The sequence below is a fragment of the Aneurinibacillus tyrosinisolvens genome (genome assembly GCF_001015055.1).
Classification (GTDB): Bacteria; Bacillota; Bacilli; order Aneurinibacillales; family Aneurinibacillaceae; genus Aneurinibacillus_A; species Aneurinibacillus_A tyrosinisolvens.
Window position 1 is genome coordinate 172461 of record NZ_BBWZ01000002.1, and the last position, 115343, is coordinate 287803.

General features: G+C 40.5%; 104 protein-coding genes, 4 pseudogenes and 2 riboswitches (2 of these 110 cut by a window edge). Of the genes and pseudogenes, 93 read left to right on the plus strand and 15 right to left on the minus strand.

The genetic code is table 11. The annotated features are described in order from the left end of the window. Window positions 1–213, plus strand: the final stretch of a protein-coding gene (locus MBEAL2_RS02865; RefSeq protein ID WP_047150826.1) for a TcaA NTF2-like domain-containing protein. 597 nt of this gene lie to the left of the window's left edge; the window shows 213 of its 810 coding nt (coding positions 598–810); its start codon lies beyond the left edge, outside the window; it ends in the stop codon at window positions 211–213. Window positions 214–411: 198 nt separating this feature from the next. Here the strand turns inward: MBEAL2_RS02865 and MBEAL2_RS02870 are convergent, their stop codons facing one another. The 4 genes from MBEAL2_RS02870 to MBEAL2_RS02885 form a co-directional block, all read right to left on the minus strand. After that, the gene (locus MBEAL2_RS02870; RefSeq protein WP_047150827.1) at window positions 412–1068 is read right to left on the minus strand and encodes a dual OB domain-containing protein; all 657 of its coding nucleotides are present in this window, start codon (window positions 1066–1068) and stop codon (window positions 412–414) included. A gap of 11 nt (window positions 1069–1079) precedes the next feature. Next, the gene (locus MBEAL2_RS02875; protein WP_047150828.1) at window positions 1080–1526 is read right to left on the minus strand and encodes a DUF488 domain-containing protein; all 447 of its coding nucleotides are present in this window, start codon (window positions 1524–1526) and stop codon (window positions 1080–1082) included. 12 nt (window positions 1527–1538) lie between these two features. After that, window positions 1539–1979: a DUF488 domain-containing protein gene (locus MBEAL2_RS02880; RefSeq protein ID WP_047150829.1), complete on the minus strand. Its 441-nt coding sequence runs from the start codon at window positions 1977–1979 to the stop codon at window positions 1539–1541. A 109-nt stretch (window positions 1980–2088) separates the two neighbouring features. Continuing rightward, the gene (locus tag MBEAL2_RS02885; RefSeq protein WP_052947388.1) at window positions 2089–3534 is read right to left on the minus strand and encodes a glycoside hydrolase family protein; all 1446 of its coding nucleotides are present in this window, start codon (window positions 3532–3534) and stop codon (window positions 2089–2091) included. A gap of 305 nt (window positions 3535–3839) precedes the next feature. Here MBEAL2_RS02885 and MBEAL2_RS28800 point away from each other — a divergent pair, with 305 nt between their 5' ends. From MBEAL2_RS28800 to MBEAL2_RS02910, 6 genes are all read left to right on the plus strand, one after another. Continuing rightward, window positions 3840–6266, plus strand: coding sequence for an Ig-like domain-containing protein (locus tag MBEAL2_RS28800; protein WP_052947389.1), 2427 nt, complete (start codon window positions 3840–3842; stop codon window positions 6264–6266). Window positions 6267–6312: 46 nt separating this feature from the next. Next, on the plus strand, window positions 6313–10188 hold the full coding sequence (locus tag MBEAL2_RS02895; protein ID WP_047150830.1) for an S-layer homology domain-containing protein: 3876 nt from the start codon (window positions 6313–6315) through the stop codon (window positions 10186–10188). Between the two features lie 171 nt (window positions 10189–10359). Then, the gene (locus tag MBEAL2_RS31540; RefSeq protein ID WP_161798152.1) at window positions 10360–10527 is read left to right on the plus strand and encodes a hypothetical protein; all 168 of its coding nucleotides are present in this window, start codon (window positions 10360–10362) and stop codon (window positions 10525–10527) included. Between the two features lie 332 nt (window positions 10528–10859). Further along, window positions 10860–11624 (plus strand): YveK family protein, encoded by a 765-nt coding sequence (locus MBEAL2_RS02900; protein WP_047150831.1) that lies wholly within the window; start codon window positions 10860–10862, stop codon window positions 11622–11624. A gap of 2 nt (window positions 11625–11626) precedes the next feature. Further along, window positions 11627–12361 (plus strand): CpsD/CapB family tyrosine-protein kinase, encoded by a 735-nt coding sequence (locus MBEAL2_RS02905; protein WP_047150832.1) that lies wholly within the window; start codon window positions 11627–11629, stop codon window positions 12359–12361. Between the two features lie 52 nt (window positions 12362–12413). Then, window positions 12414–13190 carry a tyrosine-protein phosphatase gene (locus tag MBEAL2_RS02910; RefSeq protein WP_047150950.1) on the plus strand — a complete coding sequence of 259 codons (777 nt, stop codon included), beginning with the start codon at window positions 12414–12416 and terminating at the stop codon, window positions 13188–13190. Window positions 13191–13408: 218 nt separating this feature from the next. Here the strand turns inward: MBEAL2_RS02910 and MBEAL2_RS02915 are convergent, their stop codons facing one another. Continuing rightward, window positions 13409–14338: a tyrosine-type recombinase/integrase gene (locus MBEAL2_RS02915; RefSeq protein ID WP_052947390.1), complete on the minus strand. Its 930-nt coding sequence runs from the start codon at window positions 14336–14338 to the stop codon at window positions 13409–13411. Between the two features lie 338 nt (window positions 14339–14676). On the opposite strand from MBEAL2_RS02915, the gene MBEAL2_RS02920 reads away from it, so the two are divergent. From MBEAL2_RS02920 to MBEAL2_RS31545, 24 genes and pseudogenes are all read left to right on the plus strand, one after another. Beyond that, window positions 14677–15579 carry an Rpn family recombination-promoting nuclease/putative transposase gene (locus tag MBEAL2_RS02920; RefSeq protein WP_082129715.1) on the plus strand — a complete coding sequence of 301 codons (903 nt, stop codon included), beginning with the start codon at window positions 14677–14679 and terminating at the stop codon, window positions 15577–15579. A 575-nt stretch (window positions 15580–16154) separates the two neighbouring features. Beyond that, window positions 16155–16913: an SDR family NAD(P)-dependent oxidoreductase gene (locus MBEAL2_RS02925; protein WP_047150833.1), complete on the plus strand. Its 759-nt coding sequence runs from the start codon at window positions 16155–16157 to the stop codon at window positions 16911–16913. Window positions 16914–16926: 13 nt separating this feature from the next. Then, the gene (locus MBEAL2_RS02930) at window positions 16927–17679 is read left to right on the plus strand and encodes a sugar transferase (RefSeq protein ID WP_082129716.1); all 753 of its coding nucleotides are present in this window, start codon (window positions 16927–16929) and stop codon (window positions 17677–17679) included. Then, on the plus strand, window positions 17676–18491 hold the full coding sequence (locus MBEAL2_RS02935; protein WP_047150834.1) for a transketolase: 816 nt from the start codon (window positions 17676–17678) through the stop codon (window positions 18489–18491). The genes MBEAL2_RS02930 and MBEAL2_RS02935 overlap by 4 nt, the downstream gene beginning before the upstream one ends. Beyond that, complete coding sequence (locus MBEAL2_RS02940; RefSeq protein WP_047150835.1) at window positions 18488–19411, plus strand: transketolase family protein; 924 nt, start codon at window positions 18488–18490, stop codon at window positions 19409–19411. The genes MBEAL2_RS02935 and MBEAL2_RS02940 overlap by 4 nt, the downstream gene beginning before the upstream one ends. Next, complete coding sequence (locus MBEAL2_RS02945; protein ID WP_052947391.1) at window positions 19404–20621, plus strand: glycosyltransferase family 4 protein; 1218 nt, start codon at window positions 19404–19406, stop codon at window positions 20619–20621. Before MBEAL2_RS02940 ends, MBEAL2_RS02945 begins: the two co-directional genes overlap by 8 nt. Before the next feature lie 496 nt (window positions 20622–21117). Continuing rightward, window positions 21118–22155 carry a polysaccharide biosynthesis protein gene (locus MBEAL2_RS02950; protein WP_047150836.1) on the plus strand — a complete coding sequence of 346 codons (1038 nt, stop codon included), beginning with the start codon at window positions 21118–21120 and terminating at the stop codon, window positions 22153–22155. 98 nt (window positions 22156–22253) lie between these two features. Beyond that, window positions 22254–22508, plus strand: a complete 255-nt coding sequence (locus tag MBEAL2_RS32600; RefSeq protein WP_236692672.1) for an NAD-dependent epimerase/dehydratase family protein — start codon at window positions 22254–22256, stop codon at window positions 22506–22508. Between the two features lie 371 nt (window positions 22509–22879). Further along, the gene (locus MBEAL2_RS28805; protein WP_052947392.1) at window positions 22880–23323 is read left to right on the plus strand and encodes a transposase; all 444 of its coding nucleotides are present in this window, start codon (window positions 22880–22882) and stop codon (window positions 23321–23323) included. Between the two features lie 10 nt (window positions 23324–23333). Next, a pseudogene (locus tag MBEAL2_RS28810) lies at window positions 23334–23759 on the plus strand (transposase); the annotation flags it as partial. 170 nt (window positions 23760–23929) lie between these two features. Continuing rightward, window positions 23930–25129 (plus strand): hypothetical protein, encoded by a 1200-nt coding sequence (locus tag MBEAL2_RS02965; RefSeq protein ID WP_047150837.1) that lies wholly within the window; start codon window positions 23930–23932, stop codon window positions 25127–25129. Window positions 25130–25327: 198 nt separating this feature from the next. Continuing rightward, window positions 25328–26437, plus strand: a complete 1110-nt coding sequence (locus MBEAL2_RS02970) for a capsular polysaccharide biosynthesis protein CapF (protein ID WP_047150838.1) — start codon at window positions 25328–25330, stop codon at window positions 26435–26437. A gap of 3 nt (window positions 26438–26440) precedes the next feature. Beyond that, window positions 26441–27631, plus strand: coding sequence for a non-hydrolyzing UDP-N-acetylglucosamine 2-epimerase (gene wecB, locus MBEAL2_RS02975; RefSeq protein ID WP_236692668.1), 1191 nt, complete (start codon window positions 26441–26443; stop codon window positions 27629–27631). Continuing rightward, window positions 27567–28865 carry a glycosyltransferase family protein gene (locus MBEAL2_RS02980; protein WP_047150839.1) on the plus strand — a complete coding sequence of 433 codons (1299 nt, stop codon included), beginning with the start codon at window positions 27567–27569 and terminating at the stop codon, window positions 28863–28865. The genes wecB and MBEAL2_RS02980 overlap by 65 nt, the downstream gene beginning before the upstream one ends. Window positions 28866–30343: 1478 nt before the next feature. Then, the gene (locus MBEAL2_RS02990; RefSeq protein WP_047150841.1) at window positions 30344–31357 is read left to right on the plus strand and encodes a hypothetical protein; all 1014 of its coding nucleotides are present in this window, start codon (window positions 30344–30346) and stop codon (window positions 31355–31357) included. A gap of 741 nt (window positions 31358–32098) precedes the next feature. Beyond that, a complete protein-coding gene (locus MBEAL2_RS02995) occupies window positions 32099–33478 on the plus strand; it encodes a polysaccharide biosynthesis protein (protein WP_047150842.1) in 1380 nt (459 codons plus the stop codon). 484 nt (window positions 33479–33962) lie between these two features. Further along, entirely contained in the window at window positions 33963–34265 is a 303-nt protein-coding gene (locus MBEAL2_RS29950; RefSeq protein WP_082129718.1) for a transposase, read from the plus strand. Window positions 34266–34861: 596 nt separating this feature from the next. Then, on the plus strand, window positions 34862–35032 hold the full coding sequence (locus MBEAL2_RS33900) for a helix-turn-helix domain-containing protein (RefSeq protein ID WP_152667679.1): 171 nt from the start codon (window positions 34862–34864) through the stop codon (window positions 35030–35032). A gap of 1 nt (window position 35033) precedes the next feature. Continuing rightward, window positions 35034–35485 (plus strand): annotated as a pseudogene (locus tag MBEAL2_RS33905) (IS630 family transposase). A 237-nt stretch (window positions 35486–35722) separates the two neighbouring features. After that, window positions 35723–35992, plus strand: a complete 270-nt coding sequence (locus MBEAL2_RS03010) for a hypothetical protein (protein WP_047150843.1) — start codon at window positions 35723–35725, stop codon at window positions 35990–35992. A 74-nt stretch (window positions 35993–36066) separates the two neighbouring features. Further along, window positions 36067–37518, plus strand: coding sequence for a hypothetical protein (locus MBEAL2_RS03015; RefSeq protein ID WP_047150844.1), 1452 nt, complete (start codon window positions 36067–36069; stop codon window positions 37516–37518). A gap of 511 nt (window positions 37519–38029) precedes the next feature. Further along, window positions 38030–39175, plus strand: a complete 1146-nt coding sequence (locus MBEAL2_RS03020) for an IS4 family transposase (protein ID WP_047150845.1) — start codon at window positions 38030–38032, stop codon at window positions 39173–39175. Between the two features lie 372 nt (window positions 39176–39547). Further along, window positions 39548–41494 (plus strand): polysaccharide biosynthesis protein, encoded by a 1947-nt coding sequence (locus MBEAL2_RS03025; protein WP_047150846.1) that lies wholly within the window; start codon window positions 39548–39550, stop codon window positions 41492–41494. Between the two features lie 74 nt (window positions 41495–41568). Next, window positions 41569–41736, plus strand: coding sequence for a YwzD family small protein (locus MBEAL2_RS31545; RefSeq protein ID WP_161798153.1), 168 nt, complete (start codon window positions 41569–41571; stop codon window positions 41734–41736). Window positions 41737–41899: 163 nt separating this feature from the next. On the opposite strand, the gene MBEAL2_RS03030 is transcribed toward MBEAL2_RS31545, so the two are convergent. Beyond that, window positions 41900–42082 carry a hypothetical protein gene (locus MBEAL2_RS03030; protein ID WP_047150847.1) on the minus strand — a complete coding sequence of 61 codons (183 nt, stop codon included), beginning with the start codon at window positions 42080–42082 and terminating at the stop codon, window positions 41900–41902. Between the two features lie 167 nt (window positions 42083–42249). Here MBEAL2_RS03030 and galE (MBEAL2_RS03035) point away from each other — a divergent pair, with 167 nt between their 5' ends. Next, entirely contained in the window at window positions 42250–43260 is a 1011-nt protein-coding gene (gene galE / locus MBEAL2_RS03035) for a UDP-glucose 4-epimerase GalE (RefSeq protein WP_047150848.1), read from the plus strand. Between the two features lie 107 nt (window positions 43261–43367). On the opposite strand, the gene MBEAL2_RS03040 is transcribed toward galE (MBEAL2_RS03035), so the two are convergent. Continuing rightward, complete coding sequence (locus MBEAL2_RS03040) at window positions 43368–43832, minus strand: VanZ family protein (protein WP_047150849.1); 465 nt, start codon at window positions 43830–43832, stop codon at window positions 43368–43370. 100 nt (window positions 43833–43932) lie between these two features. Next, on the minus strand, window positions 43933–44085 hold the full coding sequence (locus tag MBEAL2_RS31550) for a hypothetical protein (RefSeq protein ID WP_161798154.1): 153 nt from the start codon (window positions 44083–44085) through the stop codon (window positions 43933–43935). A gap of 31 nt (window positions 44086–44116) precedes the next feature. Further along, window positions 44117–44199: riboswitch (cyclic di-GMP riboswitch) on the minus strand. A 169-nt stretch (window positions 44200–44368) separates the two neighbouring features. On the opposite strand from MBEAL2_RS31550, the gene MBEAL2_RS03045 reads away from it, so the two are divergent. From MBEAL2_RS03045 to MBEAL2_RS31555, 10 genes are all read left to right on the plus strand, one after another. Further along, window positions 44369–45064: an ABC transporter ATP-binding protein gene (locus MBEAL2_RS03045; protein WP_047150850.1), complete on the plus strand. Its 696-nt coding sequence runs from the start codon at window positions 44369–44371 to the stop codon at window positions 45062–45064. Continuing rightward, complete coding sequence (locus MBEAL2_RS03050; protein WP_047150851.1) at window positions 45061–46278, plus strand: ABC transporter permease; 1218 nt, start codon at window positions 45061–45063, stop codon at window positions 46276–46278. The genes MBEAL2_RS03045 and MBEAL2_RS03050 overlap by 4 nt, the downstream gene beginning before the upstream one ends. A 27-nt stretch (window positions 46279–46305) precedes the next feature. Next, window positions 46306–46902 (plus strand): hypothetical protein, encoded by a 597-nt coding sequence (locus tag MBEAL2_RS03055; RefSeq protein ID WP_047150852.1) that lies wholly within the window; start codon window positions 46306–46308, stop codon window positions 46900–46902. 16 nt (window positions 46903–46918) lie between these two features. After that, window positions 46919–47428, plus strand: a complete 510-nt coding sequence (locus tag MBEAL2_RS03060) for a VanZ family protein (protein WP_047150853.1) — start codon at window positions 46919–46921, stop codon at window positions 47426–47428. Between the two features lie 260 nt (window positions 47429–47688). Beyond that, window positions 47689–50208, plus strand: coding sequence for an S-layer homology domain-containing protein (locus MBEAL2_RS28825; protein WP_052947396.1), 2520 nt, complete (start codon window positions 47689–47691; stop codon window positions 50206–50208). Between the two features lie 200 nt (window positions 50209–50408). Then, on the plus strand, window positions 50409–53078 hold the full coding sequence (locus MBEAL2_RS03075; RefSeq protein WP_047150856.1) for an S-layer homology domain-containing protein: 2670 nt from the start codon (window positions 50409–50411) through the stop codon (window positions 53076–53078). Window positions 53079–53278: 200 nt separating this feature from the next. Continuing rightward, window positions 53279–53812 (plus strand): winged helix-turn-helix domain-containing protein, encoded by a 534-nt coding sequence (locus MBEAL2_RS03080; protein ID WP_047150857.1) that lies wholly within the window; start codon window positions 53279–53281, stop codon window positions 53810–53812. 21 nt (window positions 53813–53833) lie between these two features. Next, window positions 53834–54826 (plus strand): UDP-glucose 4-epimerase GalE, encoded by a 993-nt coding sequence (gene galE / locus MBEAL2_RS03085; protein ID WP_047150858.1) that lies wholly within the window; start codon window positions 53834–53836, stop codon window positions 54824–54826. A gap of 28 nt (window positions 54827–54854) precedes the next feature. Next, window positions 54855–55739 carry a UTP--glucose-1-phosphate uridylyltransferase GalU gene (galU, locus tag MBEAL2_RS03090; protein WP_047150859.1) on the plus strand — a complete coding sequence of 295 codons (885 nt, stop codon included), beginning with the start codon at window positions 54855–54857 and terminating at the stop codon, window positions 55737–55739. A gap of 714 nt (window positions 55740–56453) precedes the next feature. Beyond that, entirely contained in the window at window positions 56454–56612 is a 159-nt protein-coding gene (locus MBEAL2_RS31555) for a hypothetical protein (protein ID WP_161798155.1), read from the plus strand. A gap of 204 nt (window positions 56613–56816) precedes the next feature. Here the strand turns inward: MBEAL2_RS31555 and MBEAL2_RS03100 are convergent. Together MBEAL2_RS03100 and MBEAL2_RS03105 are read right to left on the minus strand one after the other, a co-directional pair. Continuing rightward, a pseudogene (locus tag MBEAL2_RS03100) lies at window positions 56817–57558 on the minus strand (3-oxoacyl-ACP reductase). An 89-nt stretch (window positions 57559–57647) separates the two neighbouring features. Then, entirely contained in the window at window positions 57648–58373 is a 726-nt protein-coding gene (locus MBEAL2_RS03105; protein ID WP_047150860.1) for an N-acetyltransferase, read from the minus strand. Window positions 58374–58782: 409 nt separating this feature from the next. Here MBEAL2_RS03105 and MBEAL2_RS03110 point away from each other — a divergent pair, with 409 nt between their 5' ends. The 37 genes from MBEAL2_RS03110 (at window position 58783) to MBEAL2_RS03285 (ending at window position 97727) form a co-directional block, all read left to right on the plus strand. Continuing rightward, on the plus strand, window positions 58783–59241 hold the full coding sequence (locus tag MBEAL2_RS03110; protein ID WP_047150861.1) for a sugar 3,4-ketoisomerase: 459 nt from the start codon (window positions 58783–58785) through the stop codon (window positions 59239–59241). Beyond that, entirely contained in the window at window positions 59242–60348 is a 1107-nt protein-coding gene (locus tag MBEAL2_RS03115; protein ID WP_047150862.1) for a DegT/DnrJ/EryC1/StrS family aminotransferase, read from the plus strand. After that, window positions 60312–62228, plus strand: coding sequence for a glycosyltransferase family 61 protein (locus tag MBEAL2_RS03120; protein ID WP_047150863.1), 1917 nt, complete (start codon window positions 60312–60314; stop codon window positions 62226–62228). Before MBEAL2_RS03115 ends, MBEAL2_RS03120 begins: the two co-directional genes overlap by 37 nt. Next, window positions 62225–63223: a glycosyltransferase family 2 protein gene (locus MBEAL2_RS03125; protein ID WP_047150864.1), complete on the plus strand. Its 999-nt coding sequence runs from the start codon at window positions 62225–62227 to the stop codon at window positions 63221–63223. The genes MBEAL2_RS03120 and MBEAL2_RS03125 overlap by 4 nt, the downstream gene beginning before the upstream one ends. Window positions 63224–63454: 231 nt before the next feature. Beyond that, on the plus strand, window positions 63455–64294 hold the full coding sequence (rfbD, locus tag MBEAL2_RS03130) for a dTDP-4-dehydrorhamnose reductase (RefSeq protein WP_047150865.1): 840 nt from the start codon (window positions 63455–63457) through the stop codon (window positions 64292–64294). Window positions 64295–64315: 21 nt separating this feature from the next. Beyond that, window positions 64316–65449 (plus strand): DegT/DnrJ/EryC1/StrS family aminotransferase, encoded by a 1134-nt coding sequence (locus MBEAL2_RS03135; protein WP_047150866.1) that lies wholly within the window; start codon window positions 64316–64318, stop codon window positions 65447–65449. An 87-nt stretch (window positions 65450–65536) separates the two neighbouring features. After that, window positions 65537–66049: a GNAT family N-acetyltransferase gene (locus MBEAL2_RS28830; protein ID WP_052947397.1), complete on the plus strand. Its 513-nt coding sequence runs from the start codon at window positions 65537–65539 to the stop codon at window positions 66047–66049. Continuing rightward, window positions 66034–67266, plus strand: coding sequence for a glycosyltransferase (locus MBEAL2_RS03145; RefSeq protein ID WP_152667680.1), 1233 nt, complete (start codon window positions 66034–66036; stop codon window positions 67264–67266). The genes MBEAL2_RS28830 and MBEAL2_RS03145 overlap by 16 nt, the downstream gene beginning before the upstream one ends. 7 nt (window positions 67267–67273) lie before the next feature. Beyond that, on the plus strand, window positions 67274–68053 hold the full coding sequence (locus MBEAL2_RS03150) for an ABC transporter permease (RefSeq protein WP_052947398.1): 780 nt from the start codon (window positions 67274–67276) through the stop codon (window positions 68051–68053). 12 nt (window positions 68054–68065) lie between these two features. Continuing rightward, complete coding sequence (locus tag MBEAL2_RS03155) at window positions 68066–68803, plus strand: ABC transporter ATP-binding protein (protein ID WP_047150868.1); 738 nt, start codon at window positions 68066–68068, stop codon at window positions 68801–68803. An 89-nt stretch (window positions 68804–68892) separates the two neighbouring features. Further along, window positions 68893–69774 (plus strand): glucose-1-phosphate thymidylyltransferase RfbA, encoded by an 882-nt coding sequence (gene rfbA / locus MBEAL2_RS03160; protein ID WP_047150869.1) that lies wholly within the window; start codon window positions 68893–68895, stop codon window positions 69772–69774. A 39-nt stretch (window positions 69775–69813) separates the two neighbouring features. Continuing rightward, the gene (rfbC, locus tag MBEAL2_RS03165) at window positions 69814–70362 is read left to right on the plus strand and encodes a dTDP-4-dehydrorhamnose 3,5-epimerase (protein ID WP_047150870.1); all 549 of its coding nucleotides are present in this window, start codon (window positions 69814–69816) and stop codon (window positions 70360–70362) included. Between the two features lie 16 nt (window positions 70363–70378). Next, window positions 70379–71386 (plus strand): dTDP-glucose 4,6-dehydratase, encoded by a 1008-nt coding sequence (gene rfbB / locus MBEAL2_RS03170; protein WP_047150871.1) that lies wholly within the window; start codon window positions 70379–70381, stop codon window positions 71384–71386. Window positions 71387–71496: 110 nt separating this feature from the next. After that, window positions 71497–72411, plus strand: a complete 915-nt coding sequence (locus MBEAL2_RS03175) for a glycosyltransferase family 2 protein (protein WP_047150872.1) — start codon at window positions 71497–71499, stop codon at window positions 72409–72411. A 23-nt stretch (window positions 72412–72434) separates the two neighbouring features. Next, window positions 72435–73520, plus strand: a complete 1086-nt coding sequence (locus MBEAL2_RS03180; protein WP_047150873.1) for a glycosyltransferase family 4 protein — start codon at window positions 72435–72437, stop codon at window positions 73518–73520. Between the two features lie 135 nt (window positions 73521–73655). Further along, window positions 73656–75062, plus strand: coding sequence for a sugar transferase (locus MBEAL2_RS03185; RefSeq protein ID WP_236692673.1), 1407 nt, complete (start codon window positions 73656–73658; stop codon window positions 75060–75062). A gap of 32 nt (window positions 75063–75094) precedes the next feature. Next, the gene (locus MBEAL2_RS03190) at window positions 75095–75589 is read left to right on the plus strand and encodes a tetratricopeptide repeat protein (protein ID WP_047150875.1); all 495 of its coding nucleotides are present in this window, start codon (window positions 75095–75097) and stop codon (window positions 75587–75589) included. 26 nt (window positions 75590–75615) lie between these two features. After that, window positions 75616–77202, plus strand: coding sequence for an O-antigen ligase family protein (locus MBEAL2_RS03195; protein ID WP_052947399.1), 1587 nt, complete (start codon window positions 75616–75618; stop codon window positions 77200–77202). A gap of 136 nt (window positions 77203–77338) precedes the next feature. Further along, window positions 77339–78085 carry a WecB/TagA/CpsF family glycosyltransferase gene (locus tag MBEAL2_RS03200; protein ID WP_052947400.1) on the plus strand — a complete coding sequence of 249 codons (747 nt, stop codon included), beginning with the start codon at window positions 77339–77341 and terminating at the stop codon, window positions 78083–78085. Window positions 78086–78117: 32 nt separating this feature from the next. Continuing rightward, window positions 78118–79185, plus strand: a complete 1068-nt coding sequence (locus MBEAL2_RS03205) for an MraY family glycosyltransferase (RefSeq protein ID WP_047150876.1) — start codon at window positions 78118–78120, stop codon at window positions 79183–79185. A 294-nt stretch (window positions 79186–79479) separates the two neighbouring features. Next, on the plus strand, window positions 79480–81867 hold the full coding sequence (locus MBEAL2_RS03210) for a copper amine oxidase N-terminal domain-containing protein (protein ID WP_047150877.1): 2388 nt from the start codon (window positions 79480–79482) through the stop codon (window positions 81865–81867). 743 nt (window positions 81868–82610) lie between these two features. Then, window positions 82611–83810 (plus strand): hypothetical protein, encoded by a 1200-nt coding sequence (locus MBEAL2_RS31560; RefSeq protein WP_047150878.1) that lies wholly within the window; start codon window positions 82611–82613, stop codon window positions 83808–83810. Then, window positions 83752–84987 (plus strand): copper amine oxidase N-terminal domain-containing protein, encoded by a 1236-nt coding sequence (locus MBEAL2_RS03220; protein WP_047150879.1) that lies wholly within the window; start codon window positions 83752–83754, stop codon window positions 84985–84987. Before MBEAL2_RS31560 ends, MBEAL2_RS03220 begins: the two co-directional genes overlap by 59 nt. 124 nt (window positions 84988–85111) lie before the next feature. After that, window positions 85112–86248, plus strand: coding sequence for a TolC family protein (locus tag MBEAL2_RS03225; RefSeq protein WP_047150880.1), 1137 nt, complete (start codon window positions 85112–85114; stop codon window positions 86246–86248). A gap of 174 nt (window positions 86249–86422) precedes the next feature. After that, a complete protein-coding gene (locus MBEAL2_RS03230) occupies window positions 86423–87826 on the plus strand; it encodes an MBOAT family O-acyltransferase (RefSeq protein WP_047150881.1) in 1404 nt (467 codons plus the stop codon). Between the two features lie 50 nt (window positions 87827–87876). Next, complete coding sequence (locus tag MBEAL2_RS03235) at window positions 87877–88956, plus strand: hypothetical protein (protein ID WP_047150882.1); 1080 nt, start codon at window positions 87877–87879, stop codon at window positions 88954–88956. 81 nt (window positions 88957–89037) lie between these two features. Further along, the gene (locus tag MBEAL2_RS03240) at window positions 89038–89997 is read left to right on the plus strand and encodes an SLAP domain-containing protein (protein ID WP_047150883.1); all 960 of its coding nucleotides are present in this window, start codon (window positions 89038–89040) and stop codon (window positions 89995–89997) included. A 133-nt stretch (window positions 89998–90130) separates the two neighbouring features. Then, window positions 90131–90592, plus strand: a complete 462-nt coding sequence (locus tag MBEAL2_RS03245; protein ID WP_052947401.1) for a copper amine oxidase N-terminal domain-containing protein — start codon at window positions 90131–90133, stop codon at window positions 90590–90592. 130 nt (window positions 90593–90722) lie between these two features. Continuing rightward, on the plus strand, window positions 90723–91229 hold the full coding sequence (locus MBEAL2_RS29965; RefSeq protein WP_161798156.1) for a MarR family winged helix-turn-helix transcriptional regulator: 507 nt from the start codon (window positions 90723–90725) through the stop codon (window positions 91227–91229). 76 nt (window positions 91230–91305) lie between these two features. Beyond that, complete coding sequence (locus MBEAL2_RS03255; protein ID WP_047150885.1) at window positions 91306–91959, plus strand: HlyD family secretion protein; 654 nt, start codon at window positions 91306–91308, stop codon at window positions 91957–91959. A gap of 12 nt (window positions 91960–91971) precedes the next feature. Further along, window positions 91972–93492 (plus strand): DHA2 family efflux MFS transporter permease subunit, encoded by a 1521-nt coding sequence (locus tag MBEAL2_RS03260; protein ID WP_047150886.1) that lies wholly within the window; start codon window positions 91972–91974, stop codon window positions 93490–93492. Between the two features lies 1 nt (window position 93493). After that, on the plus strand, window positions 93494–95011 hold the full coding sequence (locus tag MBEAL2_RS03265) for an efflux RND transporter periplasmic adaptor subunit (RefSeq protein ID WP_047150887.1): 1518 nt from the start codon (window positions 93494–93496) through the stop codon (window positions 95009–95011). Between the two features lie 128 nt (window positions 95012–95139). Further along, a complete protein-coding gene (locus MBEAL2_RS29970; RefSeq protein WP_082129726.1) occupies window positions 95140–95367 on the plus strand; it encodes a PD-(D/E)XK nuclease family transposase in 228 nt (75 codons plus the stop codon). After that, window positions 95288–95665 (plus strand): Rpn/YhgA-type helix-turn-helix domain-containing protein, encoded by a 378-nt coding sequence (locus MBEAL2_RS31565; RefSeq protein WP_052947402.1) that lies wholly within the window; start codon window positions 95288–95290, stop codon window positions 95663–95665. Before MBEAL2_RS29970 ends, MBEAL2_RS31565 begins: the two co-directional genes overlap by 80 nt. Before the next feature lie 198 nt (window positions 95666–95863). Continuing rightward, complete coding sequence (locus tag MBEAL2_RS03275) at window positions 95864–96094, plus strand: AbrB/MazE/SpoVT family DNA-binding domain-containing protein (RefSeq protein WP_047150888.1); 231 nt, start codon at window positions 95864–95866, stop codon at window positions 96092–96094. Beyond that, window positions 96088–96429 carry an endoribonuclease MazF gene (mazF, locus tag MBEAL2_RS03280; RefSeq protein WP_047150889.1) on the plus strand — a complete coding sequence of 114 codons (342 nt, stop codon included), beginning with the start codon at window positions 96088–96090 and terminating at the stop codon, window positions 96427–96429. The genes MBEAL2_RS03275 and mazF overlap by 7 nt, the downstream gene beginning before the upstream one ends. A gap of 23 nt (window positions 96430–96452) precedes the next feature. Continuing rightward, a complete protein-coding gene (locus MBEAL2_RS03285) occupies window positions 96453–97727 on the plus strand; it encodes an ArnT family glycosyltransferase (RefSeq protein ID WP_052947403.1) in 1275 nt (424 codons plus the stop codon). Window positions 97728–97804: 77 nt separating this feature from the next. On the opposite strand, the gene MBEAL2_RS03290 is transcribed toward MBEAL2_RS03285, so the two are convergent. Both MBEAL2_RS03290 and MBEAL2_RS03295 read right to left on the minus strand, forming a co-directional pair. Further along, window positions 97805–98371 (minus strand): hypothetical protein, encoded by a 567-nt coding sequence (locus MBEAL2_RS03290; protein ID WP_047150891.1) that lies wholly within the window; start codon window positions 98369–98371, stop codon window positions 97805–97807. A gap of 200 nt (window positions 98372–98571) precedes the next feature. Beyond that, entirely contained in the window at window positions 98572–99363 is a 792-nt protein-coding gene (locus tag MBEAL2_RS03295) for a protease complex subunit PrcB family protein (protein ID WP_047150892.1), read from the minus strand. A gap of 187 nt (window positions 99364–99550) precedes the next feature. On the opposite strand from MBEAL2_RS03295, the gene MBEAL2_RS03300 reads away from it, so the two are divergent. The 4 genes from MBEAL2_RS03300 to MBEAL2_RS03315 all read left to right on the plus strand — a co-directional run bounded on the left by MBEAL2_RS03300 (window position 99551) and on the right by MBEAL2_RS03315 (window position 104348). Continuing rightward, window positions 99551–100042 carry a hypothetical protein gene (locus MBEAL2_RS03300; protein WP_047150893.1) on the plus strand — a complete coding sequence of 164 codons (492 nt, stop codon included), beginning with the start codon at window positions 99551–99553 and terminating at the stop codon, window positions 100040–100042. Between the two features lie 189 nt (window positions 100043–100231). Beyond that, window positions 100232–100750, plus strand: a complete 519-nt coding sequence (locus MBEAL2_RS03305; protein ID WP_047150894.1) for a sigma-70 family RNA polymerase sigma factor — start codon at window positions 100232–100234, stop codon at window positions 100748–100750. A gap of 200 nt (window positions 100751–100950) precedes the next feature. Next, a complete protein-coding gene (locus tag MBEAL2_RS03310) occupies window positions 100951–102939 on the plus strand; it encodes an S-layer homology domain-containing protein (protein WP_052947404.1) in 1989 nt (662 codons plus the stop codon). Between the two features lie 503 nt (window positions 102940–103442). Beyond that, window positions 103443–104348, plus strand: a complete 906-nt coding sequence (locus tag MBEAL2_RS03315) for an Rpn family recombination-promoting nuclease/putative transposase (RefSeq protein ID WP_052947405.1) — start codon at window positions 103443–103445, stop codon at window positions 104346–104348. A 139-nt stretch (window positions 104349–104487) separates the two neighbouring features. On the opposite strand, the gene MBEAL2_RS03320 is transcribed toward MBEAL2_RS03315, so the two are convergent. Both MBEAL2_RS03320 and MBEAL2_RS31570 read right to left on the minus strand, forming a co-directional pair. After that, window positions 104488–105195 (minus strand): sulfatase-like hydrolase/transferase, encoded by a 708-nt coding sequence (locus tag MBEAL2_RS03320; RefSeq protein WP_201780796.1) that lies wholly within the window; start codon window positions 105193–105195, stop codon window positions 104488–104490. A gap of 125 nt (window positions 105196–105320) precedes the next feature. Continuing rightward, window positions 105321–105482 (minus strand): hypothetical protein, encoded by a 162-nt coding sequence (locus MBEAL2_RS31570; RefSeq protein WP_161798157.1) that lies wholly within the window; start codon window positions 105480–105482, stop codon window positions 105321–105323. A gap of 104 nt (window positions 105483–105586) precedes the next feature. Here MBEAL2_RS31570 and MBEAL2_RS28835 point away from each other — a divergent pair, with 104 nt between their 5' ends. Then, a complete protein-coding gene (locus tag MBEAL2_RS28835; RefSeq protein WP_052947406.1) occupies window positions 105587–107026 on the plus strand; it encodes a DUF3696 domain-containing protein in 1440 nt (479 codons plus the stop codon). Further along, window positions 107023–107898 (plus strand): hypothetical protein, encoded by an 876-nt coding sequence (locus tag MBEAL2_RS03330; protein WP_047150896.1) that lies wholly within the window; start codon window positions 107023–107025, stop codon window positions 107896–107898. The genes MBEAL2_RS28835 and MBEAL2_RS03330 overlap by 4 nt, the downstream gene beginning before the upstream one ends. Here the strand turns inward: MBEAL2_RS03330 and MBEAL2_RS03335 are convergent. Continuing rightward, window positions 107883–108575: an 8-oxoguanine DNA glycosylase gene (locus MBEAL2_RS03335; protein WP_047150897.1), complete on the minus strand. Its 693-nt coding sequence runs from the start codon at window positions 108573–108575 to the stop codon at window positions 107883–107885. The genes MBEAL2_RS03330 and MBEAL2_RS03335 overlap by 16 nt on opposite strands. 36 nt (window positions 108576–108611) lie before the next feature. Between MBEAL2_RS03335 and MBEAL2_RS03340 the strand changes: the two genes are divergently transcribed. The 8 genes and pseudogenes from MBEAL2_RS03340 to metK all read left to right on the plus strand — a co-directional run. Then, on the plus strand, window positions 108612–109199 hold the full coding sequence (locus tag MBEAL2_RS03340) for a carbohydrate kinase family protein (RefSeq protein ID WP_047150898.1): 588 nt from the start codon (window positions 108612–108614) through the stop codon (window positions 109197–109199). After that, on the plus strand, window positions 109157–109897 hold the full coding sequence (locus tag MBEAL2_RS28840) for a PfkB family carbohydrate kinase (protein ID WP_052947407.1): 741 nt from the start codon (window positions 109157–109159) through the stop codon (window positions 109895–109897). The genes MBEAL2_RS03340 and MBEAL2_RS28840 overlap by 43 nt, the downstream gene beginning before the upstream one ends. Then, entirely contained in the window at window positions 109888–110544 is a 657-nt protein-coding gene (locus MBEAL2_RS03350; protein ID WP_047150899.1) for a 7-cyano-7-deazaguanine synthase, read from the plus strand. The genes MBEAL2_RS28840 and MBEAL2_RS03350 overlap by 10 nt, the downstream gene beginning before the upstream one ends. Then, window positions 110537–110830 (plus strand): Rpn family recombination-promoting nuclease/putative transposase, encoded by a 294-nt coding sequence (locus tag MBEAL2_RS29975; RefSeq protein WP_082129729.1) that lies wholly within the window; start codon window positions 110537–110539, stop codon window positions 110828–110830. The genes MBEAL2_RS03350 and MBEAL2_RS29975 overlap by 8 nt, the downstream gene beginning before the upstream one ends. 297 nt (window positions 110831–111127) lie before the next feature. Then, window positions 111128–111585 (plus strand): annotated as a pseudogene (locus tag MBEAL2_RS33910) (phosphodiester glycosidase family protein). Between the two features lie 74 nt (window positions 111586–111659). Beyond that, the gene (locus MBEAL2_RS03365; protein ID WP_052947408.1) at window positions 111660–113051 is read left to right on the plus strand and encodes a S41 family peptidase; all 1392 of its coding nucleotides are present in this window, start codon (window positions 111660–111662) and stop codon (window positions 113049–113051) included. A 151-nt stretch (window positions 113052–113202) separates the two neighbouring features. Beyond that, window positions 113203–113706 carry a hypothetical protein gene (locus tag MBEAL2_RS03370; protein ID WP_052947409.1) on the plus strand — a complete coding sequence of 168 codons (504 nt, stop codon included), beginning with the start codon at window positions 113203–113205 and terminating at the stop codon, window positions 113704–113706. 136 nt (window positions 113707–113842) lie between these two features. Then, window positions 113843–113997: riboswitch (SAM riboswitch) on the plus strand. 146 nt (window positions 113998–114143) lie between these two features. Then, window positions 114144–115343 carry the 5' portion of a methionine adenosyltransferase gene (gene metK, locus MBEAL2_RS03375; RefSeq protein WP_047150902.1) on the plus strand. The gene runs 15 nt beyond the window's last position, so the window shows 1200 of its 1215 coding nt (coding positions 1–1200); it begins with the start codon at window positions 114144–114146; its stop codon lies beyond the right edge, outside the window.

Below are 115343 nucleotides of genomic sequence, written 5' to 3' on the forward strand. Positions count from 1 at the left end.
TACGTGGCGAAAGGCATTCAGGAATCGCTGGGCAGCTATGATATTACGAATATTACAAAGGTGGGCGACGGCGTGTATAAGGCCGACGCTTACGAACAGGTTACGTATTATTATACGGATGGAACGCAGGAAACGAAAGATTTTCGGTTCCGCTATACCGTGAAGTATGACGGATCGACCGGGATTATTAGCGCGCGGGAGGAGATTAAGTAAAACAAAGCCTCCCAGAGTGCATGGGAACTGTAAACTTAAAATTGGACACTAAAAGAAAGAACCTCATTGATTATGCACTAAGAAGATGGCCTCGACATTGATTCGGGGCCATCTTTTTTAATGTCGATTGGTAGCGGTGGTCCTTTCCGCAGGAACCATTACTTTTAGTGCGAATACGACAAATTTAATATTATATTATTAATTAGGATATGAAGCCAATATTCTGACTCCTGGGCTCGTATGTAATCCAATGACTTGTGGATATTCGACCCCTTTCCACGGAGTGGCTAAACCTATGCATAAGTAAATATCATCAAGGTTCCCAGTTGCATTCCCATTTATAACATGAGGAATCCACCTGCAATCCTTTACGATATAATCTCCCATTCTAGTATGTGGGTTAGTTATATTAAATGAATTACTCGTAAAACTCATTAAAGGCCTAACCTTATCATCATAGGTCTGGGTATAATGTTCAAAGCTATCTGCCTTTACTAAACAAAGACTTCTGCCCTTTGCATTAACAGTAGCTTTAAATGCTTGTTCATCTTCGTGCTTATCGCTAAGAAAGTCTATTAATTGGTCATTCGTTAATCTCTTTTTCAAAGTAAGATTTGAGGCATGGATATCCTCTGTATGATTAGGATACTGGGTTTTGTTTGGAGCTTGGCCTGTAAATTCTAAAACGTCTCCTGGCCTTAAAAAACCATTATTTTTTGCACTAATTTGCTGTGCTTTCCAAAAACGGCTAGGCCCAGTGGCAGGGATAGGTCTTACCCATTGTCCATCCGGAGTCATACCGGCAATACAGTATTCATCAAACGCTTTAGTGACGGCCAAGATACAAACTTCCATTAAAATTCCCCCTAAAATAAATGAACGATGTCTACCTTTTTATCTATATGGTTCTGGATGTACTCAGCAAGCAACCTACGGTGGCAGTGATGTGGCTTATCTTCACTGCATAGAAAGCAAACTCTTTTATCCTCTAATATTTCAGGAATTCTAGTTTCTATTTTTCTCTTATATAGAAGCTCTATATAATGTTTTTCATACTCACCCCATGTGATTGCTTTTTTCTTATAACTAGTTAAAATTTCCTCTGTAGGTGCTAAGGAAACGTCATGGCGATAGTCTATATTAACTAATTCCATAATATACTCTAAATCACCTTTTTTGGAAAATCCCGACAATTGCGAAGTGTTATTTAATCTAGTGTCGATTAATCGATTAATATTTCCTTCCTGTAAAAAATCAACAAATTGCCGCAAAGACTTTTTCGAAAAACCCAGTGTGTAAATTTGAAAATTCAATTAAACCCCTCCTTAGAATAATGTTATCTGTTCTACAAGAACAGGGTTTAACTCCTCTGCTTTCACTCCATAGGGAAGAAAAAACTCTCCAACAAGCCTTCTATGGCAATATCGATGATCTGCACAGAAACAAATTAAAACTACGTTTTTACCTTGTAAAAGTTTTTTATATACATCCCTGAGACTGCGTATCTTTTCATCAGTTTCTAATTCTTTAGAGAATAAATTTTCATATTCAGGCCACCATTCTTTAGGTGGCTTACCTTTCCAGCTACGAATAAAGCGTTTGAAAAGTTCTGGAGAAGGAGATAAATTTTTAACTATTACAGTATCTGGTAAATCGTAGCCCGCTCGAGTTATTTGCCAAAGTTCCGCCTCAACTTTTAAATTTTTTAGCCCGGCAGGATTGGTAGTATATAGCTTGCCGGGTGGGGTAGGATGCTTTTTGGACAAAGTAACTCACTCCTTTGATTTTTACTCAAGTATAACATAGTCAATAATACAAAGCCCCCTTAGTGTTTGAATGAACGCTTGGGGGCTTTGCTCTTATAGGATATGTTTTTTACAGCGGGCGGGTGTTATAGCCTTCTATCTTATTTTTATCCATCCACCTCTTCTTGCTTGCCATCAGGTCGGCTAGATCTGGATCCGTACTTCCCTTCACGGTTTTAAGCAGCCGCTGCGCCTCCCACAAATCGTTGTACGTGAGGATTGGATAGTCCGCTTTGATTCCTTTCCCGTCTTCATACGCATAGTTTAAATCGCCGTTCGGCTTTATCCAGAAGGATTTCGTATTTTTAATCCCGTACAGCAGCTTTTCCGCATACGTGCGATAGGCTTCGTTTTTTGTATCCAAATACATCTCCAGCAAATAGTTCATTTCCGCGAGCTGGTGGTTGAGAGACGTATGTGCGCGTTTGTGAGCACCTGGATGGCTGTAATCCGGAACAAGCCAGCCTTCCTGTTTCTCGCCTTTTACAGCTACATGCTCATCATCCGCATGCCGGATAAGCCAATCGGCGTACCGCCGGGAAGCTGCAAGGAATTCCGCGTCGCTGTATGCGTGGGAGCCCCGCAAGAGGGCAAGCGCATGGTCGGTATTAAACCGTGTATCATAAAAATCGCCATCAATTTGATAATCCTTCCACAGCCAGTCCGAGCGAGGACCCGACTCCCAGTATCCGTCCGCATTCTGGTTCGCCAGCGTCGTCTTCAGCATAAGCCAGCCAAGGTCATCGGCGGCCCGGCTCCCGTCTTCCATCACAAATGCGTTGGCAGCATAGTTAATCGGGCTGCGCCAGTACACATCTTCCCCTGACGGCGTATAAGAAGGCGGTGTCTTCTCGTACATTCCGTCCCAGCTCCATTTGCGGTCGTTTCCGATGTTCACCCGCGTCCACTGGGCGGCAAGCTGTGCTTTGTTTAAATCGATCAGCTGATTTTTGGATTCCAGCGCCCATATTTCCCCGACAGCGTCGGGATGACGGGTGAAGCGGAGTGTCAGTATATATCCGTCGTTCGTCTTTGCAATACTAACGGGAGAAGATTTATATTCCTTCATGGTTTGGCGCTGTCCGGGCATGTAAGACGCCGGGTAACTCATTATCATATGGTAGCTGTCTGTCGAGAGGATGCCTGCGTATTCCGGAAGAGACCCGTTTTTAAGCGAAACCGTTTTTAGCTTTTTCGTCCCATCTATGTTTTGTGTGTATGTAAAGGTTCCGCCTGCGCCGGGGATTTTTAATTGAAATATGTAGGGCTGGCTTGTTTTGTCCGTAAAATGAAGCCGTTTTATCCAATACCTGTCTCCGTTTGGAAAGGCGGTGATTTTCGTTTCAATTTGTCCGTTGTCGATGGTGTCCGTTCGTGTCGTCTCTATTGGCGTCGGTGCTGGTGCATTTTCTGTCAGCGATGGTGTGTTGGCTGAGGTGTTTTCCGGCTGGGGAAAGGATAGGCTGCTAAATAAAAGAAGCAGGAAAACACCCATAGAAATTACTTTTTTTCTCATGTGGTCCTCCTTTGCGGTGATGAACGTATCTTCTTCTTTTCCCTATTTAAACCGGATTCAATACGTTTGCCGGGAAAATGCTCAATTGTGCTTATGTCCAGCAGGGAAAAAGAAGGAGAAGAAGATAGCGAGCTGCATTAACACATATGGTAGTTGCAACTTTGTTCTTCCAATAAACGTCCTTTATAACACTAGGCTTACTAGCAGGCTAAAACAAGGCGAAAGTTTATGTAATACAGGAGGTTTTTAACAACTGTTAAAGAAACAGTATTTATATATAAGAGAGAAAAAGGGGAGAAAAAAAGATGCAAAAGAAACGGACAACCCTTTCGGTGCTCGCCTTGCTGATGGCGGCGGCAGCAGTTATACCGATAGAGATAGCAATGCCGCAGGCGGAGGCGGCGCCCGCAACAAGCTTTGTTTCCGGGAACGGTGGAATGCTTTATGCGTCGGCTGAAAGCACAACGGCCACATCGGACACCATATCGGTTACAGGCCTAACTCTAAATAAAACGGTTCTTACAATGACAGCGGGAGCACAGGCTGAGGTGCTTTCTCCGATATTTACCCCCAATAATGCCACAGACAGACGAATTGCCTGGGGTTCCAGCAATTCAACTATAGCAACGGTCGATAGCAACGGCAGTGTGACGCCGATAGCTGCCGGTACGACGACCATTGTAGCTACTTCCGTTGAGGGCGGAAAAGTAGCATTCTGCCAGGTCACCGTAAATCCGGCTCCAGTCGCGCTGACAGGCTTCGATATTAATAAGAAGTCACTTTCCATGACCGCGGGGGGAAACACGGAAACGATAACGCCTATCTTCACCCCGGCAAACGCGACGAACAAAACGGTAACATGGTTATCAACCAATCCAGGCATCGCCAGCGTAAGCGCTAACGGAATCATTACGCCACTAACAGCAGGCACAACCACAATCATCGCCACAGCAGCCGGAAACAGCCGATCTGCTACGTGCGAAGTTACCGTCTCAGGTGTAAGTCCAAGCGGAATTACCTTAAACAAAACAAATCTTTACCTTACGGCAGGAAGTTCCAGCGAAACGCTCACAGCTACCGTAACACCATCGAATGCGACAAATAAAACGGTAACATGGACCTCCAGCAATACAAGTGTGGCAACGGTAAACAGTTCGGGAACGGTCACCCCTATAGCTGCAGGAACAGCGACGATTACGGCTTCAACTGCCAATGGAACGAAAACAGCCGCCTGTACGGTTACTGTATCATCTGCCAGCACAAGCATATCGGGTTTTAACGTCTACCGCACAGGAGATTCAAGTATAGAAATGCGCTGGAGCGGGACAAGCGGAAGCGTGAACGTGGAGGTCAAAAGAAGGGGCGACGATACGAGAGTCGATTCGCGCACCACGAGCAGCCGCAGCATTTCCTTCAGCGGCTTGTCTTATGATACAGAATATACTGCATACGTAGACGGACGCTACATGCAGTCGTTTACCATTCGAAACATGTCTTCCCACTCGGATCCGACAAACGTGCGGGTGAAGAAGACGGCCAGCCAAAGTGTGGAGGTTACATGGAGCAGTACGAGTGGGGATGTTCTGGTTGAACTAAAGAGAAGAAATGAAAGCTATACAACGTCTTCAAGGACGGCAAGCAGCCGGAGTGCGTCCTTCAGTGGATTAGACGAAAGCACACAGTATGAAGTTTACATAGACGGGGAGTATATGACTTCGTTTACGATTCGGGATCTATCAGATGATAGTGAGGCTCGTAATGTTGTAGTGAGAAAAAATGGCTCTTCCATAGCTGAAATAAGCTGGGAAGGCACAACGGAAGAAGTGCATGTTGAAATCAAAAGACGGTCGGACAATACGGTTGTCGACGCACGCTGGACAAGCAGCCGCAGCGCCTCTTTCGGCAGCCTTTCGCCCAATATAGAATACGCAGTCTACATTGATGGTGTATATATGGATTATTTTACGCTCGATGGGACCTCCCAGCAGCAGCCGCAGGGTCTTACGGTTAGACAGAATGCAGCGGGGCATTCTGCTGAACTCTCCTGGTCCGGTACAAGCGGCTCAGCGGAAGTTATGGTCGTCCATGAAGGTTACCCGATATCTAGCATTAAAACATCTGATTTAAAAACCACGGTTTATGGGCTGCAGGGAGGCCAGCAATACATCGTCTACATCAATAATCAGTACATAGGTAGTTTTGTTTTCGAACAGGCGTCCCTTTTTAGAGATGTGCAGAGGCACTGGGCACAGGCGCCTATCGAGCAACTGGCGCGCAGTGGTGTCATCAGCGGATTTCCTGACGGGACTTTCAGGCCCAACGCTGCTGTAACGAGGGAACAATTTGTCATTATGCTGGTGAAAGGCATGAAGTATCCGCTAAGCAATCCGAAAAATACAAGCTTTAAGGATATTCCTGCTAACCATAGAACAGCCCAGCACATTTATACCGCCGTGCAGAAAGGGATACTTGTTCCAAAAGAATACGGCAGCTTATTCTCTCCTTTAAAACCAATAACAAGGGAAGAGATGGCGGTTATGGTTGCCCGGGCAGTAAAATACGCTGCCGACGAAAGAGCGCTGCCATTCAGAGATAAAAACAATATAAAAAATAAAGGGCTGGTAGGAGCGGTTGTGAAGAGAGGAATTCTGAAGGGGCTTCCGGACAATACGTTCCGTCCTGCCAATACGCTGACACGGGCGGAGGCTGCGGCTGTAATCAGCAGAATATAACTTTTTCCGGTTCCCGCTAATCTTCCCGTGCAGAATTTCCGATAACTTGAAAAGGAAGAAAGTAAAACAACAGGGGGGGAAACCATGTTTTCCGTTTTCGAAAACCACGGCATTAACGCTTGTATTGCTGCTGGCGATTTCCGGCATCCTGCCTTCTATCGCTTCGGTCGTATATGCAGCAAACTATTTTGATCTTGACCAGAACGAAGTCGAGAGCGCTCTTACTGCTCAATCACCATACAACTATACGCAATCCACCATTGATTTATCAGGGAAATTAATTAATGGTGTGGCCGATAGTGACTTATCAGTGAAAGTTGAGCAAATCTTGCTGAATGGTACGACAGAAAAAGTAGTAAACACAAACAATCAAAAAATGGCTTCGCCCCAGCCAGGGAAGTTTGAGGCGCTGGGTGTCCCTTTATATGACGGACTTAATAAAATTACACTCTCCGGAAGCATTGGAAGCGGGCAGAGAGGCGAGCAGTCGCATTATATTTTCTACAACAGCAATATCTCCCTGCAAGGTGTTAAAGCTTTTGCCGGTTCGAACGAGTACATTCTGTCTGAGTCAACGGCAGTAACGGTTTCCCAGCAGACGATTTCTCTGGAGGTTACAGCGTTGAATGCCGAAGAAGTCATTATAAATGGCAAAAACGCGGCTCCTGTCGGCCAGTCTAAGTTTGTATCTACCCTCATCACCCTTCAACCGGGGAGAAATGATATTACGATCACATTGAAGAACCGCACAACGGAACGTCCGTATACAAGAACGATCCACTTCTTTGATGGAAAGAATTTGTTTGTTGATGCGAACGTAAATGTGAAGAAAATAGACGGCAGCTATACGGGTGACCAGGCGCTTATTAATAACGAGCCAACCTTTAATGTCGACTTTAGCAATGGCACGAACAATATTACCGCCGATTTTAAAGGGAAATTGCTGCTGCCTGCTTCACTTGCATTCAATGCAGGCAATCTTGATATCTCATTAAATGGCACGCCGATTACAACCGGAATTACACTTGGTTCTCCTCAGCCGCAGGGCGACTCCTATACAACATATGATCTTACAATTACCGGTCTGCCGCTGCAGCCGCCAGGCACAAATAAAGATTTCCGCCTGAAAATCGGAACACAAAATTTATCGGTCAGTACGACATATGAAACATTCTTTAATTTTCATCTTAAAAACGACAGCATGCGCATGGTAACCGGAGTAGATTGGATAAAGAATTATCCAGATGGCCCGCGTGTTCCTTTAAGCAGTACAACAACGACCGTTATCCCTAATTCTGAAGTATACCTGGCGGTAAAAACGAACCGACCTGTCCCGGCAACACCGGGCACTCCGGTAACCGATTGGCTTGCACTGGACATCCCTTATGGTGGAAGCGGTATGACGATTGCCGGAGTAAGCAACACGACAAATGAAGTAATTATTCAGGTTACAGGGATCCCGGAAGGAACGCATTCCATTTCGTTTCATGACAAGGCTGTAACGGATTCTAATTATTACTTTGTCGGAAATATCAGCTATGCTTCTAATTCAGGCATCATTTTCAAAAACATGTCAGATGGTATGACGTTTACAACGACGGACAAGCCGAACAAGCTCGTGTTTGAATTAAACAATATGCCGACCGGCTATGACTTAAATGCTTCGGGATCCTCCCTGCAACTCGGGAATATTGAGCTGCTTCCGGCAACGTATAATTCCAGCACGAAGGAATATACGGTTGACCTGACAGGAACGAGGGAGTTAAGGTCCGGAGAGAACAAATTTGTTTTCGCATTGAAAAACAATCAGAAGCTCATCACTACAAGGGCGCTTTCTGTCTATGTTATCGATGATAAGATTCCAAAGATCTACATTTTCAAGCCAACGTCTTCCAATACTACAAGACCGGATGTAACAAGCAAGCAATCGCTTGCGGACAGTGCCGGTATTAGCTACAACTTCAGCACAAACCAGCATACGACAACGAAAACAGCGTTTGATGTTATGATTAAAGCAGACCAGGTTCGTGATTTGTTGTTAACGATGGACGGGAAAGACCTGCTAAAAACGACAGGGCCGATTCCTGAAGGAACAACAGACGCAGATGTTAAGGCAAACATTCCAAGTACAACCCTGTCTGTCGACGGGAAGACGTATGATGTAGACCGGGCGTACGTACCGAGTGGAAGCGATGCTGGCCTGTACCTTCGCATCCGGGATGTCAACTTTGTGAATGATGTAGGAACACGTTCGCTTGTCCTGCGTATTACAAACCATAAGGGCGCCCAAACGGTTGCTAACATGGTGGTAACAAGGGAATTCACACCGTACACGATTATCTCTCCAAAGCCGACCGAGGGAAGCAATATCGTTGTGACAAAAAACTTCGTAAATCTTGAGATTTACGCTGAAAAAGCTGACGCTGTTATGATCGGAAAAGATAAGGCAACAACGATACCGGAAAAGCCGGACCATTTCTTGTATGAGTATGATACGTTAAAGCCAGGTAAGGACAACGTCATTAAGTTCACGGTTGTTCGCGGTAAAGACAAAATAAACGGACAGGTTAATGTTTATTATGCAAACAGTGAACTAGTGGGTGCGATGTTCCGGGGACCGTTTAAAACAAAAATGGATGCGTTCAGCAAAAAACTGTCGCTTTCCTTCCCAAAAGACACGTATCTGAAAACAAAGCAGGCTCGTGATGCATCTGAAATGGGGACAAACGAGATTCTCAAGAACCAGAAGCTCTTATTCGGGATTGCTGATTTGAAAGACGGCATGGTTGAACACGTAACAGATGACGGTCATGTCATTAGCCCGTCATCTGCACTAACGTCTAGATTCTCCACGATTCCACGGACATTTGTGCCTGCCAGCGATATTTACTGGATTAGCGGAGGGCTCGCCGACGTAGGGAACGACCCGTCGGATTCCATCTATAAGCGGGCGCTTAATGGATTGACACCGTACAATGACACAGATTTCTCTTTGAACTATACACAGTATACGCAGAACCGCATCCTCGTCCCGACAAAACGCGGAACGTTAACTCTCGCTTACTCCGATAACACACGGATAGGAGCGGGCACGAACGTAACGGTGTTCCGTTATAATTATATTAACAACGGTGTATGGGAAAATGTCGGCGGAACGGTAAATGCAAGCAAGAGAACCATTACCGTACCTTTTGATGAGTTTGGTTACTACGTCGTTATGAAATGGCGGGACAGCTATTTTGACGTGAAAGGCCACTGGGCACAGAATGCTTTAGAAACCCTGTATTCCAAAGGATTAATGCCAAGCAAAACGGTAGGAGAGTTCGGTGCGAACGATCCGGTAACACGCGGAGAATTCGCTCAGCTCATTGTAAAAGCATTGAACCTGCCGCTTAATTACGTGGAAATCGGCGAGAAGAACGATAGACCGACCTTCTGGGATGTGGATGAGTATGCTCACAGCTTGCCAGGTGGAGAGTCTTACAACGGGTACCTATGGGAGCATAAATATATTGAAACAGCAGCCCGGGCAGGTATCATCGGTGGAATGACCGGCAACTACTTTGGAGCCAACCTGCCAATCCGCCGTCAGGATGCTGCGATTATTCTGTCACGTGCACTTGATTTGAAGCTGGCGAAGAATGATAGCAAGCTGCTGGGCAGCCTGCAGAAGATGTTCACGGATGGAGCAACGGTTGACTTCTATGCGCGTCCTTCTGTAGAGGCGATAGCGAAGGCGAAGCTTATCGGAGGCAAGCTGAATAAGATGGGACCGAACGATAAGAAAGCTACGTATCGCTTTGATCCGAAAGCGAACATGACAAGAGCGGAAACAGCCGCGATTATGGTTCGTGTGATGCAGTCTAAGTTAAAGACGCTGCCGAAGGATGTTGATACGACAGATCCAGAGGGGCAATTCTAATAGAAATGAAGGAGCGGCATGATACATAGTCTGCTCCTTTTTTTATCGTTAAAGAAAGTATATGTTGCTTTAAAGTGTTAAAGTAAATTACTATCATGGGACCGCGCGGTCCCAAAGGCAAAGAAAAACATCGCGGGCGATGACGACTTTTTTCTTTCCCCCCTGTGGAGCGTGTCGAACATAGGGCGAAAAAGACCGGCAATTGTCTCCATCATTGAGCTACCCAGATGTTTTGCCGGTCCGCCCGGCGTGAGACTAAGCGGCCGTCCAGCTTCCAGAAGGGGAAAGGACGAGCGGCATGCCCGCGATGTTTTTCTTATCAATAAACTTCATCATTGATTTATATAAATATTAATTTACATAAAAAGGCCACCTCGTTATAATGTAAAAGGAATAATAATCAACAAAAAATTCGGTGCTTTTTCATAATTCGATAAAAAAGAAGAGGTTCTCCGATTTCCATTTTTTTCTTGGTGGTTTCCCCTTAACAAAAAGCGAAAAAAGCCGATAACTTTAAAAGACAAAGAAAGATAAAGGAGAAGAATCTTTCAGAAATTAAAAGATTCTTCACAGATTTCACCAAAAAATTACATTTTCTATTAAAAAATATGGTAGAATCAACACAACTACCGTATAAAATATGTATACAAGAAAGGGTAGGTATTACTTACATGGAATCACGCGAAGAAACGATTGATTTACGGGAGCTTTTTACGATTCTTCACAAACGTCTCTGGATGATTATTTCTATCACCTTAGTGGCAGCAATAGCCAGTGCGATTGTGAGTTTTTTTGTGTTAACCCCAATTTATGAGGCGAAAACTGAACTGCTGGTAAACAAATCAGAACAAGCGGACAAGCTGGGTATGATTTCAGCTTCCGACATTCAATCCAACCTGCAGCTTATTGATACATATAATGTTGTCATCACAAGCCCTCGGATTATGGATGAGGTAGCGGTAAAGCTGGGGCAACCAGACAAAACGGCTGAATTAACCAAACAAATCCAGGTAAGCGCAGTGAAAAACTCGCAGGTCATTTCGATTACTGTCCAAGACCCCAGCCAGGAAAAAGCGGCAAACATCGCAAATACGGTTGCCACTACTTTCCAGGATGAAATTGTAAAACTAATGAAAGTCGATAACGTCCAAATATTAACAAAGGCAAAAACGGAAGAAAAACCATCTCCGGTAAAGCCGAAGCCTGTCTTGAATATTGCCATTGCTCTTGTAGTTGGATTAATGATATCTATTGGCCTTGCTTTCCTGCTTGAGTATCTTGATAACAGCTTAAAGAATGAGCAAGAAGTTGAAAAACACCTTGGACTCCCGGTCCTTGGCGCAATTTCTATCATTGAAGTAGATGTAGAGGCTGCCGTGAAACAGCAGCAGAAAGATGAAAGAAAAGCCCAGGTGGCTGCTACAGGAGAACGCTAATTATGAGTATACAAAACCTTGATGAACGCTATAGCAAACTTGTCGCTCACTGGAACCCGAAGTCTCCAATTGCGGAAGCCTATCGAACCATCCGGACGAACATCCAGTTTGCCGGGGTGGACCGGGAAATAAAGACCATCCTTGTTACAAGTACCGGCCCATCTGAAGGGAAGTCTACCACTTCCGCAAACCTAGCTATTGTAATGGCGCAGTCAGATAAAAAAACCGTTTATATCGATGCGGATATGAGAAAACCAACCGGACATCATACGTTTCATGTGCCGAACCGCAAAGGACTTACTTCCTATTTAGCCGGTCAGGCCGCGCTTGATGAAGTGCTGCAATCTACGGAAATTCCGAACCTGCTTGTTATTCCTGCCGGCCCGATTCCGCCGAATCCGGCTGAACTTCTCGGTTCGAAGCGTATGACGAGCTTTTTAGAGCAATTAAAACAGCAGTTTGATTATATTGTCATTGATACACCGCCAACAGTAGCGGTTGCTGACTCAACGATTCTGGCTACACAGGTAGACGGCTGTATTCTTGTTGTCAATGCGGGAAAAACGAATCGCGATCTGGCACTCAAAGCCAAACAGCAGCTGGAAAATGTGAATGCCCCTCTGCTCGGTGTTGTGCTAAACAATAAAGAAATTAAAGGGAATAACTATTATTACTACTATTACGGAGAAAAGCAAAATAATCCCAATGAAAAAAAAGGATTGTTTTCAAGAAAATAGTTCATATATACTAGGAATATAGAATTATAGAAGTGAGGAGGGGAATTTGATGATTGTTGATATTCACAGCCATATTTTATGGGGGCTTGATGACGGAGCGCAGCAGCCGGAAGATACGCTGGACATGGCGCGGGCAGCGGTTGCTGACGGCATTACTCACATTGTAGCTACACCACACCATAAAGACGGAAAGTATCATAATCCGGCAGCCAGCATCCGTGAGCGGGTAGCTGAGGCGAATGTGCTGCTTGCCGAGCATCAAATCCCCCTTACGGTTTTACCGGGCATGGAGCTGCATTTATATGGGGAAGTCATCGAAGATTTTCATGCTGCGGAGCAAACGATTCTAACGTTAAACGATGCACAGCAGTTCATCCTGCTTGAACTTCCCCATGACCATGTCCCCTGTTATACACAGCAGCTTCTATTTGATATCCAAGTCGAAGGATATGTACCCATTATTGCCCACCCGGAAAGAAACAGAGAAATACGGGAACACCCGAATACGCTGTACCGCATGATCGAAAAAGGAGCGCTGTCTCAGCTAACGGCTGCCAGTGTTGCCGGCCAGTTCAGTGCTGATTTACAGAAAATTTCGTTGGATTTAGTGAAGCATAATCTTGTCCATTTTATTGCCTGTGATGCCCACAACATTACAAGAAGAGGATTTGCATTGCAGGCGGCCTATAACTGGGTTGAGAAGAACCTGGGTGTGTCATATGTGCAATCTTACCAGGAGAATGCAAGGAAGATCGTAAGCGGTCATGAGATTTATGTGCCCGAACCGAAAAGAGTGGAGAAGCGGAAGAAATTTCTCGGTCTTTTTTAATAGATTAATGATAGACTGACATTTTTATAGATTGGCGATGCCTCCTTGCCATTATCAATGGAGACACTCGGTTGTGCCGTGGGTTTTACTAACATTCCTTAGATGCGTGTCGTCGATGGTACAGTGTGAGGTTGGGTTTGATGCCCGTTTAAAAAAATGTTAACTTAACAAAAAGAAAGGGTTTGTAAACCCTTTCTTTTTGTTTATGTAGATAAATTTCATTCTTCTTTATCAAAATGCAAAGGATGTCTCGTTAGCGCATTCTTTAACTGCTGTGAGGAAGTATGTGTATAAATCTCAGTAGTACTCACACTTGTATGTCCAAGTAATTGTTTCAATTCGATAAGGTTTACTCCTTGAGAATATAAAAGGGTAGCGAATGTATGCCGCAATTTATGGGCGCTAAAATGCTTCTGGTCAATACAGGCCAGCTTGGAATACTTAATGAATATTTCATGAACGGTCCGCCGGTGAATCCGGTGCCAGTTCTGGTCTCTGCGTGTAAAGAAGAGAGGGCGAAAAGTAAAAAAATCTTCCCCTAAAAGCTGTTCCCTATATTCAAGGTAGGCTGTTAAGTGCCTGAGTAAAGGGGAGAGGATGGGAATCACGCGTTCCTTACGACCTTTTCCGTATACTCGAATGGTTTGACTATGTAAATCAACGTGCTGTACATCAAGCCCGGTAAGTTCGGAAAGACGAATTCCGGTATAGAGAAATAAAAGAATAATAGGTAGATCACGCTGTCGCTGATGGGAATGCTCCTGTATGACTTGAATGAAACGCCGGCAATCGTCTTCGGACAAATAAACAGGCAGCCTCTTTTCTAGTTTTGGTTTTCTCAATCGGATGGAAGGATTTGAATCGATAAGCCCTTCTTCATATAGAAAGGAAAAAAAGCCTTTAACCGAAGAAACCTTTCGTGCCCGGGCAGTAGCGCTGTTATGGCGAACATGCTGCAGATGGTGGAGGAAATGGCGCAGGTCACGATATGTTACCTGGTTCCATTGAACGCACTTTCTTTCCTGCAAGACCTGAATAAGAAGTTTCAAGTCCATTTGATATTCTCGGATGGTTCTTGGTGTCAGGTTTTTTTCTACTTCAAGATAAAGAAGGAATTCAGTGAGTTCCACTTCCATGGGACGATTCATAAATAAACAAACACCTCCTGTAATAGAAACGTGTAGAAGCAATGCGGCTGATAATGGAAATATATTACATTTTACAAATTTTGTAAATGAATTCTTGTAAAAGGCATGGTTTGTTTAACGAATATTAACAGGAGGAATAAAGCTATTATTTTTGCTGTTAGTACTGGTGCATAAAATCACCTTGTTCCTTGGCTTGTCTTCATATAGAAAGTAATAAGGGTGGGGGATTGGAAATTGTTTTTTTATCGGATAGGAAAGTATATATTGCTTTAAATCGCTAAAGGGAATTAGTGTTATGGGACCATGCCATGCTATAATAAAAGAAAAGAGGTGGTCGGGTGGAAACAAAGTGGATGAAGCTGTACGTCGATTTTGCCTTCAAAAAGCTGTTCGGCTCGCAGGAGAATGAACGGATTTTGATGGCGTTTCTTAACGCGATGTTGAAGCCGGCCTCGGAAAAGCGGATTACGGGCGTAACCATTCTGGATAAAGAAATGGGCCGGGAGTATGTGGAGGACAAGAACGCCATTCTTGACTTGCATGCCCGGCTGGATGATGGAAGCAAGGTCAATATCGAGATTCAGCTGGCCAATGAGCATAATTTACAAAAGAGGTCGCTGTATTACTGGGGAAGAACGTACATGGAGGGGTTTCAAAAGAGCGGAAATTATGCTGACCTGCCGCGTACTATTTCCATTAATATTACCGGGTTCTTGCTTTTCCCTAACTATCCGGAACGCTACCACATGGCTTTTGATTTACGCGAACGGGAAACGGGGTTTTTGTGGGATGATACGCTGGAGCTGCACCTGGTAGAGATGCCGAAGCTGGTTCGCTTATGGCGGGAAAAGCGGATTGGCATGGGACAGGACGAACTTGTGGAGTGGCTGCTGCTTTTGGAAGCGGGCGATGATGAAAATATTCGCAAAGAACTGGAGGTGCGGGCAATGGACAATCCGGCATTGCAGGAAGCAATGGAAAAGTGGGAAGACTTGAGCCGGGATCCGGAAGCGATCCGGGAGTATGAGGCGCGTCATAAAGCATTGATGGATCAGCTTTCTGCCATTAAAGAAAATGAGCGCAGGCAACAGCAACGATATGAGAAAGGTAAAGAGGAAGGTAGGATTGAAGAAAAGAGGGTTATTGCGTTAAAAATGCTGGCGGATGGTATGTCGATTAAGCAGGTAGCAAATTATTCTGGCCTTTCCCTTGAAGAAGTTAAGAAACTTATGAAGAATTAATAAAAGCTGAGATTGATAATGGAAAAATATAGTTTCCATTCCTTCTGAACCAGTAAAAAAGGAAGACCATAAAGAATAAACATCCGCAGAAGCGGCCTTATTCTTTCTGTCTTCCTTTTTTTATGGCGGAGTAAAAACAAATGTTGATTTGGTTTGATGAGGCTTCATCATACTCATATAAAAAAGACGTATCGTGTATATACTGAAGCAATTTAAGAAGGGAAGAAGTTTGAGTTATCAAAAGCGTTTAGCTAATTTGGTATTAATAGATTCTATTATAGTAATACTGTGTTAGACATTTAATAGAAATAGAATTATACATTTGAAAAATGGAAAAATTGAAATTCATGAACGTGGAGTAGAAGGTGTAATAAAAGAAGTGTGTCAGAATATACAGTCTATTCCTAAGTAGGATTAACTGAAGATTTAATAATGTACAGTAGCTTAAATGAAAATGAAGATAAAAATTTTAAAGGTCTAAAAGTAAAATAATTCCAATACTGAAAGAGCTAGGTTGTTCCTTTGGGATTGGGGTGTAGTAAAATATAAATCTTTAAATAAACGGAGGGTTAAAGGTGGATTTAGGTATTAGAAATAAAAATGTACTTATTGTCGGAGCAAGTAAGGGTATTGGTCGTGCGATAGCGGTAGCTTTTGCGAAAGAGGGAGCAAAAGTAACGACTATAGCTCGTAGTGAGGAGCTACTTATTGATTTGCAAAAAGAGATAAATGAACTGAATAACGAAAACAATAAGTATTATGTTTCTGATTTGATGGAAGACAATGCTAATGCGCTGGCATTGAAAATATTGGAAGAACGGGGTGCTTTTGATATTGTCGTTCATAATGTCGGTGGTTCATTGGTGAGCAGAAACGCATTAGGTACTCTAGAAGAATGGCAGTATGCTTGGAAGTTTAATGCGGGTATCGCTATTGATATGAATAATATACTGATTCCACCAATGATTGAAAAAGGGTGGGGAAGAGTAGTCCATATATCTTCTATTTCGGCTAAGATGCTTAGAGGTAATCCCTTGTATGCATCTTCAAAAGAGTTTTTAAATGCTTATGTTACAACGGTGGGCCGCGAGTTGGCATCAAAAGGTGTTGTAATGACAGCTGTAATGCCGGGAGCAGTTGCATTTCCAGGAAGCTATTGGGATAACTACACACACACCGATCCAGCAAGATGTGAAGATTTCTTAAGACACCACCAAGCAGCCGGACGTTTCGGGACAGTCAAAGAAATAGCAGACGTTGTATTGTTCATGGCAAGTGAGCAAGCATCATTTATGCAGGCTGCTCTTATCCCAGTTGACGGCGCAAATATGTAGAGGGGTGGAACCGTTGAAAAGATTATTCGATGTTGTCTTTAGTTTAGTTGGACTCATAATTTTGTCACCGATCCTTCTTATTATTTCCATCTGCGTTGCAGTTACTTCTCGGGGAGGCATTTTCTTTAGGGGGGTACGTGTAGGACAGCATGGTAAGCCATTTAAAATAATTAAGTTCCGTTCCATGGTTAAAGATGCCGAGGGAAAAGGTAAATGGAATGTCGGAGATAAGGATGACCGCATAACGCCAATAGGACATTTTCTAAGAAATACAAAAGTAGATGAACTTCCTCAGCTCATCAACGTTTTAATTGGAAATATGAGTTTTGTAGGGCCACGTCCTGAATTGCAGTTCTATGTGGATATGTACACAGAGAAAGAGAAAAGAATACTTGATTCTAAACCCGGTATAACAGACTGGGCATCAATAACGAACTTCGATCAGTATGAGAGTTTCACAAAAGCAACCGATCCAGATGAAGTATATCTGAAATATATTCGTCCCTTGAAACTTCAACTGCAATTATATTACAGGGACAACAACTCATTTTTCAATGATATAAAAATTATATTTTGGACAATTTATAAGGTTATTTCACGTTCAAAGAAATTACCGAAAGAGGTAGCATTTATCGTAGAGGCTTATAAATTAAAACAAGTTGAGATTGAGATGGCAGAGGCAAATAAAGAAGTCGCTTCAAATAAGGGAGAAGCTAAAGGTATAGAAGTAATAGTTGATGCAACAAAGGGAGGTTTTTCAGCATGACAAGCGAACAACTCGCATGGAAAATTAGACGTCATGGCATTGAAATGACGCATATATCTCAAGGCTCTCATATAGGCGCAATCTTATCGGTGGCCGATATTGTAGCAGTACTTTATAACAACGTAGCTAATGTCAACCCGCAAGACCCCAAAATGCCTGAGAGAGACAGAATAATACTTAGCAAAGGACATGCTGGGGCTTCGATATATGCTGCCCTCGCAGAAAAAGGATTTTTTGATGTTGAGGAACTGAAAACGCATTATGCTGATGGAAGCAGACTATCAGGACATGTTTCCCACAAAGGGGTTCCGGGTGTTGAATTTTCTACTGGTTCCCTGGGTCATGGATTGTCCGTGGGAGTTGGAATGGCTTTAGCGGCGAAAAAAGATGACAAACAGCATAAAGTCTATGTCATCTGTGGTGATGGTGAGTGTGATGAAGGTGCTGTTTGGGAAGCTGCTTTAGTAGCCCACCATTACAAACTAAACAACCTCATCGCTATTATTGATCACAACAAAATGCAGAGTCTTGATTTCTGCGAAAATACTATAGCATTATCACCTTTCGCAGATAAATGGAAGGCATTTGGTTGGAATGTGATTGACATTAATGGTCATGACCACAACACTTTAAAGGAAGCTTTTGCTGAGGCCAAAGTGTCGGTAGCAAAACCAACGGTGATTATTGCAAATACAATTAAAGGTAAAGGGATATCTTTTATGGAAAATGACATTCTTTGGCATTACCGCTATCCGCACGAAGGTGAAGAATATGATACCGCAGTCGCGGAATTGGAGGCGCAAAGATTATGAGAGATACCTTTGTGAAAACATTGATAGAATTAGCAAAAAACGATAAGAACATACTCCTTGTTACCGGTGATTTGGGTTTTGGTGTTTTGAAACCGTTTTGGGAGCAGTTTCCTGACCAGTTCCTTAATGTTGGTATTGCAGAGCAGAATATGACAAGTCTCGCAGCGGGAATGGCACTGGAAGGAAAAACGGTCTTCACATATTCTATAGGGAACTTTCCGACTTTACGCTGTATTGAACAAATAAGAAACGACTGTGCGTACCATAACGCCAATGTAAAAATTGTCTGCATAGGTGGTGGCTTTGTATATGGTTCTCTTGGGATGAGTCATCATGCTACAGAAGACCTATCAATTATGAGAGCTTTACCCGACGTGGCTGTTTTAGCCCCCGGTGATTTAGTTGAAGCTGAGTATGCTACAAGAGCAATTTATGAGAATAATGGGACCTGCTATCTGAGACTGGGCAGAGGTGGCGAAAAGAGAATACACGATAAAATAGATGATTTTAAGATTGGTAAAGCCATTAAAATTAAAGACGGTGTAAAGGTAGCAATTATGTCTACCGGAGGAATATTTGACGAGGCCTTTGAAGCGAGTGAAATGTTAAGTGAGAAGGGTATAACTCCTGCTTTATATACATTTCCGACAGTTAAGCCAATAGATAAGGAAACGATTGAGGAATGTGCTGAGAAGTTTACCTTGATTGTAACTATCGAAGAGCACAATATTGTAGGTGGCTTTGGCAGCGCAGTATCAGAAGTGCTCGCTGAATTAGGTGGTCGGAGAGCAAAAATATTAAGGATAGGGTTAAACGATAGATATTCAAGCATTGTTGGTTCTCAAAAGTATTTGAGAGATGTCTACGGTATGAGCGCCATGAAGATTGTTGAAAAGGTAGAGGGTGCTTTAAGTGAGTAGGATACTGTTTTTAACATCTGATTATCCTGAAAATAGTAAAGGTAATTTGTATGTGGATTTAGTTGATGAATTTGTAAGGAATGGACATCAGGTAGATGTTATATCTCCGATTGAACGCAGATATAGTAAAAAGACAACATTAACTCGAAATGGCAATCTTAGTGTTTTATATATCAAGAGCTTGAATTTAAGAGGCAATGTTAATCTAATTGAAAAGGGCATAGCAACTTTATATGCTGGATATTTATATTGTTATGCAATCAATAGGTATTTTAAAAGTATAAAGTACGATATAGTGATTTGTGCGACATTGCCAATCACTTATGCACCAGTTATGAGAAAGTTAAAAAGGGATTTTGGAACCTTTTCATATTTACTTCAGAAAGATTTCTTTCCTCAAAGTGCTGTTGACCTTGGGGTACTGAATAAAGGTTCGCTAGTGTATTCACTATTTAGATGGATTGAGAAAAGGTTATATCGTGCCTCCGATATGATAGGCGTCATTTCAGAGAAGAATATCGAATTTATTACCAAGGATAATCCTCAATTAGAATCAAATAAGGTTGAGGTATGTCGTAATAGTATTGTTCCAGTGCCACAGAATATTATAGAAGACATGAAAATGAATAGAAATAAGATAAGAGCAAAATACGGAATTCCCGATGATTATGTGGTTTTTGTTTATGGCGGCAATATTAGCCGAGCGCAAGGAGGTGACTTTATCATTGATGTTGTAAAAAGGTTTGATGAATGTAATAATGCTTTTCTGTTATTCGTTGGTAGTGGAAATGAATTTGAAAAGCTCAAAGAAGCAATTAACAGGAGTAAATGTAAAAATATAAAGATTATTAATAAACTTTCGAAACAAAATTATGATGAATTGCTTGCGTCCTGTGATGTAGGGCTCGTCTTTTTAGATAAGAGATTTACAATTGCTAATATTCCATCAAGAACCCTATCCCATTTGAATATGGGACAGCCCATATTGGCTGCTACAGATACCTTCACGGACTTCAAAGAGGTAATTTTAGAAAATAATATTGGTCTTTGGACAAAAAGCGATGATGTCAATGGTTTTTTAGAGAAGGTTAAACAATTAACTAATGATGCTGAATTAAGAATAAGTATGGGAGAGAACAGTCGAAAGTATCTTTTAAATGATTGTGATGTCTCTATATCTTACAACGCAATAATAAAACACTTGAACTAAAAAATGTGAGTTTAGACAAAGTTGTAGATTTAAATTCTTTGAATTTCAGAATGTAGAAAGTGGCGATATTATAGTTAAGAACTGCATTTGTGAAAAAAATAGAGAGTTTATAATTATAAAAGAGGCCTGAAAATGTTGGTTTTTTAATAAACTTCCTAAGAAGGAGTATGATTAACGGCTCGAAATAGCTGGTATAGGTCTTTTAGAAAAAAGATTTATTGCATATAATTGCCTATCAAAACTAGTTGTATATTTGGAATGATATATTCCTGTTTTAGCAGAAGCAGATAAATTAGAAAATCGAACATATATCAAAGAAATAATCGGAGAGTGGACTACGATTAGAAAGTGGAAATATAGGTTTTTCTATTGATAACGTAAGAAAACTTTCGCTATATAAAGGTTTGCGAAATAAAATATACGTAAAGAATATTTAGAAAATGATCATGATAAAAGAAATAATAATAAATCATTTATAAAATGGAGATGATGTAAGGTGTTCAACGATAAAACTCTACTGATCACTGGAGGTACGGGTTCCTTCGGTAACGCAGTCATGAAAAGATTCTTAGATACCGAAATAAAAGAAATTCGTATCTTTTCTCGTGACGAAAAAAAGCAAGATGATATGCGAAAGCTCTATAAAAATGAAAAACTCAAATTTTATATAGGGGATGTAAGAGACTCAGCAAGTGTTAAAAATGCAATGTATGGAGTAGATTATATTTTTCATGCCGCAGCATTGAAACAAGTTCCATCATGTGAGTTTTTTCCTCTTGAAGCTGTAAAAACTAATGTAATGGGTACAGAAAATGTATTAACCGCTGCTATAGAATATGGAGTTGAAAAGGTGATTTGTCTTTCAACAGATAAAGCAGCATACCCAATTAATGCAATGGGAATTTCAAAGGCAATGATGGAAAAGGTATTTGTAGCAAAATCAAAAACAGTATCTTCTGATAGAACCCTTATCTCTGGTACGAGATATGGTAATGTAATGGCTTCACGTGGGTCGGTTATTCCATTGTTTATTGAACAAATTAAAAGTGGACAATCTTTAACAGTAACAGATCCTAATATGACAAGATTTCTAATGAGTTTAGAAGAGGCAGTCGAGTTAGTGTTATTTGCTTTCCGAAATGCTGAGGCAGGAGATATTATGGTTCAAAAATCCCCTGCAAGTACCATTGGTGATCTTGCTCAAGCCGTAAGGGAACTTTTTAATGCGGATAATGAAATTAAAATAATCGGAACTCGTCATGGTGAAAAGAAATATGAAACACTTCTTACTAAAGAGGAATATGTAGTAGCAGAGGATTTAGGTGGCTTTTATAGAATTCCCGCTGATCAAAGAGATCTTAACTATGATAAGTATTTCGTAGAAGGAAATCAAAAGCTTACTAATGTAGAAGAATATAATTCGGATAATACACAAATTCTAAGTATTGAACAAATTAAAGAAAAATTACTTGAGTTAGACTTTGTGAAAAATGAGCTTAATAAATGGAATAAAAAGATTCACGTAATGAACTAAATAGTGGAATTAATTGATGAATATTGTTGATACAGGTGCAAGTGGGTTTTTAGGAAAAAATCTTTTCGTAGAGCTTAAAATAAAATATATTTGGGTTTATTAGAAAAAATAATCCTTTATTACTTGAAAAGTATACAAAAGAATGTGATTTTGTATTTCATTTAGCTGGAGTAAACAGATCAAATAATGAAAATGAATTTATGGAAGGTAATTTTGATTTAACTTTTCACCTACTAGAACTACTAAAGAAGCAAGGAAATAAAGCTCCTGTTCTTATTGCTTCCTCTATTCAGGCAGAAAGGGATAATCCATATGGTAGAAGTAAAAAGGCAGGAGAAGATTTAATTATTTAATTATCAAGAAGAAACCGATCTAAATGTTTATGTATATGAATTACTAAACTTATTTGTAAGTGGAGCAAACCTAACTATAACACAATGGTTGCTACATTTTGTCATAATATAGTAAGAGACTTAGATATCGAGATGAACAATCCAAATTCAGGGCTTGTTGGGATAATTGGCAAGAATTCTAAAGGTTTACCCGATTCACCTCAATATATCAACTTATCTAGTGGTAGAAACAAAACCTATATTATATTTTAAAATATTGAGAGGGTGTTGGAAAACGGATAATCTCTGAATAATGAGCAATAAAAAATCCACCAGTTTAGAAAGAATGGAAAGTGCCAACGAACCATTTTCCAACAAAGGTGGACACTCTCATGATATCTAATTTTTCATTAGAAAATTTTGTTAAATACCCAGTTTTACGTCATGTATTAACGTTTGTAGATTGTCTTGAAATCCCTGAAACCCCTTATTTCACCGGAAGACCTGGTTTTCCAAAGAAAGTGATGTTGAAATTCTTCATTAACAAAACTCACTTTGGAATTGCTTCCTTGCGGAAGCTTGTTAGTTTTCTTAGAAACTACCCTTACTGGTGCTGGATAGCTGGACTTCCCTCTGTTCCTCATCTTTCCACGTTTTCACGTGCAGCCACCTGGTGGAGAACCGAAGGTTTCTCTCTTCTTCACACGGCTGTTCTCAAACGTTTACCTGTTGATACGAAGCTTGTGATGATGGACAGCACAAGCTTCGTAGTAGTTTATATGACGGGCAGGCAGAGTGGGGAAAATCCACCAGATATAAGTGGCATAAGGGCATAAGCTTCATCTAGCCACAACAAGCACAGGCGTTATTTTAGATCACAAACTCACGACAGTAAATGTGTATGATAGCGATACTGTAGCTGATTTACTGAACCAGTTGAACGAGTTTCAAATTGGATTTGCACTCGGTAATAAAGCGTATGATAGCAGGCTAATTCATGAACAAGCTCAAGCACATGATATTCTTTTTCTTACCCCTTTGAATAAAAGAAAGGGTGGAAAGAGAAAGGAGCCATTGGCTTGGGTTATGCCCGCTTTCCTGAAGCCGACCTTCGGTCGTGCTTTGTTTCGACGTCGTTCAGAGATTGAACGTATTTTATCCTTCTTGAAAAATAAACATGGAATAGAGCAACCCCGCTGGTACGGTAAAAATTGCTATCATTTTCATTGCCAACTGTGTGTTCTTATTTATAACATTGGATTTTTATTTTAGTTTTCCAACACCATCATTGAAATAAAACATATTAACTCTAACATGAAATATATTCATAGTTATGTTCTTTTAATTAAATATATAGGTAAAATGATAAATATTGTTAATAGAAATTATAAAGAAATTCAATCCTTTTAAAAAATAGGTAATGGAAGGTGAATACGCGCCCTTTGAATATATCATTGTTTCATTCAAAAGTGTTTATAATTATCTGCTTACTTGGAGTAATTTATATTAGTGGATATGCTCTCTCAACTGTGTATCAATTTGGTTTTTACATTGAGGCAGCATTTGCGTACTTGTTTATGTTTCCAATTGTTAAAGTACATTACAAAAAGCGGTTAAATATTCTTACATCTGCCTTCTTACTATTAATATTCATGGTAGTTAGCACTTTTATAACAACAGGAATGACAGCGTTTATTAATTATTTATCTTTCATTTTTAAGATAATAATTGCATTTGGGATTGTAACAGTATACAAATTTGAAGATTTTATTAAAGTTTATTTGAAAGTTATGGTCTTAGTTTCGGTTTTTTCTCTAATAGGATATTTTATGATTAATAGCGGTAATATGTTAATTGATTTTCCAATTGTAGAAAACGTAAACTCTGTACTTTATGGAGTGGGGTATTTATTCTTTTATATACCTTGGACACCCGAAAGGAACTGTGGGATTTTTTGGGAACCGGGTCTTTTCGCTACTTTTTTAATCGTAGCGATGATTTTTGAATTGATTTATAACAAAAATAAACCAAGTATATTAAGACTTATTCTGTTCATAATTTGTATAGCAACTACTAATTCTTCTGCAGGTTATGGATTACTACTTTTTGTATTTTGTTTAATCGTCATTAATAAAGCTAGCTCTATTAGAAACAAGTATTTACGAACAGCACTTTTATTGCCAACCTTATTTCTGTCAATAATTGCCATAACGAACTACTCGATTATTTTCGAAATACTCGGATTAACCGATAACCCAATTGTTGCTAAAATAATTGGAGAACAGTTAAAGGAACAAAGTAGGGTATTGGCAATTAATCATAACTTTAGTATGTTTTTGACAAATCCTATTTTTGGTGTAGGTATTACTGAGGCATTTAGAAATGTGAAATACGTTGCTGACACATCAACAAGCACATTTTTGCTGAGTGTGTTTGGTATTTTTGGAATACAATATACGTTTTATTGGATAGTTGGAATTATTAAATCTAAAAATAATAATTGGCTTGTAAACACGATGGTTGTAATTGTTTTTTTGCTAATCATCAATAAAGAACCACATTCTAATATATTAACCAGTTGGTGTATTATGTTTTACTTTGTAAAGTCAATTGTTAAGACTAAATTCAGTACCTCTAATTGATCCTTAGTCCCACCTTTAGAGATAATCGAGATATTTTATAAGGATTAATTTTTAATATCAAAATCGGGGTTGATAAGGGGACTTATATGAAAAAGACTGCTAATGCTTTTAATATTACTTGAGTTAGACTTTGTGAAAAATGAGCTTAAGAAATGGAATAAAAAGATTCGTATAATTGACTAAAGGGTGGAATTAACGATGAATATTCTTGTTACTGGTTCAAAAGGTTTTGTAGGGAAAAACCTTATAGCTGAACTTAAAAATAGAGGTTATAATGATATATTTGAGTTTAATAGGGAAAGTAATCCTTTATTACTTGAAAAGTATACAAAAGAATGTGATTTTGTATTTCATTTAGCTGGAGTAAACAGACCAAATAATGAAAATGAATTTATGGAAGGTAATTTTGATTTAACTTTTCACCTACTAGAACTACTAAAGAAGCAAGGAAATAAAGCTCCTGTTCTTATTGCTTCCTCTATTCAGGCAGAAAGGGATAATCCATATGGTAGAAGTAAAAAGGCAGGAGAAGATTTATTATTTAATTATCAAGAAGAAACCGATGTGAATGTTTATGTATATCGACTACCAAACTTGTTTGGTAAATGGAGTAAACCTAACTTTAATACTGTGGTGGCTACATTTTGCCACAATATAGCTAGAGGATTAGACGTCCAGATAAATAATCCAGATGCAGAGCTTAATCTTTGTTATATAGATGATGTATTGGAGGAGTTTTTTAGAGCTTTAGAGGGTAATCCAACTAAGCAAGATGATTTTTGTGTTGTAATTGAAACACATAGTATTAAACTTGGAGAATTAGCTGATCGTATTAAAAGTTTCAAAGAAAGCAGAATAAATTTAAGCATTCCTAATATGGAAGATGCACTAACTAAGAAACTCTATAGCACTTATTTAAGCTTTTTACCGGTAGACGAGTTTTCTTATGATCTTAAAATGAATTGTGATTACAGAGGGTCCTTTACAGAATTTATGAGGACGCCTGAAAGAGGACAGGTTTCTGTAAATGTATCAAAACCAGGGATCACCAAAGGGAACCATTGGCATCATACAAAAAATGAAAAATTCTTAGTCGTTAGTGGAGAGGGTTTAATTAGGTTTAGAAAGATAGATTCAGACGAAATTATTGAATATAGAGTAAGCGGAGAAAAGTTACAAGTTGTAGATATACCTACTGGATATACACACTCCATTGTAAATGTAGGAGAAAATGATCTTGTAACAGTGATGTGGGCAAATGAATGCTTTAATGTAGAAAAGCCGGACACGTATTACTTGGAGGTGTAATTAATGGAAAAATTAAAGGTCATGACAGTTGTTGGTACTAGACCAGAGATTATAAGATTGTCGGCTGTTATTAATAAATTAGAAGAGTCAAATGCAGTAGAACACACTCTTGTGCATACAGGACAAAATTATGATTATGAATTAAATGAAGTGTTTTTTAAAGATTTTAATTTAAAGAAACCGGATTATTTTCTTAATGCAGCTACCGGAACTGCAGTAGAAACTATTGGTAACATCCTCGTAAAAATTGATCCTATTATGGAGGAAATAAAACCAAATGCACTTTTGGTACTAGGAGATACTAATAGCTGTTTGTGTGCTATCGCAGCTAAAAGAAGACACATTCCTATTTTTCATATGGAAGCGGGTAATAGATGTTTTGATCAGAGGGTACCAGAAGAAACTAATAGAAAAATTGTCGATCATACAGCAGATATTAATTTAACTTATAGTGATATTGCAAGAGAATATCTCCTTAGAGAAGGATTCCCATCTGATAGAATTATTAAAACAGGAAGCCCTATGTTCGAAGTTCTCAATTCTAGAAAAGATGACATTGAAAAATCAGATATTTTAGAGAGGCTGAACCTTGAAGAAGGAAAGTATTTTGTAGTATCAGCTCACCGAGAAGAAAATATTAATTCGGAAACCAATTTTCTGGATTTAGTTGATAGCTTAAATGCAATTGCCTATAAATATAGTATGCCTGTGATTGTAAGTACACACCCTAGAACTAGAAATATGATAAATACTAAAGGAATAAAGTTTAATTCATGGATAAAAACGATGAAACCTTTAGGGTTTAATGATTATGTAAAGCTTCAAATTAAAGCTAAGGCAGTGCTTAGTGATAGTGGAACTATCAGTGAAGAGTCTTCTATTCTTAGGTTTAGAGCACTTAACATTAGACAAGCTCATGAAAGGCCAGAGGCCATGGAGGAAGCAACAGTTATGATGGTAGGGCTTGAAAAAGAGAGAATATTACAGGGATTAGAGATATTAGAAACTCAAGAAGACGATACATTAAGAATGGTAGCAGATTATAGTATGCCTAATGTATCAGATAAGGTGCTTAGGATAATATTGTCATATACGCATTATGTAAATAGAGTGGTGTGGGGAGGAAATAATGGATTTAGAAAAATATCCAAGGGTATTAATAGTTACAGTAAATCCACTATCAACTACATCTAATAACGGTAAGACATATGCTTCATTTTTTAATGGTTATCCTAAAGAACATATAGCACAATTGTATTTTCATAGAGAAATTCCTACTTCTGATGTTTGTGAAAATTATTATAAAATTTCAGATGAAGATATAATTAATAAGTTTTTAGGTAGAAGTGAAAATATAGGCAGAAAAGTTTATAGAGAAGCTAGAGAAGAAAGGTTAATTCCGGAAAATGTAAATAACAAACTGAAAAAGTCATCTATAGTTCGTTTTATAAGATCGTTATTTTGGCTATCAATTGATTTTGAAAAAGATGGTGTGAAAAGCTGGTTAGATAAATTTGATCCAGAAATTATATTTTTTTGTGGTGGTAATGCAAATTATTTATATAATAGTGTTTTGAAATTATCAAAAAAGTATAACGCCAAAATTGTATACTATATAACTGACGATTATGTTTTGCCTTATTTCTCATTTAATATTTTTAACCTAATAAATCGAAATTGGACGCGAAATGTTTTTAAAAAAATGTGTAGGAATAGCAGCTTGATATTGACAATAGGGGATAAAATGTCCAATGTGTATAAGGGAAAATATGGGATAGAATCTAAAAAAATAATGAATCTAGTTGAAGTTAGAAACAATAAAATATTAAATGATGAATTGAAAAATAATGATTTGCAATTTGTTTATGTGGGAGGACTACATAGCAATAGATGGAAAGTATTATCTCTTATAGGAAGAAGTTTAGAAAGAATAGAAAAGAAAGGTTTCAGAGGCACTTTGAATATATATTCACAGCATCAACCAGAAGAAAAAATACTTAGGGAAATAAATAGCAAAAAATATTCTAGATATTGTGGCTCTTTAGATTCAGATGGTGTCAAAAAGGTTTTAAAAGAATCGGATGTTTTAGTTCATGTAGAATCATTTGACCATAATAGTAAGGAAATTACTTATCTATCAGTTTCAACTAAAATATCAGAATATATGGCTTCCCAAAAGTGCATATTAGCTGTTGGGCCGGAGGATGTTGCTTCAATTGAATATTTAATAGAAACAAAATCAGGCTTTGTAATTACTTCTATGGATAATGAAGATATAGATTATAAGATAATAGACATTTTTCAAAATCCCGATAAAAGAAGTAGCTACATTGAGAAAGCTCTACTAACTGTTAAGCAAAATCATGATGTTGAGATTAGAAGAAAAGAATTTCAACAAGATATTATAAATTTGAAAAATAATAATTAACTATGTTCTAATGTGTGAAAAAAATCCGTTTTAGGAAAATATAAATTTTCCCCTAAAAGAAAAGGACAATAGATACGTTGGAAAAATAATAAATATTATACAATATTAATTAGCAATTTTATGTATGATAATGCAGTTTTACTACCCAAAAAGAATAAATAACTTGACTCATTTAAAGATTGGTCTAGATAGTTTAACCATATGAACTTTTGCCGACTCTTAGAATGAAAAAGGGAGATTCTTATCTTTTAGTGGAATTTTTTGGTTGCCAGCCCCAATCCCGGTAAAAAAAGGTATAACAAGATTCCTTAATGAGTTGTCATAAAGTTTAAAAACGGTAATAAAAAAACAGCTTCAATTTATCATTACACAAATCAAAAAGTTTCGCACACAAAAGGGTGATTCACTATCAATTACTTTGTTCATTATTGATGATTTCCAATGTAAAAAAATCGGTCTACTACTAATATGGAGGGACTAGATTACATTCAGATGGAAAAAGCGTTTGGTCCCATCCATACAATCGTTGGAGAGAAGGTTCTTCTTTTACTTGGGATTATCTTTCTTATTTTTGAAAATCATAATACGCGAAATACGTCTTTAGCCTTAAAAGTAAAAGTGATTTGGCAAAGAATCTTGGTCACCAAAAGAAGAAGATCAGGTTTGGTTTTGGTAGATAGCAGGTATACATGTAGAAAACTAATCGATTGGTGCAGGCAAAGATGGTTTCATCTAAGTGAGGGATAAAGATTTAATCAGAAAATCTATCCTGCTGTGATTGGTATGAAAATAAATGAGTTTGCCTTTAACTTATATTTAAAAACGTGAACTTTACTCTTTAACCGTGGGTGGCCACATTATAAATTCTATCCGCATAAAGGGAATCTTTATTAATCCGAAAATGATAAAGTTTTGTTTTCCAGGGAAAACAAATTCATTCAATCCTCCTCCTTTTTTATGTCCTCCGTAAAGACAGCAACTTGGATCTCATGACGATTCTAAGCTACTGCAATGTGCGAGGAAACATCGAAACTGGATATGGATATTAATTGGCTTTCATGATTATCAACTGTTTTCACATAAATGTATATATAGAGCATTATTGATGCGTTGAATTTCTGAACAATAATTTCCTTGAACACCAGCATCATGAGTGGGAAAGTAAACTATCATTAATCATTGGCCATATTGTTAAAAGGATTGGGAATGATTATCTTAGGCAAACCGCCATATACGCTTGTGAACTAGGATTATTAAAAAATGCTTGCTGAAGTGTTGAAAGAACTTAAATGCACAAAAAAAATTTTAGCCCATTTGTAGTACCGGCATGTCCTTTTTTAAAGGCAAGGTTTACAAATACAAGAGTCAAGTAGATAATTGGTTATTATATTGTATAGGCAGGTAAATCCATTCAAAAAGGTTTATTTTAAAATTATGTTATAATTTTTGGTGATATTTCAGAAAGGAGATGGTGAAATATGGATTCATTTGATATTCCTGTTGTTATGTTTATTTTTAAACGAAAAGATGCAACATTACGAATTTTAGAACGGGTTTCACAAATTAAACCAAAAAAGTTGTATTTAATATCTGATTTTGGAAGAAATGAAGAAGAAGAGATTTTAGTAAATGAATGTAGAAAAGAAGTTGAGAAACACATTAATTGGAACTGTAAAGTAATAAAGAATTATGCAGAAGAAAATCGTGGAGTATTTGATCGTATTGGCTTGGGAGCTATGTGGGTGTTTTCTATGGAACCAGTAGCTATTTTTTTGGAAGATGATAATTTACCGGAACTAAGTTTTTTTACGTTTTGTAAGGAACTTCTTGAAAAATATAAAGATGATAACCGTATTCTTTGGATTTGTGGTACAAATTACCTTGAAAGTTATGAACCAGAAGACGGTTCAAGTTATATGTTTACAAAGCATTTATTACCATGTGGGTGGGCTTCGTGGGCAGATAAATTTACAAAATATTACGATGCTGATTTAACTCTATTTAATGATCCGTTATTAGTTAAGAAAGTAAAATATGAGTATGAGGATAAGAGATTATATAAACAGCAAATTGAATGTGTAAGGCAAGAATACGAGAGAAAGCTAAAAGGAGAACGATATGTATCATGGGATTATCATATGGCATATTCTATCCGTGTACACAACCTTTACGGAATTTCCCCAAAATTTAACCAAATTAAAAATATTGGAGTAGATAGTTATTCAGAGCATGGAGGGGTTTCTTTTGACAATGTTATGACAAGACGATTTTGTGGGATGGAATCAATTCCTTTAGAGTTTCCTCTTACTCATCCTAAAACCATAGTGCAAGATAGAATTTATGAAAAAAAAGTTGGAAATCTAATTCTTTATCCACTTTCTCTACGAATAAAGATTAAAATTGCAACATTAATCAAAAATATTTTAGGAATGGAACCCAGTACATCTATTACAGGAACAATTAAGAAACATCTGAAGGTGGGTGGAAAGTAATGGTAAGTACATTTAATACAAAGTAGTTCAACATATAATTTAACTTGAGGAGCAAAAAATAGAGACTTTGTTATTGGATTACTTTGAATTATATGTATTGTGATATAGCAGTTAATTCCTCAGATGAGGAAAAAGTAATTATTTACTCTTATTGTAACAATAAAGATCGGCTTTGCCCTTGGTGATAAAGCTTATGACAGTAAGAAGATTCGCGAACATTCAATAAAACATAAACTTGTTTTTCTTTCTCCCATAAACCATAGAAAAGATGAGAAATGAAATGATGCATTGGGTCGTGTCCTGCCCGTTTTCCTAAAAACAACTTTCAGTTGTGCCCTATTTTCCCATCGTTCAAAAATTGAGCAGATTTTTTCCGCTTTAAAAAATAAGCTAGGGCTTGAACAACCATGTTGGTATGATAAAAATCCTGTCATTTTCATTGTCAGCTATATGTTCTTATTTACAACATTGGATTTTTATTTTAGTTTTGCGACACTATCTATGTATCTAAAAAATATTCTCTAATAGTGGATTGGAATTAATAACAACGGTATATATAATATAGATATTTTGGTAAGTTTGTTCAATGATTTTAAATCTCAATATGATGACAGTAAGATATTTTTAATAAAACTTGGAAAGATTTGAAACTATTTATCTTGTCGATGGGATTTATCGTCGGACTTGCGTTGGCTCATTGTAGATTTTAAAAATTAGGCAACAACTGTTGAAGGAGAAAGAATGAACCAGGTTAATTATAAGATAAAGAGCCTTTATTTTAAGAACACACAATTAATTAACAATATCGCTGGTACATATATAATTAAAGGTGGTTCTTTAATTATAAGCTTTTTTACAATTCCAGCGTATATGTTATATTTTTCCAACCAGACTATATTGGGATTATGGTTTACCATAGTATCAGTACTACAATGGATTTTAACATTTGATTTTGGCATCGGGAACGGGCTAAGAAATAAATTGGTTCCTGCTTTAGTTAAAAACGACAAACAAACTATAAAAAAATATGTATCATCAGCATATATAGTGATAGGTGTTATTTCGTTATGCACAATTTTAATTGGCAATTTTTTAATAGTTTTGCAAAATTGGAATATAATTTTGAATATATCTTTAGAAGTTATTCCAAATAACGTATTAAAAACTGTTGTCATACTTGTATTTTCTGGAATTGTACTACAATTTTTTCTCCAACTTATAACGTCAATATTATATGCAATGCAAAAAACTGCGTTATCCAATTCTATTTCTCTTATTTCTTCATTATTAATTTTACTTTATGTATCTTTTTTTAAAACAGGTAATATACAAACTGATTTGATAAATCTCGCAATGGTGAGTATGCTGACAGTAAACATTCCGCTTCTTGGTGCTACAGTAATAGTTTTTTCTACAAAGTTAAAGAATGCAAGACCGAGCATAAGATGCTATGATAAAGATTATGGATTTAGCATACTTAAGTTAGGTGGAGAGTTTTTTTGGATACAACTTGCACTTTTATTTATAAATTCAACTAATGAAATAATAATAACACGAATGTATGGTTCACAATATGTTGTTGAATATCAAGTATATTTTAGATTGTTCTATTTAGTTGTCACTTTATTCTCTTTAATTGCAAATCCAGTATGGTCTGCTGTTACAAAGGCTTACACAAGTAAACAATTTGATTGGATTGTTAAATTAAATAGAGTACTAACGATGCTTGTTTTATTTATTTCTGTTGGTAATTTGGCATTAGTAGGTTTTTCACAATCTATTGTAAACGTTTGGATAAAAGGGGATGCAATTAAAATAAATTATTTTTATGCATTTGTTTTCGTACTTTTTTCAGGAGTAACCATGAAAAATATTGCTTCATCATGCTTTGCAAATGGACTAGGACTTTTAAAATGTCAGACTATATATTATTCATTTGCAGCGATATTTAAAATACCAATTGTTATATTACTATCATATTTTATAAAAGATTGGATATGCATTGTTTTAGCTAATACAATTGTTTTATTGCCATATTCAATTATACAATCTAGGATTTTAGATAAGTTCTATAAAAAGAATTTAATAACTACTCAAACTACTGCTAGACAAGACAAATAGCGGTTCCTTACCATGAGTTCGTCTATCCTTATTTTATGGGAAGTAAATCGACATTTCCTTTTATTCTTTCTTCAATAACTTGCAGGATGTTGATACCTTGTTTTTTATTATAGGATGGTGCTGCAAAATGTATAATCTCTGAATAATGGGCAATAGAAAAATCACCTGTTTGGAAAGAATAATGAGTACCCAATAAACCATTCAACCAACGAGAGGGATACTCTGATCATGCCCAATTTTTCAAGAGAACGTGCCGTTTTTACAGAAACCCATTTTGGTATAGCTTCCTTGTGGAAGTTCGTGAAATTTCTTAAAATTATTCTTATGGGTGCTGGATGGCAGGATTACCCCGTATTGATCATCTCTCTACCTTTTCACGCTTGGCTGCCAGGGGGAGAACCAAAGGTTTCTCCTTTCTTTATAACCAAATACTGAAACACATGGCTGCCAAGAAAGCAAAAATTATTCTTATTGACAACACACTATACTACGGAGCAGTTTATATGATAAACAGGCAAAGCGGGGGGCTACACGATATAAATGGTATAAGGGATACAAACTTCAACTAGCTACCACACCCAACGGAGTTATTTTGGCACACGAATTCACAACAGCAAATGTATATGATAGTGATCCTGCATTACTCTTACTCAAGCAGTTAATGGGTCTTAAGATTGGCTTTGCCTTTGATGATAAAGCTTATGACAGTAAGAAGGTTCGTGAACATTCAATAAAACATAAACTTGTTTTTCTTTCTCCCATAAACCATAGAAAAGATGAGAAATGAAATGATGCATTGGGTCGTGTCCTGCCCGTTTTCCTAAAAACAACCTTCAGTTGTGCCCTATTTGCCCATCGTTCAAAAATTGAGCAGATTTTTTCCGCTTTAAAAAATAAGCTAGGGCTTGAGTTTTGTGACACTATCCCTCTAAATAAAAAATCAGTGTATCTATTCAGTATCATAAACTCGTTAGTTAAGGAGGATAATTACGGAACTATACAAATTTGATTTAATAACTCATCCTGCTTATGACTAATTAAATATGTCAATACTGCTCCTAAAAGGATAAATAAGGAGCAGATATTGATATGAAGAGATTACAAATTGCGAATTATCACGGATGGACACTTGAAACATTAGTTAAATACGAACGGAGTGAAAAAAATGTATCATTGCTACGATTCGTTTAATTTTACAAGATTATATGGGCAAAGAAGTTGCTGAAGTCCTTAATCTTCATTGTCAATCTGTTTCCAACTGGTAAAAAGCCGTATTTGACTCAAGAAGAAGAGACAGAGTTAAAGCATATGACTTTAGAAAGTACACCTGCTGACAAAGGTTTTGATATTTCCCCCAGCTGGGATACATGGGTCATCTAGTATGTGTTAAAAGAAAAGTTCAGTGTTACGATGAAGTGCGCCAGTATTGCTGCCATGTTTCACCGAATGAATTTGTGTTGCACAAGATCGAACTATAGGTTAGCAAAAGCGAATCCGAAGAAACAGCAGGGATTTACGAACCAACTAAACATGGTAAAAACAACTCTCCCATGACATGCTGCTAGCGTATGAAGATGCGAGCCACATCCGTGATTATCAAGCCCTACAGGCTACCTGGTTTGAAAAAGGAAAGCAAAGAAAAATTCCTATCCATGGGCATCACGCAAGTACAAATCTATTTGGTGCCGTGAATACGTTAAACGGTGATTTCCTTTGCATGCAAGCCACAAGATGTAGCGTACGGACTTTCCAACTTTTTCTTATGCTCACACTGCAAAGGCATCCTGGCAAAAAAGTAATCATGGTACTTGATAATTCACGAATTCATCATGCCCATATTTCTCGTCCTTTTCTTAAAGAAAATAAAAACGATTATATTTTCTCTTTTTGCCTCCGTATTCATCGAATTTAAACAAAGTCGAAGGGATGTGGAAATGGCTGCGAGAAAAAGTAATCGTCAATCGTTTTCAGAAGGACAGAACAGAAATTCATGAATCGGTAGATTAGTTTTTGGAATTTGTGAAGCATCATCTGAAGCAAGTTTTAACAAGAATTTCTTTTGCTCATATGTCGAAAGCTTAAATTGAACTTATATATAGCCAACGTCTTTTCTGACAAAGGAAGAGGCGTTTTTATTTTGCCAAAAAGGGAGTATGAGATATGAGTAAAACTCCAAATTACGATTAAAATACTTGGGGAATAAAAGACTTTATAAAGCTAGAAGATCGGAATAAAAACTTTGAGATGATTGATAGAGAGATTAAAGGTAAAGATGAAAAAATTGGAAATTTGTTAAAAACGCTAAAGGTTAAGAAATGGACAGCAACAGAAGAACAACTCAATTACACCGTCGCTGATGATTTGTATATATTAGGACAAATAACAGTCTATGCCGGTGGTACACCACAAGCAACGGGTATAAATTTTACTGAGGATAGTCCAACGAGTTTCATATTACTATGTGGTGGATCTGAGATACCTGCCGGAATTGAGATTATAGCCGTTTACAGATAATATCTCCTAGATATGTAGGAAACATTTGGTCCGAAAGCCAGTATTAAAGTATAGTGTTAATTAGAGGTGATAACGTGGAGGAACGAAGAAACTTCTTAAAACAGGCATTACTTTGGGTACTAGCTTTCTTTTTTGGATATACAGTCAAAAAAGAGGGTGAAGTTGTAACATTAACTCCATTAAATAAAACAGATGCAAGGATGGTCATAGATAAAGACGGAAAATCGGTATCTGAAAAAATCAGGAATTTATCAAATCATGATTCAATCAGTCCCGATGTGTATCACGGTACGGATGCAGAAAAAGTTCAAATGGCTATTGATGATGCAATCACTCTCAATAGAGCTGTAAAGCTTGATAGAATATACGATGTTGGAAATTCGACATTAATAATTAATAACCCTGATAATGTGTTTACAAGAAAACCGATATATTTTTTAGGTGTTAATGGTGGTGGGTTTAAAAAAAATGTTTCCGGTTTTATGTTTACTGCTAATACCGATAACAACGGTGACATGGTATTCAGTAATGTACATTTTAAAAGTATAGCAGGGGCAGGAACAAAAATATTCAATTGCGATAAGTTAATACGATTTAGAACACAAAATTGCTTCTACAAAAATGTGGATACAATCCTTTATACTTCGGATAATGACAAATTTGTTCAATCGGTTCGAATGAATCAAGATTCGATAGTAGGTGGGAAAGGTTTTGTTGTTGATATTGCAGGATCATATGATATGCATTTAACCCAATTGTTAGTTGAAACAAGAGAAAGTTTCTTTAATCACCGAAATACAGGGCTTCATAAGCCATTAACAGGATCTTCGGTAAAAAACTGCGTAATTGAAGGTTTAACAGGAAAAACGATGGTACTCGGTAGCACACGTTTATTTGATGTATCCAATAATTACCTTGAATATAATAATGAAACTATTGAGTTTTTAGCAAACGCTGCTATCGTTGGTTTTACAATTAAAAACAATGTTTATTTAGGGGAGTCAACGACATCAGCACTTATAAAATGGAATGGTGATGTTTTTGGTGCTATTTCGGAAAACAATGTTACTGGTGGTATACCAACACACGATACAACATTAGTTATATCAGGTCACATATTTTCGACAAATGATAGATACAACAATGTGCTAGGAAATAATATAGACCCAGACAATAAACTTGTAATCGCTTCGGCAGGTAGTTATAAAGCATACACCGCACCGCTTAACGGATATATTACAAATTTAGGGTTATTTAAAAGAAAAACGTCATATGTAAGTAACATAACAATTCTAGCCAATAACTATCATTTGGCAGATGTTATGTTTCCAGACGGAATAAAAATAGATGATTTAATTTCTGTTCAAGCATTTCCGGCCAATCTTAATAGTCGTTTTATAGTATCTGGTTATATTCGTGGTACAAATAAAGTGACAGTAAGATTAAAAAATGAAGAGTCCACAGATATAACGATTGCGAACCTAATTGTAACGGTGCTACAACCTTATATTTCAATAACTGGTTAAAATCTGAACAAATCAATCCTTGTTCAAACTAGACGTTTTTTCTGTTTTTCTTAGTAAAATTATTCTAGCACGAACAAACACCAACTGCTGTGGTATTAGCAGGAACATTTCTAATCATAAGTGAGTTAGCACCGATTTTCTTTTGGTCACCAACAAGTATAGGCCTTAAAATTTTTGCTCTAGAACCAACGTAGGTTTTAGCGCACCCATGGTTTTAATCTGCTCCAAGAATATCTAAAGTGGCTTGATGGAAAATGGTTATATTGTCTCTGAGTACGATGCTTTTTTCGATTATTATACCTTTTCCACCGTGTGGCGTGTAAATTTTTTCCGTTTTACATGGATGAGGTGTGGAATCCGATTTGTATATTTATTTTTTATATTATAATTTTATCACTAGCGTTGCATTAAATTCTTAATGATGATTTTTCATGCCTGTCCATAAAAAAAATCCTTTACAATGAAAAGTACAGGTGGTTTCCTGTCCAAATCCACTATAAAGGACCCTACTATGGACAAGAATACCTTAGTTTCTTCATTTGGTAAATGGGTTGCACCCATAAACACAAAAAAACTTGAGGATCACGTTGAAAAAACAGGTCAAGATAAGTATGTCAAAAAGCTGACAACACGGGCGTATCTTCTTTTTTTTCTACATGCCCATCTTGAAAAAAGAGACGGTCTTCGTGCCATTGCCGATGATGCACTGCAGGAAGAATTTCAACAAGAAATAGGATTAACTTCCATTAGTGCCGCTCAACTTTCCCGTAAACACCGGCGTGTGGAACCTTCGCTTCTGGCCGAACTTTTTATCGACCTGGTTCACAAGCTGCGCCCGCATTCCCGCCACACTTGCGCATGGAAGGAAGAGTTAAGAATAGTAGATTGTTCCACCGTGTCCCTGTGTTTAAACAAATATAAATGGACCACGTTTAGAAAGACGAAAGCCGGTGTGAAAATCCATCTTCGTCTCGTCTTTTTGAACGACAACGACGTTGTCCCTGATAAAGTGGAAATTACTTCGCCAAAACCCAGCGATCGAACACAAATGGAAACCTTGATTGACGAAACAGGCGCTACCTATGTGTTTGACCGAGGACACGTCGATTATGAAAAGTTTGACCAGTACTGCGAACAAGGAATTTTCTTCACTTCGCGTTTGAAGAAAAACGCGGTCATCCGCCCGCTTTCTTCTTTTTCAGTGGCCGAAGAAAGCCCGGTATTGTCTGACATGATGGTGTACCTGGGTACCCCACAAAAACGAATGGAAAATCCGGTTCGCTTGATTGAAACCGTCGATGATCAAGGAAACTCTTTTCGCATTGTGACCAACCGGTTTGACTTGAGTGCCGAAGAAATTAGTGACATCTATCGTGCCCGTTGGGCGATTGAACTGTTTTTTAAGTGGCTTAAGCAACATGTGAAAATCAAGACATTCTACGGTACAAGCAAAAACACGGTGGCGAACCAAATTTATCTTGCCCTTATCTTTTACTGCCTTGTGCTTTTGGTCAAAGCGGAAACAAAAACAAATCACTCTCTCTTACAATTAACACGATGGTTAACAGCATTTCTGTGCAAGCCGTGGGAAAAGTGGTTCGAACGAATTCGGTATCGATCCGATCGAGCTTCACGAGGCCGTCAAAAGAAAAAATAAGTGCCATGTCGTCTTCGTTTTGTGATTAAATAGTATATTTTACCAAATGGGCAGAAACGACCTTTTACTATAGGATTCTCTTTTTTGACCTTGGGGTCAATTTTCCGTTCTGAATAGTCTGGTAAACATTCTATTCAGTTTTTATGCAACGCTAGTGTAATTTTATACATGTTGAATTTGGCCCAAAACTGTTCAATTTTATTCTAAAACAAACTCACGTTTGATTTAAAGTTTCGACAAAACCGATTATATTATTTGAAAAAGCACCATCTTTTGCCTCTTTATTGGAAAATGAAGGGGTGTTTTTTATGGACATGGTTCCTTTAGTCTAGTAAACTATTGAAGTAGAGCCGAATATTGGGGGAGAGTAACGTGACATATAAACGTAGGCTACTAACATTTTTATATATTGATACCTGCATCATCTTCTTGGCGGTTTTGCTAAGCTACCTTCTTCGTTTTGAAGGCAACATTGAACATCTATTTTTTACTAGTTTTCCATATGCTTTCTTATTAATTTGGGCAACTACCTACGGCATGTTTTACTTTACTAAGCTTTATCGTCGTGTCTGGCAGTATGCAAGCATTGGAGAACTTCGCTCTATTATTAAAGCCTCCACTATTGCACTATTCCTCTCTCTTACACTATATTCACTTGGAAAAAGCATAGGATTAAATTTTATGATTCCTTATTCAATTTTCTTACTTTCCTGGATGGTCATCATTATTGGAATTGGTGGTTCGCGTTTTTTCTGGCGTCTGTATCGTGATAGTTATCATAAAATTCAACCACATCATAAAAGAACGCTTATTATTGGTGCAGGAAATGCAGGCAGCTTGGTTGTTAGAGAATTGAAGCATTCTCCTAATTCCAATCTTTACCCTGTAGCCTTCATTGACGATAATCCGCGCAAACAAAAATTAGAGCTGCTAGGGCTGCCTGTACTTGGTACTCGTGACAATATTATTTCCGTAGTTGAAAATTATGATATTCATGTTATCGTACTTGCTATTCCTTCTGCTTCTAAAGAAGAATTGGCAAAAGTAATTGATATATGTAAAAGAACAAATGCAACACTTAAACTGCTCCCACGCGTTAGCGATCTAATAGATGGGAAAGTTTCTGTTAATTCCATTCGCGACGTTAAAGTGGAAGATTTGTTAGGCAGAGACCCTGTACAAGTCGATTTAGAAGGAATCGCTAACTACGTTACAAATAAAGTAGTCTTAATTACTGGAGCAGGCGGTTCTATCGGTTCGGAAATCTGCCGCCAAATCTCGGGATTTTCTCCAGAGAAATTATTGCTTTTAGGACACGGAGAAAACAGCATTTATGCAATCGAAAACGAGTTAAAGCGAAACCATCCTCACCTTGCTTATGAAACGATTATTGCTGATATCCAAGATCGAAAAAGGCTAAAAGACGTATTTAACACATACCGGCCTGCCGTCGTTTTTCATGCTGCTGCCCATAAGCATGTACCATTAATGGAGAGGAATCCTGCAGAAGCAGTGAAAAACAATGTGTTTGGTAGCAGGAATGTAGCAGAATGTGCACACCAATTCGGTGTTGAGCGATTTGTACTTGTTTCAACCGACAAGGCTGTAAACCCAACAAACGTAATGGGTGCGACGAAAAGAATTACCGAGATGATAATTCAAAGCTTAGATAGAATAAGCACGACGAAATTTGTTGCAGTGCGTTTCGGAAATGTACTTGGAAGTCGTGGCAGTGTTATCCCTCTATTTAAAGAACAAATCAAAGCAGGCGGACCGGTAACGGTTACCCATCCAGATATGATTCGGTATTTTATGACCATTCCGGAAGCGGTCCAGCTTGTTATTCAGGCCGGTTCGTTGGCGAATGGCGGAGAAATTTTCATTCTCGATATGGGTGAACCGGTGAAGATTTCCGATTTAGCCCATGATTTAATCCGTCTATCCGGCTTAGAACCGGGCAAGGACATTAAAGTTGAGTACTCAGGCATTCGCCCAGGGGAAAAACTATTTGAAGAGCTTTTGACTGCAGAAGAAGGAACGGCAGCCACCAAGCATAATCGCATTTTTATTGGGAAGCCTATCCATTTCTCTCGTGAAGATTTTATCGCTATGCTTCATGGACTCGAGTTACTTACTGTAAAGTCAACAGAAGCCGTGTCTTCGGAGAAAGTTAAATTGATGCTGCACCAGCTTGTTCCTACTTATAGTGGATACAAACCATCTGATGAATTGCTAAATGAGAAGAATGCAGAAAAAGAAATACAAATGAATTTAGAGAACACAAGGAAACTTGTTGCTGCAGGAACCGCGTGGGAATAGGGACTAATAAACTTTTTATACAGGCCAATTGCACAAGTTGACCTTCCTACATACGAAATAGGGTGGAGTTATATATGATAAAGGAAGCAAGTCTTGATCAACAGCGACTATTGGATATCTTGTTGCGTGCATATGAAAAAGGAAAATATGCAGATATATTGGAGGCAAAAGATATTATTAAAGATATGACTGCTAGTTTAGAACCCTTGCTTACTGAGTCTGCCGTTCCTAAAGATAAGTAGATATTTATTCTTACAAAAGTGTATATATGAGTAATTGTGTTTTTAAACATAATGCCTGAGGTGGATAATTTTCTACTTCAGGCATTATGTTGTGTTGCTTAAGAGATAGACGGGGATATGGTACAATGGAAATATGGTTGAGCACTCATTCAACTTTCGAGTATCATTTATTGTTTGTAAAATCAAATTTTTGAACATAATTGCAGCATTCGCATGCTCTACCGATTTGTTCTTTTGTCTGGGCATCAAGGTAATAAATCTCATCATATCCACATATAGAGCATTCCATAGCGTACAATACTTCCCGTGGGCCAAAAATAGCATCCAGCAGAAACTGAAAGTACATTCTCATTCACCTCTAAGTCTATTTTTATAACTATAACAATCATTTGAAGTGAAGTAAGGCGAAGCTTGTCAGAGGTATATAAGTTATTTTCGACAATTTAATAAGAGGTTTGGAATGCAAAACTAAAGCCCATGGATACTAAAATATTGAACTTTTGAGGTGAATTTATGGCTGTACTGGTAACTGGGGGAGCAGGCTATATTGGTAGTCATACTTGTGTAGAACTATTAAATGCAGGCTATGATATTATAGTAGTCGATAACCTTTCGAATAGTAATCCTGAATCATTAAACCGTATCAGAGAGATAACGAAAAAGGATTTTAAATTTTATGAGGTTGATTTACTTGATAAAAATAGTTTAGAAAATGTATTTGTTGAAAATAGCATTGAAGCGGTCATTCATTTTGCCGGGCTTAAAGCTGTTGGTGAGTCTGTCGAAATGCCCCTTTACTACTATCATAACAATATTACCGGAACGCTTATTCTTTGTGAATTGATGAAGAAATATCATATAAAGAGATTAGTGTTCAGTTCTTCAGCTACCGTATATGGCATGCCGGAACGTGTTCCGATTTCAGAGGATTTTGCTCTTAAAGCAACCAACCCTTATGGTCGCACTAAGCTAATGATCGAAGAAATCCTGCGAGACCTTTATGTACCAGACAACGATTGGAGTATTGCCCTTTTACGTTATTTTAATCCGATTGGTTCTCATCCTAGTGGTCGTATCGGGGAAGATCCTAACGGGATACCGAACAACTTAATGCCATACATCACGCAGGTAAGTGTTGGAAAGCTGAAGGAACTTAGAGTCTTTGGTGATGATTATCCGACCCCTGACGGTACGGGTGTAAGGGATTATATCCATGTTGTTGATCTTGCACGGGGACACTTAAAAGCTCTTGAAAAAGTCATGTCATCTACCGGTGTTGATGCCTATAATTTAGGTACAGGAAGAGGATATAGTGTATTAGAGATTATTGCTGCCTTTGAAAAAGCATCTGGAAGAAAGATTCCGTATACGATTGTTGAACGGAGACCCGGTGATATTGCTGCTTGCTATGCGGATCCAACAAAGGCAAAAGAAGAGCTGGGCTGGGTTGCTGAAAGAGGGATAGAAGAAATGTGTGTTGATTCCTGGCATTGGCAACAGTCTAACCCTAACGGTTATAAATAAGTTTATTAGAATTATAACTAAATTGAAGTTCGGTTTTTAAGCAGCCCTTGTTAATATACAAGGGCTTTAATTTTTCTAAATAGATCTTTGCTATCGGAACTCAGTAGTTAGATTAATTTATGATTAGTCTTTCTATCATTTACCAAATTATTGTATAAACCTTTAACATAATAAGACAAAATTCCACCGGTAGAATCAATAATTATATCGTATAAACGCCCATCACGTGCCAGGAAAAGTTGTAAAATTTCTGTTGTGATTGCAAATAAAACTGTGAATATAATAGCCTTTCTATGATCCTTCGAAGAAAAGTAGATTAGCCATTCCAAGAAGGCAAATCCTATTAAGTGGCCTAGCTTTACTGTAATCCAATAGGAGTGTATAAGATTAATATCACTAAATTTAAAAAGATCATAAAAGTCCGGTGTTGAAATCCATTGAAATTTAAGGGTGTGATCGAACAATATTGTGTCCAATCGATTAACGCTTGTAAATACCCCCAAAATTAATGCCCAAATACAAGTAATAATATATTTTATCTGTTTTGGATAGCGTTGAAAAATGAGATTCATGATATTCTCCTCCAATTTGCATTTATTCTAGCACAAAATCAAGAAGAATATTTGTAACATCAAAACTTGGAAAAATAAAAAGACGGTTTAATAAACCGCCTTAATTGTTTTCTGGTATGTTCTTGTCCCCTGTAATCCTTCGTTTTCTGTTATTCCTGACTTTAATCCAGTAATGGCCATGTTCATCTTTGTAGAAGCGGACCCCAACTAATAGTAATGGAGTGTAAATCTGTTTAAAATGATAGTATGGCATGGATATTTTGCCCCCTGATTTTAAGTTAATAGGAGGTAACTGGCTGGCGTATCTTCTGACTTAGCCCCTATAGTTTTGCGTCGCCATTTTTCAATGGTTTTGCCTTTGTCATAAATAGGATAACATGCCCATTGTAAAAAGAATGTAGATATGTGTCGAATATAAAAAAATTTATTAAGTTATTTATAGTCATAATGTATTTTTTAGTAGTGTCATTGTGTCTTTTGGGAAAAGGCTGGGTATATGCTACAATGAATAAATAATGGATATCGAGAGGGATAGAATGATTGAGTTAACCAACATAACAAAAAGCTATAAGGATGGAAGAGAACGGCTGTCTATCCTGCAGCATGTAAACCTGCACATCTCAGAAGGAGAATTCATCGCCATTCTTGGACCTTCCGGCTCAGGGAAATCTACGCTGCTAAATATTCTTGGTCTGCTGGATCGCCCCAGTTCAGGAACATACCAGCTGGACGGGAAAGATATTACTACATACAGCCAGGCACGCCTGGCAAACGTACGCAACCGGCAAATCGGCTTCATTTTCCAGCAATTTATGCTCATTCCCCGGCTCTCGGTTCAGGAAAATGTGGGACTGCCTCTTTTATATGGCCGGTATTCCCGGCGTGATAGAAAAGAAAGAGTAGAAAAAGCGCTGGACCAGGTAGGCCTGCTCCACAAAAAAAAGGAGCTTCCGACCAAACTATCAGGGGGTCAAAAGCAAAGAGTCGCTATCGCGCGTGCCATTGCCAGCGAACCGCAGCTCCTGCTGGCTGACGAACCAACCGGAAATCTGGATGTCGATGCAAAGCAGGGCGTCATTGACATTCTGCATAGCCTGCACAAATCCGGCAAAACGATTGTTCTTGTCACCCATGACCATGACCTGGCGCAAATTGCGGATCGTATCTTGTACGTTGAAAATCGAACCCTTGTCTCTCCTGATAAGCGTATGATAGGAGGGGGGACAATATGATAGTCAAACCATTCTTCATGGCGCTGCGCGGTATCCGGGCATACAAAGGCCGTTCGGTTCTTGCCTTGCTGGGAATTGCCATTGCCGCCTTCCTTGTCATTTCACTCATGTCTGTTCTTTATAACTTTAAGAACGGCCTCTTAAACCAGTTTAACGGGGCAGGAGCTAAACAAATTACCGTTGTTCCTGGGAAACTATTAAACAAACAGGCAATGAGTTCAGGCGTTGCTGATTTATCTGCTTTCACCCCATCCTCCAGCACGCTCACATATAAGGATGCCATGGATGCTAAGAAAAATGTAGCAGGTATAAGTAAGGCTGCACCGCAGAATGAGGCGGTGACCACTCTTTCCTTTAAACAAAAAACAACCGATATTATTTTTACCGGTACAAATCCTGATCTGCCGGGAGTGTTTGATTTGAAGCTGGCAGAAGGAAGTTTTTTTTCTGGGAAAGCTCTTGTAAACAAAGAAAAGGTTGTTGTGCTTGGTTCAACCGTAAAAAAAAGTGTGTTTGGACAGAGTAAAGCTGTAGGGAGCACAATTGTTATTCAAGGAAAGAAATATCGTGTAGCAGGTGTATTAAAGGAAAAGAAAATGTTTGGTTTTAATGTGGATGAGCGTGTGTATGCACCTTACCAGGTAGTTGAAAAAGAAATGAATGTGAAAAATGCGTCGATGCTTTTCTTTCAGGCCAAAACAACGGAGAGTGTACCGCTGGTAGAAGCACAGATTGATAGCGTAATCGGCGGAAACCATCAAAAAAAGGACTACAATTTGTTAAAGGCAGCGGAAGCGGTCCACCTTGTGAATACAGTGATGAAGCTACTAACGGCTATAACAGTGTCGATTACAGGGGTGTCTTTTGTCGTTGGAGGGATTGGTATTATGAATGTGATGCTTCTAACGGTCAAAGAGCGGACACGTGAGATTGGGATTCGCAAAGCAGTCGGGGCTAAATCATGGCATATTCTAAGCCAGTTTCTGTATGAAGCAGTGATTCTAAGTGTGCTTGGTGCAGGAGTAGGTCTTGCGGCGACGTATGGAGCACTACAGGGAATTCACCACTATTTTCCGATTCTATCAAATGAAATTCCTAGAGAGTTAATTCAGTATACCGCTATATTTTCAATCGGTGCCGGTCTTTTGTTTGGTATTATTCCGGCGGTTCGTGCGGTACGTATTCAACCGATTGAAGCGTTGCGCTATGAATAAAAGGTGGGTAAAAAGGAGAATGCAACGATGGCTGGAAAACTACGTAAAATAGTAATCGTCACTGGTATTACACTCGCTGTAATCGGTGTGGGCGGGAAGCTGGCGTTCGATTATGCTGCTGATAAGGTAGTCAAGAAAATGGCGCAGGAGGTATCCGCCGATCCTGAGGTCCAAAAGCTGTTAAAAGATAAGGACGTACAGCAAAAACTTGATCAACTGCATCAGAATCCGGATTTGCAGAAGAAGTTAGATGGAATGACCAAAGAGGTCTCTCTTCAAGAATCTTCAAATAAGAAGGCAGATGCAGCATCGATACAGAAAGACCCAGTTAAGGGAACGGAGGAGGCTGCGCAGCAGGAACCAGGTACACATCCTACTAAATCCTCTGGGGCAAATGTAGAAAAAAAAGGAAATTCAAATAGTTCAAGTGCCATCCATTTCAGCAGCACAAGTGACGCGGCACAATATGCGATGAAGCGCTTCTCTATGTCTGAAATTAACCATTATCGCCAGATGGTGTCGGATGGGATTACACCTGAGGAAAAAAGACAGCTCAAAGCGGTTGCTTTTTCCCGTTTTTCTCCGGCAGAGCTCCGGGCATTTATAGAAGCGGCGCGCAAATAAAGGAGAAACGTTTTAAATGGCAGGAAAGATAAGCCGGGTACAACGAGGGAGAACATTTCTATTATACTGGATTCCGCTATTGCTCTTAATAGGGGGGATTTTCTTCTCTTCTTCCCAGCCGTATCAGAAACAGGATATACGTCCAGAGATAAGAAAATATATTAACGAGAAAGAAATAGCCCAGAGATTTGCAGAAGTGAAATTTACTTACGTTCATGGAGAGGTAAGTGTTAACCAATTAGGGGCGGCAGGGTTTATTGAGTTTTTTATACGAAAAGGAGCCCATTTTACTCTCTATTTTCTTTTGGGTTTTCTCATGTATGGCGCTTTACGGGGAAGCGGAGTGGGGAGAGGGAAGCGGCTGGTAGGCTCTCTCCTCTTTATGGTCCTGTATGCCGCTTCTGATGAGATACACCAAATGTATACGGCTAACCGGACTCCACTTGCGGCAGATGTACTTCTCGATTCCGTTGGTGGTGCAATAGGGATAGGTGCTGCACTTGTAATGAAAGAAATATTTTCCTGAAAAATTTGTTGTTATAATTGTAAAAATTAATAACAATTATTCCGATATAATAAGATAGATAACTTAGGTATTTTAACCTAATCATACTTACTACGAAAGCCTTGTGATCTTTTTTTGACAAACTATACTTTCTCTATGAAAAAGGGATGAGCCTATCATTGGATTCGTTGTATATTACTGTTAATTATGATAAGTTATTTAATGAATAGTATAATTTGTCGAAAAAAATCACAGACCAAATAACCATGGAGGTGTACATTTTGAATTTTAGACAAAAACTAGCTGCTTCTTTATTGTCAACAGCCGTTCTAACATCCGGTGTTATCCCGGCTCTTCCGCTGAACAGCGCTATATACGCAGCAGACGTGCAGACAAGCCTTTCTAGCCAGTTGGCACAGAAAGTAAGAGCAAATTATGATTTGCTGCTTCCGGAAGAAAAACAGCTTCTCCAAGATGCTAGAAGCTTTACCTTAGTACAGAACACGGACTGGTGGAGAAATACTCTTGGCTTAGACACTTTTATTAATGCCGCAAAAGCAAAGGGAGTAACGAAAGATGAAGCGGTGGGCTTCCTTCAGGAGCTGATTGCCATTACTAGCGGTTTCAACCCGAGTGGAATTGATGCTGATATTCAGAACTTCCGAAGTAAGTATGCCGGAACATTCCACAAGTTAACCAATAATGAGTACACACTTGATCAATTGCTTAGCCTAACTAATGATATTGAACAAAATACAAGGCAATCTATATCAAGCAAGTATGCGATTAGGATAGGGTTATTCCTAACAGGATCGTCCACAGAATCTTTACATACTCTTGTTCATGATATTGCGAAAAGTGCTATTGAACAAAGCCTTACTAAGCCTGAATATCAAAAGTTCAATGGGAAATTAGGAGAACTAGGTTTATCTATTGAACAAGTTCTTGGATTTACTGTAAACATGGACAAGGCTGCTGTTACTTCGGGCGGCAAAACATTGGGTGATGTGCGGGACGCTTTCGCATTCGCCGGTGCAAGAAAGTACCTGCACGCTGAACTTAACAATAAGCAGTTTAAAACAACCGAGCAGCTATCTGTAACAAGCGGAAGCGATGCAACATTGAAATTTATCGCTAATCTTCCTTCTAATTCATCTTCAACTGATACTGTTAACATTACACAATTCACGGATTGGAAGGTAACAGATGCGAATGGGACTGTCCAATCCCGCGTTGAGCCGAAGGTAAATCAGCAGAATGGTACAGTTACATTTAGACCACAGGCTGATTCGAAATTTCTTGTTGCTACAAGCAGAGCTAAAGTGCAGGGAAATCCGTTAACACTTGCTAAGTTCCAATTAAATGTAGCTGCCCAGGGAACCCCGCTTGAAATACCGGCAATTCTTGGACAGCCAACGACGATCCCTGTACAGGCAGGTGCTTCTTTGACACAACCTGTTAATGTTCGGGTAACAGTACCAGGGGCGGGAGATGTTATTGTTCAACTTCCGATTGGATTTAAACTACCGGATGGCACGACAGCTCTGACTGTAAAATCTTCGACAGAAGCACCAACAAACGGATTGACAACGGCAGGCCCAATCCTTGACTTCAGTTTTGGCCAGCCTGGGCCGCATGTCCCACTTAGCCAACCAGTTACAGTTATACTCCCGGTTACTTCTGCTGATACTAGCAATGTAGGAATATTCTATTATAATGAAGGTAAGCAAAAGTGGGAATATCAAGGATCAACTCCTGGTGCAGGTAATACGGTTAGCGCTTCTGTAAGCCATTTCTCTATCTATGGTGCATTGAGTGATACGGTAGCACCGGCTGCCCCTACTATTACGAAGTCTGTTGCAGACTCTAGCTCGGTTACTTTAACAGTAGACGCTTCTGATCCATCTGGAATTAAAGGATATCAGGTTTACCAGAATGAAAGTGCAACGCCTGTAAGCTATACGCTTGTATCCGAAAACGAACTTAAGATTGCGGGCTTACAGTCATCCACTCAATACAAATTTAAAGTTAAAGCGGTAGATAACCTTAATAATACGTCAGATTTCAGCTCTGCAGTCCCCGTAACGACAGGTAGTACTGGTGGCGGCGGTGGCGGCAGTACTGGTGGCGGCGGCGGCGGTGCAACTCCGAGCACTCCAACTACGCCAACCACACCAACTACACCAACTACACCAGGCACTGGCACAACTCCGGGTAATGGTGGACAGACACCGGTTGTAACGACTCCGGACTTCATCGATATTGATGGACACTGGGCACAAAAAGATATCGATTTTATGGCAGCGAACGGATATGTTCACGGTACAGGAAATGGCAAATTCGAGCCAAACAGAGTGATAACAAGAGCTGAATTTGCGGCGATGCTTGTAAACATTCTTGCTCCAACGGAAGAAGGAAAGGCTTCGTTTACAGATGTACCTGCGAACGCATGGTATGCGGATAGCGTAAAGCGTGCCTATGCAGCCGGAATCATCCATGGGGTTGGTAAAGGTCGTTTTGCTCCAAGCCAGGTAATCACCCGCGAACAAATGGCGGCTATGATTGCCAACGCCTTGAAATACAAAGGAATAGAACCAAGTGTACAAAATGTGAATGCGGCTCTTAAGGCATTCGGGGATAAAGGTTCTATTTCTAAGTGGGCAGTGCAGGCAGCTGCTATCGCTGTAGAAGCTGACATTTTACACGGTCAGAAGAAAGGCAAAGCTGTTACTTTTGCGCCGAAGAGCAAGGCAAGCCGAGCAGAAGCGATTGTTATGCTGAAACGTTTTCTTGAAAAATAAAATAAGAGAGTTCGATTGAGATGGGTGCGATGAGCACCCGTCTTTTTTTTGTTTCATGTAGAATGTTGTTAAATTAACAGGAAATTTGGCGCATGCATATAGAAAGAGAGAGGATATAATGCTATAATTTGGTATCTGAGCATGTTATGATAGCTGGTTTAGTATAAACTTTTACAATAATGATAGAAGGAGTAATAGCAATGAAACGAGTAAAGCGTTCTTTTATCCCTTTGACTTTAGCAGGAATCCTTGCCGTGAGTGGTGTCAGCTATCCTGTTGGTGTTAAAGCTGATTCTACAACAGCTGTAAAATCTAGTTTCTCTGACGTTTCTGATAGCTATTGGGCTGCACAGCCGATTGTAAAAATGGGCCTGCGTGATGTCGTAGCCGGATATAATGACGGAACCTTCCGCCCTGATGAAAAAGTAACACAAATGGAAGCGCTCGCCATGGTCATTCGTAACATGGGACTGAAAGCGGAAGCGGACAGCTATAAAGCGACAGGAAACCTTGCATATAATGTACCGGACTGGGCAAAAAGCACAGTTGCTTTTGCTGTATCCAAGGGATTAATCAAGCCTGAGGAGAAACGGTTTGCTCCTGCGGAAACTGCGACAAGAAGCTGGGTAGCCCAGTTAATGATCCGGATGATTAATAAAGAGCAGGAAGTAAGCAAAGCGGCGGCGGAAAATACCGTTAAATTCACGGATGATAATTCTTTCCCAACCTGGGTAAAAGACTATATCAACGCAGCTGCCTCTTACGGTCTTATCTCCGGTTTTTCCGAGGGAAATGGACTTTCCTTCAAACCGGAACTTGAAGTGACCCGTGCCCAAATGGTTGCTTTCTTAAGCCGAAGTGAGAAGTATTTAGATGTCGAATCTGATAGAAGCCATATTGGTACATTACAATCATTAGCATCCGGTACCCTTACTATAAAGGGGAAAAAGGACGGCACTGCTTATACATACGAGATTAACAGCGGAACTAAGTTCTATGATGGCACGAAGAAGATAACAAAGGAAGAAGTCAAAGCGAATAGCCAGCTTCTCGTGATTGCTCTTAACAATAAGGCGTATTATGTAGAAGCAATAGACCAGGCAGCCGCAAACACGATAGTAGATGGAACTATCGAGAAAGTATATGAAGAAGCTCAGTCGGTCATCGTAAAAGATAAAGATGGAAAGCTTACAACCTATCAGGTGGATAGCACTACAACGCTAGGGACTAGTAGTGCTACGATTAAGAGTATCAATGAACTGGTAAAAGGAGATGAAATCCGAATTACGATAGCACCTGGCGGCAAAGTTGTAAGCCTCACCCGCACGAGTGAAAGTAAAGATAAAAGCCTTGAAGGGACAGTTTACGATATAGACCAACAGGCGAAACTCCTTACAATCAAAACGAGTGGCAGCAAATTGGAAGCCTTCAACTACGACGATGCGACGTTTGTTGAATATAAAAACAAACGTTTCCCTAATATAGGAGATTTAATACAGGGAGATTCGGTAAAACTTGAACTGGCAAATGGCATCATTAGTAAAATCATTGTCAATGTAGCAGAAAACGAAGTAAACAGCGGAACGATTAAGGCTGTGAATGTTGCTGACCAGTTTATCACGATCCAAGGACAAGATGGAAAGCTGCAAGTTTACCGTGTGGATAACAGTACAGCTATTTCTGTAGGTGAAACAACGGGTCTTTCTCTTTCCGATCTTGTAATAGGGGACAAGATAGACATCAAAGTTCAGAACGAGACTGTTTCTTCTATTACCGTGAAGAATCGAACCGTTGTCAATCCAACAGAGCCAAATGATAATTTGAAGAACGGCACAATTTTTGCTGTAGATGCGACAAACCGGGTTATTTCCTTGAAGAATGCCAGCGGTGAGCTAACGGCAGCGTATGAACTAAGTACAAACGCTGAATTAATCATGGATGGAAAATCAAATCCTGGTTTGGCTGATTTGAAAAAGGATATGAACGTATCCTTCCAGCTTGATCAAGATAATAAAATCATTTATATAAATGCTGACAACCGCATTAAGGGACAAATTACTCGAATTAACCCGGATAATCGCTTGCTGACAGTCAAGTTAGAGTCAGGGGAGACAAAAGTTTATGTAGTTGACAAGGACGTTAGTGTGGTTATTTTTGATTCAAAAGGGGAAGACCTGGAAGATTTACGGAACGATGATAAGGTATCCATGAAATTGAGTGGCACCAAGGTAATCGACATTGATGTTGAGCGTACTTTTGTTTACAGGGTAACGGAGGTATACGACTATTCTATCCGGGGTGAGGATGATAAAGGAAACTCCCGTATATTTAATACGTATGGCCAGGTTTCACTGAAAGTTCCAGGAGTATCCTATCCGAAAGCGAGCGACTTTAAAAAAGGAGACGTCATTAAAGTCACATACTCCGGAGATACGCTAAAAGCTGTTACGGTAGTTCCGAGTGTGAATGGGCAAGTCCTCTCTATTAATCCGGATAACAATACCATTAAAGTGAAAGATTATAATGGAGTTACGAACGAAATTACGGCAGCGACAGGAAGCACGATTAAAATCAGTGACCGCCAGTATACATCGTTGAGTGCGTTAAAAGTAGGAGACCGGGTTCAAGTCGCTGAGTCTTCAAATGGAACAAAAAGCATTCTTGTGATGGATAAAATTGAAACAACATTTAATGAGTTAGATAAGTATGGAGACAGGGTGTATACGCCGAAAGGAAGCTATTATTTGCCTGCGGACCTTTTTGCTCGCCAGCCTAATCTCAATACGATGCTTAAGGGATTAAAGAAAGATGATAAAATCGTGTTATACATGTCCAACAGTAAGGTTTATGATATTGCAAAAGTAGACTAAATAGAAAGCCTGTCCTGCTGAAAAAAGGGCAGGCTTTTTGCTGTATATTTTGTGATATTATTAAGCGCGGTTTCCACCGTACTGAAAGAAATGAAAAAATAACTAATTGATCCACAAAAAGAAATTGAGTAAAATTATTACTCGTGATAGCGAAGTTTTTTTCTCTTAAGCAAGATAATGGTTTTATTGGAGTGAACAAGGTGTTAGACTACCTAATTACATCTAAGACGCGTATTAAGCTTATTTTAAAGTTCTTTTTAAACGCAGAAACACAGGCTTATTTACGCTCGCTTTCGGAAGAGTTCGGTGAATCAACGAATGTCGTGCGTGTCGAACTAAACCGGCTAACCGAAGCAGGCTTACTAAAAGCAAAAATCCAGGGCCGTTTGAAAGTATATCAAGCAAACGAAAAACACACATTATTTCCTGATTTACATAGCATTGTGAAAAAATACATAGGAATTGACCTTTTAATTGAAGAAGTAATTTGGAAGTTAGGGAATGTGGAGGTTGCTCTTATTACGGGTGATTATGCAAAGGGGATTGACTCGGGGATTATTAATTTTGTAATTGTTGGTCAGATTGATAAAAACTATTTACAGGAACTGGTTGATAAAGCGGAAGAACTTATTCATAGAAAGATTCGTACACTTGTATTGAATAATGAAGAGTTTCAGAAGTGGAATCATAAATTCATACGAGAAAAAGCACTTATTGTATGGAATGAAAGGTAGAAAAGAAAGGGTGCGAAAAAAATGATACTTGTCGTTGGTGGGGCTGGATACATTGGTAGCCATGCTGTGAAGGAACTTATTAGAGAAGAACACCAAGTTGTTGTGCTTGATAATCTATCGACCGGACATCGTGGAGCTATAGATGAAAGGGCGATATCTGTTCAGGGGAATCTGGGGAATGAAAATGACCTTGAATCTATTTTTAAACAGTACCCGATTAAGGCGGTTATGCACTTTGCCGCAAACAGTCTTGTTGGGGAGTCTGTAACGGATCCGTTAAAGTATTATGAAAATAACGTCGCTGGGACACTTACTCTTCTAAAAGTTATGATGCGATACGAGATTAAAAAGTTTATCTTTTCTTCCACTGCTGCTACGTATGGCATCCCGAATGTTGAACTCATCACAGAAGATACGCCAACGAATCCAATTAACCCGTATGGCCGCTCAAAGCTAATGATTGAACAGATACTGGCCGACTTTGCAAATGCATATCAGCTTCAATATGTGGTTTTACGTTATTTTAATGCCGCAGGTGCCGATGAATCCGGAAAGATTGGGGAAGACCACAATCCGGAGACACACTTAATACCGATTATATTGGAGCATTTGCTCGGTAAGAGGGAAACGATTTCGGTATTTGGCACCGACTATCCAACTCCAGACGGAACGTGCATTAGAGACTACATTCATGTAACAGATCTTGCAGCAGCCCATATTTTGGCGCTTGATAGTTTGCTACAGACACATGGTAAGCTTATTAGTGAAACATACAATTTAGGGAATGGGGAAGGCTATTCTGTAAATGAAGTTATTAAAAAGTGTGAAGAAGTAACAGGCAGAAAAGCGGAAATTAGGTACACAGAACGCAGAGCGGGAGACCCTGCTATTCTCGTAGCGTCTTCTCAAAAAGCAGAGAATGACATGGGCTGGAAACCTGCATATAAACTTGAAGAAATCGTCCGCACCGCTTGGCAGTGGCGCAGAGATAACATAGACGGATATAGCAAGTAAAGGCAGAGAGGAAAGAGGGTATACCCGTATGAAAGTACGCAAAGCGATTATTCCGGCAGCAGGGTTAGGAACCCGCTTTTTGCCGGCTACAAAAGCTATGCCGAAGGAAATGTTACCAATTGTTGATAAGCCTACAATTCAATATATTGTAGAAGAGGCTATTGAATCAGGAATTGAGGACATTATTATCGTAACCGGAAAAGGAAAAAGAGCGATTGAAGATCATTTTGATAATTCGTTTGAACTTGAATACAGCTTACGTGAAAAAGGTAAACTATCCCTCTTAGAAGAAGTGCAAAAGCCATCTAAACTTGTAGATATTCATTACATTCGTCAAAAGGAACCCAAAGGGCTTGGTCATGCGGTTTGGTGTGCACGCAAATTTATTGGTAATGAGCCATTCGCTGTTTTACTTGGGGATGATATTATACAAGCAAAATCTTCTCCATGCCTCAAGCAAATGATTGAACTCTATAACAGATACCAATCATCAATTATAGGTATACAATCAGTTCTAAAGGACGAAGTGTCGCGGTATGGAATTGTTGATGCAGTAAATTTACATGAGAGACTTTATGCAATTAAAAACCTTGTGGAGAAGCCCACAAAGGAAACAGCTCCATCAAATCTTGCAATTATGGGTCGGTATATTCTTACACCTAACATATTTGAAATTTTAGATAATCAAAAACCAGGCACAGGAGGAGAGATTCATCTCACTGATGCGCTAACTAGGTTAAGTTCGTATGAAGATATTTATGCATATCAGTTTGAAGGTAAGAGGTATGATGTGGGGGATAAATTAGGATTTATTAAAACAACATTAGAATTTGCCTTACAGCGTGAAGAATTAAGATGCGATTTACTATCGTATTTGGATAATATCTATAAAGAATACAAGGCTAGAAACTAGTGCTATAAAATGTATTGCGGAATTTCTAATATAACAGAAAACTAGAATTTTTTTGTTTAGGCAAGCTTATGCATACTTAACCAACTATTTAACTAATGAGGTAGGGCATTCTAGGAACCTCTCATTGAGTTAAGTCAATATGTTGAACACAAAAAACAAGTTTTATATAGGGTGCTTGATCTCATGTTCTGTGATGTAAGGTGTCTTGTAATCCGGAGTGTTGTGTATCCTTTTTTGGTTGTACCAACTTTGGATAAATTGAAGTAGAGCCAGTTTGGTAGAAGAGTAATCTGTCTACTGGATATGGTTTGTCTCTTCTTTCTTTAAAATGGCGTAGGAAGGCTCGAACCAGGCATTATCATAGGGATAGCCTTTTTGATTCAAGGATTGTTTCATCCTAAAGAAATGAAACAAGTTCGTAAATTTACCACTTTGGTATTGTGAACCTACCTCAGAGTGAAGAGGCAAGCCCTTCACAGAATTTTATATGTCATCGGACAAGAAAAAGAATGCCCCGGGATTTCCTGGAATGCAGGTTTATAACACAAGATAAATAGCACTATCAGTCCTTCAAGTATGAATATACATAACGCTCTATATAAAATCACGAGTGTTGATTAATAAAAAATGTAAAAAAATAGAAAACAGGCGCCTTTTTCGGGAAAAGAGTTTGTACACCACATACAAATCTCTGCGAAAAGAGGCGGCCTTCTTATGAAAAAGTCTATCACACTTCTTGGCGCTCTGGAGCACTTCGTTATGGAAGAAGACATTGGAGAGATACTGCAAGTCCAGGGTTACAAAGATATGGCTCGCAAACTTTCTATTTCTATGCTACTGCAGTTCCTTATCATGACGGCCACGCATGAATAGAAAAGTTTTAGCCATACCGCTGATGTTGCTACCCCTTACGGGTTCCCGTCCGTTCACTGAGGCACAACTATTTGTAGAATGGGAACTTGTTATCTAGGTATTCATAAAAAATTATCAGGATTTATACGGGACTAGCCTGTCTAAATCCTGATAATCAACAGTTTTGATACAAAACGAAAAAAAGAAAGCTAAATGTTTATGGAATTACATATACAGTCCGCCATTAATATTTATTTGTTGACCTGTAATATACTGACCATCTTGGCACAAGAAAATAACAGTTCGTGCTATTTCATCGGGCATACCAAAGCGTCGAAGTGGGATGGTAGAAACAATTTTCTTGCGGATTTCCTCAGGGATAGCTTGAATCATTTCAGTTTCAATAAAACCAGGGCAAATTGCATTAACAGTTACGTTCACTTTAGCAAGTTCAAGAGCAAGTGACTTTGTAAATCCAATAATTCCGGCCGTTGCAGTTGCGTAATTCGTTTGACCAAATCCGCCGCTCTGACCAATGACAGAAGAAATGTTGATAATCCTTCCTCCGTCTGAATTTTCTATATAGGATAATGCAGCACTTGTCGTGTTATAAACGCTATTTAAGTTAACATCTATAACCTCTTTCCAATTCTCTTTGCCGAGCTTGCGGAACGTACGATCCCGAGTAATTCCGCAATTATTGACTAAAATATCAAGTTTTCCATATTCCTTAATTATGTTTTCTATTAAAAGATGTGCCTGTTCTGGATCTGAAACATCAGCTTGAATAGCAAAAGCCTTGCCATCGTTTTCTTCTATCTCTTCTACGATTTTAAAAGCGGCTTCTCTGTTAGTATTATAATTGACTCCTACTTTTAACCCCGTTTTTTGCTAGCTCCTTGGCGATGGCAGCACCAATACCTCTTGAGCTACCTGTAACGATTGCTACCTTACTACTTAATATCATTTTTTGTTCCCCTATCTTGATTGCTTTTCCCTCCAACTATGTAGGAGGTTCTATAAGATTAAAGCAGTAAGTACTTAACTGGCAAACTCCTATTCATTTAGTTTTCTAATGGAACGAGCGGGTACTCCCATGGCCAAAGTATTAGACTCAACATTTTTAGTTACAACTGAACCTGCTCCAACTATGGAATCCTTTTCAATTGTAATGTTAGGAAGAAGCGTAGCCCCTGCCCCAATAGCTGCCCCATCCTTGATAATTGGACCATTAATTTCATTTTCATCATAGCCGGTTTTCCCGATAGCATTGTCATTAGTTGTACCTACATTTATGCTAATAAATACATCGTTTCCGACTTTACAATTCCCAGTAATGTGTGTTAAATCCATAATCTTTGTATTATCACCAATAGCAGTATTATAGTTAATTGTTACATAGCGACTAATGATACAGTAGGAGCCAATTTTGCACTGCTCCCGGATGGATGCCCCATCACCAATTAATGTATTTCTTCCGATTTCTACATCATAAAAAATTACTGCATGGGGACCAATAGAGGTATTAGCTCCTATTACAATGCTTTTCTCAAATACAGGGGTACGAGCTAATGCGCCTGCCCCTTTCGGTTCTTTTCCAATATAAGCTCCAGGGAATATTTCAACGCCGTCTTCAATTACTACACCTGAATTAATTACTACGTGAGGATGAATAACTACATTATTTCCAATTGTTACGTCAGGACGTATAATGGCAAACTCATTGATAGTAACGTTTTTTCCAACAGAATTAGTTTGCACTACGGCTAAATCACTAATCATTTTAATCCTCCGACAGACTTATTTAGGTTACATTCTTAAATTAACAAATGAATTTTAGCATAATAAGTATAAATAAATCAAAGAAAGTATTTAGGTGAATTTTTAAGACTGATACTATGTTAACGGGTAAAATAATTTTTTAAAATAAAATGGAAGGACATAATACATAGGTTGTATACTTTATGTTATTATAGACGGGGCATTAATTGTAAATTTTATTCTATGCTGAGAAGGTTGTATATCGCCCAGAAAGTGGGCGTTTCTTTTATTTGTCTAAAAGCTGTAAAATTTTAATTGTAGTTACAGCTAGTTGAGGTTTTTTCTCATTTTAAATATTTGAATATTATTTATATACTCTTGGAAGTGTAGGGAGCCATCTTAGAAATTTAATATTGAGGGGTTATGTAAATTGAGTATAGAAAGATGTCGTTTAATTAACTTGCAAAAAATTTCTGATCCACGAGGAAATCTAAGTTTTGTTGAGGGAAACAGGCACATTCCCTTTGATATTAAGAGAGTCTATTACCTCTATGATATTCCCGGAGGGGAAACTAGAGGAGGTCATGCTCACAAAAATCTACAGCAGTTAATTATAGCTATGGCGGGAAGTTTTGACGTAGTGCTGGATGATGGATATAAAAAAGTGACGTATAGTTTGAATCGCAGTTATATCGGTCTATATTTAGATCGTATGATTTGGCGTGAATTAGTAAACTTTTCGACTAACGCTGTTTGCCTTGTATTAGCTTCAAATTACTATGAAGAAGAGGATTACTATAGAAATTATAATGATTTTCTGATGTCAGCAAGAGATTATTATGGAAGTTATAATGACTCCCTAACGTTGACAAGAAAGGAAGAAAGTTAAATGAACATTCAATTCTTAGATTTAAAAACAACGTATTTGGAGTACAAAGAAGAATTTGATAGCGCGTATCAGCGTGTTATGAACTCTGGTTGGTATATATTAGGAGAAGAGGTAGAAAGATTCGAAGAGGAATTTGCAAGATATTGTGGGACAAAGTATTGCATTGGTATAGGAAATGGATTAGAAGCCCTCTACCTCGTCCTAAAAGCTTGGGATATTGGTGAAAATGATGAAGTTATTGTACCTGCCAATACTTTCATTGCAACCTGGCTTGCTGTAACAGCTACCGGGGCGAAGCCTATTCCAATTGAGCCGAATAAACAAACATTTAATATAGATCCGGAAAAAATAGAAGAAAAAATAACTCCAAAAACAAAAGCAATTATACCGGTTCATCTATACGGTCAAACGGCTGACATGAGTAAAATCACGGACATAGCAAATAAGTATAATTTATATATACTTGAAGATGCTGCACAGGCTCAAGGAGCTTACTATTATGAAAAAAAAGCCGGTAACTTAGGCGACGCAGCAGCGTTTAGTTTTTACCCGGGGAAAAACCTTGGAGCCTTTGGGGATGCGGGTGCTGTTACGACAAATGATTTTGAGCTTATGGAGAAGTTAAGAAAGCTAAGAAGCTATGGTTCACAGATAAAGTATATACACGAATTCAAAGGAACCAACTCAAGGCTGGATGAACTTCAAGCAGCGTTTTTAAGGGTTAAATTAAGTAAATTGGATAGTTGGAATAAAAGAAGGCAAGAAATTGCGGAAAAATATATACATGCATTAAAGGATACGAAATATATGGGACCGATTATCCCAGAAAACTTTATTCCTTCTTGGCACTTATTTGTCATAAAGACAAAAAATAGAGAGTATGTGCAGAAAAAATTACAAGAGTTCGGTGTTTCAACATTAGTTCACTATCCTGTACCTCCTCATTTAGCACAGGCATACGAAGACTTGAATTATGATTCAGGTGCTTATCCTATTACAGAAGAGTTATCACGTGAAATTTTAAGCTTGCCTATGGGCCCACATCTTACCGAAGAAATGGTGGATTATGTATGCGAAATACTGCTAAGAATCAATCAGGAAATTTAGGGATAACTAAGATTACGAAGAAAATCAGAGCAAATCTTCGCAATATGTCTTGCTACTTTCTTCTTCGAAAATCTCCTCTCTTTAACAGTGAATATTATCTTCAGACGAATCCGGACGTAAAGGACAGCAAAGTTAATCCAATTCTTCATTTCATATTTCATGGTGTGAATGAAGGACGTAACCCGCATCCTTTGTTTGATATTAATTACTATTTGTTACACAACCCGGATGTACGAGATGCTGATATTAACCCCCTTGTTCATTACTTACGGTATGGTGGACAGGAGGGAAGAAGGCCACACCCTCTCTTTGACGTAGAGTATTATGTAGCACAATGCGGACGTGATATTCAATTAATTAAAAACCCGCTCCTTGATTATTTAATGAATGGGTTTGAAGAACGGTTGAGTACTCATCCACTATTTGATGCCAGGTTTTATATTGAACAATATATGAATGACGAGAAGGAAATTACTCCGCTGCACCATTTCCTGATGGATGGATGTAAGTCTGGGGCGTCCATCCACTCTGTTTTTTCTGAGTTTTCCTTTGATGAAAGTAAAAGCATTGTAATACGTAGCTATTTTACAGAAGGTAACGAACCAACAATTCAGCATCTTAAATATAATCCTGAACTAAGAGATTCATTAATTAATTACCTAAAAGAATGCCGGTTTGAGGCGTTTGACAACCTGTTTAGACGTTCGATAAGGCTTTCCCCTCTTCAGAAGGCACAAACAGTTGCAAAAACATTTGCGGAGATTAAATTTGTTAAAGATGCAATCAAAGAAAATGGACAATTATTACATCATAAAAACCAAGAAGGATGGAGCTTTTATTCACGTACTGATAATAATGAATTTCTTCTAACTCCGCCCGAAGAATATATAGGAATACTGAATAATGTTTCTCTTGTGGGAGGAACAAGATTGCTATTTAATCAACAGGGGCAATTGCTTCATGATGAATTAGCAAGTTTTTCGGGTGCAGACTATGGAGTGAAAACATGGCAATACGTAAAAGTAGGTGAGCCTCATATAGCAGAAGTTTATAACACAAAGGTAATACCAAACAATACTATTAAAGAGGGTATTTTAATATCGTGTGACCATGATAATAACTATTTTCACTGGTTAATTGAGTGTTTGACAAAAGTATTAATGATATCACAATTCAAAGAATTTGAAGGGGTTCCTTTGTTAATTGGCCGTAATCTTAATAAGAATTATATTAATGCCTTAGAAAAAATAGTTAACAATAGATTCCCAATTTTTCAGTTAGAAGACGGTTCTGTGTATGATATAAAGAGATTGATTTACCCGTCTGATCTTTCAAGAATATTAGACCGCTATAACGGCAAAATGACACCTGATACCGATATTGTTTTGTCTCGGGAATGGCTCCAATTAATCAGACAGGAGCTGCTTAGAGGAAAAGGAAGTTTAAATTATAAGCAAAAAGGTCGTAAGCTGTACCTTACACGACGTGGTGGCACTTATCGCAAGGTCCTTAATGAGCATGAAATTGAGTTGGAACTTCTAAAGGATGGCTTCGAAATCGTAGATTTAAATAGCTGTTCCTTTGATTTTCAGTTAGAAATATTTAACCAGGCAGATTTAATAGTTGCTCCAACAGGTGCTACTGTTACAAACATGCTATTTGTTCCTCCGAATACTAAATTTGTCGTATTTGTATCTGAACACCCAGGTAATAATCTTTATATTTGGGAGCAATTGGCCGATATTTGCAGTGTTGATTTAACCTATTGTTTTGGTGAGCGTGCTTTCGCACGTCAAGATTTACATGATGATTTCACAATTAATTTACCACAGTTATTAGCCACAATATCAAATATTGAACATTGTGAGGAAGTCGTATGAATAATGTAAAAGAAGGACATGTTAAGCCAAAAGTAAGTGTACTGCTTACTACTTTTAATCATGAAGAATATATATCAGAGGCGATAGAGAGTATTCTGGATCAGTCCTTTACAGACTTTGAGTTGCTTATTATTGATGATGGCTCAAGGGACAAGACCAGAGAGATTATTACACGGTACAAAGATAGTAGGATCAAATGTATTTTTAAAAAAAATGAAGGACCAAGTATTGCTCTAAATACAGCTATTTCTTTAGCCAAGGGCCAATGGGTTGCCTTAATGTCTGGTGATGACATCTCGCATCCCAAAAGGCTGGAACTTCAGCTAAAATATGCAGAACTAAATGACTCTAAAGCTGTTTTTTGTTTGCCTCAGTTAATCGCATCGAAAGGCCACAGGTTAGATGACTCCTTTCTTCCAGTTCTTTATGGAAAAAGATGCATTTCAAAGGAGGATATCTTTAAAAGGCTATTTTTTGAAGGTAATTTTTTATGCGCGCCTAGTTGTCTAATTAATATTGATGTTTTCCAAAAGGCGGGGCTTTTCACTGAAGCTTCATTGCAGTTACAGGACTTCGATATGTGGGTACGTCTCTCTAAACATTATAAAATTGACCTTATGGCGGAGAGGCTCCTGTTTTATCGGCTTCATGAAAATAATCTTTCGGGTCATAAGCAATATAATAGGACACGTTTTGAAAGCCTTATGATTTATAAGACTATTTTGGATAATACAAGCTGGGAATTCTTAAACGCTTGTTTCCCTGAGTATATCTCATACCGTTCCTACAATGATGATATAGAGCTCGAAATTGATAAAACCTTCCTTTATTTGCAGCATCCTCTTCAGATGATTCGACTAATAGGGGTAGAGCGGTTGTATAGTCAATTGAGTAATCCGCCTATTAAAGAGCGGCTTGAGCGAAGGAATTTCTCAATTAAGGAATTGTTTCTTCTAACAAGTTCGATTGATTTTTCAAGACTGTTAAATGCATAAAGTAGGATCCTAAGGCAGTAATTATTAACAGGAATACTACTGTATTTTCATATGAAAGACCTGCTTTAATATCTAGGCAGGTCTTTTGCAGTTATTACTTCTCGCAATTTCAGTGCAATAAATACCAGTTTTAAATAACCAAGAAATACACATGATTTCCTAGAAATATGTTACAATCAAAAGGGTTTAATTGTAGGAGATAAAAGTTTTATTATATTTAGGAGACGTCTAATGAAAATATTATTAATTGGTGGTTACGGCCTTCTAGGCGACGACATCTACAAGGTTTTTTCGTATAACCAACAAGAGATTATAAGAATTAAAAGAGAGCATTTAGACATCCTGGATACGAATAATCTGGAAGAAACAATATCATTAATACGTCCTGAGTTAGTAATAAATGCTTCTGGATATACAAACGTAGCGATGGCAGAAAGAGAATTTGAAAAAGCGTTTCAAGTCAACTGCTTAGGTATTTATAATTTAGTAAATACGCTTAAAAAATATGATATTCCCCTTATTCATTTTAGCACAGACTATGTGTTTGAGGGAGGAGGCTCAACGCCCTATAAGGAAGATGATCCTGCGATCCCCCTTAATAAATATGGGTTAACAAAGAAGATTTCTGAGGATATTATCGTAGCAAACTATGATAAGTACTATATTATCAGGACCTCCTGGCTTTTTGGTTCTAATGGGAAGTGTTTTCCGAGAACTATTTTACAAAAACTGAGTTTGAATGAAAAAATATATGTTGTTAATGATCAATTTGGTACACCTACGTATACGCGAGACTTAGCAGAGGGTTTATTGAATATACTAAGATTTCCTTTTGGGTTATACCATGTTACGAATGACGGATATACGACATGGTTTGACTATGCTCTGTTGGTTGCCAGTTATATGAAGTTGAATGAAAAAAACATTTTTCCTGTAACTTCTGATGAACAGTATGCCGGTGTGAATAGACCTAAATTTTCTGTTTTAAGTAATGAAAAGTGGAGTGATTTTGCTCCGCAGTTAAGGCCGTATAATAAAGCTGTGGAATGTTTCTTGCAAGTATTACAATAATATAAAGTTGGAGTGATTTTAGTGTCAGTTCAGTTATTCGTCCCTACATTTCGAATTGATGAATGTTTGGAAGAAATAAGGGAATGCTTGGAAAAAGGATGGACAGGGCTCGGATTTAAAACGATACAATTCGAGGATGAGTGGAAAAAGTATACCGGGTTGGAGAATGCTCATTTCTTGAATTCTGCAACAGTTGGACTCAATTTAGCTGTGAAGATTTTAAAAATGGAAAACGACTGGAACGAAGAAGATGAAATAATTTCTACACCTTTAACATTCATATCCTCAAACCATGCGATTGCATATGAGGGAATGAAAGTAGTCTTTGCGGATGTGGATCAACATTTATGTTTAGATCCTGCTGATGTAGAGCGGAAAATTACTGATAAAACAAAAGCCGTTTTGTTTGTGGGGATTGGTGGGAATACGGGCCAGTATCTTAAAATTGTTGAGCTCTGTAAAAAATACAACTTAAAGTTGATTTTGGATGCGGCACATATGGCAGGTACAAGATTAAATGGACAAATTCCCGGAAAGGAAGCAGATGTTGTTGTCTATTCTTTCCAGGCGGTTAAAAACTTACCGACTGCTGATTCCGGAATGATCTGTTTTAAAGAAAAGCAATATGATGAATTATGCAGAAAACTTACTTGGTTAGGAATTAATAAAGATACTTATGCACGTTCTACTGATAAGGGAGCGTACAAATGGAAATACGATGTAGAATATGTCGGATACAAATACCATGGGAATTCTATAATGGCAGCTATCGGACTTGTTCAATTGCGTTATTTAGATCAGGACAATGCATATCGCAGGCAGCTGGCAAAATGGTATGATGATCGTTTTAAACAGCATTCAAACTTAATTGGAACAATTAAACCAGCGGAAGATTGTGAATCGTCCAGGCATTTGTATATTATTGAAGTGAATAATAGAGATGAATTATTATTAGCTCTTAATGAATGTGAAATTTATCCTGGAGTACACTATAGGGACAATACAGAGTATCGTATGTATGCTTATGGTAAAGGAACCTGTCCGAATTCACACCGTTTGAGCGAGAGAATTATGTCTTTACCCATGCATCTAAAAATGAATAAACAGGATGTCGACTACATTTGTGATAAAGTGATTGAATATAGTTCTTTCTAAATATAATCGAACGATTCGCTTAGTTTTATGAAAACTTCGGATCGTTCTTTTTGAAATTTACCTGAATATAGAAGGTGTATATTAAAAATGAAGCATAATTATTATGTCCAGGGAGAGGATTTGAATTTACGCCCAGTTGAGGAAAATGATCTAGAGAGGATAAGGGCCTGGAGGAATAAGGAGTCAATTAGGACTTTTTTTGTCTATCAGCAATTAATTAAGCCTAACCAGCAAACGGTATGGTATGCAGACTATTTAGAAAAAAACAATGATATTATGTTTATTATTGAGGAGAAGAAGAGTTTACAGCGTCCCATCGGTGCAGTAGCTCTTTATAATATTGATTTAAAGCGTTTGCGGGCTGAGTTTGGCCGTTTAATGATTGGGGATTCCGAGGCCAATGGAAAGGGATTAGGCTTGCAAGCTACCTCTTTAGTATGTGAGTTTGGTTTTTCTGTTCTTGGGCTTAAGGAAATATATCTTGAGGTTTTTGCTGAAAATCAAAGGGCTAAGAGGATTTATCAATCCTGTGGTTTTATTAATATTTCAACCTTTGAAAGAGATGGAAAAAGAATGTTAGGAATGTGTGTGAGCAAATGATAACTGAGAAACAAACCGAACGAAAGACGAAGGTTTTCGCTATATGCCTTGGTCAAATTCCTTCAGCAATAGTGGGAGTCGTTGAGCCGCTAAATGAACTGAAAAAAAAGAACATAATTGAATTTACTTTCCTGGAGACATTAAAGGTTACAAAAAGAGAAATTGCAGAAGCTGATGTAGTTATTTTTATTAGAAGCTCTGAAACATATGAATACACTATCGCAAAAGAGTGTAAGCGATTAGGCAAATATATTATATATTATTTAGATGACGATTTGCTTAATATACCAGAGACAGCAAATAGTTATATATATTTTAGTAATGAAACTATACAAAAAAACATTATAGATATTATGAAGCTGTCAAACTGCTTATGGACAAATAATATAAATATAGAAAAAAAATACAAAGACTTTTTTTCGAAGTCGGCCGTTACTCACGCTCCAGCACTGCTGCTAAAGCATTTGGAATGGGCTGAAGAAATTGAAGAGAGCGATACAGTTAAAATAGGCTTTGCTGGAGGTATTGACCATCAGGGTTTCTTAGAGAGTTTCTTAGAAGAACCAATTCAGTATTTAATTCATAAATATGGTTCAAGTATTACCTTTGAATTTATGGGTGCGAAACCTAGCTTCGTGGAACGACTATCTCTCGTTTATATTCCGTATCAGGATACACATGAAAAATATATAAAAATGATACAAGAACGAAGGTGGGATATTGGATTAGCTCCATTACCGGAAAGCCCATTTCATGCGTGCAAATATTTTAATAAATACTTAGAGTATGGAGCAATTGGTTGCGCCGGAGTATATTCAGATGTTCAACCATATAAGCAAATTGTTGTGAATGAATATAATGGCTTGTTAGTTGATAATGATAAAAATGCATGGATGAAGGCAATAAGCAATCTGATTGAAAATGGGGAACTTCGAAAAAGAATTAGGCGGGAAGCCAGAAAAAAATTAGAAGACGAATTTACAACAATAAATGTAGCAGAATCTGCACAGAGGAAAATAGACGAATTAAGTCGATATAAAGCCCCTGTTTGCAGAGAAGGACAAGTGAAGCTGCAATCCGGGAAAATTCAATTTTTTATGGAAAGATTTAATACTATTATAAAAAATCATGGTATAAACTCACCAGTATATATAACTAAAAAAATCATAATTAAGTTATGTAGAAGGTTACCATGGATGGACTCAAGAAAAGGATGATTCGGTGGTGGCTTTTTTTAAGAATGTTTTTCGGGCAAGACATATCTTGTTTAGCTTAGTCAATCAGGACTTGAAAAATAAATATAGAAATTCATTTTTTGGGATAGGCTGGTCGTTATTAACTCCACTAGGCTTAGTACTAATTATTGGTCTCGTTTTCTCCCAGGTACTAAAGCAGCCAATTAAGGATTTTGTGCCGTTTTTATTCTCCGGATTAATCCCCTGGTTGTACCTGGTTCAATGTGCAGATGGGGGAACGGCGGCGTTTATTTCAGGACAGGGCTACATAAAACAAACACAAACACCAATTGAGATCTTTCCTATAAGGGTTGTTCTTACATCGTTTGTCCAATTGTTATATTCGTTAGCAGCCTTTTTTATTATGTATTTATTTATAAGTCCAGAGAATTTTAACACTAATATGTTTTTTGTTATTATATCATTACCTATATGGTTGTTAGCTGGTATTGGCCTTGCTACTATCTCAGCTATCATTAATACTTATATACGCGATTACTCGCATCTTCAATCTTTAATTATTCAAGGTCTATTTTATGCTACCCCTATTATGTATCCAGTATCACTCCTAGAAAAGTCAAAATATCGTTGGATATATGAATGGAATCCAATTCATTATCTTATAGAAATTATTAGAGAGCCTCTGCTTGGAAAAAAGATGCCTGATTTATCTATATGGTTGTCTGCAGTTGGATTTGTATTTTTAATCCTTTTTATAGGTGTTTTATCAATTGGAAAAATAGGTCGAAAGATAACATTTCGATTATAGGAAGGATAGAACATGAGTAGTATTAAGTTATCAAATGTTGACTTGGTATATCGTATTCAAAAAGAAGTAAAATTCAAGGATTTGCTTTTGAATTTGCGCGGTTCTAGGAAAAATGAAACTAGTAAAGGAAAGTATATCCACGCTTTAAAAGACTTTACCCTTTCGCTGAACGAGGGTGATCGACTAGGGATTATTGGACATAATGGCGCAGGCAAAAGCTCTTTACTAAAATTGATTGCAGGTATTTACCCGCCTACAAAAGGAAGTTTTAAAGTAGATGGACATGTTGCCTGTTTATTTGAGCTCGCTACGGGATTTGAGATGGAGGCCACTGGATGGGATAATATATATCTTCGTGGGCTAATGCTTGGAGAAACGCCTCAAACTATAAGAAAAAAAATGGATGCTATTGCTGAGTTTAGTGAACTTGGTGATTATCTCAATATTCCTGTTAAATATTATTCTTCCGGGATGTTTATTCGGCTTGCTTTTTCTATTTCCACTGCAATTGAACCAGATATCCTCCTGCTAGATGAAGTCATGGCTGCCGGTGATGCTGGCTTCTTGGAGAAAGCTGAGAGAAGAATGAAAGAACTGATGGATAAAGTTAAAATTCTTGTATTTGTTTCGCATTCTATGGATTCGATAAGAGATTTTTGTAATAAATGCGTATGGTTAGAACATGGGAAAATTAAGATGGTGGGAAATACCGAGGAAACCATTCAGGCTTACTTAGCTAGCTATAGATAGCTTAGCAGTTAGTTTAAAGCTTAACCTTTATGGGATTAAGATTCGAGTAATAATTGAAATTATAAAGTTGTTAATGGAGTTGAGAGATTTTGAAGGGTATTATTCTTGCGGGTGGAAGTGGAACTCGTCTTTATCCGCTTACGAAAGCTGTATCTAAACAACTGTTACCTGTTTATGATAAACCAATGATTTATTATCCTTTATCTGTACTTATGCTTGCTGGTATCCGAGAAATATTAATTATCTCTACACCAGAGGACACACCAAGGTTTACACAGCTTTTTGGAGATGGTTCTGATATTGGGCTTTCAATATCCTATGCCGTACAGCCATCTCCGGATGGACTAGCACAGGCATTTATTATAGGCGAAGAATTTATTGGAGAGGATAATGTTGCATTAATATTGGGAGATAATATTTTTTACGGGCATGGATTTACTCAACTTTTACAAAATGCGGCAAATAGAAAAATGGGTGCAACGGTCTTTGGGTATAATGTAAAGGATCCAGAGCGCTTTGGTGTAGTAGAGTTTGATACGAATGGAAGAGCATTGTCCATAGAGGAAAAGCCAAGTATCCCAAAATCAAACTATGCGGTGACAGGTCTCTATTTTTATGATAATCGTGTCATAAACATTGCTAAAAGTATAAGTCCGTCCAATAGGGGGGAACTAGAAATTACTGATATAAATAAGATTTATTTAGAAAGTGGAGATTTGCATGTTCAATTATTAGGACGCGGGTTTGCATGGCTTGACTCTGGTACGCATGAATCTTTATTAGAGGCTTCACAGTTTATTGAAACAATTGAAAAACGGCAAAGCCTTAAGGTGGCATGCTTAGAGGAGATTGCTTTTAGTAATGGATACATTTCAAGAGAGCAGTTAATTAAATTAGCAACACCTTTAAGAAAAAATGAATACGGAAAATATTTGATGAGATTGGCTGAAAGGGGTCCGATTATGGTGTAACTCTGAATTTCATCTTAGTAAAAAGGAGGGTTGACTATTATGAATCTAATTCCAACTAGATTTGAAGGCTTGATGGTTCTTGAGCCAAAGCTGTTTGGGGATGCACGTGGATATTTTATGGAAAGCTATAATGAAAGAGTATTTAGTGATAAAAATCTTTATTTTGATTTTGTGCAAGATAACCAATCGTTGTCAAGGGAAGCTGGCGTTATTCGCGGGTTGCATTACCAGTTAAATCCAAAGGCACAAACGAAAGTTGTAAGGGTTCTTCGAGGGGCAATTTATGATGTGGTCGTCGATATTCGTAAGGGATCTTCAACATTTGGCGAGTGGCAGGGTTTCATTTTAAGCGAAGAAAATAGACGTCAATTGCTAGTGCCTAAGGGATTTGCTCACGGTTTCTGCACAATTACTGCTGAAACTATTGTGGCATATAAGGTTGATGAATACTATTCACCTGAACATGACCGGGGGATTATTTGGAATGATCCTAATTTAAAAATAGATTGGCCAACTTCTCAACCTATCTTATCTGATAAAGATAAAAATCACCCATTATTAAAAGGTGCTGAGATTAACTTTGAATAGGGGAGTATTACGTACTATGAAATTATTAATTACAGGTGGAGCAGGTTTTATTGGAAGTAACTTTACCCGTTATATGGTTAAGAAGTACCCGAATTATCAGATTGTTAATCTTGATTCTCTTACTTATGCAGGGAATTTGGAAAATACTAAAGAAATAGAACGATTGCCTAATTATCGCTTTGTTAAGGGTGATATCACTGATCGAGTGTTAGTTGATTCATTAGTAGAGGATGATGTTGATTGTATTATCAACTTTGCTGCTGAATCGCATGTTGATCGCAGCATTATAGAGCCGGATATCTTTGTAAAAACAAATATAATGGGCACTCAAGTTCTGCTTGATACAGCGAAAAAATATGGTATTCAGAAATATGTGCAGATTTCCACGGATGAGGTATACGGTACACTTGGTGATACGGGGTATTTTACCGAATGCACGCCACTTGCTCCTAATAGTCCATATTCCGCTAGTAAAGCTTCTGCTGATTTACTTGTCCGGTCCTACTATGAAACGTTTGGTTTGCCTGTCAATATTACACGTTGTTCGAATAACTATGGACCATATCACTTCCCTGAAAAGCTTATTCCGCTTATGATTTTAAATGCTTTACAAGATAAGAGGCTTCCTGTTTATGGAGATGGATTAAATGTGCGGGACTGGTTGTTTGTTGAAGATCACTGTTTTGCGATTGATTTAGTTCTACATGAGGGAAAACCAGGTGAAGTATATAATATAGGTGGCAATAATGAATACACTAATATTGAAATTGTCAAGCGCATTCTTTCTGTATTAGACAAACCGGAGGATTTGATTGAATACGTTACAGATCGGCCGGGTCATGATCGTCGCTATGCGATTGATGCTTCAAAAATTCGCAAAGAACTTGGTTGGAAATCTACCTATGATTTTGAAACAGGAATTACAATGACTGTTCAATGGTATTTGAATAACAGAGAATGGTGGGAGCGTATCATTAGCGGAGATTATCAACAGTATTATGAAAAACAGTATGGGCTTCGCTAGAAAAAGGTGCTTCCCTGTTAATTTTCATTAAGGCTAGGGATATCAGCCCTAGTCTTTTACTATGTAGTCAATATAAATTTTGTGTAATAATGAACTTAGGTGGATAGTGTATGAAAAAGATTCAAATTTTATTATCAACTTATAATGGTGAGAAATATCTGGAACAACAGCTAGATAGTTTGCTGCAACAAATACATCTGGATATAGAAATTCTAGTTCGTGATGATGGTTCAACAGATGAAACTCTAAAAATTTTAAATAGATATAGAGCACATAAAAATATTAAAGTAATGAGCGAGAGAAATATTGGGGTAGTAAAAAGCTTTCTTAATCTAATTTCTATCTCTTCAGATACTGCAGATTATTTTGCTTTTTGTGATCAGGATGATTTTTGGGAAAGCGATAAACTGCTGAGAGCTGTAGAATCGCTTGAAGAAATTCCTGCTGATGTACCAGCTATGTATTGCTCCCAGGCAGAGTTGGTGAACGAAAATCTGGAAGGTATAGGGAGAATGCCTCAGCTTACACACGCCCCTTCCTTTGCTAATGCACTAGTCCAAAATATTGCGACAGGGTGTACCGTTGTTTTTAATCATGCAGCAAAGCAGGTGCTTTTGCGACGTCTTCCTAATTCTTCGAATATTATTATGCATGACTGGTGGGTTTATTTAGTTGTGTCGGCTTTTGGAAATGTTATTTATGATCCTGAGCCTAGGATATTATATCGTCAGCATTCATCAAATTCCATTGGCGCGAAAAGTAGTTTTATTCATAAGTGGGTAGCAAGACTTAGACAATTTATTAACAGAGGGAACCGTCTTTTTATTACAAAACAGGTTGAAGAATTTAGAGACATATATGGAAGTATGTTATCGCCGGATTATACAACCATGCTGGAGAACTTTATTGATGGCAGAAAAACAGTAACTGGACGCATAAGGTATGCTCTATCAGGAGAAGCGTACCGGCAATCTGCCTTAGATAATATCATTTTTCGTATATTAATCGTTTTAAATCGTATCTAGGGAAAACGAAAGGTAGCAATACGATGAAAATTGTTTATATCATTACACGTTCGGACTGGGGAGGAGCACAAGCACATGTTTTTGATCTTCTTCGGTATGCATGCACGTCCAATAAGTGCTACCTTATTATCGGAGAGGAAGGAATCTTGGCGGAACGTGCGCGAGAATTAGATATTCCTGTTTGGATTGTCCCTACCCTAATACAAGCTATTCATCCATTTTATGATGTTTTAGCCATTCATCATATTAGGCGTATAATAAAAAATATAAGGCCTGATATTGTACACGCACATTCTTCTAAAGCGGGCATTGTCGGGCGAATAGCAGCCTGGATTACAGGGGTTCCCTCTATTTTCACAGCCCATGGATGGGCTTTTACGGACGGGGTTTCCGTGGTTCGTAAAAAAATTTCAATTCCTATGGAACGATTAGTCGCAAAGCTATCGACGTATATTATTTGTGTCTCTGAGTTTGATCGCCAACTTGCGCTAAGGTATAAAGTAGCGAATGAGGAACAGCTTGTTACTGTGCATAATGGAATCACTGAACAGGGTATGGTATCTGAACATCACAATAAAGACAAAACAAAAATCATTATGGTTGCTCGGTTTTCCACTCAAAAAGATTACAGGACACTTATTCTAACGTCTGCTAAATTGTCTTCTCCGGTAGAGCTCTTTTTGGTAGGAGAGGGGGAGTTACTGGAGAGTTCACGTCGATTGGCAGTGGAACAGGGTGTTGCATCAAAAATAAACTTTTTAGGTATGCGTAAAGATATCCCTGAGATTTTATCTGCTTGCGATGTCTTTGTTTTAACCTCTCATTACGAGGGATTCCCGATTAGTATTTTAGAAGCCATGAGGGCAGGATTGCCTGTTATTGCTTCGGATGTTGGGGGAGTAAAAGAAGCAGTTGTAGATGGAGTTACAGGGTATATAGTGCCGCGGGAAGATGTTCAAGCTGTCCGCGACCGTCTGGAGACGCTGGCAAAAAACCCGAAATTAAGAAAGCAGATGGGGCAAGCGGGACGTGGTAGGTATCTCGAACGCTTTACTTCACAGCAAATGGTGGATAAAATATTTTCATTATACTGGGAAGCATTAAAATAAACTTTATAAATTTTTGTTTGATTGCAATATACAAGGATCCCTCAATAAGTTATGATTATTAATGAATGACGTTTTTTGTAAAAAAATCACCTATTTTGGGGAATAGGGAGCGGAAGTATGGGTAGAAATTCAAGAATGCGCTTTTATAAGGCAATTTTTTCAATATTTGATTTATTTTTAGTGAATATAGGGTTCTTATTAGCCTTTTGGCTTAAGTTTGGATTTGATGTTCCAGATTACAACTGGAAGCCGTATGTAAATTTGTTACCATGGATTTCTCTAGCTGCCCTTATTCTCTTCTATATGTTTGATTTATACTCAAATTGGCGACGGAAGAACATTTATAATTTAGTATACTCTATTGTTTTATCAATTGGATTGCTTAGTATATTTACCATGGCTCTCACCTTCTGGTATAGGGGATTCGCCTTTCCACGAAGTGTCATTCTCCTATCTACTGTATTGCAAATTTTATTATTTGTGGTAATCCGCTCTCTCATTTGGTGGGGCGCTAAACAGAGATACGGGCGCCGTAAAGTGTTGATTATTGATGAAAATGTTAAAAGTGGAATTTCTTTTGCTCAAAAGTTTCTTCAACATACTGCAGGGTGGTTTATCATTCATGATTTTTTAGCGGTGCAGCAATGGAAAGAAATGATTTCTGTTATTTCTGAAGTGGACGTAGTTCTTTTGAGTCCGGCACTTAATAAGGAAGATAAGGCGGAGATTCTGAGTCACTGCGCTAAATATGGAAAAGAAGTGCTTGTTGTACCGGAGTTGTTCGAGCTGTTTATTCTTGATGCCGAACCCCAGCAAATTGATGATATGCTTGTTCTGTCAATTCAACCACCTGGTCTAAGTCCGGCCCAGCTTTTTATAAAGAGGCTTTTCGATACTATAGTATCTGGTATTATGTTGGCACTCCTTAGCCCTATTATGCTTGTTTTATACATTCTTATTCCACTCACTTCAAAGGGGCCGGCAATATTTAAACAGGAGAGATTGGGACGGGATGGCAGGGAGTACTTAATATACAAATTTAGAAGCATGGTTCATAATGCGGAAAACAATACAGGGCCGGTTTTGGCGGTGGATAGAGACCCGCGTATTACTTCATTGGGACGTTTTATTCGTGCAACCCGGTTGGATGAAATCCCCCAACTGTTCAATGTTTTAAAAGGAGATATGAGCCTAGTAGGTCCGAGACCTGAACGTGCTTTCTTTATTAAACAGTTTCAAGAGTTGTTCCCCGATTATGCGTACCGCATGTCGGTAAAGCCGGGAATTACAGGTCTTGCCCAGGTAATGGCTAAATATAGCACAACTGTAGAAGATAAACTGCGTTTCGATTTAATGTACGTACGGAACTACTCGCTTGCCTTGGACATTAAAATCCTTTTACAAACCATCCGTGTTGTGCTTCGCGGGGAGCAGGCAGCAGGGGTGAAACCGTACGACAGTACGTATCAAAAGGAGCTGCTAAAGCTGTTTGGTCATCCGGGAGTTGAAACGGAAGATGAACGGCTTGCTTCTAAAGGATAACTTTTCGATATTGAAAATTACGGAGGATATACATGGGTAAACAGATGACCGGTTCGGTCCGGAATATCATTATCTACATTCTTATTGTAGTAACAGTCGGAGCCATCATTTACGGAGTTACAGCGGGCAGTAACCAGGATGAGAAGTTTATCCAGCAAAGCCGGCAGTATCGAGCCGCGCTGGAAAATATGCAGGCTGGGCAATTTGGTGAAGCGGAAAAAACATTCAAGCAGCTCCTCGCTGTCCATCAGGAAAGCTATATTGTCATGTGGAATTGCGCACTTAGCCTATTAAAGCAGGACAAATACGACGAAGCAGCCCAGTACTTTGTAAAAACGCAAAAACAGCGCCCTTTTGTCGTCCGGGAACCAAGATACCTTGTTGAGTACGGGGAGACGCTTTACAAACAAGGGCAATATCCAAAGGCAAAGAGGTACCTGGAGGAAGCGAAAGAGCTAAATGCAGGTCCTGAACTGCTGCAGCAGGTTCAACCGATACTTACTGCTCTTGAGAAAAATGCACGCTAAGCAGGTGTGCAGGAGGTGATAAATATATGAGTCAATCAAACAAAAAAATGAGTATTGATGATATGCTGCTTTTTGAAAAACAAAAAAATACGGACAAGCTTCTTGTGAATCTCTTGCTGCTTGTGTTAGGGCTTCTCCCTCTCATTATTCGCACAGGCTTGGTGACATTTGCAAGTCCGGTCATTACGAGTACATCGCTTGACACAGGAATAAAAGGGGATGTTTTTACTTATTATAAATTTGTCTGGCTTTTGATTTTTAGCGGCGGACTGCTGCTTCTATTCTTGTATAAAATGATGGGGAACGGTTATTATATTAAATCAAGCTATATAAACATTCCTTTGCTTATTATGTTCGTTTTTATACTTTTGTCCGGCGTGTTCTCTGAATACAAAACGCTCGGAATTGTCGGCCAGTACAACCGGCATGACGGGATGCTCACCTATTTATGCTATCTTCTCCTTTTCTTTATCGCGGCGAACATTGCATATACGGAGAATAAAACACGTTGGTTGCTCTATATCATGTATCCGGTTATTACCATTAACACAGGATTAGCGCTTCTTTATTTTTACGGAGTTGATGTGATGAAATTATCTTTTGTAGTTTCCCTAATCCTTCCTTCTTCTATCCCTAAAGAATCAATTAATGCTGGCGCCCATTTTATTAGCACACTGAACAACCCCAACTACACGAGTGGAATCGCCGGTGTGTTTACTCCCTTATTTTTGGTGGGAGCCGCGCTCAGCAAAAATGTAAGCAGCCAGATAAATTATGTAGTAATGGCTGTATTATCCTTTGCGTTGCTTCTTACTTCCTTATCTACAAGCGGCTTCGTAACATTTATTTTTGCCTTGCCTTTTGTACTTTTCTTTATTATACGGAGTGCAGTTGTAAAAAAAGGACTTTTAACGGCCGGTACCGCTCTTATCTTGTTTGTCGGTGTCTTTTTAACCTTGAATAGTCACAATCCCCAGGTTTGGGATGAAAGTGTAGGGTTTTTCCTCGGTTCATCTAAGGGCGGGATGGAGCATGCTCAACCGGATTCGAAAGCATGGCGTGAGTTTGCCGAACGCCATTCACCTTTACATGTAAATGTAGCGGAAGCGGCCGAACAATCAGCTTCTCAAACGCAGCAGGATGAATTTCAGCTACCGCCGTCCGCATGGGGTCCAGGTACAGGACGTTTATATATTTGGTCAAAAACGCTTGATTTAATAAAAGAGCGTCCGTTGCTTGGCTATGGTCTTGATACGCTGGCTTACTACTTCCCTCAGGATGACCCGCAGAAAAATGCACAACTAAGTAGTGCAAACATGCTCGTGGATAAGCCGCATAATATGTATTTAGGAATTGGGTATGGTTCCGGTGTTATTGCTCTGCTTGCTTTTTCCATACTTATCCTCCGTCACTTCTGGTCGCATCTCTTCCTATTTAAACAGCGGGTGGCAACAGAAAGACAGAAGATGATTGCTGTTTTGTTCGTTGGCTGGCTAGCTTATCTTATACAAGCACTTTTCAATGATTCTATTATTGGTACAGCGCCAATATTCTGGATTTTATTTGGGGCTGCTGTATCTTTATTACGCCAGGAACGAGAAGAAACGGAATAATGAAGAATATGTAAAGATATTGAAAAAGGGGGATGTATTAAATGCATTTCCTCTTTTTTTATTTGTACTTTTGCACACATTGATATAAAATGATATCCGTATAAGCTTGCTGAATATGGAATGGATGGAGCGCAGGATGAATACAAATAACCGGGTAGAGATACTTGATGTTCCTTTTCTATGTGCTACCCATGTGGAAACAGTCGATGTATTAACGAATCTTATTGACGAGAATAAAAAAGTGCAGGTTATAACGGCGAATCCGGAAATCGTTATGATGGGCCGGCAAAACGCAGCATATATGAAGTTATTAAAGAAAGCAGATGTTATTACTCCCGATGGAATCGGAATTGTCCTGGCATCACGTTGGATTGGGAAACCTTTACCGGAACGTGTAGCCGGTTATGAACTGTTGCATGCCTTAATGAGACAAGCGAATAAGTATGGCTGGAAGTATGTGCTGGTAGGGGCTTCTCCATCGTCCTGCGACGGGGCAGCTGAGAAGCTGCAAGAAATGTATCCCGATGCATGTTATGCAGGTCACTTTAATGGGTATTTCTCCACTAAAGATGAGAAAAACATAATTGAGTACATTAAGGAAGTGGAACCTCAATTGCTGTTTGTTGGTTTAGGGGCGCCAAGGCAGGAAGAGTGGATTGCCCATCAGTTGCCAAATCTTCCGGTAAACGTAGCGATGGGAGTAGGCGGGAGTTTTGATGTATTGTCAGGAGCAGTAAAAAGAGCTCCTCTTCTATGGCAAAAACTCTACATAGAATGGTTATACCGTTTACTTTCCCAGCCGAAGCGGTGGCGCAGGCAGTTGCTTCTGCCCCGGTTCGCGTTTACTGTATTATGGAACCGATTTGTCTTACGAAATAAATAAATAAATAAAACTCACTTTTAAGGAGAGAGAACATGGGAACGTATTTCTATGGGTTTATCCTTTCACTTGTTGTAACATTACTTGCAACGCCGTTGGTGAAAAGATTCGCCATCTATATTGGCGCCGTTGATAAACCTAATCATCGAAAAGTACACCAGCGATTAATGCCGAGGTTAGGCGGGCTTGCCATTTATATTGGTTTTTCGATTGCTTATCTTGCATTCTTTCCACCTTCCCAAGAAGCAACGGGGATTTTTCTTGGCGGGAGTATTATTGTCATTGTCGGTGCGCTTGATGACCGGTTTGAATTGTCTCCTAAATTAAAACTTCTAGGGCAGATTGCCGCTGCACTCGTAGTTGTATACTCAGGTCTCCGAATCGAGTTTATTAATCTTCCCTTTGAAGGAATATTGAGCTTTGACTGGGGATGGCTGGCGATTCCGATCACTGTCTTCTGGCTTATAGGTATTACGAATGCGGTGAATTTAATCGACGGGTTAGATGGACTTGCTGCAGGTGTATCGGGAATTGCCACAGCCGCTATGATGATAATGGCCTTGCTTATGGGAAATCTGGTCGTTGCGCTTTATTGCGTTATTCTGTTGGGCGGTATTATTGGTTTCCTTTTCTATAATTTTCATCCCGCGAAAATCTTCATGGGGGATACGGGAGCGTTATTCTTAGGATTTAACCTGGCCGCTCTTTCTATTATGGGTTTTAAATATGTAACACTGTTTTCCTTTATTATTCCTATTTTAATCCTTGGAGTACCTTTATCGGATACAATCTTTGCGATGTTGCGTCGCTATTTGAATAAAAAGCCGATTTCGGTAGCGGATAAAGAACATTTACACCATTGTCTCCTAGGACTCGGATTATCACACCGCGGAGCAGTGCTTTCGATTTACGGCCTTAGTGTTCTGTTTGCCACCGCCGCCATTATTTTCTCGCAATCCACATTATGGGGAGCACTTATTATTGTCGGGGTTTTACTGTTTGTCTTGCAGCTTGGTGCGGAGCTTATTGGCTGGTTTGGTCAGAAGAAGAAGCCACTGCTGGAGACGGCGCGGCGGATTAAACAAATAACTTCAGGTAAATAGTTATCTCTTATAGAAAAGCTTGCAGTTTAATCATGCAAGCTTTTTTATTATTTCTGAAGGTTTACAAGTCTTATTGTTTTTATACATTTTTCATCGCAAAAGTTCAAAATGGATTGAATTAATCATAAACAACTGAAAATTATTGACATTTGAAAAAAATATACATTATAATCAATTTATTACTTTATTGAGAAAATTCTTTATACATATATCTGTTTAAGGGGGGAAATAGGAGAGCGGCATAAAACATCTATAATTGTAATTATACATACGAGAAGATAATAGGGGGAAAAAATGAAACATTTACAAACAAACAAATTGAATACGCTTTCAAAAGCTGCTTTAGTTGCTCTTTTAGCAGTTCCAGCTACTACATACTCTGTATATGCGTCTACTTATACTGGCACGAATATTGTCGGTGTTGCAACGGGTGAAAATAACGGACAAAAACTGGGCAGATCTTATGTGGAATTTAACGGCTCCGAGCTTTCGACAGGAGACTACCTGCTTGTAACACTGCCTGCTGACTTTAAGTTAGGCCTTACTGCGGGTCATACGGGTACTGTTGATGCAAATGGAAATATTGATGGCACTGATAACGTTAGTATCGCTCTTGCTGCGGGTGGTAATTATCTTATTAATACAGGTGGGACAAGCTATCTGCAAGCAGGAAATCTATCTTATCAAATTATCACAGATAATCAAATTAAACTTATTTTTGGTAAGCCGGCCTCTGGTTCTGGAATTAATACAGGAGAATCCACCGGTAAATTTTATATTAACTTCAACAAAGTCATCGTTCCTTCTGGGGCGCCCGCAGAAGTAAAAGCCACATTTGAAGGCAGACCAGGCTCTGCATTTACCGATGGTAGTGTAACGATTGCTACAACTTCTTCTTCCGGAGCGGTTTCCAGTGCAATTGAAACTGCAAAATCTATTACAACGAGTCTTTCAGATATTGATCAGATTCGAATCAAGGAGGATCGTGCTGGTTCGTTTAAAAAAGGAGATGTAATTAAATATAAATTACCTGCCGGTTTTAAATGGCAGTATAAAAGCGGCTCAACCTATAATGATATTACCACTTCACCTGGCACGTTGACTTCTAACGTCAATGGGTTAAGCACAGGTAGTATACCTGCTTCTGATCTCACCTTTCATACAAGTGATGAAGGCAGAACACTAAGGATTACCCATGCGACAGGTACTGATTCTTCTGAAGCTTCCTATTTCATATTGAAGGACTTTGCAATTGCGGTAAGTGATGAAACGCTTGCTAAAAAGGGAGACGTATCCGCAACGATCAGCACATCAGGTAATGTAACGAGTTCAACCGGTGATTTAGTTGTTGCGAAGTACACTGATTATGGTGTGAGTGTAAAAGTTACAGAGCCAAAACAAATTCTCGGTAGCAAATATGACGATACAAAGGTAGCGGAGATTACCATTGAAGAAACAACGGAGGGTTCTCTTCCAAACGGAAGAAACATTACGATTAGCTTACCGAGTGGGGTTAAGGTGGTTGGTGATCCTAACTTTTCGGGAAGTGATATAAGCAGCGGAACGGTAAAACATCTTGATACCGATCGTATTACAATTAGTGTGCCTTCTACTCGTTCTAAGGACAAGTATAAAATTAAGCTAGGATTGGCTTTAGAAGTAAAGCCGGGCAAGTATGGAGATATCGAAGCAGTGATGCAAGGTGCGGGAATTCCGGAGCAAAAAGTTATCATCGCAAAATCAATCCCTCCTGTAATTCCGCAAATGATTCCAGGAACAGAACAGAAGAGCGTGCGTATTGGTGCGGCTAATCAGGACGCGCCTGATATTATAATAGCGGAAACAGTTCCCGGAGCGCTCAAACAGAGTGTTAGTATGACAGTACCAGTTCCGGGTGTTCCTGGTAGAACTGTGACCAGGTCAATGCAGGGATTTGTTGTAGTTTATCTTCCGGCTGGCGTAACGTACGCATCTAAACCAAAGGTAGAAGTTATTGATGGGGATTTGAAAATTGATGAAAGCCCGGTCGAAATGGTGAAGGCAGAGTCTTCTCAATTCGATGCTCTTAAGTTCAATATTAAGAGCGAAAGCACAAAACCGTCCAAAATAAGAATTTCCAATGTGAAATTAACAGTGGACCGTACTGTGGCAGAGGGTCCTATGGAAGCAAAGATAGCGGGATATGGACTGTCTCATCCACAAAACAGCCTGGATTTCAATGTGACAACCGGTTCTAGTTTTAAATATGCAACTGTTGCAATACCTGCGGCAGGTGATAAAAAAGATACTGGCTTGTACGGGAATTCGAATACTCACTCCTTATTTACACTTAATAGTAAGACGTATAAAGTTGATCATGTGGAAAAGACGATGGATGTTGCTCCATATGTTAAAAATGGACGGACCTACCTTCCGATTCGCTATGTGGCCGAGGTTCTTGGTATCCCGGAAAGCAACGTTAATTGGGATCAGGCGACGAAGACTGTTACCCTGCACAGAGAAGACAGGATTGTACAGCTAGTGTTAGGTAGCAAGAAAATGAAAATAAACGGTGTGGAAATGACAATAGAGGGGGTGGAGGTTAAAGACAATAGAATTATGATTCCAATCCGTTATGTTGGACAGGCATTCGACGCAAAGGTTGAATGGGATCAAGCGGCAAATACGGTTACAGTCAACTAACTACGTTATTATAGAAGAAAGAGATACTGGCTTTCTTTAGGACACTCATATGTAGGAACACTTTTCTTACAAACGGTTACCTAATAAATAACTATTAGGTAACCGTTTCTTTGTTCATATATCACAATAATGATTAAAACAAGCCGGGAGAAACAACATCATTTTTTTATACGGTACTGTGCAACTTTCTCATACATTTACCGTCTAAGTATATGTAAACAAAATGCAGCGGGATAGATGAAAAAGGAAAGTGAAAAAATTTTAATTTAAAAAGCAACTTTTTCTTTCTAGCTCCGTCTAACTAAGTGTAAGCGAAATAAGGGAAGGCAAAAGCTGAATGAATTAGAGTGAATAGCACCAACATTTGTTATTTATCTATTTACTTCGTTCAGGAAGCATTGTATACTTTCCTATGGGAGAAGAGAAAATAGTAGATTATACCAAGTAATACTCTCTCATCTCTTACATATTTGTTTACAAAAACTAAAAAAAAATAAATAAATAGAGCTCATCAACTCCTCGAAAGGGGGTGAAGGTACATATGGGAGAGGAGAGCTCAAGAAATATAAATAGACAATACTCTCAACCGAAGCAAGAACGGAGTATGTCCCTTCAATACGGAGGAGTATGTTCCTGAACGCAGGTCATACAGTATGATAGTTTTACTGTGATAAGATCGTTGAATCAGTAAAGCTCTACGGCATATCCGAAAAAATATTATCCTAATGTAGGAGGAAAAAATCTTGAAGACAACTAAAACTCTTAAAGTCGTTACTACAGCAGCTTTAGTAGCATCATTAGCGACTCCATTCACAGCATTTGCTGCAACTTATAGCGGTACAAACGTAACAGGTGTTACTGCAGGATCTGAATCTACTCAAAACCTTGGTAAAGCTTACGTTGAGTTCGGCGGTTCTGAACTTACAAGCGGAGATTACCTACTTGTATCTCTTCCTTCTGATTTCGATCTTGGATTTACTGTAGGAGATGCAGGTAAAGTAGTTGCACCAGCAAATTCTGACACTGCTACTTTTGTATCTGATACTGCTAACAGAACAACAGGAGCAACTAAAATTGAACGTGCTGCAGGTGATAACTATCTTTCTAGCGCTTACTTGACTAATAGCAATATCAGTTATCAGGTGGTTTCAAAGAACCAAATCAGACTTACTTTCACTAAAGCTAATATTGATCCAAGCAAAAGCACTGGTAAGTTCTATATCAACTTCCAAGGTGTTAAAGTTCCTTCTGGCGCACCAAGCGAAATCAAAGCAACACTTGAAGGTAAACAAGGTTCTGCTTTCAACGATGGCAGCGTAACAGTTGCAACTGCTTCTACTTCCGGTACTGTTACTACTACAATCGATAAAGCAAAAACGATCACATCTGGCGGACTTCAAGACCTTGATAACATCCGTATTAAAGAAGATCGTGCTGGCTCATTCAAAGCCGGAGACCGTCTGAAGTACAAATTGCCTTCTGGATTCAAATGGGTATATAAGAACAGCGGTGGAAGTTATGTTGATGTTCCAACTGGTCAAAGTGACATTCCTGCAAATAACATTGATGAGTTAAATGCAGGCGGAATACCAGCTTCTAAAGTTCAATTCTATCTTTCTGAAAGCGGAAGACAGCTTAACATTGTTAACAATTCAGCTAGCACCGACCCTGCTACTACTGAAGCATCTTACCTCTTACTCAAAGGTTTCGGTATCGCTATTGACGATGAAACTGTTGCGAAAACTGGCGATGTAACAGCAACCATTAGCACATCCGGCAACGTAAGCACTTCAAACAGTGACCTGCTTGTTGCTAAGTATGGCGACTACGGTTCAAAAATCTACACTGTTGGTGATCCGAAAAATGTTAAAGCAGGTATGGTTGATGAAAAAAATTGGAAGCATTGCTATCGAAGAATCAGTAAAAGCAAGCCTTCAAGCTAATCGTACAATCAACCTGACACTTTCCGGTAATGCGAAGTGGGGAAGCCTTTCTGACTTCAGATATGATGATTCCCAGTCTAAAAACAAGAACACTGCTGTTATCAACCCAGGTGGAGCGCAAATTATTGGTTCTGACAAGAAAACTCTTCGTCTAACTGTTGCTAATGCGAGCAGTGATGCATTAAAAGCAGTATTGAAAGATGCTAAAATCAATGTTTCTCCTGATGCTACTGGCGATATCAAGTTAACAGTAAGCGGATCTGCAAACCTTACTGGTGACCTTACTGTTGCTAAAGTTGTAAAACCTGTTGACGTTAAAGTTGACGGAGCTCTTCCGAACATCCAAATTGGTCAGCAAGCACAGCCTATCGGTGATGTGACTTTAACTGAGGCTGCTGCTGAAGCAATCGACCATTCAGTAACTAACGGAATAAATAACAACCTTGTTGCGCTTATCTTCCCTGAAGGTGTAACACCAACTCTTCCAACTAGTGTTCAGGTGACTGATGGCGATTTGTCAATCGACACAGGATCTGCAACAAAAGTATGGAATAACAACAGATGGGAAATCCGTGTTACTACAAGATCAACTAGTACAAAGCCAAGTGCTCTTAAGTTCAGCGGAATGAAAGTAACTGTAGACCGTACAGTTCCAGAAGGTCCTATCGCTGTTAAAGTTGGCGGTAACGCTTTAGTTCAGACACAAGGTCAAACTGACTTCCCAGGCGTTGATTCTGTAACTTCTGTAGATGTTGCTAACGTTGGTACACCAGCTGCTGGTAAAGGTTCATCTGCTTTTGTAGCATTTAAACTTGGCGCAACAACTTACACAGTTGACGGCGCAGAAAAAACTATGGATGTTGCTCCGTTCGCTGAGAACAACCGTACATTCCTGCCAATCCGCTTTGCTGCTGACGCTCTTGGAGCTCAAAATGTACAGTGGGATCAAGCTACAAGAACTGTTACAGTATTCAAGAACGGCAACATTGTCCAAATGGTGCTTGGTAAGAAAGAATACAAACTCAATGGTGTTTCTGTACCAATGGACGTAGCAGTTCAAGCTAAAAACGGACGCGTTGTTCTTCCTATCCGCTTCCTTGGCGATGCACTGAACGTTCCTGTACAATACGATGAATCTACTGGTGCAATCTCTCTTGGTACACCAGCTGTAAAATAAGTTTAATTCACAGGCTTAATAAAATGACGAAAGGACTCCTCTAACGGGGAGTCCTTTCTACTACCGTTTAATAGTAATTTTTTGCCTTGCGAAAAGTTTTCTTTTGAATAAGGAGAGGTAATCAATGAAAAAGAAACTATCCGCTTTACTCGTAACAGCATCGCTGCTTGTACCGTATGCTGTGCTTTCTCCTGCGGCTTATGCTGCAGAACAGCAAAAGGATCAGGAGTTAACCCTAACCTATCAGCAGGCCGTTGAACGCGCTTTAAATAACAGCTATACACTGAAAAACTCAAAAGAGGATATTGATCGTTCTGCCGAAGTAAGGGATAAAGTGGGGGAGAATGTAAAATATACTCCTATCCCAAATCCCAATGCTCCTTATAGCTACGATGCCTATAACCAGGCAGCGAATATGGCTTTTAGTGGATTTCAAAAAGCAAGCGTCGGATATGAGATATCCAAAAAGCAAGCTGTGATTGATGAGGACACTGTTGTAGCCAATGTCAGAAAGGCCTATAACGATATTCTTCAGGCACAGGAACAGAAAAAATTGGCGGACTTAACCGTTCATAATGATGACATGCAGCGAAATATTACACAGATAAAGTTTGAAACAGGAGTATCCAGTAAGGTTGAAAAAACAAAAGCAGATGGAACGTATAATGCTGATCGGAAAAGCAAGGAAGCAGCTGGAAAGGCTCTAGAAGCCTCTTACCAAAAGTTCGATTCTTTAGTTGGCTTGCGTCCGGAAGCCCGGCCGCAACTGGCAGATCAGCTTACCTTTGTTGATATGCCTGATGTGGATTTAGAAAGCCACATTACCCGTACCCTTTCCGAAAACCCTGCGCTTTGGAAGGCGAATAAGGCAATTGAGTTAGCTCGCCTCAGTGTTGATTTATACATGTTTAATGACAAGTCAAATCCGGATACGTACGATGCCAAGAAAATTGACGTAACCAAAGCTGAGAACACGTATGCAGATGCAAAGGAACAGACGGCAAAAGCATTACGGACGATCTATCAGTCTATTCGTCAAATTGAAGACAACTACAAGGGATTACAAGAAAACGTTGGTGTTGCAGAAGAGGGGCTTCGTGCTACTCAGGTTCAATATGATGTAGGCTTAGCTACGAAACTTGAATTAAGCAATGCACAGCTTACCGTTGATAAGTTGAAAGAAAAAATGTCCGAACTTAGTGTACAGCATGATAATTTAATCCAGACTTTCTATAAGCCTTGGGCCGGATCGGCTTCCTAAGTTCATTATGCTTACTTTTTAACAGGTACCTGTATAGGGTGCCTGTTTTTTGCATTTAAAAGAGAATAATTGGGTTTTATACTATAATATAACCAGGCGTTGGCGGCATTTTCTTTTGTATGATAGAATTTGATGGGGCGAATTTTGCTATAAAGTAAGGGAGGTACCTTTCGTTTGCTGTTTAACTCCTATGAATATATTCTAGGTTTCTTACCTGTTGTCTTTATTATTTATTTCCTTTTGATTAGATGGCGTTTTGTTGTTTTTTCTAAAGCATGGTTGGCTCTGTCTTCCCTATTCTTCTACAGCTGGTGGAACATCTCTTATCTTCCCCTGCTGCTCGGTTCCATCTTGTTCAACTATACAGTAGGATTGACACTCGGCAGGATGGGCGAGAAGACAATATATAAGAGGTTAATATTAACGGTAGGAATAGCAGGAAACCTAGCTTTGCTTGGTTACTACAAATACGCGGACTTCTTTATTAACAATACAAATGAACTTTTTTCCACTGCTTTTCCACTCATGCATCTTATCTTGCCATTGGGAATTAGCTTCTTTACGTTTACTCAGACCGCATTCTTAGTGGATGCGTATCGTGGGGAGAGTACAGAATATAATTTTTTGAACTATATCTTATTCGTTACATTTTTCCCTCATCTTATTGCCGGTCCAATTTTGCACCACAAAGAAATGATGCCTCAGTTCGATCTGTTGCGGAATAAGGTAATAAGCTGGAAAAACATTTCACAGGGCGTGTTCATATTTTCTATTGGTTTATTTAAGAAGGTAGTGATTGCAGATACGCTTGCTGCGTGGGCAACGCAGGGATTTGATAAACTGCCGACTTTGACTTTTTCAGAGGCCTGGATAACGTCTCTTTCCTATACGTTCCAGCTTTATTTTGATTTCAGTGGATATACGGACATGGCGATCGGGGGAGCGCTTTTATTTAATATTCGCTTCCCTTTAAATTTTAACTCGCCGTATAAGTCTCTTAACATTCAGGAATTCTGGCGCCGATGGCATATTACACTGGGGCGTTTCTTCCGTAACTACGTCTACATTCCGCTCGGAGGGAACCGTAAAGGAAGGCTGCGTACATACTATAATTTGCTCGTTATTTTTGTGCTGACAGGCTTCTGGCACGGTGCTGGGTGGACATTTATTCTCTGGGGCTCCCTGCATGGGATAGCGACCGTTTTTCATCGTTACTGGTCGAAGTTCAATATTCCGATGCCTCGCTGGCTGGCCTGGTTTCTTACGTTTCAATTTGTGAATATAACCTGGGTATTTTTCCGGGCAAAACAATGGGAGGATGCAGTAAAAGTATTGAAGGGAATGTTTGGGCTTAATGGTATCCATGTTTCGCTGAAAGAAATTACAATTGCAGATGCTGGGTTTGCTTTATTCTTTCTTCTATTTGCTGCAGTGCTTGCTTTATTCGCGCGTAACTCGATGGAGTTAACCTCCCGCTTTAAGCCAAACCCCGCTATTGCCTTAGCGGCGTCTGTCCTGTTTGTTTACTCGCTGCTGCATTTTTACCGTATCAGTGAATTCCTCTATTTTAATTTTTAACTGGGAATAATATTAAAGTGGGAATGAGGAAGAATTCTTGGAGGTATGAATTGAAAAAACGATATAAAAAATGGCTTGCCTGGTATCTCCTGTTTTCTATTGGGGGAGTTGGGATTATTAGTTTATTTAACTACCTTATTGATCCGCTGCAGTTTTACCGCAAAGCTTCCTATCATCCTTCATTTTCTGAAGAGGAGCGTTTCCAAAATCCTGGCCTGGCAAAAAACTATCCATACGATACGATCATTGTAGGCAGCTCAATGACACAGAATTTTATTCCTTCCTATGTGGATAAGAAGCTGGGTGCAAAAACGATAAAGCTGTCTGCGTCCGGTTCTTCCGTACATGAGCAATACTTAATCGCCAAATTGGCATTGGAAACAGGGAAAGTAAAAAACGTAATATGGGCCGTTGATTTCTCATCCTTACGCGGGGAACCACTGCGGGTACGGAATGATCAGGGACCCTTTCCGTTTTACTTATATGATAAAAATCCTTTGAATGATGTGAAATACTTATTCAATAATGATACTCTCCAGCAAAGCTGGCATATTATTGACTCTATTACGAGAAATCGCCCTTATCCGAGTAACCTGGACATGCTTAACAACTGGGGCAGCCTTCCTGTATTCGGTAAAGAGAGGGTAGTAAAAGATTATCAAATGTGGAAAGAAGGGAAAGATCCCGGTCATGTGATGAAGCCAGATCCGGAAGCTTTTCAGTTGATAAGAGAAAGTGCGGATCAAAATATTTTCCCGCTTGTGAAGCAATATAAGAACGTAAACTTTTACTTTTTCTATCCGCCTTATTCTATTTTGACTCACCGTTTGTTCTATGATAACAAGTTGTTTGATAGCCTGATCGGTATGAAGCGATATATGTTTACTGAAATCGGCTCAATGCCGAATGTAAAACTGTATGATTTCCAGTATGATACGAATATTACGTATGATTTAAGCCATTATCGGGATACATCACACTACTCGCAAAAAATTAATAATTTTATCATAGATGAAATGACTAATAATAAATACCAGGTTACTCCCCATAATTTAGAAATAAACATAAACAAGCTGCGGAATCAGGTGAAATCTGTAAATGTGGAGCAGCTAATAAGGCGATCTCCATAAATAGATGGGTAATTGAACTGCGCTTCTGTTTTTTTTATACACAAGCTATAATAGCAGTAGATTAAAGGAGGTTAAAAATTTATGGCTTTTTTTAAAAAGCGTTCAACCGATTCCGAGCAAACTCAGGAACCATCAATAAATGAGACAGAGGTAAAGGAATCGGCTGGTGCTGAACATCAGGAAGATGGCTTTGTTTCAGAAAAAGAACAGCCAGTAAAGGAAAAAGAGTATGCCCGGCCGCAGACTCGGTTAGTTCTTCCGCAGGGAAAGGACGAGCTTCCCAATGAGTTACGCTATGTTATGCAATTTATTCATAGTGAACTGCCTCCGATTGAGGAAGGGACCCTTTCCATTGATGGATATAAGTTGGAGCAAGGGACCTTTGGATTTACCCTCACGGCTTTCTTGCGCAACAACACGGAAGAAGCAATATTCTTAACCTTTGTTCCTCTTGTTTTATTTGATGCAGATAATAATTTAATCGCGCGGCGGGTATTTAATCTCGATGCAGTGGAGATGGAGCCGAAAACAGCGCTTCCTTATCAATTTGAATTTTATCCAGAGCATTTTACAATGAATTCATTTGATTTGTCTTCCTGGTATGTGGCGTTTCATATGCATGGGGATGAATTCCGTGCAGTAACGCCAATTGAGCCTTTTGAAACAAGGGAGGATTTTTCGATCCAGAATCAAGTTGAGAAGGAGTACCGCCAGGCGCGGGCTCATGCATTGAATATTTTAGAGGAAACTCAGGGGCAGATTAACTTTATCCGCGGAGGTTTTGCTTTTTCGGAAGCAGGTAATCTTGCTGTAGAGCTATATATCCGTAATGGACGTGAAGAAGAGGTTAGCCTTCCAGACAATCTTGTCTGCACGGTTCTTGATACACAGGGTGATGAGGTGGCCTCCGCTTCTTTTGATCTTTCTGGTGTCCTGCTCCCTCCGTCTTCAGTGACACTGTATACGTTGGAATACGACAAGAACTTGATTAGAAAGGAAAATCCTGATTTATCTGATTGGTCCATTCGAGTAGAAGGGTAAATTTATGAAGCATCCCCAGGGGTGCTTCTTTATTTATTAATGTATATTTATCTTTTTACTACTATATATTGTTTAACGGGAGAAATATTGGGTATATAAGAATGTAGAAAATTTATCTTAGGGGTGGTCAAGGGTGAAAAAGAAATTGATTTCTGCTTTATGCACGGCTGTTGCTTGCACAGCGCTTACGGTTCCTTCTATAGCCGGAGCAGCTGCTACTAAGGTGTTTGTAGATGGTGTATCTATTACATCTGAACAGTCTGCGATAATCAAGAAGAACCGAGTGCTTGTACCGATGAGAGTCATTTTCACTAAGTTAGGTGCTGAGGTACAGTGGAATGAAAGTGAAAAGACGATTACGGCTACAAAAGGGGACAAAAAGTTCACGATTACGATTGGATCTGAAAACGCGGTCACAGGAGGAAATACGATAGTAAAATTAGATGTTCCCCCAGAGGCGATTAACGGCCGTACGCTTGTTCCTGCCCGCTTTGTGAGTGAAGTGCTCGGTGCCAGCGTTAATTGGGACAAAAAAGAAAATGCCGTACATATTATTTCAGCGCCATCAGCGTCACCTACACCATCCACGCCATAGGGTGCCATGGCTAATTGTTTATACCATGCAAACTAAACCCTCCTGAATTTCAGGGGGGTTTACTATTTTTACATTTTCTTTTTAAAAAAACAAATGACAAAACAAGAAAATCTTGTTACAATAACTTTTGTTGAAAAAAATAGTTCGGATACGAAATGTTTTTTCCCGAAACACATGGAAAGGAGGGGGAGGGAATGGAAAATCCATCACGGCAAATCCGTTTCTTAATCAGACAAATCAACCAGGCTTCTTCGGCCTCGTCGCCTGTGAGCTCTCCGCCTACGGCATCACCGTCCCCCAGATTCTTGTCCTTCGCTCCCTTAAAAACCGCCGCCTCAAGATATCCGAGATTAGCAGGGAAGTTGGACTTTCCAACAGCACCGTATCCGGCATCATCGATAGGCTCGAAGAGGGCGGATACGTGGAGCGCGTTCGAGACAAGGAAGACCGGCGGGTAGTCTGGGTTGCGCGTACGGATAAATTCAAGCGGATTACGAACGAAGTGCCTGTTCTTCAGGATCAATACTTTGACTCCCTGCTTGCCGGAATTACTGAGGAAGAGAGACAGTCCATCCTGAAGTCCCTTACCCTCCTTTCCAATCACATCCAGGATAAACTGCACGATCGTAAGGGATAAAATTTTTGCGTCTATATTTCGTATTCAAATGATTAGGTTGAGAAAGAACCTACATAGAAAAGGTTGAGGTGGGAGAATGAACCGGAAGAAGTTGTTGATTTTTCTTCTCGCAATCATCGTATTGGGAGGGGGCGGTATCGGTTATTACTACTGGTACCAGGGAAAGCATTATGTAAAAACAGACGACGCGCGCATTCAGGGCGACACGTATCGAATTCTGCCACAAATTGCCGGGGAAATAACGAGCATGAATGTCGAAGAAGGGGATACCGTGCAGCAGAACCAGGCGATTGCTCAGCAGGACACGTCCAACATGGACCCAAGCATGATCGACAAATCCGTTCTTCGCGCGCCGGTGAGCGGAACGATTATCAAGTTGTTCTCCAAAGACCATGAAATGGCTTCACCAAGCTCGCCTGTAGGGTTAATGGTCGACATGAATGACTTGTATGTATCGGCCAATATCGAAGAAACATATGTGGATCGTATCCAGCCTGGCCAGGTAGTCGATGTGACGATCGACACGCTGAACGGGCAGACACTCAAAGGCAAGGTGCGCAGAGTAGGCAAAGCGTCCAACTCGATGTTTTCTCTCCTGCCTGCAACGAACACCAGCGGAAACTTCAATAAAGTAACCCAGCGTGTTCCGATAGAAATCTCATTAGGCAAAGCGCCCGGGCTGGAACTGATTCCGGGAACCAACGTTGAAGTGAAAATTCACGTATCGTAAAGGAGGGTTACAATGGCAACCACACCAACAGCTGCCGTGCCTTCCGAAGAATCTGCAAGTTACCGCTGGTTTGCCCTGCTGGCCATTATCCTAGCGGCTTTCGTGGCAATTCTAAACAATAGTTTAATTAACGTAGCGATCCCGAAGCTGATGAATGTTTTTGGATCCACGCAGGACCGGATTCAATGGGTATTAACCGGCTATATGCTGGCTTCGGGCGTTATCATCCCGATTAGCGGATACATGGGGGAGCGCCTCGGATATAAGAGATTTTTGATTATTGCGCTTGGTGTCTTTACAGGAGGAGCTTTCCTCTGTGCCATTGCCTGGAGTGATATGTCGCTCATCATCGCCCGCATTATTTCCGGGCTTGGCGGGGGCGTTATCATGCCTGTGAGTATGGCGATTATTTATAAAATTATGCCCCGGCACCAGATTGGAATGGCGCTCGGACTCTGGGGAATTTCCGCCATGGTAGCCCCGGCCGTCGGGCCTACGCTAAGCGGTTATTTGATTGAATGGTTGAGCTGGCGTTTTCTTTTTATTATTAATATCCCGATTGCCCTTTTTGCGATTTTCATGATTATGGCCTTGCTGAAGGAAACGGAAAGAACCGCAGGCAAGAAATTCGATACATGGGGCTTTGTTCTTTCATCCTTATCGGCCGGTACCTTGCTGTATGCGCTCAGTAACGGCCAGTCTAAAGGCTGGACATCATTTGAGATTGTCGGACTGTTTTATGTTTCGATAAGCTCTCTCCTCCTTCTTCTGTGGGTAGAGACGGGCAAAGAAAATCCGCTGATTGATTTGTCCCTGTTTAAGAATTTCCATTATACGCTCAGCGTCATTTCAGCAAGCCTTGTTACGGTCGGGTTGTTTGGCGGGATTTTCTTAACGCCAATTTTCTTGCAGAACATTCAGGGTGTTTCCGCGATTGATACGGGGATTATTCTGATTCCACAGGCGATCGCCATGGCGGTTACCATGCCGATTGCGGGGAGGCTTTTTGACAAAGTAGGGGTTGTTCCGCTTGGCCTTGTCGGATTAAGCTTGCTGAGTGTGATGACATACGAGCTGCACAATTTGACCGTGGATACATCGCACCAGTGGCTGGAAACCGTGCTATCTCTTCGGGGAATTGGCATTGGGCTTTGTATGATGCCTCTCTCTACGGCCGGGATGAATGCAGTGGCCCCGCAACAGGTGGGGAACGCCTCGTCGCTCTCCAACCTGATTCGCCAGGTAGCGGGGTCGATGGGAATTGCGGTGCTGACCACAATTATGCAGCAGCGCAGCGCCCTTCACGCCCAGCACATTGCAGAGTCGGTTACAGGAGACTCACTGACAACGGTGACTCAGATGTTTGGCAGCAGCACGAGTGCCGCTCTTGGCGGTATGATACAGCGAGAAGCGTTGACCCGGGGAGTGGCGGAAACATTCCTGCTTTCTGCCCTGCCGCTTTACGTGACCATTCCACTTGTTTTTCTTTTTATGGTGAAGAAAAAAGATAGCAAAGAAAGAAAGGGAATATAGCATGGCAAAATCAAAGATAAGTAAAGGATTGGGCGTTGTCCTGCTCGGTACAGTCCTCCTTGCGGGGTGCGGTACAAACGCCCAGGAGGTTATGCAGCAGGGACCGGTTTCCGTTAAGACAGCCCAGGTTCAAGCAGGCGTGATGAGCAGTGGCCCTGTATATACCGGAACGGTACAGCCGAATGAGAAAGTAAACATTGTGCCCAAGGTGGGCGGAAAGATCGCTTCGATTCCAGTAGAAGTCGGAACACGAGTACAGAAAGGGCAGGTACTATTCGCCCTTGATGATAAAGATTTACGAAATGCAGTAGCTCGCGCGGATGCGGCGGTTGCGGCTTCCAGCGCAACCATTCAAACGGCTGAGCAGGCGCAGAAAGCAGGCGTTGTACAGGCAACGGGCGGTGCTGTATCAGCGAAAAACGGTATGGTGCAGGCAAAGAGCGGTATGGTGCAGGCGAAGGGCGGTATCCTCCAGGCGCAGGGTGCGGTTACCCAGGCCCGCAGTGGGGTTGAGCAGGCGCAGCATGGCGTGGAAGGCGCGAAACTGGATTTCCAGAAGGCAAACCAGGCCTTCACGGATGCCAAAACGAACCGCGACCGGATGAAGCAGTTGTTTGACCAGGGAGCCGCTTCCCAGGTTCAGGTGGACCAGGCAGAAACCGCGTACGTGAACGCGCAGGCCGCCTATCAGGGTGCACAGATCGCCCAGAAGAATGCGCAGGAGAAACTGGCAGCCGCCCAGAAAGGCCTAACTGTGGCAACGAATAGCTATAACAATGCAACGTCCGGATATCAAAATGCCACATCTGGCTACCAAAACGCAGAGAGCGGCTACCAAACGGCCCAGCAGCAAATCGGGATTGCTAGCGGAACAGCCGGAATTGAAGCGAGCCGCCAGGGATTGAAGCAGGCAGCAGTGGGCGCACAGATTGCAAGAGACGCGCTTTCTGATGCGGTCGTTCGCTCGCCGATTGATGGTATCATCGGTGTGAAGAATGCTGAAGTCGGCGAAATGGTATCTCCGCAGTCTCCTGCTCCTGTGCTCGTTGTTGCGAATCTGGACACGGTAAACGTACTCGTTTATCTTCCGGCTGAGCGTATCAACCAGGTGAAGCCAGGGAATAAGGTGCAGGTGAAGGCGGTTGCTTTCAACTATGTAACAACCGGAACGGTGAAAACAGTGAGCCCGCTCGATGAAAAAGGAAAGGGCTACCCGGTTCAAATCAGCGTGCCGAATGAGACGCTGCAGTTAAAATCCGGTATGGTTACCGAAATTACGCTGGCAGACCCGAAGGCTCCACAGGGGCTTGTGATTCCTGCTTCCGCCCTTGTGAAGGCGGAAGGGAAGTCGTTCGTGTTTGTTGCTGAGGGTGACCATGCGGTGAAGCGTGAAGTTGTCGTAGGGCAGCAGAATGGCTCACAGGTGCTGGTGAAGAGTGGAATTAAAGCTGGTGAGAAGGTTGTAACAACGCAGGCAGAAATGCTGTCGGATCAGGATAAGATAAGCGTACAGCCATAATGGATATATCTGAAGCCCATGGTTTTTGTTTTTTCAAAAATCCATGGGCTTTTTTGGTGCGTTGGGCATGGGGATTATTATGATACAGGAGCACACCGTGCTATAATAAAAGAAAAGAGGTGGATCCGGTGGAAACAAAATGGATGAAGCTATACGTTGATTTTGCCTTCAAAAGGCTATTCGGCTCGCAGGAGAATGAGCGGATTTTGATGGCGTTTCTTAACGCGATGTTGAAGCCGGCTCCCGAAAAGCGGATTACGATTGGAGGTGCGGGCAATGGACAATCCGACATTACAGGAAGCGATGGAGAAATGGGAAGACTTGAGCCGGGACCCGGAAGCGATTCGGGAGTATGAGGCGCGTCATAAGGCATTGATGGACCAGCTTTCTGCCATTAAAGAGAACGAGCGCAGGCAACTGCAGCGGTATGAGGAAGGCATTGAGAAAGGCATTGAGAAAGGCATTGAGAAAGGTATTGAGAAAGGTATTGAGAAAGGTATTGAGAAAGGTATTGAGAAAGGTATTGAGAAAGGTAGGAGTGAAGAAAAGCGGGCTATCGCGTTAAAAATGCTGGCAGATGGTATGCCGATTGAGCAGATAGCCAATTACTCTGGCCTTTCCCTTGAAGAAGTTAAGAAACTTAAAAAGAATTGATAAATTACGCTAAATTTGGGTCCGGTTATTGATTTGTCGATAACCGGACTATTTTTTGAAGGTGAACCTACCATCAGCGGCTCCGCTTTATCTATTTCATTTCAGGAAGCCAGCTTCTTTTTTTATTAGTACTCTCCCTTGATTATCCGAAATTTATTGTTTATACTTTGTTTATACTTTGGGAGGAGGTTGTATGAATTGTTCCAGGTTCAAAAATGGGGTAACAGTTTAGGTATACGCATCCCTAAAGCCATAGCAATGAAAGTGGGTCTTGAAGAAGGCTCAGAGATTGATTTCGATGTTGAAGATGATAAAATTATTATTAAGCGTAAGGCACAAAAGTTAAAAGAATTATTGTCACAAATAACACCTGACAATATTTATAAAGAGGTTTCTACTGGCGATGCAGAAGGTCGTGAAGTATGGTAAGTGTATACATTCCCGCACGCGGGGACTTAGTTTGGTTACAGTTCAATCCCCAATCAGGACATGAACAAGCAGGAAAAAGACCTGTACTCGTTATCTCACCAGAGTCCTATAATGCGAAGGTAGGATTGGCCTTACTGTGTCCTGTCACCTCTAAGATAAAGGGATATCCTTTTGAGGTTATCCTCCCACAGGATTTATCGATTGAAGGTGCTGTTCTTTCTGACCAGGTAAAGAGCCTTGATTGGCAATCACGACGAGCCTCGTTCATTTGTAAAGTATCTGATGAAACATTATTTGAGGTCATTTCAAAAATTGAGTTGTTAATCGCAAAGTGAAACGTTCAGGGGGAGATGGGGAGTTGCGAAAGTCCTATCTTATATGGGTGATACTGGCGCTGGCACTGGCCATTCGCCTTTACACACTAGATACATACGGCTTAAAACTAACGATAAACAGCGATGACCAGGGATACACACACAGCGCCATTCGCCTCGTAGAAACCGGCCAGCTTACATACAGGGGGCCACGGGAACCGGCGCACTTCGAAACGGAGCCGACCGTGAAAATCATGCCGGGGCAGCCGTTCCTGCTTGCCGGTGTCTTTCTCGTATTTGGGACAGGCACTGTCGGTCTGTATGCGGCGAAGGTTGTCATGATTCTTATCGGCCTTGCAGGCATCTATGGTATTTATTTGCTCGGGCGATATATCTGGGGAGAGGGCGCCGGGCTCATCGGTGCGTTTCTGCTCGCGATTTCTATCCAGCATATTGTCACGGACACGCTGCTGCTGACGGAAACGCCGTTTATGACGAGTTTAATTTACATGGTATACTTCTCGGTTCGTCTTGCGCACGAACGCAAAGCCTGGCACTTCTACGCGCTGATGTTCTTTTATATCGCCGCGCTCATGTTCAGAGCGACGGTTGCGCTGTACCCGGTTGTACTGCTCGTTTATCTTTTACTAAAAAAGTATCCGTTTGCGCTGATGAAAAAGCAGGTAGGAATCGCGGCCATCATTATGCTTATCGTTCTGATGCCGTGGTGGGTGCGCAATTATATTCACTACCATAAGTTTATTCCGCTGACAGCGGGAGAGGGGCACCCGCTTCTCATGGGAACGTACCAGGGAGAAGGATACCCGAACAAGGAGACGCTGGAGCAGGCGTTTGCCCGCATTAACAAGCAGTATCAGGGGAAAGAGTTGTTCGTTATTATTGAAGCGCAGAAAGATCTGGCAAAGGAACGGATGGCGGCCTGGTGGAAGGCGGACCAGGAATCGTTCATCCGCAGCTACGGCTGGCTTAAGCCAAAGTTGCTTTGGAAAGATGACTTTTACTGGATTCAGGTTTTCGATATTAAGCGGACGACTGTGAAGATGATTCAGCCTTACCTCGTCTGGGCAGGGATGATAGGGTGGCTGCTTGCGCTGATTCTTTCATCTAAGGGCCGGGCGGAAGTGCTGTTCATTGCTTTGTTCCTGCTTTATTTTACGGCCATTTACAGTGTGTATTTCGTGTTTGGGCGTTATAACACGTCAGAAATGCCGTTTATGTTTCTCGGCGCTGGGGCAGGCCTGTTTGCGCTGTTTCAGCTATTTTCAGGGGGAACGCAGCAACGGCGGGTTCGGCACTAAAAGTACAATGATATTTCTAGCAACAAAGCCTGATTGATTAAGCAATCAGGCTTTGTTTGTATTTTTTCCTATGGTGATTATTTGTAATAAACGTTAAGCGTTCTCTTCTCTGAAGCAATCGTATGGGTTGGCTCATCGACATCTACAAGCCGGAATTCAATCGGATGTTCCCCATTACTGCTGCTAAGCGCGTAGACATCGATGGTTTGATTGAAATCAGGAGTCAATTCAAACCCTACAAGAGGCCCCCAGCCATCGGATGTCAAATCCCACCAGTTACCGTCTGCTCCTTTTGCCCAGAGCTGGACATTTACACCTTCAGAAACAGCTTTAATCCTGGCGTGGTACCCTTTGATTCCTTTTTCTTTTGTAGAGATGTTTAATTTAGTTGGAAGTAAACCATCAATGGCAGCAGGTACTTCCCGGTTGAAATCTTCTCTTGTTTTGTTCATTTTGTTAATCATGGAAGCAGTCTTGCTGATTTCTACGGTTCCGGCATGCATTAATTTGTATGTAGAATATGAAGTCGTAGAGCTTGTTACTTGTGAGCCTGCAGTCGTTTCATCTGCCGCAAATACACTCATAGGAGCAAGCGAACTTGTAAATAAGACAGCCGTAACCAGGGTTTTTTTGAATGTCCTCATAGGTTTACCTCCGTATAAGTTTTTAATTTTTACTATTGTGAAAAGTTAGTTACCAATACAGTACCTCGACACTATTATATTGAAACCAAAAAAAACCATATTTTATCTTGAAATGTGAGATTTCCCCATGAGTAAAAAATATATGCACATAAAAAAGAGGATAGATAGTGTCATACTGTACTATCTATCCTCTTTTTTATTTACTTATTTTTATACCCGGGAAGTTTACCGCGGTTCTCAGCAAAGAGCGGCTTTCCGGTATCAGCGTCAATAAACGTTACCGTTGTGTACGGCGGAAGGTTTACTTTTCCGGCAAGATACGGGTAGGTAATCACCTGGGCGTATGCATTGCCGGGTTTCGGCTTCGTAAGCTTTACGTATACACGCGCTTGCTCCCAGCTCATCTCCTGCTTCGTAATCTGTAAGCCGTAGCCTTCGCTCGGGCTTTTCCCGCAGGCGATAACATACAGGTTGTCTTTCTGGTGGATGCCCTTCTGTTTTTTTACCTGCTCAATAAATGTTTTTTCCTCCGCAGTCAGCGAAGCTCCCGCGACAGGAGTGAATGGCTGAGTGCCGCCCGGCCAGCCTACGTTCACTGTACTTGTTTTGGCATCCCAACTCACCGTATGGCCAAGCTGTTTCACCATCCAGGCAAGCGGCACGAATACGTTTCCATTTTTGTCTACCGTGGCCCCTTGATCCACAGGTTTCCATGTGGCATTTACTTTAATCTGATTTGCATGGGGTTGAAAAGCGAAAACTGTATTACCGACAGTAAGGGTGGGCAGGTTCTCTGCCTTCCCGGTTTTTCCGTGGACAATCAGGACTAAATCCTGCAGTGCAATCATCGTACGGTTATTTACTAAGTGCAGGCTGTTCTTAAGCGGAACCGCCTGGCCCATCACTTCCAGCTGCGGAGACGTAGCCGCAAACGCCGGAGTGAACAGTAAGAGACTTGTTCCCATCACGCTTGCGAGCAGGAGTTTTTTCATCGTAGCATCTCTCCTTTGCTTTAATTTGGTTCTCACTGTACAAGACGATGCGCTTCAGGGAAATGTTTCAGCAAAATTTGTAGAAAATTTGTCAGAAATTGCTTTCTTGCATTTTTAAAATATTACAAAATCTACTTTATAATGGAAACGTACAAAGTAACTTATCTTTTTTATGAGGGGGATTATAATGGGTGAGTTAGAACTGGAGATGGGTATTGAGTTGTTCAAGTATTACGGACATGCCTTCTGGCCTGACAGAGAAGATGGCATAGGCGAGGTAACACGCCTTCTTATTAAAGGAAGGAGGGGATATGTCAAGTGTAGTACAGATGCGTTCTACAGGGGGTTGTGTAAAGCGCTGAGCACGACTCCTGCACTTCTTCGCAAGTATTCCTATAAGATTCTTCACCAGCGCAGGCTTGCACCCGTTGTCCTTCGAATCAACATGCTGCTTATCCCTTTTCCTTGCGTGTTCTCCACGAATCCGGCACACCGTTATATGTATGCGCGTTTCTCCTCCATCAAAGAATGCAACTATTATCCCGCTTCCCGTATGGGCAAGCTCATCTTCGAAGACGGCCATACGATTGATTTACAGCATTCGATAAAGTTTCTTATACGCCAGCAATACCAGGCGCGCGTACTTCTCTTGCATTACACAAACCCCACCGGGTTTTAACCGATACGTATTTTTAAAAAAAAGGCTGTTTTTCTTTCCTATCTTACGATACATCTCAAATTAGTATGTGAAAAAACATACAATATCGTTCTAGGTGCTGATAGCCGATCTGCACTTCTTTTCCTGCTGGCGTATGCTGTGAATGCGCGCAATATATGCAGGGCCGGCCCTCAGAATGAGGGAAAAAGAATGCAGGATTATGAATGGTATGAATTTATGCTGAAACATGAGCCGCTGCTGGAGAAGTGGACAGGCAGGTATCCGGCAGGACCGATTCGTGAGGAGGCAAAACAGGTAGCACGGATTGCATGCTGGAACAAATTAAGCTCCTATGATGCGAGCAGGGGAGCGTCGCTGTCGACGTATCTGTACCTTGTCGTGCGCGGTGCACTGCTGAACTGGTACTACCGTGAGCGCCGCTGGCAGGAACGCCACTGTTTTCCGGCTCCGCCCGATGCAGAAGGTGAGCTTACATGGGAGGATACGATTGAAGACGAGAGCCGTTTGTCTATGGAAGAAGAGTTAATCTGGCAGGACTGGATGTCTTACTTGCCGGAGCAGGAAGCCCGCTGTCTGACGCTGCATATTCGGGATGGATATTCACTCATCGAGGTGGCGGCACGGATGGGCGCACCGTATGAGCGGGTGAAGAAGTGGAAGCAGCGGGCACTGGCAAAATTAAGGACAAGAGTAGAAAAGAAAGAGTAGTGCTATTCGTACAGTGATACAGTAAGGAGAGGTGCTGTCGGTTTATTCGGCTGCACCTCTTCTTTTATTATATTATACATAAATGTAAATAAAAGTAAAATAGAAGATTTTATCCTTTTTATGCTAACTTTCTGGTAATATATCAGTATATTCAGTAGGGCGTTATTTTTTAGATCTATGTAAAACAGGGAGGAAAGCAAGTGAATAAAGTGAGTAAGAGTAACAAAAAGAATTTCAACAAAGCATTAGCTACAACGGCTGTGCTCTCAATGATTCTGGCACCAAACACAGTATGGGGCGCATCTTCTTCTGACAGTTCCTCATTTAAAGATATTAACCAGGCTGCTCCATGGGCAAAAGAATCGGTTGTTAAAGCAAAAAACCTCGGATTTATCGGGGGAGATAATAACGGGAATTTCCATCCGCTCGATATGATTACCCGCCAGGAAATCGCTTCGATTATTTCTAAGTTTTTAAAGCTCCCCACACCAAAAGTTGAAAAATCTTCTTTCAAAGATGTTTCTGCTTCTGCCTGGAGTAAAGATGCCATTGAAGCTGTACTCAAGGCCGGTGTTATGGTCGGAGATAACGGAAACTTCCGCCCTGAAGCGCCGATTACCCGCGAAGAGCTGGCAGCTGTCCTTGTATCCACTGTCAAATTGGATACAACAGGGAAAGGAAACAATATTAAAACAGCGGATAAAGCTTTGGTTAGTGAATGGGCAAGGCCGGCTGTTCAAACTTCCATTGAGTTTGGCTTGTTAAAAGGAGATGGAACGAATTTCCTTCCTAAGAAAAAGGCACAACGCCAGGAAGTAGCAGCGGTGGCTGTTAATCTGGTGAACGTAGTCTTACATCCAGTGTCCGGTAAAGCTAAAATTGAGAATGTAACAGAGGGTTCGGCAACGATCGGTGGCGTACAGTATAAAGTAGCAGACGCGGTAAAAGGAATTTTAAACAAGAACAACAGCGAGGTTCTACAGGGCGCAAACATCACATTTGAAACCGCAGATAAAACAATTAATAAGATTACATATTTGGAACTTACGAAGAGTGGGAAAGCCGCTGCTTCCGGGGAGAAAGAGTTTGCCGGAAATCTCGTGCTTGACGGTCGCGGTGCGGCAGTAGACGGAAATGTAAAAGTTGGCGCTGACTATATTTCACTGAAAAACCTCACAGTGAACGGAAACTTCGAGATCGGAAAAGAAACCCAGAACGATTTCTATTCGGACAAGCTAAATGTAAAAGGCAATACGCTTGTAAACGGGGGAGACTCCAATACCGTTGTGTTTGAAAATGCTGCACTTGGTAATGTGGAAGTAAATAAGCAAGATGTACATGTAGACGTTAAGGGGACAACAAAGTTATCTCAGGTTACTATTTCTTCTAACGCGAATCTTACAGCGGATGCCGGTCTGGTTATTCCGAAGGTTGCTGTGAAAGAAGGGGCGGAGAAAGTTGGAATTAATGCTACGGTTACTTCGCTTGCTATCGACAGCACGAAGTCTGTCGAACTTGCAGGGAAAGCGGAGATTGCCAGCCTGAAGGTAGAAGGCAAGGGACAGGTTAATCTAAAGACAACGGGTACAATCGATAAACTCGAGGTAGCGAATAAGGATAGCAAATTAACGGTCCCAGCAGGATTGAAGATTGCCAATCTTGTTGTTCCTGAAGGAGCGAAGGTGCAGGATTTGGTCGCTAATTACGATCAAGTAAAGGGCCAAATTACAAATGTCAACAATGGAACGGCTACACCGGTTCCTACAACTCCTACAGTGCCTGCTGGTGGCGGTGCGGGAGGTGTTGTTGTAAGTGATACAACAGCGCCTACTGTTGAAGAAGCGTCTGGTATTATAGGTGGGCAGGAAGTTCGGGCGAGCAGAAGCGGAAATACATTTACCATTTCACTGGCTGGATTTTCCGATGATAAAATGTTCACGGGTTTGAAGTTCAAGGTATCGGAAAACTCCACGATTTCCTTCTCGGTTCTGTTTCTAGGTCCGAAATCAAAAGAATTAACTCAGGGCGATAACATTGTTTCTGTTAAGGATTTACTGGGTGACCTGGATTCAGGAGAGCCGGGGGTATCGATTGGAAAGGCAAAAGAGTTCCTTGGTGGAGAACTGAGCGGAACATTGACAGATAAAGCAGGGAATAAAACAGATGTGACTATCGTTCTTAAAGATTAATTCCTAGATTAGCAATAGAAAAGAGGATACGCTTTCTGCGTGTTCTCTTTTTTGTGTGTTCGGCATGGGGGGATTATCAGGATGGGAGTCCCGAGTGGTGAAGGAGAACAGTTTAAGAAAAACATCGCGGGCATGCCGCTCGTCCTTTCCCCTTCTGGAAGCGGGACGGCCGCTTAGTCTCACGCCGGGCGGACCAGCAAAACATCTGGGTAGCTTAGGTGTTGGAGACAATTGCCGGTCTTTTTCGCCCTATGGCAGGCGCACTCCACAGGGGGAAAGAAAAGAGCCGTCATCGCCCGCGATGTTTTTCTTTGACTTCGGGACCGCACGGTCCCATGATAGTAATTCCCTTTAATACTTTAAAGCAACATATGCTTTCTTTAACGATTAAATCAAAACCTGCATAATCTTTTCCTCCGTAATTTTCTATAGTGTAACCCTGACCTGTTTTACTTATGATACGGGGCCATACCGTGCTATAATAAAGAAAAAGAGGTGATCCGGTGGAAACAAAATGGATGAAGCTGTACGTCGATTTTGCCTTCAAAAGGCTGTTCGGCTCGCAGGAGAATGAGCGCATCTTGATGGCGTTTCTTAACGCGATGTTGAAGCCGGCTCCGGAAAAGCGGATTACAAGCGTAACCATTCTGGATAAAGAACTGGGCCGGGAGTATGTGGAAGACAAGAACGCTATTCTTGACTTGCACGCCTGGCTGGATGATGGAAGCAAGGTGAATATCGAGATTCAGCTGGCTAATGAGCATAATTTACAAAAGAGGTCGCTGTATTACTGGGGAAGAACGTACATGGAGGGATTTCAGAAACGCGGAAACTATGCCGATTTGCCGCGTACCATTTCGATTAACATTACTGGGTTTTCGCTTTTTCCGGATCATGCTGAGCGCTACCACATGGCCTTTGAACTGCGCGAGCGGGAAGCGGGATTTTTGTGGGATGATACGCTGGAGCTGCACCTGGTAGAGATGCCGAAGCTGGTTCGTTTGTGGCGGGAAAAGCGGATTGGCATGGGACAGGACGAACTTGTGGAGTGGCTGCTGCTTTTGGAAGCGGGCGATGATGAAGATATTCGCAAAGAACTGGAGGTGCGGGCAATGGATAATCCGGCATTGCAGGAAGCGATGGAGAAGTGGGAAGACTTGAGCCGCGATCCGGAGGCGATCCGGGAGTATGAGGCGCGTCATAAAGCTTTGATGGATCAGCTTTCTGTGATTAAAGAGAATGAGCGCAGGCAACAGCAACGATATGAGGAAGGTAAAGAGGAGGGTAGGATTGAAGAAAAGAGGGTTATTGCGTTAAAGATGCTGGCGGATGGTATGCCGATTGAGCAGATAACAAATTATTCTGGCCTTTTCCTTGAAGAAGTTAAGAAACTTAAGAAGAATGGATAAAAGTTCAGAATGATAATGCAGATAAATATAATTTCCACCCCTTCGTGAACTAGAGAAAAAGCGGCAGAGCGAGTGCTCTGCCACTTTTTACTTTGCGGGATTTTCAAGCCATGATTTTGCGACATTGAGTACGGAGGCATTACTTGCAATGGGATTGGAAATGGGCACTTTTTTTATTGAAAAGAAAGGGAACGTATTTCACTTCCGAACGTGAATAGAATTCCCCATGATCCCCAAGATGATCCTCTGTATCGAAGATCATACCGTGGTCAGCCGTTACGAGAATGAGCGTATCATCATATACTCCCAGTTCCCGTAATTGTGCAATAAGCCTGCCCAGGTATTCGTCTACCCATAGAATTCCTTCGCGGTAGGCCTGTTCCCCGCACCAGTGGCCCAGGAATTCGAGCGTAGGGTCATGAATGAAAGCACAAATGCCGTCGGTTTCTGTTTGTAGAAGGTGCTTTATTACACTTAAACTGGTAGTATGCACCCATTGGCTGAGCGTTTTGAGCTGCATAAGAGGAGTTTGGGATATATCGGTTGGATAGCTGTGTTTTATCTGCTCTTTAAGCTTTCTTAGATAAGGAAAGTTGGGTTCGATTTTAAACTCAAGCGAATGATTGGTAAGCAGATTTGATTCATCTTGCCATGACTCCCACAACAAGATGTCGAGGCGCTTTTGTTTTGCAACATTAATTTGGGCCAGCCACGCTGAATCGGAGCGGGGAAGAAGGTTGAAAATGAATTTATTATGCTGAACGGCAAGCTCAAGCAAATGAAGCTTAGTAGAATCTTGAACTAGGTGTTCGATTTGCTGAAAAGGATTTTGCCCATGTTCAAGCATGATATCCTCGCCAAAGAACATACGTGCAATGCCCGTTTCTGTACGTGGAGGGCGAGCCCCAAGGCAATCGCTTACTCTGGCCCCCTCACGTGCGAGAAAATCAAAGTTAATAGCGAGAACACCTTCTATCGAAGTGTTTTTTCTATATCGATGCAGATAGTCAGCTCCCAGGCGTCCGCCATAACGATAATTACATTCTTATGTCCCTGTTCCTCGAAGATTTCAACAGGGTTCGAAGTAAGAAGCGGCCTTCCAAGAGAAGACCAGCGAGGTGTTGAGCCTCCCATACTATACCCCCTTTGATTTTTGTATAATGTCTATAAGCAATGGATTGTTTTGGTTATAATTGTACCATAAGATAGAGAAGTTTATGAAAAGAAGGAGTGTCAAAATGATTGTACGCTCAATCGCAGTTTCTAATTTTAAATCTTTCTCGGAAGAAGTGAAGTTGTCCTTAAAAGAACTGAATGTGCTAACAGGTATTAACAGTACCGGTAAAACGACATTACTTCAGGCGTTTCTATTGCTTAAGCAAACGTTTGAAGAGAAACACCCGCAGTTAATGCTTGAAGGGCCTTATGTCTCTCCGGGAAGCTTTAAAGAAATCGTACATAATTATGATATAAGCAAAGAGATTACATTTACCCTGGAATTTTCCTATGATTTGCAAGGACAGGATTCGCAGCATCCTTCTATAAAGCGGATTTATAATGCTGTGAAGCGCATTATTTCACAGCCGCATGGCGTGGATTTAGTATTGTCATTCGGATTTAAAGAAGTTGAAGGCGAGATTTGCGTCAGTACATATGAGGTTGCTTATACTTTTCATATTGGGAGCGGTAAATGCGTAGAGTCGAAATTAAGAGTCAAGCAACTTAGTAACGGACAATATAGTATCACAATCGAAAATGAACTCGAAGAAATCGAGCTTGCGGATCGCTTTAGCGAGAAAAATTTTTCCAATCGCGAAGTAGAATTCAGCGGTCTTTTTCCCGTTGAGTTTCATGGAATGAGCCAGGACTATGGGGCCACTTACGGAATGATCCCGGCTTTATATTCTCATGCTGTATTAGACCTTATTGCGTATGCTTTTCAACAGGTAAGTTACATAGGGCCATTACGGGGTGAGCCCCAATGGCTTTATCAATATGCTGGTGTGCCGAAACAAATGGATCGTTCCGGCCATTATGCAGCGTACTTTTTTAATAAAGAAAAAGATAAGCCGATTACATATTTTACTTCGCCTACAGGGGAACTCAAAGAAGGGACGCTGGCGGAGGCGGTAAATTACTGGTTTTCTGATCAATTTAACATAACGCAGGCAGCGAATACCAATCAGGTGCATGAAAAAGCTCTTTACGTTTACTTAACTGCCGGAACGGAATCTGAGCTTCCGGTTAACCTGGCGGGAGTCGGGTTCGGTATTAGCCAGCTTCTGCCTATCATTGTGGCAGGGCTTCGTTTGCCGGAAGGATCACTATTTATCGTGGAACAGCCTGAAGTGCATTTGCATCCCTATGCGCAATCTGTGTTGGGAGATTTTCTGCTTTGTTTAGCAAGGAAAGGCGTTTCTGTCATTGTTGAAACACATAGTGATCACATGATTCATCGATTGCGGAGAAGAATCGTAGAGGATGCTGAGGGGAAGATGCAGGAACAAATTGGCATGTTTTTTGTGGTAAATCCCGGCGGCAAAGGAGCAAAACTGCAGGAACTTATCATTGATGAGCTAGGAATTATACAGAATTGGCCGCCAGGCTTTTTTGACCAAAGTGAGAAAGAATTGAAGGAGTTGTTTAAAGCCCAGATGGAGAGGAGAAGGAGGGGATGATTTGTACATTCGATCCGCGATTGCTGTTCTGGTCGACGGAAGAGTATGGGGAGAAAGAACATAGACAAAGGCTGAAAGAAGTTTTCTTCGTGCATATAAATTGGCTGGAAGAGATAGAATACACCAGGCTTGTTCTAGATAGGGACATGGATAGATTGCTCAATCGCATTCCCTGGAAATATTCAGATTTATATCCTGAAATGAGGGAGCTTACCGATCTTTTTTTAAGGTTTATTACGAGCTTTCCACGTTCTCAAATTGCAGCCTCTCATTCTGTAGCTGGGCTAAAGTTAAAGCCTGATATATGCGAACAAGGTTTTGATGAGGATCGAAATTATTTCTTATCTGCACTAATGACTTTAATAAATGACCAAAGTGATAAAAAAGGTCTTCTTACTTATGAAAAGGAACCATTTGTAGATAAGTATCTCCTTGTTGCTGTACCTTCGGGAGATACATTCGATATTTCTGTTCTTGCAGATGAAGATGATTGGTATGTAAACTTTCTGGAACTTGGTGAACGTGACAAACCTGAACACTTCAGAAAGCTAATCCGAGGATATTACCTAGCGTATTATAAACAACATCCTCGCTACAGCGAACATATATGGGAATATGTTGTCACAGAAGAATTTATCAAGACTTTGGAAAAATGCCAGCATCAAGAAGCGGTATTCCAGGATGTTATCGATTCGCTAACCGTTAAAATTTACAACATCCAAAGCGGAAGTAAAGTTGATGAGAAAGCATTCGGCCGCCTCTACGTGTCGAGACAGCGAGGCGACCGTATCGAGTACGTAGAGGCGGAAGAAACGATTTACTTTCTCAAATATTTAAGTTCCAGCGAGCATGATGATTATAAAATTCGGTAATTATAATGCATCCACTCCCATAGGGCTAAGTCACCTTCATCAATTGGCACGTTCGCTGTCTCGCAAACCATCTTAAAGACATTCTCAATCTTTTCGTAGTCTTTAGAAGGAGAGTAGGTTTCTGGAATAAAGTGATAAAATGTCAGAAAACGAAGGATATGAACATCGATAATAGCCAGTGACGTGGCATATCCGATATTACGGAGAAGCCAACTGGCGCTTTTCATTCCCATTCCGGGGCACTCCATGATTCTGGTTCTTCGCGCTGTCTCTTCGGGAATCGTGTTTAAAATAGCGGGTAAATTCCGCTGATTTTCGTGGAGAAGCCATTGTGCGGCTTTAAAAATGGCACGGGCCTTTGCTTTTGGGTAGCGGTACCTTCGAAATGTTCCCTGTTGAGTCCGTGGACTGAATTGAGGCATTGTTAATTCTCTTTCCAATATGCTTACCATTTGATTTTCAAATGTTTGATAATACTCAAGTCGAAATAACCCTTTCTGACGTAAAATCTCGAAAGCGGATTGATTAAGCTCGTACGGAATTCCGTAGCCGCCAAGTAAACAAAAAAACAGTTCATTATGTAGTAGTTCCGGGTTCAACGATTTGCTTTTTCTTTTGCTTAGATTGATTGAGTATGTATTCCAAATCGATGTAAGTTTCTCAATTCCTGTGTTCATAAATGCACGTCCTTTTGAAGGGAGGAAACAGTTTATATGAAAATGGGCATTGTCTCGGAAACAGTAGAGGATATTTTTCTTTATCCGTCAGGCTCTGCTTCGGCTAGAATAGGAGGCGGCAGCTTCACGGCCCAGGTCTCCGCTATGTACGGAAATGATACGTTCCTCTTAACCTGGATCGGGGAAGACCTGGCGCCAGCCATGACTTCTACTTTAACGGAAAGCGGAGTACATGTACAGGGGATGGTTCGTTCGTCTCGAACGGCTAAATATATTATGAAAACTCAGGCTAACGATAAGAGAGATACAACAATATATTCTCCTGACTGCCCAAAATATAAGCTTGAAAAGATACCGGATGAATTGATGCAAAAGGATGTTCTTCTGTTCTATCCTTTGCCGATGGACATTCTATTAGGCATTATGTCTGTATGCAAACCGAATGTTTCCATTTTTGCTTTCGATCCTCAATCCTCTTATGAAGATCTTTCAGAGATAGAGCCGCTGTTTCCTTATTTGTCGTATATACTCCTGAATAAACAAGAACTGCAAGGGTTATGTGGCTATGAAGAATTGGAGAAGTGCTTCTCCAGCTTCGCCAGCTTTATAAGGGGAATATTGTAGTCAAGGACGGAGTCAATGGTTCATTCATCTACACGGATGAAGATAAATTGATCGATGTCTTGTCATATGAGGCTGCACCTATTTGCCCGGTTGGAGCAGGGGACTGCTTTAATGTTGTCTATTTGAGTGAGCTTATGAACGGGGCGGACATTCAGACAAGCCTGGATATGGCCTCCTATGTTTCGGCTAAAATCATTGAACATGAGTTTCCGGCTCCGTCTTTTTTGGAAAGAGATAAAAACATTCAAGAGTGGAAGAGCGGGCAAAGAAAGAGAAAGGATCGGCTTTCTCCACGCATTTATCTGGCAGCGCCTTTCTTCTCCGACTCGGAGCTGCACTGGGTGGAGTTTATATGCGCACAGTTGGAACAGGAACAGTTTCAGGTTTTTTCTCCTTCGAGAGATGCCGGCATCATTAACGAATATACAAGCATGGGGGAACGGAAAGAGGTTTTCTTGCGGGATATCAGTGAAATTGAGAATTGCGATATTGTAGTTGCCCTTACCGATAATGATGATCAGGGGACGCTGTGGGAAATCGGGTATGCTTATGCGCTGGGTAAACCTGTGTACTGTTTGCAGACGTCGATAATAAAAGGAGTAAATAATATGCTTTCCCATTCGTCTGTCGTTGTTCGGAATGTGAAACAACTACAAAGAGTACTCCGAAATAACATGGGGAGAAGTGTATGGACGTAAAATCAATGGTGCTGCTTTTTTCAGGTGGCGTTGATTCGACAACGTTATTGGCGCTATGTCAAAAAAACGGGTACGATGTTTTTCCGTTGTATATAAATTACGGCCAGAGAGCGTGCCGGTTAGAAGAAGAAGCGGTGCGGAAGTTAGGTCAGCATTATGGTGTATGCGTTAAAAGAGCGGCGGTCCCTATCCCTGCGTTTTTAAATGAAAGTCAGATGATAAATGGGGAAGAAGAGATACCTTCCATCGAGGATGAAGAACAGGCATTTGCAAAGGAGTTTGTCCCGCACCGTAATCTTTTCCTGCTTACGTTGGCCGCGATGTACGCCCATTCTTTAGGGATATCAACCGTTGGCTTAGGAGTTTATAGTGGAAGTGTATTAAGGTATAGCGATTGTACACTTGAATTTTTGCAGAAGGCGCAGGAGACCATTGCGGTTTCAAGCGGCAACAGTGCTATTAGTATCTATGCTCCTTTTGTCCATATGGATAAGGAAAATATTACAAAGGTAGCTGCCGATTTGGATGTTCCTATCGATACGACAGTGTCATGCAATATGGGAGTTCATAAGCCTTGTGGTGTTTGCTCATCTTGTATGGAGAGACGCCGGGTGCTTGAAAGAATTGGAGGTGCGGGCAATGGATAATCCGGCACTACAGGAAGCGATGGAGAAGTGGGAAGACTTGAGCCGCGATCCCGAGGCGATTCGGGAGTATGAAGCGCGTCATAAGGCGTTGATGGATCAGCTTTCTGCCATTAAAGAAAATGAGCGCAGGCAACAGCGGCGGTATGAGGAAGGAATTGAGAAAGGTAAGCACAAAACGGCTGTCGCAATAGCGTTAAAAATGCTAGCGGATGGTATGCCGATTGAGCAGGTGGCAAATTACTCTAGCCTTTCCCTTGAAGAAGTTAAGAAACTGAAGAAGAATTGATAAAGGCTGAAAAAATAATTGTAAAATGCCAGTTTTTCTTGAGAAAAAAGAGAAGCTGGTTTTTTCATTAGCAGCAAAAACCTCAAGAAGGAGCCGCCCGTGAACTACACCAAACAGAAATCCATCCACATCGTCCGGCTCCCCCGCACCGCCAGCATCGAACTCATTCCCTGCTTTCCCCAAGGTGAAACCCTCCCCGCCATGTACGAACGCCTCCGCAAATCCGGCCAGCCCCTCCCACAGCTTCTCGTCAACGCCAACTTCTTTCACCTGGGCAGCGGCTTCTCCGTCTCCGGCATGAAATACAGCGACGGCACCCTCATCGACCGCTCCCTCGGCGGCTTCTACGTCTACCGCGACGGGCGCGGCAGCCTCCACATCAGCACCGAACAGGGGCACACCATCCACCAGTTCACCACCGCCCGCTGGGCCCTCGAATCCGCACCCCTGCTCCTTCCTTCCTATCAGAACAGCCCGAAGATGGAAGCAGCCATCGCAAGCCAATCACACCCGCGAACAGCCATTGGCCTCACAGACAAAGAAATCATTCTCCTTGTTACCGACGGACGTCCCTTCGGTCTTACCTGTGTCGAGCTGGCCGGCATCATGCGCACCTTGGCTGCCATACCGCGCTCAATCTCGATGGCGGGCGTTCCTCCCAGCTTGTCATCCGGGGCAAACAGGTCAACCGGCAATGGACCCGGCGAAAAATATTTGCCGCACTTGCCGTTTACAGCGAGGAGGCGAGAGGATAAGCAGGCCAGGCGTCGAATGTATATTCCCTATGGAAGAAGCAGAGTGAGAACAGGAGAGGGAGAGAAGAAACAAAATGATAAAAAAGTGGGCCATTGCATTTGTCCTGGGGATTTTGCTTACAGGTATGATTCAGCCTGGCGCGCAGACCGTTTCTGCAGCCGGAACAACTCCCGATGCGAAAACGTACGAACAGCAGGAAGCGCGTTTTCGTGAATTGTTACAGCTCGTCATGGAAAAGCATGTCGACAAGAATCTGGATGTTATGAAGCTGACCGATGCGGCGCTCCACGGAATGATGGATGCAACGGGCGATCCGCATTCGATGTATTTCACGGACAGTGAATTTCAAGAGTTCATGAGCAATGTAGAAGGAAGCTTCGCAGGGATCGGCATTTATGTCGAGCAGAAGGGCGACCGGTTCATCATTCAATCCGTTATGGAGGGGGCGCCTGCCCAGCGAGCCGGGCTCATGACAGGGGATGAAGTCATCGCCATTGATGGCGAATCGATTGCCGGCAAGAAAATCGACGAAGTAACGGAGAAGATGAAAGGTAACGCCGGTACGAGCATCAGCATGACCGTGAAGAGAAAGTCGGAAACGCTGACGGTAAACCTAACGCGTGAGGAAATTACGTTTTCACCGGTGGAAAGCAGGATGCTGGATAACCAGATTGGCTACATCCAGCTCTATACGTTTGCGGACAATTCCGCTCAGCTTATGGCACAGCACCTTGCCAATTTGCAGAAAAAAGGAATGAAAGGCCTTATTCTCGATTTGCGCGACGATCCGGGCGGCCATCTTGAGGCGGCTGTCGATATCGCCAAGTTGTTCATCGACAAAGGGCCCGTTGTACATACGGTAGACCGGGACGGGAAGAAAGAAACGCTTACCGTTGACGGACCCGAGTGGAAAACACCTATCGCCATCCTGGTGAACGGCGGAACGGCCAGTGCGTCTGAGATTCTCACAGCCGCGCTGCAGGATTACGGCCTGGCGACTGTCATTGGAACGAAAACGTACGGCAAAGGCACGGTACAGGAGATTATGCCGCTAGAGACCGGGGGCGTAGTGAAACTGACAGTGGCCGAATATTTTTCTCCGAAAATGAGGAAAGTTAACGGCAATGGAATTACGCCGGATATTGTCATCGAAAGCCCGGATCAGCAGCTATTGAAAGCTGTTGCCCAGGTGAAAGGGTCCACTGCGCTTAAATTGTTTAACAACGGCACATCCGAGATTGGCGGCTTCCCGCTCGAAGAAGGGGTGCTCGCGAAGCAAATCAATGGTACATGGTATGTCGCTCTGCGCGGGATCGCGGAAATGTACGGCGGCAGCGTCGGCTGGGATGAGAAAAAACACCAGGTTACGTTTGCATACGGCAAAACAAAGAAAGGCTATGCCATTGCCCACAATCCGTCCCTTCGCACCGATAATGGCCGTTCCTTCCTTTCGATAGAAAGATAAAGCGCGACTTCCCGAGCATCTCGGTACAGAAGAGCGGCGACCATCTTATCGTACAGCTGAAGTAAAATCTTCCTGTTCCTTTCACAACATTTGGCGGTCTTGTGCGTATAACAGGGGGACAAGCAAATGATACGTGCAGGGAGTGAATAGCATGAAGAAATGGGGATATGGGATCGCAGGAGCCGCAATGGCCCTCATTGTAGGAACTCTTTCTACGGGAGCGGCCGCTCCGGCGGAACCGGGATCCACGAATGATCCGTTAGTGACGAAAAGCTATGTAGAACAGGTGAAAAGCGAGCTTTTAAGCAAAATCTCGTCTATACCGGCGGCACCATCCGGTGGAAGCAACATGCCGCCGGCGGACAATGTCCAGCCTTCCTCCGGTAAAATCGCGACCGTGAAGCTGGAATCCGGGCAGGAAATCATCGGCTACTCCGGAACCGAGTTCATCGTCCGCTCCGGGAAGGTGACCGCCCTCACACAGGAGGGAAAAGGCTACAGCCTGCCGGACATAACGACAGGGACGGATTTGCTCAAGGATGAGAAGGTCTCGCTAAACCACCTGATCCTGATGCCGCGAGACGACGGACGCGGCTTGAACGTTGTCCAGGGCCCCGCTTACATTATGGTTCGTGGCGCTTACAAGATTCAATAATTCATTCATTAATGATGCCCCCTGTCTTCTATCTAAATAGAGGACAGGGGCATTTTGCTTTTCCGGCCCACCGTTCTTTGCCATTTCTGTTGACAGTGCCTCCCAAATAAGATATGCTCATCTAGAACGGAAGACCCTTATATCCCGAGCAGGCGGAGGGACTGGCCCAATGAAGCCCGGCAACCACATTGCAGCTCGAAGGATGAGGCATTACGCCTCCCCGGGAGCGGTGAACGGTGCTAACCAGCAGAAGAAGCGGAAGGATTTCCGCTGTATTCTGGAAGATAAAGGGCAAAGAATGAGTAAAAACGAGCCCTTTTCCGGATGATATACATGGAAAAGGTTTTTTTACTGCTTTGCGACAGGGTTTGGGAAGGGAGTACCCGTATCTTGGTAAGACCATCCACATTACATGGTTTATAAGGAGGTACGTGAATATGGCGCTACAAAAAGGACGTCATCTCTTCACATCGGAATCAGTTACTGAAGGACATCCGGATAAAATCTGTGACCAGATTTCCGATGCAATACTGGATTCGATTTTGGAAAAAGATCCGAATGCGCGTGTAGCTGCAGAAACATCCGTGACTACAGGTATGGTACTTGTAGCGGGTGAGATTACAACAAGCTGCTATGTCGACATTCCAAAAGTTGTTCGTGAAACGATTCGTGAAATCGGCTACACCCGTGCGAAATACGGCTTTGATGCCGATACTTGTGCGGTACTTACTTCGATCGATGAGCAGTCACCTGACATTGCCCAGGGGGTTGATCAGGCGCTTGAATCGCGTGAAGGACAGATGTCAGATGAGCAAATCGAAGCGATCGGTGCGGGAGACCAGGGCTTGATGTTCGGGTATGCCAACAACGAAACCGAAGAATTAATGCCGCTTCCGATTTCGCTTGCACACCAATTGTCCCGCCGCCTGGCAGAAGTCCGGAAGAACGGCACCCTTGACTACCTCCGCCCGGATGGTAAGACACAGGTAACCGTGGAATACGAAGGAGATAAGCCGGTTCGTGTAGATACAATCGTTATCTCTACCCAGCATGATGCAGCGATAACGCTTGAGCAAATCCAGAAAGATTTAAAAGAACATGTAATTCAGCCGATTGTTCCGGCGGAATTGCTTGATGAGAATACAAAATACTTCATCAACCCGACCGGCCGTTTCGTTATTGGCGGACCGCAGGGGGATGCAGGATTAACAGGACGTAAAATCATCGTTGATACATACGGCGGATACGCTCGTCACGGCGGCGGTGCATTCTCCGGTAAGGATCCGACAAAGGTTGACCGCTCCGGCGCTTATGCAGCCCGCTATGTAGCGAAGAACATCGTAGCGGCAGGGCTTGCCGATAACTGCGAAGTTCAGGTGGCTTACGCTATCGGGGTTGCCCAGCCGGTTTCCATTAACGTTGATACGTTTGGCACAGGCAAAGTAGACGAAGACATTCTTGTTCAGCTTATTCGCAAGCATTTTGACCTGCGTCCGGCCGGCATTATTAAGCAGCTTGACCTGCGCCGTCCGATTTACCGCCAGACCGCCGCTTATGGGCACTTTGGCCGTAATGACCTGAATGTACCGTGGGAAAAAACAGATAAAGCAGAGGTTCTTAAGAAAGAAGCATCTGAA

Coding starts and splice junctions, on each gene's coding strand:
- rfbB (WP_047150871.1), top strand. CDS start 70,379: ATGAAATTATTAATTACAGGTGGAGCAGGTTTTATTGGAAGTAACTTT.
- MBEAL2_RS03300 (WP_047150893.1), top strand. CDS start 99,551: ATGGGTGAGTTAGAACTGGAGATGGGTATTGAGTTGTTCAAGTATTAC.
- MBEAL2_RS28805 (WP_052947392.1), top strand. CDS start 22,880: ATGATATCTAATTTTTCATTAGAAAATTTTGTTAAATACCCAGTTTTA.
- MBEAL2_RS02995 (WP_047150842.1), top strand. CDS start 32,099: ATGAACCAGGTTAATTATAAGATAAAGAGCCTTTATTTTAAGAACACA.
- MBEAL2_RS03045 (WP_047150850.1), top strand. CDS start 44,369: ATGATTGAGTTAACCAACATAACAAAAAGCTATAAGGATGGAAGAGAA.
- MBEAL2_RS02970 (WP_047150838.1), top strand. CDS start 25,328: ATGAATATTCTTGTTACTGGTTCAAAAGGTTTTGTAGGGAAAAACCTT.
- MBEAL2_RS03185 (WP_236692673.1), top strand. CDS start 73,656: ATGCGCTTTTATAAGGCAATTTTTTCAATATTTGATTTATTTTTAGTG.
- MBEAL2_RS31545 (WP_161798153.1), top strand. CDS start 41,569: ATGATAAAGGAAGCAAGTCTTGATCAACAGCGACTATTGGATATCTTG.
- MBEAL2_RS28835 (WP_052947406.1), top strand. CDS start 105,587: ATGATTGTACGCTCAATCGCAGTTTCTAATTTTAAATCTTTCTCGGAA.
- MBEAL2_RS03220 (WP_047150879.1), top strand. CDS start 83,752: ATGAAAAAAATTGGAAGCATTGCTATCGAAGAATCAGTAAAAGCAAGC.
- MBEAL2_RS03075 (WP_047150856.1), top strand. CDS start 50,409: ATGAAACGAGTAAAGCGTTCTTTTATCCCTTTGACTTTAGCAGGAATC.
- MBEAL2_RS28800 (WP_052947389.1), top strand. CDS start 3,840: ATGCAAAAGAAACGGACAACCCTTTCGGTGCTCGCCTTGCTGATGGCG.
- MBEAL2_RS03295 (WP_047150892.1), bottom strand. CDS start 99,363: ATGAAAAAACTCCTGCTCGCAAGCGTGATGGGAACAAGTCTCTTACTG.
- MBEAL2_RS03340 (WP_047150898.1), top strand. CDS start 108,612: ATGAAAATGGGCATTGTCTCGGAAACAGTAGAGGATATTTTTCTTTAT.
- MBEAL2_RS02905 (WP_047150832.1), top strand. CDS start 11,627: ATGAGTATACAAAACCTTGATGAACGCTATAGCAAACTTGTCGCTCAC.
- MBEAL2_RS02915 (WP_052947390.1), bottom strand. CDS start 14,338: ATGAATCGTCCCATGGAAGTGGAACTCACTGAATTCCTTCTTTATCTT.
- MBEAL2_RS02935 (WP_047150834.1), top strand. CDS start 17,676: ATGACAAGCGAACAACTCGCATGGAAAATTAGACGTCATGGCATTGAA.
- MBEAL2_RS03175 (WP_047150872.1), top strand. CDS start 71,497: ATGAAAAAGATTCAAATTTTATTATCAACTTATAATGGTGAGAAATAT.
- galE (WP_047150848.1), top strand. CDS start 42,250: ATGGCTGTACTGGTAACTGGGGGAGCAGGCTATATTGGTAGTCATACT.
- MBEAL2_RS03225 (WP_047150880.1), top strand. CDS start 85,112: ATGAAAAAGAAACTATCCGCTTTACTCGTAACAGCATCGCTGCTTGTA.
- MBEAL2_RS02885 (WP_052947388.1), bottom strand. CDS start 3,534: ATGAGAAAAAAAGTAATTTCTATGGGTGTTTTCCTGCTTCTTTTATTT.
- MBEAL2_RS03060 (WP_047150853.1), top strand. CDS start 46,919: ATGGCAGGAAAGATAAGCCGGGTACAACGAGGGAGAACATTTCTATTA.
- MBEAL2_RS02940 (WP_047150835.1), top strand. CDS start 18,488: ATGAGAGATACCTTTGTGAAAACATTGATAGAATTAGCAAAAAACGAT.
- MBEAL2_RS03040 (WP_047150849.1), bottom strand. CDS start 43,832: ATGAATCTCATTTTTCAACGCTATCCAAAACAGATAAAATATATTATT.
- MBEAL2_RS02980 (WP_047150839.1), top strand. CDS start 27,567: ATGGATTTAGAAAAATATCCAAGGGTATTAATAGTTACAGTAAATCCA.
- MBEAL2_RS03115 (WP_047150862.1), top strand. CDS start 59,242: ATGAACATTCAATTCTTAGATTTAAAAACAACGTATTTGGAGTACAAA.
- MBEAL2_RS03305 (WP_047150894.1), top strand. CDS start 100,232: ATGCAGGATTATGAATGGTATGAATTTATGCTGAAACATGAGCCGCTG.
- MBEAL2_RS03350 (WP_047150899.1), top strand. CDS start 109,888: ATGGACGTAAAATCAATGGTGCTGCTTTTTTCAGGTGGCGTTGATTCG.
- MBEAL2_RS31555 (WP_161798155.1), top strand. CDS start 56,454: ATGAAAAAGTCTATCACACTTCTTGGCGCTCTGGAGCACTTCGTTATG.
- MBEAL2_RS03335 (WP_047150897.1), bottom strand. CDS start 108,575: ATGAACACAGGAATTGAGAAACTTACATCGATTTGGAATACATACTCA.
- MBEAL2_RS03155 (WP_047150868.1), top strand. CDS start 68,066: ATGAGTAGTATTAAGTTATCAAATGTTGACTTGGTATATCGTATTCAA.
- MBEAL2_RS03210 (WP_047150877.1), top strand. CDS start 79,480: ATGAAACATTTACAAACAAACAAATTGAATACGCTTTCAAAAGCTGCT.
- MBEAL2_RS03365 (WP_052947408.1), top strand. CDS start 111,660: ATGATAAAAAAGTGGGCCATTGCATTTGTCCTGGGGATTTTGCTTACA.
- MBEAL2_RS03030 (WP_047150847.1), bottom strand. CDS start 42,082: ATGTACTTTCAGTTTCTGCTGGATGCTATTTTTGGCCCACGGGAAGTA.
- galU (WP_047150859.1), top strand. CDS start 54,855: ATGAAAGTACGCAAAGCGATTATTCCGGCAGCAGGGTTAGGAACCCGC.
- MBEAL2_RS03195 (WP_052947399.1), top strand. CDS start 75,616: ATGAGTCAATCAAACAAAAAAATGAGTATTGATGATATGCTGCTTTTT.
- MBEAL2_RS31565 (WP_052947402.1), top strand. CDS start 95,288: ATGGACAATCCGACATTACAGGAAGCGATGGAGAAATGGGAAGACTTG.
- rfbC (WP_047150870.1), top strand. CDS start 69,814: ATGAATCTAATTCCAACTAGATTTGAAGGCTTGATGGTTCTTGAGCCA.
- MBEAL2_RS03370 (WP_052947409.1), top strand. CDS start 113,203: ATGAAGAAATGGGGATATGGGATCGCAGGAGCCGCAATGGCCCTCATT.
- rfbD (WP_047150865.1), top strand. CDS start 63,455: ATGAAAATATTATTAATTGGTGGTTACGGCCTTCTAGGCGACGACATC.
- MBEAL2_RS31570 (WP_161798157.1), bottom strand. CDS start 105,482: ATGGGAGGCTCAACACCTCGCTGGTCTTCTCTTGGAAGGCCGCTTCTT.
- MBEAL2_RS03200 (WP_052947400.1), top strand. CDS start 77,339: ATGAATACAAATAACCGGGTAGAGATACTTGATGTTCCTTTTCTATGT.
- wecB (WP_236692668.1), top strand. CDS start 26,441: ATGGAAAAATTAAAGGTCATGACAGTTGTTGGTACTAGACCAGAGATT.
- MBEAL2_RS03105 (WP_047150860.1), bottom strand. CDS start 58,373: ATGATTAGTGATTTAGCCGTAGTGCAAACTAATTCTGTTGGAAAAAAC.
- MBEAL2_RS03260 (WP_047150886.1), top strand. CDS start 91,972: ATGGCAACCACACCAACAGCTGCCGTGCCTTCCGAAGAATCTGCAAGT.
- MBEAL2_RS03205 (WP_047150876.1), top strand. CDS start 78,118: ATGGGAACGTATTTCTATGGGTTTATCCTTTCACTTGTTGTAACATTA.
- MBEAL2_RS02990 (WP_047150841.1), top strand. CDS start 30,344: ATGGATTCATTTGATATTCCTGTTGTTATGTTTATTTTTAAACGAAAA.
- MBEAL2_RS03255 (WP_047150885.1), top strand. CDS start 91,306: ATGAACCGGAAGAAGTTGTTGATTTTTCTTCTCGCAATCATCGTATTG.
- MBEAL2_RS03050 (WP_047150851.1), top strand. CDS start 45,061: ATGATAGTCAAACCATTCTTCATGGCGCTGCGCGGTATCCGGGCATAC.
- MBEAL2_RS03190 (WP_047150875.1), top strand. CDS start 75,095: ATGGGTAAACAGATGACCGGTTCGGTCCGGAATATCATTATCTACATT.
- MBEAL2_RS03330 (WP_047150896.1), top strand. CDS start 107,023: ATGATTTGTACATTCGATCCGCGATTGCTGTTCTGGTCGACGGAAGAG.
- galE (WP_047150858.1), top strand. CDS start 53,834: ATGATACTTGTCGTTGGTGGGGCTGGATACATTGGTAGCCATGCTGTG.
- MBEAL2_RS03010 (WP_047150843.1), top strand. CDS start 35,723: ATGATTGATAGAGAGATTAAAGGTAAAGATGAAAAAATTGGAAATTTG.
- MBEAL2_RS29975 (WP_082129729.1), top strand. CDS start 110,537: ATGGATAATCCGGCACTACAGGAAGCGATGGAGAAGTGGGAAGACTTG.
- MBEAL2_RS31550 (WP_161798154.1), bottom strand. CDS start 44,085: ATGCCATACTATCATTTTAAACAGATTTACACTCCATTACTATTAGTT.
- MBEAL2_RS02870 (WP_047150827.1), bottom strand. CDS start 1,068: ATGGAAGTTTGTATCTTGGCCGTCACTAAAGCGTTTGATGAATACTGT.
- MBEAL2_RS03125 (WP_047150864.1), top strand. CDS start 62,225: ATGAATAATGTAAAAGAAGGACATGTTAAGCCAAAAGTAAGTGTACTG.
- MBEAL2_RS03180 (WP_047150873.1), top strand. CDS start 72,435: ATGAAAATTGTTTATATCATTACACGTTCGGACTGGGGAGGAGCACAA.
- MBEAL2_RS03020 (WP_047150845.1), top strand. CDS start 38,030: ATGGACAAGAATACCTTAGTTTCTTCATTTGGTAAATGGGTTGCACCC.
- MBEAL2_RS03265 (WP_047150887.1), top strand. CDS start 93,494: ATGGCAAAATCAAAGATAAGTAAAGGATTGGGCGTTGTCCTGCTCGGT.
- MBEAL2_RS03055 (WP_047150852.1), top strand. CDS start 46,306: ATGGCTGGAAAACTACGTAAAATAGTAATCGTCACTGGTATTACACTC.
- MBEAL2_RS28830 (WP_052947397.1), top strand. CDS start 65,537: ATGAAGCATAATTATTATGTCCAGGGAGAGGATTTGAATTTACGCCCA.
- MBEAL2_RS03120 (WP_047150863.1), top strand. CDS start 60,312: ATGCGAAATACTGCTAAGAATCAATCAGGAAATTTAGGGATAACTAAG.
- MBEAL2_RS02900 (WP_047150831.1), top strand. CDS start 10,860: ATGGAATCACGCGAAGAAACGATTGATTTACGGGAGCTTTTTACGATT.
- MBEAL2_RS03290 (WP_047150891.1), bottom strand. CDS start 98,371: ATGAGGACATTCAAAAAAACCCTGGTTACGGCTGTCTTATTTACAAGT.
- mazF (WP_047150889.1), top strand. CDS start 96,088: ATGGTAAGTGTATACATTCCCGCACGCGGGGACTTAGTTTGGTTACAG.
- MBEAL2_RS03240 (WP_047150883.1), top strand. CDS start 89,038: ATGGCTTTTTTTAAAAAGCGTTCAACCGATTCCGAGCAAACTCAGGAA.
- MBEAL2_RS03320 (WP_201780796.1), bottom strand. CDS start 105,195: ATGCTTGAACATGGGCAAAATCCTTTTCAGCAAATCGAACACCTAGTT.